The following is a 109841-nucleotide window of genomic DNA, read 5'->3' as shown; positions in this document are numbered from 1 at the left end:
CCCCCCCCGCCCCCGTTCCGTCCGCGCACCCGCCGCCCGTCTCGCTATGCTTGCTCTTACGAGCGTCTCCGCTCGATGCGGTTGACGTACCAGTCTCCTGCTGCCTGGATGATCTGAACCAGCACCACCAGCACCGCGATGCACGCGATCATGATTCCCATGTTGTAACGCTGGTAGCCGTAGCGATACGCGAGGTCGCCCAGGCCTCCGCCTCCCACAAGACCTGCCATGGCCGAGAATCCCAGCAGCGAGATGGCGGTGATCGTAATGTCTTTCACCAGCGGCACGTGCGCTTCCGGCAGCACGATGCAGAACATCGTTCTCAGCTTGCCGGCTCCGCTGGCGAACGCGGCCTCGATCATGCCCTTGTCGACTTCGGCCAACGACGCCTCGCTCAGCCGCGCGAAGAAGGCCACCGCCGCGACGGCCAAGGGGATCACCACCGCCTCGGTGCCGATTTTGGTGCCCACTACCAAGGCCGACAGCGGCAGCAGGAAGATGAGCAGAATCAAAAACGGGATGGAGCGCACCACGTTCACCGTCGCGCCCAGCACCTTGTTGAGCAAGGGGCTGTTTATGAACAGGTGCGTGCTGGAAGCGTAGAGCAAAATGCCCAGCGCGCCGCCAGCCACGATGGCGATGACCAGCGCGATGCTGCACATGAACGCGGTCTCTCCCAGCGTTTTGCCCACCTCGAGTAGAATCTCGCTGATGTTATCCGGCATGCTTCAACACCTCCAGATGCTCGACCTGCCCTCTCAGATGCGCGGTCGCTCGGTCGATTTGGTCGTTGGCGCCCTCGGCTCGCACGTACAAAATGCCGAAGGGCTTCTCGTTGATGTACTCGATCTTGCCGTGCAGGATGGAAAGGCGCACGTCGAACAGCTTCCCTGCATCGAATAGCACGGGTTCGGTGGCGTTTTCTCCCGCGTAGGTGAGCTTGATGATAGAGCCGTTTTGCTCGAACGCGCCGCTTGGCAGGGCGAAGTTCTGGGAGTGCCGCACCAGGCCTCGCAGCATCTCGGACTCCGGGTTGGAGAACACCTCGTAGGTTTCGCCTTGCTCCACCACGCGTCCGCCGTCCATCACTGCGATGCGGTCGCAGATGCCTTTCACCACGTCAAGCTCGTGGGTGATGACCACGATGGTCACGCCAAGTTGCTGGTTCACGCGTTTCAGCACGTCGAGCACCGATTTTGTGGTTTCGAGATCGAGCGCGCTGGTGGGCTCGTCGCACAGGAGGATGCGCGTGTTGGCGGCCAGTGCGCGTGCGATGGCCACGCGCTGCTTCTGTCCGCCGCTCAGCGTTTGGGGGTACGCGTCGCGCTTCTCCTCCAGGTTCACGAACTCCAGCAGCTCGACGACGCGCTCCTCGATGTCCTGCTTGCTCCAACGGGCGCACTTCAAAGGAAAGGCAACGTTGTCGTAGACGGTCTTGGCATTCCATAGGTTGAAGTGCTGGAAGATCATGCCGATGCCGCAGCGCGTTTCGCGCAAACGGGCGCCGGTCTGCCCTACGATGGATGCGCCGTCGATCACGATATCTCCCGACGTGGGCTTTTGCAGGAGGTTGATGGTGCGCACAAGCGTCGACTTGCCGGCACCGCTCGACCCGATGATGCCGAACACCTCGCCTTCCAGGATGGTCAGGCTCACGTCGTCGACGGCCGCGGTGGCGGAAGCCCCGTCTCGGGAAAACTCGACCTGGATGTTCTTCAGCTCTATCATGGAACGACCTTCCTTTGCGACGATTGCCTAGTACGAGCTGGGCTTGCCGAAGCCGGCGAAGATGTTGTCGGGGTCGTCGATGACGCTTTTGAACGCATCGGATTGCACGATTCCTTTCACAGCCTGGGCGAATTCGGCGTCGGCATCGGCGCCCTGCACGGCGATGACGTTGTAGTATCCCTCGGACAGCTGCTCGACGTAAGCCGCGTCGGCAAGGTCGAGGCCGGCGCCGATGGCGTAGTTGCCGTTGATCACCGCGACGTCCACGCTGTCCAGCACGGTGGGCAGCACTTCAGCGTTGACCTGCTGGAAGGAAAGGCCACGCGGGTTCTCCGCGATGTTGTTCACCCCTGCTTTCGCGGGGTCGACGGAGGCATCCAGCGTGATGAGGCCCGCCTGCTGCAGCACGCGCAGCGCTCGCGACAGGTTGGTGTCGTCATTGGGAATGGCGACGGTTGCGTTCGGGGGCAGTTGATCGAGCGAGCCGGCTTTGCCCAGGAACACGCCCATGGCGGCGGTGGGCACCTCGACGATGGATGCGAGGTCGAGGTTGTGCTGTTTGGAGAAGCTCTCCAAATAGGTCGCATGCTGGAACAGGTTGAGGTCGATCTCGCCGTCGGCCAGAGCATTGTTCGGCTGCACGTAGTCGGAGAATTCGACGTACTTAACCGAGTAGCCCTGCTCGGTCAGAGAGGGTTCGATGGCCTGCTCGAACATGTCTTGATAGGGTCCTGCGCACACGCCGACTCGGATAGTTTCGGCATTGGAGCCGCCGGTCGACGTACAGCCGGGCAGGATGAGCAGGGCGACGGCCAAGCAGGCGACAAGGGCTGCGGCGGCGCGGCGGGCTCGCGACGAGCGCGATCCGGCGGGGGTTTCATGTGAAGCGGTGCGGATAGTCATGGGTTTGGTCCTTTGTCTCGATGAGGGGTGCTAAGGGTAAAAAAAGAAGCCATAGGCTTCCCGTCTTCGCATGCAATGCTCTCGGCGCGCTTATGGCAGCGGGAGAACTGAATGCAGATGAAGGCAGGCACCAGGGCGCGTGGGTTGGGGCGATTGCATTCGCATGAGCACGGGCTCTCCTCTCTTCAGTGGGGTGAAAGCATTATCAACGGATGCCTAGATTGAAACAAGGGGTTTGGTCATTCGTAGTTTTGGACAGCAGTCATCTGATAAACAGATAACTCGGTTAACGGTAAAGTCGTCTACGCAGGTAAAGGGCGGGCAGGTGCACGGTTAGGGCAGGCCGTGCACCGTGCGCTGCCGAACTGCCAATTGGCTTCATTGCCGTCTTCCGCTACACTGCTCGCATTGTTTTTTGCGCGTCCGGACTGTTCAGTCTGGGCGCTTTCGATAAGCGAGGACGTATGGTACGTGAGAAATTCGGATCCCGTTTAGGGTTCATCCTGATCAGCGCGGGATGCGCCATCGGGCTGGGGAACGTGTGGCGCTTCCCTTACATCGTGGGGCAGTACGGGGGCGCGGCATTCGTGCTTTTGTATTTGCTGTTCTTGGTGGTGTTCGCGCTGCCCATTCTCGTGATGGAGTTCGCGGTGGGCCGGGCGAGCCAGAAGGGCGTCGCGCGCAGCTTCGACGAGCTGGAGCCGGCCGGGTCGAAATGGCATCGGTTCAAGTGGGCGGCCCTTGCGGGCAATTACCTGCTGATGATGTTCTACACCACGGTTGCCGGATGGATGCTGGCGTTCATGGCGTTCAGCGGCGCGGGCACGTTCGAGGGCCTGGACGCCGGCGCCGTCGAAGGGGTGTTCAACGGGCTTCTGGCCGACCCGCTTATGATGGTCGCGTTCATGCTGGTCGTAGTGCTGATAGGCGTGTTAGTGACGCGGGCCGGCTTGCGCAACGGCGTGGAGCGCATTACGAAGACGATGATGGCCGCCCTGTTCGCCGTCCTTGCCGTGCTGGTGGTGCGCGCGGTCACGCTTCCGGGCGCCGAAGAGGGCCTGTCGTTCTATCTCATGCCCGATTTCGCGAAGCTGTTCGAAGGCGGGTGGGGGACGTTCGTCGATGCCGTGTTCGCGGCTATGGGCCAGGCGTTCTTCACGGTGTCGGTGGGCGTGGGGTCCATGTCCATCTTCGGCAGCTACATCGATAAACGCTACCGCCTTACGGGCGAGGCGCTGCGCGTCGCGGGGCTGGACACGCTCGTGGCCATCATGGCGGGCCTCATCATCTTCCCGGCGTGCTTCGCGTTCGGGGTGGAGCCGGGCAGCGGCCCCGGCCTGGTGTTCATCACGCTTCCCAGCGTGTTCAGCCAGATGCCGGTGGGGCAGCTGTGGGGCACGCTGTTCTTCCTGTTCATGAGCTTCGCCGCGCTGTCCACGGTGGTGGCGGTGTTCGAGAACATCATGAGCTTCAGCATGGACGAGTGGGGCTGGTCGCGCAACCGCGCTTGCCTGGTGAACGGCATCGCGCTGGCGCTGTTGTCGCTGCCGTGCGTACTGGGCTTCAACGTGTGGGCGGGCGTGGAGGTGCCGGGTATCGGCAATATCCAGGCCATCGAGGACTTCCTCATGTCGAACAACGTGCTGCCGCTGGGCGCTCTGGTGTTCCTGCTGTTCTGCACGTCCAAGCGGGGCTGGGGTTGGGATGCGTTTCTGCGCGAGGCCGACACGGGCGAGGGCACGCGCTTTCCTCGCTGGGCTCGCGGCTACGTGCGCTTCGCGCTGCCCGTGCTCATCCTGGCGGTGTTCGTGGCCGGCTACGTACCCATCGTGCAAACCTGGCTGGGGCTGGGGTAGGCCCGCGGCGCCGGAGGGAGGGCGCCGCGGGCCGAGCGGAGCGGGGAGAAGTCTAAAGGTTTCGGTGCAACTTAGATCTCGCCCTTCACGGTTTCTGCCATGAGGTAGCCGTAGTTCATGGCGGCGTCGAAGCCCATCGCGTAGGGTCGGCCGTCCTTCTCCTCGATGGATCCGCATACGTCGCCCGCCGCGTACAGTCCGGCGACGGCTTCGCCCGAGTCGCTCAGCACGTGTCCTTCGGTGTCGATGGCCAAACCGCCCGTGGTCAGGTAGAACGTGGGGATGCAGGACACTACCCAAACGCCATCATGCGTGTCGAGGTAGGGCAGCTTCTTGCGTCCGAACTCGTCTTCCTCGCCGGCGAGCGCGTGGGCGTTATGCGTATCGAGAGTGGCAGCGAGGTCGGTCAGCCCCAGCTCCTCGGCAGCAGCCTCCACGGAATCGTAGTGCACCATGTCGCCGCGGTGCTCGAGGCATTTGTAGGTATCCATGGCGTACAGCTCGTTCTTGTTCGTGGTGATGCGGCCCGCTTCGTCGGTGACGTAGAAGAACTTCCCCCCGTTCGTTTCATCGAGAAGCGCCCGCCCAAGCACGCCGTGGTTATCCGACATGATATTGCCGAACTGCTTGCCCGACGCGTTCACGAGGATGCCTGGCGTGGTCTGGTACAAGAAGGCGATCTCGAAGTTCGATCCGGCCTGGTTCGTGGTGGACAGGAATGCGCCTAGGTCGCGACCCATGCACTCGATAGCGCCTCCCGCCTTCTGTCCCAGCTCGATGCCATCGCCGGTGGAGCCGGGTGCGCAATTGAACTTGAAGTCGGCGTACTGAGGGTAGTGCTCCTTGATCATGTCCGGGTTGGCCGCGAACCCTCCCGACGTGAGGCATACGGCCTTCGCTGTGACGGTCCAGGTAGAGCCGTCACGCCCTTCAGCTTTGAGCCCGGTCACGCGACCGTCGGCATCCTGCACGAGTTCGGTCACCTTCGTCGCGTATACGATCTGTCCGCCAAGCGCACCGATGCGATCGACCAGGTAGTCCTTCGCGTATCCGCAGCCGCCCATGTAGCAGCCGGGAGCCAAATACGGCGTCACGCCGTACGCCTTGTTCACGCCCAAGCTGTAGAAGCCCACGCCGATGCCGTGCATCCAATCCACCAGTTGTCCGGAGTTCGAGTACATGGCCGTTTGGTACGGCATCGCGCCGTCGAAGCGGTCGTTTTCGGGAACGAGGTACTTCTGCATGACTGCCAACATAGCTTGCTTGTTGTACATGGGATTGTCGTCGGCCCTGCCGAGCGCGTAGTTCGCTTGCAGCTGCGATTCGGCGGCGGCGACGCCCGAGTACGTCATGGGCATGGAGCCGCCGGCAATGTCCTGCTTCTCGAAGAGCACCACCGTTTTCCCGGCTTCCAGCAGTCGCGTCGCTGCAACGAGGCCTGCGGTGCCGGCGCCCATGAACGCCACGTCCACGTCGGCGGTCTGCGCGGCGCCGCCGCTGGGGGTTGCGGCGCCTAGGCGGAAGTCCTTCGGATTACCGCCGGCGTTCGTGATGGCGTCGGCTACAGCGCTTTGCACGGCCATCGATGTGGTGGTGGCACCGGTGACTGTGTCCACGTCGATGTTCTTGGCTTCGAGAATCCTCGTTGCCATCATCGGAGCGGCCGTGGATCCGATGCCGATGGTGTCGTCGCAGCGCAGCACGCTGATGCCTGCGATGTCGCCGCCCGCGACGGTCACCTGCACGAACAGGTCGTCGTCGTGGCCCATAGCCGAGCCTATCCATTTGCCGTCGGTGAAGCTGTCGGGCACGCTTTTCTTCTCCGGTTTGGCGTCTTTCGCCGAGTCGTTGCTCGCCTGTTGCGGCGTCGCGCATCCCGCTAGACCGCCCAGTGCGGCGACGCCGCCGAATGCGAGCGACCCCTTGAGAAAGTCCCTGCGATTGAGTTCCATAGTGTTGCTCCCTCCTCGATTGGTCGGCGTGGCTTCGTGATCGCCGTGCCTCGCCGAAATGAACAACGCGAGTATCGCCAGGCGAGGTTGTCGGAGTCGACCCCGATTATCGGTGCATGTATCGAAACGGACGGTTTCCGCCTCGCCCATTTTCGGTTATTTTTTGCATCGTGCCTGGTCAATGTCATTCGTATATGAAGGCTGCAGACGGTTTTCCATTCGACGCCCCCGTCGCCGCGCGCAAGACAAGGTACAATGCGTTCGGGAGGAAATCGCGTGACAAGCAAGCATGCAGGCATAGCCCTTGGGGCGCTCGGTTTCGGTCTGTGCAAGACCGCGATTTCGGTTGCCTACATTACGGCGATGGGCTCGGTGTCCTCTACTGTCGGATTCGTGTCCGAGCTTGATTTCATGTTCGCGATGAACGCGATTTCGTTTGCGACGGCGCTTGCGATCATCGCGCTCGTGCGCGCAGGACGGCTTCGTCCGGGTGCGCTATCGCAAGTTCCGGCTGTGATCGCGTTGCTCGTCGGGTTCTTTTTGAGCGCTACCGGCGTAATGGCGGGGCTGCCGTTCGCGGCGACGGCCGTGTTCTACGGCGTGCTGTGCGGGTTCGCGCTCGCGGTGCTCAATGCTGCATGGCTCGAGGCGTTCGTTGCGGAGCCCGATGCCGCTTACGGCGTCTACCAAATCGTGGGTGGGCTGATCGTTCAATGCGTGCTGGTGTCGGTGCTACCGCTTTTGGGGTCGCTTGCGGCAAGCGTGCTCTCCATTGTGGCGGTGGTCGTTTCGGCCTGCCTGCTCGTGCGACTCAAGCGCATGCTCTCGTTTGCCGAGCGCGACGAGCTTCTTCCGGCGAACTGCGGCGATCGCCTCTCGTTGCTGCAGGCGTTCTTATGCCTGTTCGTGCTCGTGGGCGTTGTGGGCATCCTGCACACCACGGTACTGGGCTCGCAGTCCGAGAGCATCGTAGGCGATGTGAACATGTGGATGCCGCTGGTGGCGGCCACGGCGATCACCGCGTTGGTGGCAGGGCTCACCATGCGACATCCCGATCCCACGGCCGTCTACAAGGGTTGTCTGCCCGCGATGCTGGCGATCCTCTCGTTGCTGCCGTTTTTCGGCGAAGCGCTCGGCGGGCTGGCCGGTCTCGTCATGATCACGTGCTACGACGTGTGCGGCATGGTGTTCCTGCTGTTCATAGTCGATCGTGCACGCACGTTGCGCATGTCGAGCTATGTGCTGTCAAGCGTGTACCTGGGCGGCTCGGGTCTGTTCTTGGTGATCGGCCTGTCCATAGGCGGCGTTCTGGGCGCGCTCAGCGCCGATTACGGGCTGTCGTTGTTGACGCTGCTCGCGTTCGCGGCCATCTACCCGTTGGCCATCGTGCTGGTGGTCGCGTTGCGCCGCGCGCATCCGCAGGACGCGTCTTCCGCCGCGGCGGGGGAGGGTGGGGAAGGCGCGCCGAGCGCGGATGCCGTTCCCACCGTCGACGACGCGCTGGGCGCGGGCGTCGACGCGGTGGCGGCGCGGTTCGAACTGACGCCGCGCGAGCGCGAGATACTGGGCTACTTGGCACGCGGCCGTACAGCCAAGTTCATCGCCGAAGAGCTGGTCATTTCCGAGAACACCGCGTGGGCCCACATCAAGCGCGTCTACGCGAAAACCGGTGTCCACTCCAAACAAGAGCTCATGAGCGTCGTCGAGCAGCAAGGAAGAAGCCGCTAGAAACGAAAAGCGCCCCGGCTGAGGGAGGGAGCCGGGGCGCACGGGGAGGGTGACGGTGGTGCGGGCCTACTTGGCTTGGGCGTCCCACGCTTCGAGGCTTGCGGCGTTTCGTCCTGCGATGCGGCCCCACACCATGTTCTCGGCGTTGTTTCCGCCCGAGATGCCGTACGTGTGGCCGGCCATGTTGCCGAAGCATCCGGCGGCGTACAGGCGCGGGATGGGCTGGTCGTTGCAATCGACGACGTTCGCTTCGGTGTTCTTTTTCGGGCCGCCTAGCGTGGAGCAGCCGCCGGGGTACAGGGGCCAGGCGTAGAACGGGCCGTCGAGCGAGACGGGCGCGAGCGTGTCGGCGGTTCGATCGAATGCAGGGTCGTTTCCTTCGTCGCAGTATGCGTTGTACGTTTCGAGCGTGGCTTGAACCGATGCGGCGTCCGGGGCGTTGTCGACGGCGGCCATCTTCGTGCAAAGCTCTTCGAGGGTGTCGGCTTTGATGATCCAGCCCTTTTCGATTTCGGTTTGGTTGTCGACGCTCCAACCTTCGAATCCTCCGCACTCGCTGGGAATGTCTTCGAGTGCCATGCCGATGGCGGTGGAACCGCCGGGGGTGTTCAGCACACCGCCCTTCACGGCACCGAGCGGCCCGGCATCGATGACTTCTTGGCCGGCGATCACCCAGGTGGGAATGCGCTCGAAGTCGGCGAGCGTCGAGTCGTTGAACTTTTCGAATTCGTGCCATCCCACATGCGGGCTCAAGAACGTGGACTCGGCGATCCACCGCTTGCCCAGGCGGTCGAGCATCACGTAGTTGTTCGCGCCCGGCGTGACCGTGAACGCGTACGGCCACTCGAAGTCTTTGAAGTAGGCGTTGTACGAGCCGATGATGTTGTTCATATGCCACAGCTGCGCGCCCACGTTCTGCACCATCTTGATGCCGTCGCCCGTGTTGAACGGCCAGCCGTAGAAGCCGCTCATGGGGTAGCATTTGCAGTATTCGTTCTTGAGCTCGTCGTTGAACTCGAATCCGCCCAGCGTCATCACCACGCCTTTGCGCGCTTTGACGGCTTTCGGTGCTTCGTCGTCGCCGATGAGCGTGTAGCAGCCGACTATCTCCTTCGTGTCGGGGTTTTGGATGAGCTCCTCGTCGTGGCAGTTGAAAACGACTTCGATGCCGAGGTCGGAACGTGCTTGGTCAAGCGTATGCCAGCCTGCGTTGCCGCCCTTGGTGGGATCACCGAACGAGCAAACGTGCATCGCCTCGGCGCCTTCGATCCAGGGATATTCGCAGCTGGAGGTGCCGCCCGAGGCGTTCGTGCCCTTCTTGAGCTCCGTGTCGATGTTCCAGTAATCGCAGTAATCCATGTTCTGGTAGCACTCTTCCGCCCACGCTCGCGCGATGTCTTCAGGCGTGTGGCCCTTCGAGAAGCCGGTGATGTACTGCACGGCTCCGTCGATGTCGTCGACCCAGGTGTACTCGCCCATGTTGATGGACGAGTTCCCGCCTCCGCGCGAGGGAGCTTTCTCAAGCACGAGCACGTCGGCCTCGCCCTCGTCCTTCGCGGTGACGGCGGCCCACAGGCCCGCGCCGCCGTAGCCGATGACCAGCACGTCCGTCTCGTAATCCCAGGTTGACGGCATCCAATCGTCCGATGCGGAGGCTTTCTGCGCACAGCCTCCCAGCGCTCCTGCGGCAGCAACGCTCGCGGCGGCGATTCCCGCCCCCTTGAATAGGTCGCGTCGTGTCAAGCTCATCTCGATCCCCTTTCCTGTGCGGTTCGCTGCACGTGCAGCGGGTTCCTAACTATGCTCATGGCAGGTGTAGCATTCGAACACGTCGGCATGGTGGCAGCTCATGCAGTACGCTTTGGCGTCCCCTTGCAGATCGGTCTGCTCCTCGTGCATGCTGTGGCAGTCGGTGCAGGCGATCTGGCCGTGCGTGTCGGTTTCCGGCAGCTCGTGCGGGTTGACGGTGGTGCCCTGCGCATCGGAGAGCGCGGTGCACGAGCTGCTTTCCGCTGCGATTTCATCTTGATCGTGGCAGCTCAGGCACACTGATGCTTCAACCGTGGTCTGCTTCAACCTCGATGGCATCCGGTCGTCTGACGAGGCGCCCTCATGCTGCTTGGCCAAGGTCGCGGTGTCGGTATGGCAGTCGGCGCATTGCAGGCTCGTGTGCTTCGAAGCCGTGCACGCGGCATCTTGCCGCGAGGACGCTTCGTCGGCGTGGCAGGTGCTGCAATCGGTTTCGGTCGTCCACTCGGTCAGCGTGATGGACCCGTTTGCGGCCTCCGCCTTCGGCGCCGCTCCCTGAGAGGCCGCTTCCTGCGGTGAGCAGCCCTGCAGGCACCCCAGCCCCGCGGCGCAGGCGAGCACGCTCGCGCAGACGGTCAGCAGTACGACCGATTTTGCGTTGGCGCGTACGATCGCTTCCCCTTTGTTCAGCTTCATGGTTCCTCCTTTCCGTGGCGTGAATTCCAACGGGCTCCATGGTGGCAGGAGAAGCGGGCGCAGAACTCCCCTCCGACATATGATTTGCGGCGAAAACCCTTCATCTGTTTCAGAGTATTTCCTGTTGGTGGGCCGTGCGGACCCTGCGAAGCAAGCTATGATGAAGGTGCTTTCAAACAGGCTGCATGTTCTTGGAGGGCATATGGCACAAGGGGACGAGGGCGCGCGGGGCGCCCGGGTTGAACGCGGAGCGGTGCGCACGGGCCGCTGCGCTGCAGGACTGGCGCTGCTGTGGTTCTGGGTGCCGTGGGCTGCGGCGATCGCGCATCCGTTGGAACAAGGCGCTCTGCTGGCCCCGTTGCTGGCGACGGCCCTGTTCTTCGGCGCGTGCGCATGCGCGGCGCTTGCCGCGCTGCGGCTGGCGAAGCGCGTCGGTACGGGGTACGCGCGCATGGGGGACGTGCTTGCGGCAAGCGCGGGGAGCCTGGGAAGCGTGATCGCCCTGCTGGCGTACGCGGCGGGCGAGGCAAGCCTCGCGTTGCAGGTGCTGGCGATGCTGCTGTCGGGGTTCGCGATGGGGCTCGCCATCGTTCGGTGGGAGCGGAGCGTGGCCGGCGTGTCGGAGCGGGGGATGGTGGGGTGCGCCGCCGCTCTGCTGGCATCGTGGTCGGCGCTGTTGTACGTCCTGTTCGCGGGCGGTGGTTCGGGGGCGAGCCTGGCGGGACTCGCAGGCGTGGTCTCGCTTGCCGTGCGCCCTCGTGCATTGCGGCCCGATGCGCAGGATGTGGTGGTCACCCGGCTGCTCACGTTGCAAACGGCCTCGTTTCTGAAGCGCTACGCGGGAGCGTTCGCGGCGTCGGGGGCGGTGACCACGTTCGCGCTCATCCAATTCGCCTCCGCGCGGTTCGCGGTCGTGTCCGACGATACGTTTCTGGTGCTGCTGCTGGTTGCTCCCGTGTTTCTGCTCGTCCTGCTGTGCGCGTGGCTGCCCAAGCGCGAGCAGAACTTCATGCTGGTGTTCCACCTCTCGTTCGTGGTGGCGCTGCTGGCCTTGTTCCCGGTCAACCCGGGAACGCCGATATCGCTCAACGTGTCTGTGGCGTTCTGCCTGTTGTGGATCGGGTCGCTCGTGGGGTCGCTCCTGGTCATGGGATCGCGGGTGAATCGGGCGCTTCGGCCTTGGTGCGATCCTTGCGGCCTTGGGCCGGCGGCGTTCTGCCTGGGCGTTGCCGCGGGCGCGCTCGTGGCCATCGGGTGGACGATGACGCCCGACTTCGAGACGGTGGCTTCCGGCTCTCCCGACGGCATCGTGAAGGTGAGCGTGGTCACCTCGTTCGCGCTCATCGTGCTGTTTTGCGCGACGAACGTGGTGCTGCGCGGATCGATGCTGCGGCGGGTGGAGCTCATCGCGCGCGGTCGCATCACGCAAGTGATGCCGGCGCCGCGGTCGTTCTCCGGATCGGAGGCGCACGGGGAGGGAGACGCACCCGATGCGCTGCAGGATGCGTACCGGCGCATCGCGTTCGACCGGGGGCTCACGCCGCGCGAGTTGGACGTGCTCGTGGTGCTGGGGCGGGGCAACACGCTCGCGCGCGTGCAGAGCGAGCTGGTCATCTCCGAAGGCACCGCCATCACGCATCGGCGGAACATATACCGCAAGCTCGACGTGCACAGCAAGCAGGAGCTTCTCGACTTCGTCGAGCGCTACGCGCGCGCATGAGTCGGGGGAGGGACGTTCTCCTCCTACGGGCGCAGCTTCATATGGATAGCTTGGGCGGGGCAGGCTTCCACGCAGGCACCGCATTTCGAGCATTCGGGGATACGCTTGCTGTGGGGATCCACTTGCTCGGGGCAGGCTTCCACGCAGGCGCGGCAATCCACGCCCGAGCTGCGCAGGCATGCGTCGGCGCGCACGCGCGGCCGCAGGGTGCGATTCAAGCCCGAGATCAGGGACACGAGTGCGCTCACAGGGCAGATCTTCGCGCACCACTTGCGCAAGAACGCTATCTCCAGCACGAGGATGGCAGGGAAGATGATTAGCCCCCACGACGTCTCGTTGAACTGGAACAAGTGCCACACTCCTATGAAGGTGGCAAACGTGAGCCCAATGGGGCACACGAGGCAGAACACGGGGAATCCGAAAACGGCCGAAGCTCCCAGCGCGCCGAGCAGCGTGGCATGGCGCGTGTCCAGGCGCAGGCCGTCGCGCCCTCCTCCCACGGGCGCGAGCGCGCAAGAGGCGCAGCGGTGGCCGTCTTCGCGAGCGTGGGAGCAGGCGTGATGTGCGGCGGAGACACTGCCGTCTGCGGCCTTGCGCTTACCCGGCTTGAAGAGTCGCTTTAGCCAGGGGGCGGGGCACATCCAGGCGCAGAACGCCTTGCCCACCAGGGCTATCACCAGCACCATACCCAAAAGCAGCAGCAGGGGTTGAAGCATGATCTGGCGTGCTCCGAACATGGTTTCAAGTGCACCGAGCGGGCAGATGGCGGCTATGGATTCGATACCGAACGCGGAAGGCGTGCCGATGCCGATGCGGAAAGTCAGGCCAGCGGCGACTGCGCATACGGCAAGCGCGAAAGCAGCCCCACGCGCCTTGCGGAAGGGGAAGCGTCGCGTCCGGCCTTCTGCCTGTCGGTCGTGGTCCGCGGAGGCTTCACGCGAAGCTTCCGTGCAATCGGCGACTCCGGTTTTCTCCGACAGCACCTCATTGGGCTCGTCCATCAGGCGCTCCTCTCAACGTTGATGCCGCGTTGCGTGCCGCCGGCAAACGACCGGTACGTGTTCGAGGGGCAGCGGTACTCGCAGATGCCGCAACCGTTGCAGCGGGTCGAATCCACAATGGGCCGCCCCGACGCGTCGGCCGAGAGCGCCTCGTAGGGGCACGCATCCACGCACACGCGGCAACTTCCCGAAATCCAAGCGATGCAGCGCTGCGGGTCGATGACCGCAAGGCCGATGCGGTTCGCTTTCGCGTCCACGTCTCGAATGGCGCCGGTGGGGCACGTTTGCTCGCAGCGCCCGCAAAAGTCGCACAGCCCACGGTGAAAGTCCATCACGGGCGTCCGCCAGTTGAGCAGCCCGTCCTCGAGCGTGCCCGTGCGAACGCATCCCTGCGGACACGCCGACCGGCAGCGATCGCACTTCAGGCACAGGCTGCGGAAGCGCTCCTCGTCTTCGGCGCTGGGAGGCCGCAGGCAGGTTGCGCCGCCGTCGAGTGCGGAAGCGGCGCTTCCCACGGCGAAGCTGGCGGCGACGAGCGCGCTGCCAGCTACGAGCGATCTGCGAGAAAGCGACAGGGTCATGGCGAAGCTCCTTGGGGTGGGTACGATAGCGGTCGTCCAGCGGCAAAGCGGCCAAGCGGTCAACCGAGCCGATGCCGAAGCGCTGTCGGGGAGGGGGATCGGGACAGCGCTTCGGCATCGCCCGTCTCCCCGGCTCGCGACCGAGGAGACGGGCCGGTTTAGATCAGACCGAAGAAGTCGTACAGTCCGGCGCCGATAACCCACATAGCGCAACGGAAAGCAATCGAACCGATAAGGGCGGCAATCAGCGCGACGGCTCCAAGCGCCACGGCGCTGCCCGGCTTCTTCCGGGCAAGGAAGCCGCACGCGATAGGCGCGACGCCTCCAAACGCTGCGGCGGCGATCGTCATCGGGGCGGCGTCTCCGGCGAATGCGCCTGCGACCGCGCCGTACGCCAAGACCGTGATCAGCGCCACGCAGCCGGCCGCCAGCGTCATCAGGCCGTAGAGGCTGCAAGCATTCTCGTCGGCCTTCTGCGCGGCGATGAGCACGAGGTAGGCGGCCGCGCCCGATGCCGCCGCCGTGCCCAGGTAGCCGAGCGGCAGCAGCTCGGTGTTCCAGGCGGCAATGGCGCTCATCAGGTAGCTTTGCCCCGCCATGAACGACATCAGCGCGCCGAGCGCCATGCCGACGACAGCCACTGCTTTGAGGGCTCCGCCGTCGATGCCGCGCCGGAGCATGACCAGAAACGCGATCATGACTATGGCCAGCAGACCCACCAGCAAGGCTTCGGTGAAGATGCCCGAAGTAGGATGCTGCAGCGCGCCCAGCATGCGGTCGGGATGGGACAGGTGCGTGACCGAAGCCAGGCCTCCTACGACGGTCAGCGCCAAGGCCGTCGCCGTGCCGGCGAACGCGCCCTTGTCAGTCTTGCGGACGAACACGTTCAGGCAGATGAAGAAGAACAGCCATCCGCCCATGCCCGTGAGGGCGGTGAAGAGCACGAGAGACCACTGGATGTCCATTACTTCACCTCCTCTTTCCATTCAGCGTACTTGGCTGACAGGATGTAGGCCGTCTGAGGGCCGTTGCCCACGTCCTTCAGGCGATGAACCGAGTCGGCGCCTGCGGCGGCAAGCGCTTTGGAGGCGTCCGAATTCGGATCGTCCAGATCGCCGTAGAAGCGAGCCGACGCACAGCACGCCGCCACGCACTTGGGCTCTTCGCCCACGCTGGTCAGTTGGCCGCAGAGCGTGCACTTCTCCACCACGTGTTCCGACGGGCTCCATGAACGCACGCCGTACGGGCAGGCCATCATGCAGTACTTGCAGCCGATGCACTTCTCCTTGTCGACCAGCACGACGTTGTTCTCATCGCGATAACTGGCGCCGGTGGGGCACACGTGCGTGCACGGCGAGTCGTCGCACTGCTGGCACATAACCGGCAAGAAGTACTGGTGCAGATGCGGGTAGTCTCCGAACGGGCCCACCTGCACCACTTTGTTCCAGAACGAGCCAAGCTCCACTTCGTTCTCGTTTTTGCAGGCGATCTCGCAGCCGTGGCAGCCGATGCAACGGTCGAGATCGACGACGATAGCGTAATGCGACATTATGCGGCACCTCCTCCGGTGTTCTCAGACGGTTGCGGCAACCAAGGCGCGAAGTCGGTCGGCTCGTGCCACACGCCTTCGGGGCGCGACGCCTTCTCGACCTTCACGTTGATGCCGCGCAGGGTATACGTGCCGAACTCGGGGTTGTAGTAGCCCGTGTTCTTGGTGAGCACGTTCATGTTGCACAGCGTCCAGCTCTTGCGCGGGTCCTGGCCCTCTTCCAAGAACTCGGGGTTCCAGAAGCGTTCCATGTAGGCGCTGCCTTTTGCGATGCCCTCGGTGACGTGGGCTACGCCGTAGATGCCGTCCTTGACCAGGCTCTGACCCTCGGCGGTCAGCTCTTGGCCGGTCTTGAGGTTCGAGAACACGTCCAAACCGTCGGTGCGGGGCGACTTCACGTTCACCCAGTCGCCGGTGGCAATGCCGTGCTCCTCGGCGTACTCGGGGCTGATCCACACCTCCGGCGCGGGGTAGATCTCGCGGATGTAGGGGTTGTTGCGCAGCGTGCCGTGGTGGAAGTAGGGGATGCGGCCCTCGGTGAGCACGAGCGGGTAGTCGTTGCCGTATTCCAGACGATCGTCCGGATCGTGGAAGTAGGGCATGGGCAGGTACTCTGCGGAGGCTGCCGGCATCTCGAAGCTTTCGGCGCCGTGGCGGCCGAGGTAGATCATCGTGTCGCCGTAGGGGCCGCACTTGAGCGGGTTGTCCTTGATGTCGCGGGCGGCGCAGCCCGCGAAGCCGATGTAGGAGGAGCCGTCGCTTGAGAGGCCACGGTAAGCCTGCTCGTAGGGGGCGTTCCAGTATTCCTCGGGCTCGACGGCGTTATACGGCGCCTTCGCAACCAGCTCGTCCCAGGTCATGTTCACGTTAGAGGCAACCCACTCGTAGTAGTCCTCCATGGAATCCCAGTACGCCGGGGCGGGGCCGCAGGCGTCCTGGTCGAAGGACTTCTGCATGCCCTCGTGGCCGCGCTCGGCAAGCGCTTTGGCCAGCATCGACCAAATGAACGTCTCGTCGATGCACTCGAACAGGTTCGTTACCGGCTGGCGCAGGAGCACCGCGTACAAACGACCCTGGATGAACGCGGTTTCCAGCCATTCGGCGGTCGGCAGCAAGAGATCGGCAGCCTCGGTGGAAAACGACGTGGGATACATGTACATGTGCACGATGAGGTCAAGCTTGGGGAACGCGTCAACCCACGACGCGGCGTTGCCGAGCATGGCCATCTTGTTGCCCGAGCGTTCGATCCAGATGTGCGGCTGATACGGCTCGCCGGTGAGGATGGCGTTCAAGATGGTGGGAATGTGGCTGTGCATCCAGCCGCCCAGACCCTTGTGCTCCACGTAGCCCAGGCGATTCTGGATGTTCTCCGGCGTCTGGAACTGGTAAGGCGAATCGCCAAAGAAGCCCGTGGGGAACACGGTGGACTCCGCCGAGCGCGGGAGGCTGTTGGCGGGGCTGCCGGGCTTGTCGATGTAGCCCATCATGCAGTCGAGCGCCGCCGCGTCGATGGCAGCCTGCGTTGACTGCGGGTATTGGTCGGTTGCCACGCCCAGGCTGATGCCGCCCGACTCGCACTCGGCGTAGAGCTTGATGGCCTCTTCCAAGTCGCTTGCATCAACCATGCACACTTCGGCCACGTGGTCGATCGTGAACTCGTCGGATTGCTCCTTGTAGGCCTCGAAGGCAGTCTTCGCCTTGATGGCGGTGCCGTCGGCCAAGGTGACATCGTAGGCGCCGAACAGCGCCGGGTTATAGGAAGCCTCGTTGTCCGGGCCCAGAGCGAACGCCTTGGTTACCTCGCCGGTTTTTTCATCGTAGTAGACATAGCCCTCGTTCTCGGCGGTGACGTCGGCAAACACCTTGCTGGCACGCAAGAGCGCGCCTGCCGGGTCGCTCGGGTCCACCAGGAAGGGCAGATTGGTCCACTTGGAGCAGAACTCCTCGTTGTAGAGCTTCTTGTCGATAATGTAGCGCGTCCAGCCCAGCATCATGGCAACGTCGGTGCCGGGGCGAACCGGCAACCACACGTCGGCGCGGGCAGCGTCGGGGGTGTAGCGCGGGTCGATGACCACCGTCTTGGTGCCCGCGGCGCGCAGCTCAACTACGGCACGACCGGCAGAAGAGGGTGCATGCTGAGCCGGGCCGGTGCCCCACATCACGTAGGTGTCGATGGACACGGTGGGGTTGTACAGCTCGGCGCAGCCGGAGTCGGCGATGGAGGTGTCACTTACGCCGTTGATCAGCGGCATGGTGTAGTTGCGCGGCAGGTAGCACTGCGCGCAACCCGGCTCGAACACGTTGCCCGCGCCCCAGAAGTTGCGGAAACGCGGCGGGCTGAAGAACTGCGGGTTGCCGCCGCCGCCCGTGGAGCAGAGGAGACCTTCGAGGCCGGTTTTGTCCTTCATGTCCATGAGCGCGTCGGCGATGGTGTCGATGGCTTCCTCCCAGCTGATGCGCTCCCACTGGTTGCCGCCACGTTCGCCCACGCGCTTCATGGGGTACTTGTTGCGGTTGGGGTGATACAGCGCCTGAATGCCCGAGAGGCCCTTGGGGCACACTCGGCCCTCGGACATGGGGTCGGCAGGGTCGCCTTCGAGCTTGATGACGCGGCCGTTCTGCACGTGCGCGATGATGCCGCAGTTCGAGATGCAGGCGCGGCACGACGTGTGCACGAGCTTGACCTCGTCAGCCGCGTACGCCTGGTCGCTTTCGACCAGATTGTTCACGGTGGCAACGCCAGACCCCAGTGCAGCAGCGCCGGCGGCTAAGGCCGATGCTTTCATGAAGCTGCGTCGGGTGAGGTTCGTTGGTGACATATTCCCTCCTTCTTTCTCTCTCTAACTCGTCTTTATGGGCTGGCGGAATAGCGCCAACCTGTCAGACCGATGCAAGGGCGCGCTTCCCCGCATCGGTAGTGACCCAAGATCCGTCCCACACCAAGCCGCCTGCTTCTTCCAGGCGGTCGATGAAGTAACAGGCGTGCAGCTTTTGGCCCGCGGTTCGCTGGCTGGGAGCCAGGGCGGGGTCGTCTGCGAGCAGTTGATTGATGTCGGCCAGCTTGCGCGGCGTGCGGCAGAAGTCCAGCAGGCGCACGAAGGTCGCGCGGCGCTCGGGCACCTTGTAGATGGCGGCGAGGGTGCGATGCTCGGGGGCCAGCAACTCGCATGCGGCGCATCCTGCCGGCGTGGTGAGAACGCGACGCTCGGCGACAAGATCGGCCAGCGCGTCGTCGTCGAGGCCTTCCGCACGCAGCTGTTCGCAGCGCGTCTCATCGAGGGCGAGGCCTTGCGCATCGTGGGCGATAACGGTGACTCCCCCGGCAGCCGCCAAGTTGCGAAGCAACGTGTACGGCGTTTGCAGCGCTTGCGCCGCTTCGGGCTGCCGCGCCAGAAATTCTTCGGCGGCATGCTCCGTGCGCTCGGTTTGGCAGTGGACAAGCGCCTTATACAAAAGCTCGCGATGGCGCGGGTGGTTGAACAAGCACTCCACCACCCGCGCAATGGACTCCTCAGATGGATTCGCCACGGCGCCCCCTCTCGTTCGATACCGTTCGATGGAGTCAGCCTACGGTTGGGCAAGGCGAAGGGCATCGTCATCCGCGTTCTAACTTGCAGCAGGGTTGCCGGGCGTCTAGTCAATCGTTGACTAGGCCGTGCGCAACGCGCGGTCAAGATAGAACGAAACGCGCGATGCCGGAGCGGTCCTTCGGTTTTTACACTGGGTTCATTCGTGCTTGCGAGAGAAAGACGGGGATCCGATGGGTGCATACAGGGAAACGCATGAGGACATGGCTCGGGAAGCGGAGACGCGTGCGTCGTTTTACCGAACGTTGGCTTCGCTCTATTTCAAGGAACTTGACCAGGCGGGCATTGATGCGCTCTCGAACGAGGACTTGACTGCGACGGGCGTGGATGACGAGTTGATGGAGGAGGGGTACGCCGACATGGCGGCCTATTTGAAGCATCGCGACGGCGGTACGCGGCAAGAGTTGGCAACCGATTTCGCGGGCGCCATTTTGGCGGCGGGGTCGTATGACGACCGCAGGGCGACGCCGTACGAGAGCGTATTCACGTCAGAGAGTGGTCTTTTGATGCAGGAGGCGCGCGACGACGTGTATCGCCGTTTTTGCGAGGCTCGCGTGGCGGTGGACGAGGGACTGCGCACCCCGGAAGATCACCTGAGTTTCGAGTTCGAGTTCATGGCTGCTCAGGCCGGCGAGCAGGCGCGGGCTTTGCATGCGGGCGATACTGCGGCTGCGGCATCTGCCCTTCGGACGCAGCGCGAGTTTCATCGCGACCATCTGCTGAACTGGATTGACGCGTACTGCGACTGTCTGCAAAGCTGCGCGCAAACGCGTTTCTATCGCGGAGTTGCCAAGCTCACGCGTGGGTTCGTGCACATGGACGAGGACATGATGGATGATGCGGCGGAGACGTTGTGCTAGGATAGCCGCAAATCGAGGGGCGAGCGCGGCGGCGCACGACGGAGGGGGACAGGTGTCGGAAACCAGGTGCGAGCGGGAGCTCGGGAAGAAGCCGTGGACGCAGATGCTGTTGCGGCTTGACGACGATATGCCGCTGCTCAAATACTTCGGATTTGCATGTTGGGTGGCCTGGTTCAGCGTGGCTTACTCCAGTTCCGTGTGGGTTGAAGGCGCGGAGGAGACGGCTCCGGTCGTGTCCGACATGTTCTTGTACTCCACTCTGAGCCATGCAACGGCGTTGCTGGCGTGCGCATGCTTTTCCCAGGCGGTGTCGAAGGTGGCCGATCGACCCTGGTTTTTGGCGAGCGCCGGCGCGCTGGCGGCGTTGGGCTGCGTGTGCGTGGTGCAGGCGGGCTCGCTGCTGGTGTCGTCGACCGCGCTGTTCGTTGCGGGAAGCTGTCTGACGGGCATCGGAACGGCGGCGCTCAGCATCAACGCGGGATTGCTGTTGTGCGCGGTTCGGCCCCGGCAGGCCTTGCGTGTCATTCTGTATTGCGAGCTGTTGGCTGCTTTGCTGCAGTTCATGGTGCTGGGGCTGCCGGATCCATTCGATTTGGCGCTGTTCGTGGCGCTGCCGCTGCTTTCTGCGGCGTGCTTCGTCGTAGGTTCGGCTCAGCGCGCGAAGCCGGTTGTGCAGGAGAGCCAGCGCTTGAAGCCCTCGAAGGCGTTCGGTCTGTTCTTGCTGGTGGTATGCGTTTTGAGCGCTGCGGCGAACTTCGGCAAGGGCATGCATCGGGCTGTCGTGTCGCCCGGGCAGTTGGCCGAGGACGGAAGCATCACCACGTTGCTCACGGTGGTGTGCTTGGTGGCGCTGCTGCTGTTCATCTCGCTGCGGCGACGTGAGCTCAACTTCGAGCATCTGCTCTATCCCATGGCGCTGGTTATTATTTTGTCGCTGTCCGTGACGTTTTTCTTTCCGGGCAGCGCCGTGGTGGGCGTGGTGCTGGTGGGCGTGGCATTTCAGCTGTTCGACGTGGTTACCTGGTACATGTTCTCCTACATTGTGTATCAGTCCAAGGCGAGTGCGGTGCAGGTGGTGGCGCTCGGTCGCGCCATTATCGCGTTGGGCGTGACGATGGGAGACGCGTTGGGTGCGCGGTGCGCCGGCATGGGGATTGAGGATGCGCCGTTGGCAACTGCAGTGTTCGTGCTGTTGTTCGCGGCGGTTATCGCGGTGTTTTTCGTTTTTCCCGAACGCCAGGTGGATAAGCTGTTGTTGCCTATTCCGGACGAGGATGATGAGGGCGTGGCGTCTGCTGATGCGTCGGAGGTCTCGGCGGTGGAGGGCGAGGACGCGACAGCCGCAGAGCATCGCGGGCGCTGGAAGCAGTTGTGCATGCAGCTGGGCGACGAGCGGCAGCTGACCGAGCGAGAAAAGGAAGTGCTGGTCATGTTGGCGCGCGGCTACGGGTCGCAGTCGATTTCCGATGCGCTGACCATCTCGTTGTACACTACCCGGGCCCACACGCGCAATATTTACGCCAAGCTCGACGTGCACTCGCGCCAGGAGCTGGCCGATTGCGTGCGCGCCTACGTGGAGGCGTTCGACAGGGACGTAGCGAGCGGGCGTGCGTGAGGCGAGGGCCTGCGAGCGTCGGCTTTTCCGCGACGAACGTCGTTCGGCGCACGTGCGCGACAGGCGCTCATCGGGGTGCTTTCGAAGGGTGCTATACTCGGCGATGTGCACGACATCAAGGCGGAGAAGGTCGTGCCCGGCGTCACCTTGTGCGCGTTCGAAACCTCGTACCATCCGTAGAAGTTCAAGTGGGGCGTCAGCTATACCGTGTACGACTTCAAGCGGGTGGGGCCCGATCGGGTGTGAGGAGGGCGCGGTTCGTCGCGCGCGTTCCTGCACGGGGGTGCGGGCCGCGGGGGCGCACGCCCCCGGTCTTCGTCCCCCGCATCCCGCGAGCGTCCCGCTCTTTCCCCGCGCGCATATTTTTCTCCATATTCCTTGGGGATTGCTCGCGTGGGCGGGGCTCCCGTGGCTATAATAGCGGGTAACACCTGAGTAACGGATGCACGGCGGAGCGATATGCGCTTCGCGGCACCCCGACACCGCACCGACCGCAGATGGAGGAGTCATGGCATACTATTTCGACGAGCCGTCCCGAACCTTTAACGAGTACCTGCTCGTTCCCGGCTATTCTTCGGCCCAGTGCATTCCCGCCGAAGTCAGCCTGAAGACGCCGCTCGTGAAGTTCAAGCGCGGCGAAGAGCCCGCCATCTCGTTGAACATCCCCATGGTGTCCGCCATCATGCAGGCTGTGTCCGACGACGGCATGGCCATCGCGCTTGCTACCGAAGGCGGCCTGTCGTTCGTGTACGGCTCCCAGACCATCGAGGACCAGGCCGCTATGGTCGCTCGCGTCAAGGACTACAAGGCCGGCTTCGTCACCAGCGACGCGAACCTCTCTCCCGAGATGACGCTGGCCGACGTGGTAGCCCTCAAGGAGGAGCACGGTCACTCCACCATGCCCGTCACCGCCGACGGTTCGGCGCACGGCAAGCTGGTGGGCGTGGTCACCGATCGCGACTACCGTTTGTCCCGTATGTCCATGGACGCGAAGGTGGCCGACTTCATGACCCCGCGCGAGAAGATGATCGTGGCTCCGGCCGACACCAGCCTCAAGGTTGCCAACGACATCATCTGGGACAACAAGCTGAACTCCCTGCCCGTGGTGGACGACGACGATTGCCTCATGTACCTGGTGTTCCGCAAGGACTACGACTCTCATAAGTCGAATCCCAACGAGATGTTGGACGCGCACAAGCGCTACATGGTGGGCGCGGGCATCAACACGCGCGACTACGCCGAGCGCGTGCCGGCGCTGGTGGAGGCCGGTGCCGACGTGCTGTGCATCGACAGCTCCGAGGGTTATTCCGACTGGCAGAAGTTCACCATCGAGTGGATCCGCGAGCACTATGGCGACGACGTGAAGGTGGGCGCGGGCAACGTGGTGGACGCCGAGGGCTTCCGCTTCCTGGCCGATGCGGGCGCCGACTTCATCAAGGTGGGCATCGGCGGCGGCTCCATCTGCATCACGCGTGAGCAGAAGGGCATCGGCCGCGGCCAGGCCACCGCTACCATCGAAGTGGCGAAGGCACGCGACGAGTACTTCGAGGAGACGGGCGTGTACATTCCCATCTGCTCCGACGGCGGCATCGTGTACGATCATCATCTGACGCTTGCTCTGGCCATGGGCTCCGACTTCGTCATGCTGGGCCGCTACTTCGCCCGTTTCGACGAGAGCCCCACGAACAAGGTGAACATCAACGGCTCCTACATGAAGGAGTACTGGGGCGAGGGTTCGGCTCGCGCGCGCAACTGGCAGCGCTACGACCTGGGCGGCGACAAGAAGGGCATGTCGTTCGAGGAGGGCGTCGACAGCTACGTGCCGTACGCCGGCTCGCTGAAGGACAACGTCGACCTCACGCTGTCGAAGGTGAAGTCCACGATGTGCAACTGCGGCGCGCTGACCATCCCCGAGCTGCAGGAGAAGGCGAAGCTGACCATCGTCTCGTCCACGTCCATCGTCGAGGGCGGCGCCCACGACGTGGTGCTGAAGGACAAGACCCCCTACGTGAGCAGCAGCATCCACTAAACCTGTCTGCTTGGAACACGCACTGGAAACGCCGCCCGGACGAACGGGCGGCGTTTTTTTTGCGTGCCGAGAGGGATGGGGGCTTCGAGGGTGCCCGAGCTCGTTGGGCCGTGAGGGGCGGGAGCGCACGCGAGTCGCGATGGGAGCGCGCCCAGCTGCGATGCTCCGGGGCTTCGAGGACGGGCGTGCGCACGGGCCGCGAGGGGGCGTAACAAGAGTTTCATGTGGAACACTTGTGCTAAAGGTGCGGCTCTACGGTGGGGTCGGCGCCGATGATGGCGTGCAGCTCGTCGATGTAGCGCAGCAGCAGGTCGCTCGGGCGGCGCTCGTTGTGCATGATGTAGCCCACCTGCATTGTCTCGTCCACGTCCAACGGGATGCTGGCGATGCCCGAGTGCATCTCGGCCGACAGCACGCCGGTGGACAGGGTGTATCCGTTGTAGCTGGTCAGCAGGTTGGTGAGCGTGCCGCGGTCGGAGATGCGGATGTTGCGCTTGTGCGGCAGGTGGCTGAGCGGCTCTTCGGAATAGTAGAACGAATTCGTAGTGCCCTGCTCGAACGAGTAGCGCGGGTAGTCGGCCAGGTCGTCGGGTCGCAGCAGCGTGGCGCCCGCCAGCGGGTGGTGCTCGCCCACGAACACGTGCACGCGCGCGTCGAACAGGGGAGCGTAGGCCACGTCGGCGTCGTCGAACGCCTTCTGCAGCACGCGCCGGTTGAAGTCGTCGGTGTACAGGATGCCCACTTCGCTGCGGAACGTGCGCACGTCGTCGATGATCTCGGCCGTGGTGCTTTCGCGCAGGATGAACTCGTACTCCTCGCCCTTGCAGCCTTCCACCACGTTCACGAACGCCTGCACGCTGAACGCGTAGTGCTGCGTGGACACGGCCAGCCGCAGGTGGGTGGAGCCTTTATCGGCGTAGCGCATCTCCAGCATGTCGGCCTGCTCGATCACCTGGCGCGCGTAGCCTAGAAGCTCGGTGCCGTCGTTCGTCAGCGTCACGCCGCGGTTGCTGCGCGTGAACACGGTGATGCCCAGCTCCTGCTCAAGCTCCTTGATGGCGGTCGAGAGGTTCGACTGCGACGCGTACAGGTTCTGCGCCGCCGCGTTGATGGAGCCGTACTCCGCGATGGCGATGAGGTAGCGCAGCTGCTGCAAGGTCATTGAAGATGCCTTCCGAGTTGGGACGTCAGGTGGTTCGATCTACGTTCTTTCTCTCATTGTACCCAGCTATCTGCTGAATCGATAGCAAACCATCAAAACATCGAATGACCCGAAAGGTTGTGTTTGAGCCGCGTTCGTGGTTTCATGCAATACGCTGCATTGCGCGCATATGTCCTGGTAGCGAACGAATGTTTCACGTGAAACATTCCGAAGCTCAACTCGGCGGGGCGAACGCGCTGGCAGCGACGAAACCGCATGACGAACAAGGAGTAACCATGGCGAAGGACATCCCCTACGATCAGAAGTACTATGATCCGGAGATCGAATGCATGCCGCGGCCGGAGCTTGAGGCGCTGCAGCTTGAGCGCCTGAAGGACATGGTGGCCTACGCATACGACAACACGGTGTACTACAAGCGCGCGTTCGACGAGGCCGGCGTGAAGCCGGGCGACATCGAATCGCTCGACGACATCGCGAAGTTCCCCTTCTGCGACAAGAAGACGGAACGCGAGACGCAGCATGTGGGCAGCTTCTTCGGTGAGATGTGCTCCGTGCCCGAGGAAGAGGTCATCTTCATGGCCACCTCGTCCGGCTCGACGGGCGTGCCCACGGTCAGCCCCTTCACGCAGGAGGACTTCGACCTATGGCAGGACACCGAGGCTCGTTTGTTCTGGCAGGCGGGCATGCGCCCGAACGACCGCTACGTGCACGGCCTGAACTTCGCCCTGTACGTGGGCGGCCCCGACGTCATCGGCGCGCAGCGCCTGGGCGCGCTGGCCATCTGGGTGGGTGCCGTGCCGTCCGACCGCCTGCTGTTCGTGCTCAAGCAGTACCAGCCCACCATCATCTGGACGTCGCCGTCCTACGCGTGGCACCTCGGCGAGATCGCCAAGGAGAAGGGCTTCGACCCCAAGGAAGACTTCAACATCCACACCATCATCGTGGCCGGCGAGGCGGGTGGCTCCATCAAGTCCACGCGCGAGGCCATCGAGAACCTCTGGGGCGCGAAGGTGGTCGACTTCTACGGCCTGTCCGATATCTACGGTGCCTGCGCCGCTGCGTGCGAGGCGCACGACGGCCTGCACATCGTGGAGGACCAGATCCTCGTGGAGACGGTGGATCCGACGACCGGCGAAGTGCTGGCTCCGGGTGAGACGGGCGAGCTGGTGTACACGACGCTGTGCAAGAAGGCTCGCCCGATGATCCGTTTCCGCACGGGCGACATCGGCTACGTGAGCACTGACACCTGCGAATGCGGCCGCACGCTGGCGCGCATTCACGTGACCGGCCGCAAGGACGAGATGTTCATCGTGGGCGCCGTCAACGTGTTCCCCAGCGACATCGAGTACGTGGTGCGCGGTCTGGACGGTCTCACGGGCGAGTACTCCATCCGTGTGTACGAGAAGAACTTCACCTGCAAGTACGAAGTGTCCGTGGAGCGCTCGCTGGGCAGCGATGAGCCGTACGACGAGGTGGCAAGCCGCACGGAAGCTGCGCTCAAGGCGCACACCGGCGTGCGTCCTGCCAAGGTTATTGTGTATGATGCAGGCAAGCTGGGCACGTCGTCCGAACACAAGGCCTCCAGGTTCATTGATGAACGTGGCTGCGTTACGCGATAACCCCCCGTCATCCTGAGCGGAGCGCCGTAGGCGCGGAGTCGAAGGATCTTGCTGAAAGGAACCACTTATGACTGTTGAAACCACCTTCGCCGTTTCCGGGCAGCACTACCTGTTCAACGTGCAGACGTTCGCCCACACCGTGCTAGCGCTGGGCGGCGACGCGTACGCCTACGCGCTGCGCGACCGCACTACGCAGGGCGTCATCGACGACGTCGCCGGCGGGAAGAGCGACTTGGGCGTGCTGTTTCAGACTTCGGCCACGGCTGACGAGGTGAACGCTGCACTGGATGCCGCGGGTCTCGAATTCGTCGAGCTCATCCAGTCGGCGCCGCGCGTGGCGCTGCCGAAGAGCCACCCGATGGTGAACGCCTCCAGTCTCTCGCTGGAGGATATGGAGGATTTCCCGTACCTGTATTTCGAGCAGGACGAGGATTCGCCGGTCGCGTTCGCCGAGGAAGCGCTGGCCAGCGTGCCGCGCGCCAAGAGCATCGCCTGCACCGACCGCGCGTCGCTGTCCGAGCTGATCGTGGCGCTGAACGGCTACACCGTGACCAGCGGCATCCTCGTGGGCATCTCCGACGGCGCGGGCCTGAACACCGTGCCGCTGGACACCGACGTGAAGCTGCACCTGGGCTACGTGGTGCGCAAGGGCGAAGCGCTCAGCGACATCGGCCAGCGCTTCGTCGACACCCTCAAGAAGAACCTCGAGAAGTACGCGCGGTTCTAGGGTTTCGGGGGCCTGCCGGCCGCCTAAACAAGCCGACGCTGCGGGCCGCTCTGGCACCCCATCTTCGCGCGATCCCGCAAGCTCGCGTACCGAAGCATCCCCTGCGGGGACTTCCTGCGGGGCGCGTGTCGTCTGCGATCCGCAGGTCGAGCAACAGCGAACGGATGTTTCACGTGAAACATCCGCGGGTTGCGCTCTCGTTCGCGGCGCGTGAACCCTCTTGCCTGCGCTTGTCCTAAAAGGGGACAGCCCCTTTTAGGACAAGCGCGCGTCGCATCTCGGCGTTTGCTATTGCCGCTTCGCGTCCAGAAGGAGCAGGTCGACTGCTTTGTTCCACACGGCGACAGCGTCGACGTCCGCATTCTGCGCCACGAGCGTGCTGAAACCCGAAGTGATGACGTACAGGTATTGCGCCGCGTTCTCGACATCGAAGCGCGGGGGGAGCGCTCCGATGTCCGCGCCGTGCTTCAAAACGGCGGCGAACGCTTCGATCGTGGTCTTCGTGAGCCGTTGCTGATGCTGGGCTACGGCGGGTATTCTCGTCGCCTGCATGTCGATTTCCGCGAGAACGCGTCGGCGCTCTTCGTCCCCGTGGTAGCTTGCGAGGATCGATCGGCCCATCGCATGCAGATACGAATAGTACTCTCCCCGGTCGTCGATCGAGGCGAATTCCGTATCGTCCGGATCGAGCACCGGATACAGGCTTTTCACCATGTCCAAGAACAGCTCTTCTTTCGATGCGAAATAGTAGTACAACGCCGGTTTGGAGACGCCGACGGCGGCACATACCTGGTTCATGGATGCCTTGTCGTAGCCTTTTTCGGCTACCAAGGCGTACATGGCGCTCACTATCTTGTCTCGAGTGCTAGGTTCGCTCACAGCTCAAGCCTTTCTTCAAAAGGGGCTGGTACAACAATAGCATATACGTGAGCAGGACGGATATAGTTGCTCGCCTGCTCGCCCGGCTGCCGCGCATCTCCTGTTTTTCATGTTGACGAAGGGATCTTCAGTTGCTATAGTACTACTTACTTACCGGTAGGTAAACACTATGCGAAGTGTTGGAAGAGGACGAACTCGTTCGCTTCCCATGGCACGGAGGAGGAACCCGTGTTGGAAAACTATCGGCATCCAGGGGAATTCGAACCCCAATCAGACGTTTTCATGGAATGGATTCCCGACGCGTATCAGATGAAGGGCTACGACAACAGCCGGTCGTGCGCCGAGATCGTCAAAGCGCTGCAGGAGTTCGGGGGCGTGACGCTCCATATCAACTGCGGTGCGGAAGGCGTTCTCGAACGTGCCAAGTCGAGCTTGGCGGAGAAGGGGGTCGATACGGCCGACATCCGCTTCGTGCAATTCGCCGATCCGAACTTCTATGTGCGGGACAACGGCCCGACGGTTATGGTGGACGATCGAGGCGGCAGAATCCTGATCAACCCGAATTGGAGCTACTACGGCACGCTGCCGCCCGACGACCCGTACTGCGTGCAGTCGCGCATCGCCGCCGTGCAGATGGGGGTGTCCTTGGGCATCTTCGACGTGGTGAATTCCGATGTGGTGTCCGAAGGAGGGGATCGGGAGTTCAACGGTCAGGGCGTCATGATGTGCATCGAGGACACGGAAGTGCGCAAACGTAATCCGGGTCTTACGAAAGAGCAGGTAGAAGCCGAATTCAAGAGACTCTACAACGTGGAGAAGATCATCTGGATCCCACAGCCTTTGCTAGAAGACGACGATTTCAGGATGGGGCCGTTGGAATACCGCGACGGCGTGCCGTACCTCGGCTCCAGCTTCGCGGCCCATATCGACGAGCTGTGCCGCTTCGTGGATGCGAACACCGTCGTGCTTGCCGAGGTGACCGACGATGAGGCGGCGGAAAGCGCGATCGGCGCAGAGAACAAACGACGCATCGAAGCCGCCTACGATGTGCTCTCGAAGGCGACGGACGTCCATGGCAACCCGTTCGCCATCAAGCGCATGCCCGTGCCTATCTCCATCGATTACGTCTTGACCGAGGACGACGAGAACTACGGGCTGTACGAGGGGCCCGTGATGGAGATGGGCGGCGCCTTCGCCGACGGCACGCCGTGGCCCGGCGGCCCCATCCATCTCATAGCCTCGACGGGGTACTGCAATTTCCTCATCTGCAACGGCGTGGTCATCGGCCAGCGCTACTGGCATGAGGGGATGGATCCGGCAATCAAGGGGAAGGACGAAGCCGCCCAAGCGGTTCTCGAGGAGTGCTTCCCGGATCGCACGGTGGTGATGGTGGACAGCTTGGCGCTGAACATGACCGGCGGCGGCGTGCATTGCTGGACGAAGAACGTTGCGGCGTCCGAGCCGCGATGAGACGGGCGCGAACCCGTATGACAAGGCAAGCCGCGCGGGTGTTCTTGGCAGAAGCCGCGCGACCTGCACGTAAAGCAAACCTATAGTATCAGAAAGGCTCGAAACTATGAACAGCAACCTTGTTGGACGCGATATCCTGAACCTACGCGATCTTACGCCCGATCAGTTCCGCTATCTGATCAATTTGTCATGGGAGCTGAAGGCCCAGAAGAAGTCGGGCGTCGACCAGCGTCATTTCTGCGGCAAGAACGTCGTCGCGAACTTCATGTGGAGTTCCACCCGCACGCGATGCGCCTTCGAGACGTCGTGCAACGATCTGGGCATGGGCTTCACGTACCTCACCAACTCCCATATGGGCTACGATGAGAGCATGAAGGACGCGATCCGCGTGCTGTCCGGCATGTACGATCTGCTGGTCATCCGAGCTCAGCTGCGCGAGGAGTTCCTGTACGAAATCGCCGATTATTGCGATATTCCCGTCATCAACGCCCTGACGCTCGACGACCATCCGACGCAGATGCTGGCCGACGCCCTTACGATGGAAGAGCAGTGGGGCGGTTTGGGCTCGAGCCGCCATAAGACGATGGCCTACGTGGGCAATTGCTCCGGCATGCCGTATTTCTACGGCCGCCTGTGCGCCATCCTGGGCATGAACCTGCGCGTGATCGGACCTGAGAACCCGCGTTACCGCCTTCGCCAGCCTTGGGTCGACGAGATCGCCGAGCTTTACAAGCGTTGGAGCCCTGATTGCGAGTTCACGGTGACGACCGACGCGTCCGCTGTCGAGGGCGTCGACGTCATCACCACGGAAGTTTGGCGCTATCGCAGCCCTGATGTAAGCGATCAGGTTCTCGATCCGGAGGCGTACGATTCTTGGATGGGCGACGTGAACGATCTGCTTCCGTACCGCGTTTCAAGCGAATTGTGCGAGCGCACGGGGAACAGGGACGTGTTCTGCATGCACGAGCTTCCTTCCGTGCACAACGCGGAGCACGAGATAGGCCGAAAATTGCTCGCCCAGGCGCCGAACGATTTTGAGCGCACGGTCATCGAGGAGGGGCTCGAGATCACCGACGAGTGCTTCGAAAAGAACGCCTCGGTGATCTTCCGCGAGGCGGAAAACCGTCAGCATACCATCAAGGCGATCATGGCCGCTGTGCTGGGATTGTAAAAGCGCATGCCGAAGCCGTTTTGCGCGCCGTGTCCCTGTGCGGTCCCAAGCAAGGGCCGGCGCGCAGAACAGCGGTTTCGACGCTATCGTTTGAAGGGAAACGATACTTATGGAAAGCTCGCATGCTCTGAAGAACTCAGGAAAGTTCGCTTGGATCTTGGTGCTCGGCCTTGGACTCATGTCGGCGGGCACAACCGGTTCCTATAGCGTCGTCGCAGGCTGTTTCATGACGCCGGTCTGCGAGGATCTGGGAATCGACTACAACATGTTCTCCTACTATTTCACGGCAACGCTGGTGGGGGTCGCCGTCGGCATGATGTGCGTCGGCAAGATCTTGCCGAAAGTGGTCGGTCGGTGGACCCATGTCGCGGTGGCAGCGGTTCTACTGGCGGCTGGCGCGGCCATGGCGTTTTACTCGAATGTCTGGCTGTTCCTGCTTTCGGGGCTCATCATCGGATTCGGCATGTCCTTCACCACGGGGCTTTGCATGTCAGCCGTCATCGATCAATGGTTCAGGAAGAAGGCGGGCCTCGCCATCGGCTTGGCTTGGACGGTCAACTCGGTGTACATGGTCGTCATGAGCCCGGTCATCACCGCCGTCATCGAATCTGTGGGTTGGAGGAACGGGTACCTGGTGCTCGCTGCCGTCTCGGCCCTCGTAGTCATACCGTCTATCGTGTTCATCATCCGGTTCAAGCCCGCGGATAAAGGCATGCTTCCCTACGGTTACAGCGAAGCCGAATCGATCGGTCAAGATGCAGGGGTGGAAATCGCGGCCACGCGAGGCGTGCCGTTCAAGGTTGCGGTGAAGTCGCCCGCGTTCATCGCCTGCGTCTTGTTCCTCTGCCTCGTGCAGATCACCGTGTGCATGAACCAGCTTTTCCCAACATATGCAGTGGAGGTCGGCCTTGGCGCGATGACGGGCGGAATCATGGTTTCAGCTGCGTCCATGTTCGATATCTTCCTCAACCCTGCCGTAGGGTCCTCATGCGACAAGCTCGGCTCGTTCATAGCCCTGGTGCTGTGGGTAGTCGTGAGCATCCTGTCGTTCGTGATGCTCATATTCGCAGCTGGCCAACCGTGGCTCGCCATTCTGGGAGCAGGCGTGAACGACGTTATGTACGTGGTGGCCGGAGCTGGCCTTACGTGCCTGCTCATGAGCGTGTTCGGCTCTCGCGATTACGGTCGGATCTTCGGTATCGTCTGCGGCGTGGCTTATATCGCCGGGGCGTTCGGCATGCCCATCATGACCGCTGTCTACTCGGCAACTGGAACGTTCAATGCGGTGTTCGGGCTGTGCATCGTCATGAATGTCGCCATAATCGGATTGATCTTGGTCATCAAGGCTACCAGCAAGAAGCTGCAGTGGGTCGAGGGAGAGGACGAAACGCCTGTCGCTCTGCATTGAGCGCTAACCTGGGGCGGTGCGCCTTCGAATTAGAGGTGCACCGCTCTGCGCGCTACTCTTGTGCAAGTCCTCCGTCGTCCATAAAGACATCCGCACATTCCTGCTTGAAACCGACAGGCTACTGAAGTAACGGGTCGTCGTCCTCGTCGAGCGCGCGATGCCTGCCGGCCAAGTCGAGGGCGTCGTCGCTGATGGGCGGCGCGCCGTGAGCGCCCCACTTCGCGCGCACCTGCTCGCGGCGGGCGCGCTCGGCACGCGCCTCGCTGGGACGCATTGGCCGGGGCATCTCGGCCGTTGCCGTCTTTTCGTGCGACAGCGCCATGCGGATGCGCATGTATTCCCAGATCAGCAGCACGAGCAGGATGCACATCACGATGAGGTAGCCGATCACGGCACCGGGCAGCCCGGTGAAGTTCACTAGCAGGATGGGCACGAACAACGCGAATCCGAACGTGATCACGTACAGCTTCGTGACGGAGCGCTGCTGGCGCAGCACGGTGATCACTTGGTACAGGAAGTCGATCGCCGCCGTCACGCCGCCCGCTGCCAGCATGATGTAGCATAGCCCGCGGAATTGCTCGAAGTCCACGCCGTACAAGAAGCTCATCACGGGAATGCCGATCCATGCCATGGCAAGCGCCGTGACGCCGGTGACCGCGACGATGACCGCCATGATCACGACGATGATCAGGTCGAACCGCTTGCGCTTCGCAGGGTCGGCCCACACGTTCGCCATCTTCACGAGCAGCGGCTTGTAGATGAACCCGACGGTCAGCAGGATGCCCTGCGCGGGGAAGTACAGCGCGTTGAAGTACAGCTGGTTGTCGTAGCTCAGTACGCCTTCCATTACGAACTTCGGCATGTTGTCGATGAATGCGTACAAGAACAGCGCGATGAACAGGGGGAAGCACTGTTTGAACAACTCGACGATGCTGCCGACGTTCCAACGTTTCGACCTTGGCGTCTCGAACATGGCCAGCGGGAACGTGAGCACGATGAAGGTGGCGAACGCCGCGACGGCCATGACCACGCACGACACGGCCAGGTTGCGGGTGATCAGCAGGCACAGCGAGAACGCCACGAGCACCACGACGGAGCGGAACGCCTGCGACACGCCCGACAGATACAGCTTGTCCACCTGTTGCAGCCGCCCCTCGTACACGTCGGCCAGGCCGTCTACCATCTTGTAGAGGTACACGCCCAGGCTGATGGTGAACATCTGGCTCTCGTAGCCGCGCACCGTGCAGTACACCACGCCGACGCGCACCATGAACGCGCAGGTAATCCACCGGTTGATCTGATAATCCGAGAACGAATGCTCCTCGGTCACGTCGGACACCTGGTAGGTGCGCACGCCGTAGTTGGCCAGGATCATGAGCAGCGTGCCGGTGACGAACGCGAGCGAGAACATGCCCGCCTGCTCCACGCCCACGAGCTGCGTGACCACGACGGTGAGAATGGGGAACACCATGCCCCATGCGCCCACGCCCACCGTATTCCACACGTAGTCGCGCGTGGTGCGGTGCGCGGCGTACTCTTCCTCCTGGTCGGCAAGCGAGCGCTCGGATACCGCGCCCAGCAAGCGGTTGCACCAGCGGTTGACGCCTTTCGTGATGAAGTTGGGCTTACGCCGCTTGCTGGTTGCCTGGCGCTCACGCGAAGAAGCGCCGAGGAACGGCGTCGTGTCAGATGGCGCGGGCGTTTCATCGATCACGGTGTCGTCGTGCAAGGGCTCCGTCGGTTGTTTTGCGTGCGAACCGTGTTTGGTGTCGTTGCGCGTAATGCGATCCATGATGTCGCGTCAGGCTCCTTCGCTGCGTCGCATGCCCATTCTCTCTCAAGGAGCATTATAAGTTCGCATGTGGGCGCTACGCCAAGATTCATACCAGCAGCAAACGGAAGCGCTCCGCTTAGCGAATCCATGGCGCGCTCACGTGGATGCGGAAAGAGACGGAAAGCGCGAGGGGTGAGAGGTGCTTTGCCCAATTGGGGGAGTTTGACGGCATGTGGGCGAGCGCGAAGCCGTCCGCGCTCGTGCGCAGCGGTATACTTGCATGACCAACGTGCAAAGATGCGAAGGGGAGAGTCCATGATCGAAATACTATGGCACGGCCGCGGCGGCCAGGGCGCCTTCACGGCTGCGCGGCTGCTGGGCGCGGCGGCATCGCTCGACGACGGTCGGCATGCTTTGGCGTTTCCGTCGTTCGGGCCCGAGCGGCGCGGCGCGCCGATGCGGGCGTTCACGAAGCTGTCTGACGAGCCCATCGGCGACCGCAGCGCCGTGGCGAAGGCCGACTACGTGATCTACCTCGACGATACGCTGCTGGGCGAGGGCTGGGAAACCGAGCTGAAGCCCGGTGGCGTCGTGCTGGTGAACAGCGTGCGTATGTTCGACGACGAGCGCATCGCGGCGCTCGATGCCGACGGCATCTCGGCGGCCGTTCTGGGCCGACCGATTCCGAACACGGTGTTCCTCGGCGCGCTGTCGGCGCTGTGCGATCGGGTGAGCGTCGAGAACGTGCAGGAAGCCATCCGCCAGTACATGCCGGCGAAGCTGCATGCGAAGAACATCGCGATCGTGGATGCGGCACGGGAGGCGATGGGCGAAGCCCAGGAGCCGCGTGAAGAGGCCCCTGGTCATCCTGAGCGCGCGCAGCATGAAGACGAAGGCTCCCGCGCGACGCCAGCCGAAAGCGCTTCGAGTCTGACCGCCCGCACGGGATCCCTCGACGACGCCGTGTCTCCGCGTCCCGCGTCCCGCATCCCCGTTCTTCGGTCAGCCAATCTCGACCCTGCCGATTTCGCGCACTCCACCTGCTTCGATGCCGGCTACCTTACGGTGAAGAACGCCGGGTGGCGCAACCTGCGCCCCGTGATCGACGCGGCGTCGTGCACCGGCTGCCTCCAGTGCTACCTCCACTGCCCCGACGGCACCGTGTACAAGGTTCCGTCGGCTTGCCGGCCGACGGAACCGGCCGACGCTGCGGCTTCCCCCGGCACCCGATCTCGCGGCGATGCCGAAGGCTCGCGTACCGAAGTATCCCCTGAGGGGACTTCCTGCGGGGCGCGCTTCGCCTCCGCCATCCCCGCGATCTCGGGCACCGGGGAAACCCTCGCTGACTCACTGGGCGAACCTGCGCGCACGTCCATGCAGCCCACGGCTCCCGTCGCCATCGACCTCGACTTCTGCAAGGGCTGCGGCATCTGCGCGAAGGCGTGCAAGTTCAACTCGATCACGATGATCCTTGAAAGCGAGGCGGATGCCCGATGAAACGGTTCCTTTCCGGCGACGAAGCGTTCGCCGAAGGCGTGCGCTTGGCGCGCCCGCAGGTGATTTCCGCGTATCCCATCACACCGCAGACGGTGGTGGTGGAGCGACTGAGCGAGATGGTCGAGGACGGCTCGCTGGCCGCCGAGTACGTGCACGTTGAAAGCGAGCATTCGGCGCTGTCGTGCGCCATCGGCGCGTCGGCTACGGGTGCGCGCACGTTCACGGCCACGTCGAGCCAGGGTTTGCTGTACATGGCCGAGTGCCTGACCTACGCGGCGGGCGGACGGTTCCCCATCGTGATGATGAACGCGAACCGCGCAACCGCGCTGCCGTGGAACATCTACGGCGACCAGCGCGACTCGCTGGCGCTGCTCGACCATGGATGGATCCAGGTGTACGCCGAAGACAACCAGGAGGCGCTCGACCTGGCGCTCATGGCGTACGCGGTGGCCGAGAACCCTGCGGTGGCAACGCCCGTGATGGTGAACCTCGACGGGTTCGCGCTCACGCACACCTACGAGACGGTTGACGTGCCCGAACCCGCCGAGGCCGACGCGTTCCTGCCACCCTACGAGCCTGCGGGCAACCGGTTCGACTTCGAGCATCCCGTGAACATCGGCTTCTCGGCCGGTCCCGAGTACAACCGCTACTTCAAGTACTGGGAGCATCGCGACATGCTGGACGCGCCCGCCGTGGTCACCCAGGTGGAGCAGCGGTTCGCCGAGGTGTTCGGTCGGCAGTATCCCGGCATGATCGAGACGCTGGACTGCGATGATGCCGATGTGATACTGGTCACGCTGGGATCGGCGGCCGGGCTGGTGCGCTCGGTGGTGTGGCAGCTGCGCGACCAGGGCGTGCGCGCGGGCATGCTGCGCATCCGCTACCTGCGTCCCATGCCGAGCGCGCTCATCGCCGAGGCGCTGCGCGGCGCGAAGGCTGTGGGAGTGCTGGAGAAGGACGTGTCGTTCGGCGCCGAGGGCACCGTGTTCACGAATGTGAACTCAGCGCTGCAGCAGGCGGCCGTGGGCGTGCCCACGTACAACTTCGTGGGCGGCCTGGGCGGCGACGATATATCGGAAACGCAGGTGCACGGCATGTACCGCATGCTCGTGCAGGCGGCCGAGGGGACGGGCGAGCTGCCGCGTGTATCGTTCCTCGGGATCGATTCTCCGGCGGATGCGCTCGGTGCGGAAAGGGGGCGGTAGCCATGGCCGTCAATGCCAAGAACATCACTGACGACGAGTTCTTCTTCGGCCACAAGGCGTGCGCCGGATGCGGCGGGTCGTTGGCCGTGCGCGCGGCACTCAAGGTGCTGGGGCCGAACGCGGTGTGCGCGCTGCCTGCGGGTTGCATGAGCGCCGTCGGCTTCAACTTCCCGCAGCTCAGTTTCGCCAACAACGCGATGATCACGCCGTTCGCAGCCACGGCCAGCGTGCTCACCGGCATCGAGGCCGGCCTGCGCGCGCAGGGCAAGAAGCCCGACGATTGCACGGTGGTGGGCTTCGCCGGCGACGGCGGCACCGCCGACATCGGCATCCAGGCGCTGTCGGGCGCCATCGACCGCAACGACGACGTGCTGTACATCTGCTACGACAACGAGGCGTACATGAACACGGGCATCCAGAAAAGCTCGCTCACGCCGTTCGGCGCCAAGACCACCACCACGCCTGCCGGGTCGAACATGCGCGGCTGCCTGACGCAGAAGAAGAACATGTTCGAGATCGTGGCCGCGCACGGCATTCCCTATGCGGCCACGGCGTCCATCGGCTACCTCAACGACTTCATCCGCAAGGTGGAGCATGCCGCCACGATCCGTGGGACGAAGTACATCCATGTGATGGCCCCGTGCCCGACGGGGTGGGGCTGCGGCGTGGACGAGACGGTGGACATCTCGAAGGACATCGTCGACTGCGGCCTGTGGTACCTCGCCGAGTACGAGGGCGGGGCGTTCAAGCTCAACCGCAACCCGCGCGAGTTCGCCAGCGTCGAAGCCTACCTGCGCCGTCAAGGCCGCTTCAAGGCTCTTACCGACGAGGACATCGCCCAGGTGGAAGCCGCCCGCGACGCGAAGTGGGAGGTCATGCGGAGAGACTGGGCGTAGCGAGACCCAATATCGGCACGAGCAAGATGAAGGGCGTCGTTTGCAGCGGCGCCCTTCTTTTTTATATTCTATCGGATACAAAACAAATCATATGATATACTCCTATCAATCAAACGATTGATAGGAGGACTCATGTCGAAGGATTTGACGGCTCAAGACATCAAGCGCATTCGAAGGAAGTACGGCTTGACGCAGCAGGGTTTCGCTCGTTTGCTTGGATTGGGTGAGGCGAGCGTCGTACGCTACGAGAACGGGCAGACGCCCAGCAAGGCGAACGCGAACCTCATTCGCGCAGCCGACAACCCGGCCTTCATGCGGGATTGCTTCGAACGCGACGGAGATTTGCTGTCGCACGAGCAGCGCGGCAAGGCCGAGCAGATCATCTACGCTCTGGTAACCTTCGACGAGGACGGGGACATCATGGATATTAACGAAATGTACGAAATCACCTTGCAGCAAGAAGTGCTGAACGAACAGGCTGCTCAGTTACTGGGGGAGGTTTCTCGCTTGCGTGCCGCCGCACGGGAAAAAGGGGACGAGATTTCTGCTGCGGTGTACGAGGATGCGTTCATGCAGCTGGCGTTGGCCAAGCGACGCATTATCGACGAAGGTCATTTGAACAAGGTGAGGCTATCGGAGATCAAGGGCCAAATCGAATGCATAGAGCTTTTGGCGAAGAGCCGCGAAGCGAAGGCCGCATAGCATGGAGAGCATCGAATGTTACTCGGATGAAGAACTCTATGAAGGAATACAGGAGATCGTCAGCTCATCGGTCGTCGGTGCGTGTCTTGCGCCTTCGGATAAGCCTCAAGCTATTTTGCTTGGCGGCCAGAGCGGAGCAGGGAAGACGACTCTTCACAACGTCTTTCGCAATGCGATGAACGGTAACGTGATTGTCGTTAACGGTGACGAGTACCGTTCTTTTCATCCGCGATATAAACAGATCTGCGCCCAATACGGCATCGACTCGCCTGCACATACGGCGGCGTGGGCCGGTCGGATGGTCGAGGCGATTATCGATGCGCTCTCCATTATGGGATACAACCTCATTATCGAAGGGACGTTGCGCACGTCCGAAGTCCCCCTGAAGACTGCGCGGCTCCTACGTGATCGCGGGTATAGCGTATCGTTGGCGCTCATGGCGGTTAAGCCGGAGATATCGCTCATCAGCTGCCAGTTGCGATACGAGCAGATGCGCATCGCCGGAACGGAGCCGCGCGCGGTCGATCCGGCGCACCACCTTTCCATCGTCAAGAGCATCGTCGGCAATTTGAAGGTGTTGGAAGAGTCGGGCATGTTCGACGATATAGGCCTGTACTCGCGCAGCGAGCAGCGCCTCTTCTCCAGCGCGGACGACGAAGAACCGGCGAGCGAAGCGCTCGAACGCATCCTCTTCGGAGCATGGACCGCCGAAGAAAGCGCTCACTACGAATATCTCAAGCAACGCCTCGAACAAGCAAAGGCTCTTAAATGAGGCGACAAATCGACCCAGACTGCCGATATCAAGAAAGCCCGAGAACTTTTGAGCGAATGGAGGGAGCGACATGCTTGAGACGAGGACGTGGGATGCTGCAGATCATCTTGCTTCGCCTGACGATATTGCCGAGTACCTCAGCGAGGCTCTCAAAGACGGGGATCCTGGATATTTTGAGCATGCGCTCGGTGTCGTGGCAAGGGCTGAAGGGATGTCTTCGGTTGCGGCTTCCACGGGATTGAATAGAGAGAACTTGTATCGAACCCTATCCGACGACTCGAATCCTCGATTTCAAACCGTTGTGAAAATACTCGACAGCCTTGGTCTCGCGTTCGATGTGAAGCCCGTTGCCGATTCTGTGCAAACCGTCGCGCACTAAAAAGGACGTTCGGATTGCTGTTTTCGGTTCTCGGTTAGCTTCACGGTTCGGGGTCGAACGAGTCTACGAGGTCGATGAGGTCCTGCTTTTTGTGGATGTCGAGCTTGGCGTAGATGCGCTTCGAATGCATGCGCACGGTGTTCTCGGAGATCACCAGCTCCTCGGCGATGCGCACTGCCGCGCACGATGTGCTCCATGACCTCGGCTTCTCGTGCGCTCAGGCGGAACTTCTGGCAGATGCGGGCCGCCTGCTTGGAGATGCGGTCCTGATAAACAGGCTCGCCGTCGTTCGCCTACGCCAGCAGGACGGTGGTCACCTGGGACACGCCCTTCGTTCCCGTCGCGTTGTGCTTGAACGCGCTGGTGGGCGGCCCGGTTCTGACTCTTTTCGGCTTGCGGTTCTCGCGGTGGTCGCCGTTAGAAAGCCGGGTGGGCGGGATGCTGCTCGCCCTCTCGTCCGCAGCTCTCCTAGCGAATGCGGGCGTGTACGTCGCCCAAGGCATGAGCGTACTTACGATGAGAAACTACCTTGTGTCCGCAGAACAGCTTGTACCGACGTATGGCGCGATGGCGACGGTTTTCTTCCTGCTTGCTGTAGCCGGGGTTGCAGTGGACGCTCTTCCGCTCATGCGCGGGCGCGGCATCTCGGTTGCATCGGCCGCCATCGCGTCTGCGCTGGTGTTCGCCGGCATCTTCGTGATGCGTTTCGCGTTCTACATGATGCATATGACCTACGGCATCAGTTTATAGCGCTGTTGGCGTGGTACCCTGCTGGGGACAGACCCGGTTGAAGGAGTTTCGATGATCGCGGATGCATCCGCCAAAGCCGCCCACCTGCGAACAATGAGCACCCTCGTCGTGCCTTGTGTTGTCGCCTCTCTGGAGGCTTAGAGGGTATGCATCTGTCGAACACGATGCTCGACGTACTGGGCACTGCTCCGGTGGAAGCGGTCATCATCTACACCTGGAGCCGCGTGCTGCATATGCGCAACAGGGCCGCATTCTACCTTCTTATGTCAAGCTGCATGCTCGTGGTAGTGTTGACGCGCGGCGATGCGGGAACAGGGATGCGCTTCGCCTACCTCGTGTTCACGGGAGGCGTGCTGCCCTTCCTCATGGCAGACGAGCGTCCTGCGCGAAAAGTGTTCGTCATTGCGCTCATGAACGTGGCAATCATGATCGCCGAAGTGCTGGGGACGGCGTTGTGGTACGGCATGACGGGAATCGACATCATCGATTACGACAATACGCGGGCGCATCTCGGAGAGTTCGCGATCATGCACGCGGTCCATCTCGTCTTGATGATAGCGCTGTTCGCCGCGCTGCGCCTCGCTCTACAACGCGGCGAGTCTGCGGGATCGATGAATTTGCGGCTGTTCCTCTGGTTTCCGGTCGTGCAGGCTCTTCTGCTGACGGTTCCCCTGATTGCAGGGGTGTATGCCCGCCTGGGTTCCAGCGTGCTCTTCTACGGCATGTCGGTGCTTGCGATCGGGTGCTTCGTCGTGGATGCGATGCTGTTCGCTTCGATGGACCGCTACGCTCGCAAGCGGCATGAGGATCAGCGAGCCGCGCTGTTGCAGGGTCAGCTGGATGCGTGTCTTGCGCAGTGCAATGCGTTCGTCTTGGAGGTCGAGCAGACGGCGAGGATGCGCCACGACGTGCGAAACCAGGCTCATGCGGCTATGGCGCTTGCCGAGAGAGGCGACTATGTGCGCGCCCGTGATCATATATCATCGTTTCGGTCATTATATTTGCCGAAGTGACCGAAAAACCCGGAAGGGGCAAAAGCTTCATCGTATATAATCTCGTGGAGCGCAGCACGCTTATCCCCTCCATGCAAACCAGAGACGTTAGCCGATGCCATGTACCAGGTCGTAATAGTAGAAGACGATGCCGCCCAAGCCGAGATCATCCGGAGCATGATCGAATGCTCCCCGCGTGGCGGCGAGCTCGCCATCGAGCATGTTGTCGACGCCGAATCTTTGACGGCGCGTCTTGCGGAGGAACCGGCCATTGACGTTCTCGTGATGGATATCGAGCTGGGCTCGGAAGACGCGAACGGCATCGACCTCGTGAAGCGGTATTTCCCCGCAGGGTGCGGCACGCAGGTGATCTACGTCACCGGCTTCGTCGAATACTGCACGAGCGTGTACCGCACAGAGCATCTGTATTTTCTGGTAAAGCCGTTCGCGCAGGACGACTTGGACGACGCGTTGAGCCGCGTGCTCGAGCGGCTCGAGGCCGACTCGAGCAAGCCCCTGAGCGTTCGGCTTGGAAGCAGGGTAGTGCTTGTCGAGCCGAGCAGGATCAGCTATATCGAAAGCGATCGGCGCAAAGTACGCATCCATGCGGGAGCCGAGGAGATCGAAGCGTACGCGTCGTTGTCCGACCTCGCTGCCGAGCTGCCTGCTTCGTTCATCCAATGCCATAAGAGCTTCCTGGTAAACATGGATCACGTCAAGGAACTCAAAGCGGACAGCGTGGTGCTCTCGTCGAACCAGGTTGTGCCCGTGAGCCAGAAGCGCCGCAAGTTCGTGCGCGAAGCTGTCTTCTCGCGCGTGCAATCCAAGCTGTAGGACGGCGAGACTCTCGTATGCCCGATGCTCTCCTCGACATCATCGGGGTCGTTCCCGTGCAATTGGTGTTCGCCTATGCGCTCACCAAGATGCTCAATATTCGCAGGCTCTCCCTGTTCTGGGTGCTGGAACTTGTTTTCGTGCTGCTTATCTCCTCGTTTCGTTCAAGCATGAGCGTCGAGTTCAGATTGGCGGCCTCCGTGCCGCTCGCCCTCATTCCCATATTCCTATCGCAGGGAAGCCTCGCGCGCAGGATTCTCGTCGTGACGCTGGCGCATCTGGTGCTTTTCTTCGCGGAGCTGCCCGGCGGCGCCCTGTGGATGTCGATGACCGGCACGCCGGTCGCCGATTACGAGGCCGTTCGAACGCATCTTGGCGCTTTTTTCCTGACTCATGCGGCTCATATGGCTCTGCTCGTTCCGCTTCTCGCGATGCTCTGCATGCTGCTGAACCGTTTCGGCAGCGCTCAGGAACGGGGAATGGGCGAATGGCTGCCCGTGCTTTTTTCCTTGGAACAGCTTGTTCTGGTGAACGTGATGATCCTTTTACCGCTCGGCTACATCCAGGAATCGATGACGTATTACGGCGCAAGCGTGGTGCTGGCGCTTGTCGGTTTCGCGGTCGATCTGCTGCTGTTTGAGGCTATGGGTCGCTTCGCCCAAAAGCGGCGCGACGATGTCCGTGCGACGATGCTCGAAGAGCAGCTGGATCGGTATCTAGCGCGTTGCGGGGAGTTCGTTTCGGACATTGAGCATACCTTGAAGGTGCGGCACGATATGGGCAACCACGTACAGGTGGTGCTTGCCCTGTCGGAACGCGGCAACTTTCAAGAGGCCCACGAACATCTTGCCTGCATGGCCGAGGTGCTTAACGATACCCGCCGAAGCGAGGAGGCAGTCTTATGATCGTGCGGATGATCATCGCGGTAGGCGTGCTGCTGCTGATGTGCGCGATTATGGCGGTGCTGGCGCGCCGGCTGCGCGGCGTGCCCCCGACGCGTCTTTTGATTAACCTTTTGTTCCCGTTCAGCCAGCTGTGCATCGTTGCGTTCCTCTTTTATTATGCGATTGCCTACGAGCTGCCTTTTTGGATGTTCGCGCTGGTCGCGGTCGTGGGCGCCCTGTGCGGACCGGTCGATCTCGTGCTGTTCAAAGCGTTGGAGGAGTCCGAGAAGCGCGAGCTGTCCCGCGAGCGTGTGCGTCTGCTGGAAGAGCAGTTGCAAGCGCAGGAACAGTATTTGCGGCGTTTATCGGCGGACATCGATGAAGCGCGCCGCGTTCGCGAAGACGTCGCACGCGAGCTAGCGGCGGTGGACGATCTGCTGCAACGGCAAGAGGCCGAACAGGCATCGCGGGGGCTGATGAAGGCGGTCGGCATCATGGATTCGTCCTGCAAGCGCTCGTGCGAGCACCAGGTGGTCGATGCCCTCGTCTCGATGAAGGCTGCCGTATGTGCGGAGCGAGGCATTCGACTCGAGCTCGATCTGGCGCTGGCCGACGATGTCTCTCTGCCGAGCGTGGAGCTGTGCGCGGTGTTCTCGAACCTGCTGGACAACGCTGTCAGCGCATGCGGCAAGGTGCCGGAGGGCGCGCGGTTCATCAAGCTGAAAGCACGTGTGGATGCCGGCTATCTGGCAGTGCGGATGGAGAACAGTTGCGCGCCGGCTGAACCTGGCGAGGCCCGTCGCGCTCCGCGCCGTTCGCGCGGCGACCGCCTTCCCGAGCACGGCTGGGGCCTGAACATCCTCAAAACCCTCGCCGACCGTCACGACGGCACGTTGGAAACCGTGCAGGAAGATGGCGTGTACCGCACAACGGTGTTGCTGAAACTGGATGCAAGGTGAGGTGGGATATGAGGTTCATCGTTTCTCCTGCTAAGAAGATGAACGTGGTCGACGATGCGTTTGGATGGCGCGATCTGCCGATGTTCGCGGATCGGGCTGCGCGTCTGGCCGATGCGGTGCGGGCGCTCTCGTACGACGAGGCGAAGGCGCTGTGGCAGTGCAGCGACGCGCTGGCCGAACTCAACTTCGAACGCTTCCGCACGCTCGAAGTGCGCTCCGGCGCGTTGACGCCGGCGGTGCTGGCCTACGAGGGCATCCAGTACCAGAACCTTGCGCCGCAGGTGATGACGATGGAGCAGTTGGATTACCTGCAGGAGCATCTGCGCATCCTCTCGGGGCTCTACGGCGTGGTGCGCCCGCTCGACGGCGTGGCGCCGTACCGCCTGGAAATGCAGGCGAAGCTCGCGGTGGACGGCGCGCGCAATCTCTACGAGTTCTGGGGCGACAGCCTGAGCCGCGTGCTCGCGGCCGAAACGGACGTCATCGTGAACCTGGCATCGGTGGAATACGCGAAGGCCGTCGTTCCCTCTGCGGATCGCTGCGGGGCAAGAGTGCTCACCTGCCTGTTCGGCACCGTCGACGCGCGCGATCGCCTCGTGCAGCGCTCCACCGCCGCGAAAGCCGCGCGCGGTACCATGGTGCGCTGGTGTACCGAGAACGCCATTGAAGAACCTGCCGACCTGCAAGCCTTCGATGCGCTCGGCTACGCGTTCGATCCCGCTCGGTCGACCGACGATTGCTATGTATTCGTTCAGAAATAGCCATGCATAACCTCAAATAATCAAACAAACGGTTTTGACTCGAATTGATGACTCCTCTGCGCGCAAAGCTTTGCGAGAGGTTCTCGTGAACCGCCTGACGAATGCGGACCACCATGGACGACGAGGTCTTGTCGTGCTGCGCACGCCGGAGTGCATCGAGCTTTCGAATCCCGGCGGTTTTCGGGTGGATGTGAAAGCCGCCATTTCGCGCATCGGACAATATCACTATAATAGGAACATTCGCGAACAATCGGCCCTTCGCGCGGACGCGCGCGGGAGGGCGCTGGCCTGACGAGGAAAACCAATGACCATGAAACCGTACAACCCGCACGAGATCGAACCCCGCTGGCAAAAGGAGTGGGACGACGCCGACCTGTACAAGGTGACCGAGGATCCCTCGAAGCCGAAGAAGTACGTGCTCGAGATGTTCCCGTACCCCTCGGGCGACATCCACATGGGACACGTGCGCAACTACACCATCGGCGACGTCGTCGCGCGCTACTACAAGATGCGCGGCTTCGACGTGCTGCATCCCATGGGTTGGGACGCGTTCGGCCTGCCGGCCGAGAACGCGGCCATCAAGCGCAACAGCCATCCGGCCAAATGGACCTACGCCAACATCGACACGCAGAAGGCCAGCTTCAAGCGCATGGGCTTCTCGTACGACTGGGACCGCACCGTGGTGGCGTGCGACCCCGAGTACTACCGCTGGGGCCAGTGGATCTTCCTGCAATTCTGGAAGCGCGGTTTGGTCGAGCGCCGCAACAGCCCGGTGAACTGGTGCCCGAACTGCGCGACGGTGCTCGCGAACGAGCAGGTCACCGAGGGCGAGTGCTGGCGTTGCCACGGCGCGGTGGAGAAGCGCGACCTCACGCAGTGGTACTTCAAGATCACCGACTACGCCCAGGAGCTGCTGGACGACCTCGACCAGCTGGACGGTTGGCCCGAGCGCGTCAAGCAGATGCAGGCGAACTGGATCGGCCGCTCCGAAGGCGCCGAGATCGACTTCGTGCTGTGCGGGCCCGACGGCGAGGCTCCGGCCGAGCCGACGGCCGACGACGTGATCACCGTGTTCACCACGCGTCCCGACACCTTGTTCGGCTGCTCGTTCTTCCTGCTGGCGCCCGAGTACAAGGGTCTTATGGAGCTGGTGGAGGGCACTGAATACGAAGCCGCCGTGCGCGAGGTGGTGGAAGGCGCCGCCAAGGTGAGCGCCGTCGAGCGCGCCCAGGGCGACCGCGAGAAGCACGGCGCGTTCACCGGCCGCTATATGGTGAACCCGGTGAACGGGGAGAAGGTGCCCGTATGGGTGGCCGACTACATCGTCAGCGACTACGGCACCGGCGCGGTCATGGCCGTGCCGTGCGGCGACCAGCGCGACTTCGAGTTCGCGCGCAAGTACGACCTGCCCATCATCCCCATCATCCTCGGCGAGGACGATCCGCTGTATCCCCAGCTCAACGGCGTGCAGGAGCGCCGCGTGACGTCGGTCGATTGGGAAGCGGCCTACGACGCCGAGGGCGTGCTGGTGCAGTCCGGCAAGTACACCGGCATGGTGGGCGGCAAGCATTCGCCCGCCGTCGATGCGATCATCGGCGACCTCGCGGCCGAGGGCAAGGGCAAGAAGACCGTGCAGTTCCGCCTGCGCGATTGGCTGATCAGCCGTCAGCGCTACTGGGGCAACCCCATCCCGGCCGTGCACTGCCCGGAATGCGGTCTCGTGCCCGTGCCGGAGGAGGACCTTCCGGTGCGCCTGCCCGAGGACATCGACCTGGCTGCAGGCGAGACGCTTGCCACGCACGAGGCGTTCGTGAACACGACGTGCCCGGTATGCGGCGGCCCGGCGAAGCGCGAGACGGACACGATGGACACGTTCACATGCTCCAGCTGGTACTACCTGCGCTACACCGATCCGCACAACGAGGAGCTGCCGTTCGCGCCCGAGAAGGCGAACCGCTGGATGCCCGTCGACCAGTACATCGGCGGCATCGAGCATGCCATCCTGCACCTGCTGTACAGCCGCTTCTACACGAAAGTGCTGCGCGACCTGGGGCTGCTTGAGTTCGATGAGCCGTTCTCGAACCTCTTGTGCCAGGGCATGGTGAAGGACGAGCACGGCGAGACCATGTCGAAGTCGAAGGGCAACGTCATTGCCCCCGAGGACATGATCGCCGAGTACGGCGCCGACGCGGTGCGCGCGTACATCCTGTTCATGGCCCCGCCCGACAAGGACCTGCTGTGGGACGAGGGCGGCCTGGCGGGCATCTACAAGTTCATGAACCGCGCTTGGCGCATTGTGAACGACCTGATGGGAGCCGCCGACGAGGAAACGCTGTTCCAGCCGGGCGCGTCCGAGGACGAGGGCATCAAAGCGCTCGAACAGCTGCTGCGCGAGCGCCATCGTGTGGTGGGCAAGGTGGTCGACGACTTCGACCGCAACAACTTCAACACGGCCCTCGCCGCCATCATGGAGCTGACGAACGCGGCGAGCGACTACCTGCGCAAGCGCTCGCCCGAGCAGCGCGCCGCCTGCGAAGAGTCGCGCGCGGTCGATGCCGAGGTGGCCGAGGTGCTGGTGAAGCTGCTGGCTCCGTTCGCGCCGCACTGGGCCGAGGAGCTGTGGCATGCGGTGCTGGGCAAGGACGGCTCGGTGCACACGCAGCCGTGGCCCGAGTTCGACCCCGAGCAGGCCAAGGCCGACGAGGTCGAGCTGGCTGTGCAGGTGAACGGCAAGGTGAAAGCGAAGATCATGGTAGCGGCGGACGCTGCCGAGGACGACATCAAGGCCGTAGGCCTCGCCGCCGTCGAAGCGGCGCTCGAGGGCAAGGACGTTAAGAAGGTCGTCGTGGTGCCCGGCCGCCTGGTGAACATCGTCGCGAAGTAGGGCGCACGATAAGGCTGGGACATTGAGGAACGGCTGGGGTTTCCGAGCCGTTCCGTTTTGGAGGGGGCTATCGAGAGTGGCGAGGAACTATGCCACGTAATCGGCGGCGTTGTCGCCGGCTATGCGACCGAATGTGTATATGTCTGCCATGGAGGTCGACCCCAAACGATTCGTGCCCATCTTATGACCGGCTACTTCGCCAGCCGCATACAATCCTGGAATAGGGGATCCTTGGACGTCGAGCACCTCAGCGCTTGTGTTGATGCGTAGGCCACCCATGGTGTAATGAACGGCGGGCTTGTAGGCCATGATGTAATACGGCGGGGTGTCCACCTTGTGCATGGTTCCGCGATAGGCGAAGTCGGGATCAGATCCTGCGTCGACGTATCCGTTCCACTGCTCGATGGTTTTCGAAAGCTGGGCTGCATCGATGCCGAAAGGCTCGCATGCCTCCTCGAGCGTATCGGCCTTCACGCATAGCTTGCGCGATGCGAGGTTCTCGAACTCGTCTGAATGTATATCTACCACCTTGGTCTCGTCGGCGGCGGCTTGATCCCATATTTCGTAAGCGCGCTCGTCGGTTTGCTCGAGGATAGCTTTCGATAGCACGTCGCGACGTCCAAGCTCCTCGACGAAGCGTTTGCCTTCCTTGTTGAACATGACCGTGCGCTCATCGAGACGCATGTCGTCCAGGTAGAGCAGCGCGCCGGTATCGACGTCGCAGATGGGATAGGTTTGAATAAGCTCCATGTCGACCAGATCGGCTCCGATGGCCGAAGCCATGGTCAGGCCGTCCCCCTGTGCGCCCACTGAATCGGTCGAGTTGAACTGCTCGCCGAACTCGGGGTTGGCCTTCGCGCGCATTTCGACGTTCGCGCCGAACCCGCCGCATGACAAGACGACGGCCTTGCAGTCGAAAGCGTACTCATCGCCCGTGACGACGTTCACTGCCTTTATCCCGTTGATCTTTCCATCGGAATCTTGTGCGAGATCGGTGGCTTTCGTGTTGTCGATGAGCGTGATGTTGTCGATGGATCGCGCACGCGTGGTCAGTCGCGTTGTCATGGCGTTGCCGATGTGCCCCGAGGGAATAATGGAGCGTTTGACGGTGTGGCCGCCGAAAAACAGCAGGTTGTGCTCCCAGGAAACGCCGCCCTCGTACGTGAGCCATTGCGCGGCATCGTACACGCCGCGGGCGATGACGTTGACCAGCTCGGGATCGCCGCGATGGTCTCCTCCTTCCAGCATGTCGGCCGCGAGCAGTTCGGGACTGTCTTCAAGCCCTGAGTTCTTCTGGATCCAGTTGCCCGGTACAGCCATTTCTCCGCCCGACAACGCGGTCGATCCGCCGAACACGCCGAGCTTCTCCATGAGCAGCACCTTCTTGCCTTTGTTCGCTGCACTGATGGCCGCAGTGAATCCTGCCCCGCCCGCGCCTACGATCACTACATCGTACGACGTGGGAATGTCGTTATCGGGCCGTTGAAGTGCCTTGTCGCGCTTCTTCCATTCCGATGATTTCTCTCCGGCTTTGTCGAGCGCTTCGGCAACGGCTGTGAGGTAGGCCATGCTGGAAAGCGATGCGCCGCTCACGACGTCGACGTTCAACGTCTGACCTTCGACGATGAGTTTGCCGAGCTTGTCCATGCAGACATCGCCCAATCCGGCAGACTCGCGAGAATCGAGCACGTCGATGCGCTCGATGGCGCCGTTTTTCGTGATCACTTCCACCTGTATGGAGCCGTGCTTGCCCATGCCACTGCCGACGGTTGCCACGCTTGCTTCGTCGGAAGGTGCTTTCGCGGCGCTTCCCTTCGGCGCGCATCCGCCAAGGGTAAGGGCTCCTCCTGCGGTCGCAAGAGCGGCTCCGGTGAGAAACTGCCTGCGTGAAAGTTCAGCCATGATGTCCATCCTCCCTGTTATCTGTTCCGTCTCCCCGGTTGGTTGGCATCGCAACCGTGTTGAGCGTCGAGTACCGACCTGTGTGCTCGGGACAGCGGAAACATACCATCGGGAAAATGCCTTTGCAGCCCGCGGCGGGTTTCAATGTGTAACCCTACCCGAGTTTAAAAATGTAACCCCGTGCAAAACGCCTCCGATATCGCGGGGCGAAAGCGTAAGATGGAAGCTGGAATTGCAGGGAGGGGAGGAACTGCATGAGGGAGTTCGTCGCGCGTTGGAAAGACATGTTTATACGTATGGGGGCTATGCCGGTCTCTTTTCTCGGGGTGGGGTTGTACCGTGCATGGCTTGCCACGTTCTTTCGCTATGAGGCGTTTCCGACCATCGATTTCTTCGATTACGCGCTGTTCGAGGGAGCCATAGGCGTGGCGTCGTTTGCAGTCGTGCTCCTATCCCGACGTATCACGCCTCTGTGGTCGAACAACGCGTTGGTGACGTTGACCGCCATCGGCATGGTCGGAGGCTCTGCGCTCTGCGTGGTCTCGTGCTTCTGGCTGCAGGTTGCCGCGCTCAAATACGCCGGCCTCATGTTGGCGGGAGCGGGGCTGGGATTGCTCATCCTCATGTGGACCGAATTCTTCGGATCGCTGAATCCTATGCGCGTAGCGGTGTACTATGCTGGCGCCATCGTGTTGGGGGAAGCGTTGAAATGGCTGTTCGGCGGGTTGGATCCTGCGTATATTGCCGTGTTTTCCGTGATGCTTCCGCTTGCGTCCATCGATTGGGTTCGGCGATCGATGAAGCGTCTGCCGGATGTCGATCTGCCCAAGCGCATGGGAAAGGCCGGGCTCTCGGAGGTGCCTTGGAAGCCCATTCTCCTTATGGGAGTGTGTACCTTCGCGACAGGGTTCGGCGTGTTGCCGGATCAGCCGCTGGTGGTCGGAAACGTCGTCGGGACTGTGTTGGCGGCGGCGTTTGTGATCTTCGGCGTATTGTCGTCGTCAAGATGGTTCAACTTCGACACGATATACCAGCTCGCCTTCCCCTTTATGACGGTGGGGTTGTTGCTGATCGCCCCGCAGTTCTCTCTCGATGCGCAAACGGTTGCGACCTGCTACGACGCGGGTTACACGATGCTTTCCATCTTCATCATGATCGTCTTGAGCAACATCACGTACCGTTTCGGCATTTCTGCCGCCTGGTTGAACGGAATCGAGCGTGGCATCCGCTATCTGGTGGAAGCTGGAGGATGGAGCTTGTTCGCATTTGGCTCGTCGTACTTGCCGGGGGAATTCATGAACATGCTTCATATCGGGATCGTTGCATCTGTGGTGGTGGCGTTCGTAATCCTGTTTTTCACCGAAAAAAGGCTTTCCGCGAAGTGGGGCATCAATCTCAAGGGGGATCCTGGAGAGGACGACGTGTTTTCGCCGGGGCTGTTGGCCATGCGCGTATCCGATCTTTCGCGCGAATGCAGTCTCAGCCCGCGTGAAGAAGAGGTTCTCCAACTGCTTGCGCGGAAGGGGACGACGGCGGAGATCGAGGAGAACCTGTTTGTGGCGCGCGGTACGGTAAAAGCCCATACGAGTCGAATCTATCGCAAACTGGGAGTGCACAGCCGCGAAGAGCTGTACGAATTGCTCGGCATCGCCGAGTAACGCTGCGATGCGGTTTGAAGGAGGCGCGATGGCGAAGGAAACTTTGTTCGAGGAGATGGAAATAGGCTCGTTGCGGGCGAAAAACCGACTGGTGCGAGCAGCCACCTACGAGGCGTTAGCCGATGACGGTGGGCATATGACTCCTGAGCTGACGGCGATCTACGAGGAGCTTGCCGATGGCGGGGTAGGTACGATCATCGTGGGGTATGCACGCGTTATGCGAAACGAACAGCCGAATCCTCGGATGCTGGGCATCTACGACGACTCGTTCGTTCCCGAATTCCGGGCATTGACGGACATGGCTCACGCGCATGGGACGGCTATCGTATCGCAGATCGTATACGGCGGCTCGGCGACGAAGCTCCAGCCGCCCAGCAGGCGCATCCTCGGGCCGTCGGCCGTCGCCAACCCGAAGACCGGCATCGTGCCGGTGGAGGCCACGGTTGCCGATCTGCATGAGCTCGCCCAAGCATTCGCCGATGCGGCGGCCCGTGCTCAAACTGCCGGATTCGATGGCGTCGAGCTGCATGCGGCGCACGGCTACCTGCTCAGCCAGTTCTTGAGCCCCTTGCTCAACAGGCGCCGCGACGAGTACGGCGGTGCCCTGCGGAACCGTGCCCGCTTCCTTGTCGAGGTCGTCGACGCTGTGCGCTTGCGAGTGGGCGCGACGTTCCCGCTGATCGTGAAGCTGAACAGCTCCGACGGCGTGGAGGGCGGCCTGACTGAGGACGACAGCATTGAAGCGGCGAAGCTGCTGGCGGCTCACGGCGCGTCGGCTATAGAAGTGAGCGGGAACTGGCGGAACTGCCGTGTGCGCGACTTCGATGGAGAGCCGTTCTTCGCTCCCTATGCGAAGCGGCTTGCGTGCGAGGTCGACATTCCCCTGATCCTTACCGGAGGCAATCGGCGGCTCGATGCGATGGAGCGCCTTGTTGTTGAAAGCGCCGGCGGCATAGCGGGTTTCGGTCTTTGTCGGCCGCTTATCTGCGAATCGCGACTGGCGCGACGCTGGCGGGTCGATCCGCAGGCGAAGCCCCGCTGCGTTTCGTGCGATAAGTGCAGCACCACGCCGGGCCATCGCTGCATCTTGGAATGAAACAAGGGAACGGGGTTTACGACTCATAGCCCGCGATGAGTCGTAAACCTCGTTCCCTTGTCTCCCTTGTCTCCTCGAACCCGCGCAATTCTCATGTAATCGGCTTCAAGTTTCGATGACGGCCGCGGAATGCGTAGCGGGTTCGGTGCGGGATTTGCTATCATCGACGCTTATGACGCGACGCAAGAAACATGGATGGTTGAAGACGATGCTGGGTTTGATGCTCGGATGCATGCTCGTGGTCGTCGCCGTGTTCGCGGCGACGAACGTGGCGACCATCGCCACGACCAAAGATCGTATCGTCGAGCCGCAAGCGGCGGTCGGCTTCGATGCCGACGCGATCGTTGTGCTGGGCGCATCCGTGTTCGCCGACGGCACGCCGTCGGGCATCTTGCGGGATCGGCTGGACGACGGCATCGCGCTCTACAAGGAAGGTGTGGCGCCGAAGCTCATCATGAGCGGTGACAACAGCACCGTGTCGTACAACGAGGTGCAGGTTATGAAGGATTACGCCATTTCCCAAGGCGTGCCGAGCTACGACATCTTCTGCGACCATGCAGGCTTCTCCACGTACGAGAGCATGTATCGTGCGAAGCACGTGTTCGGCGCCGAGCGCATCGTGGTGGCCACCCAGACCTATCATCTGTATCGTGCGCTGTACGCCGCGCAGGGTCTTGGCCTCGATTCCCTCGGCGTGGCCAGCGACTACCATGACTACTCCAAGCAGCTCCAGTACGATCTGCGCGAGATCCCCGCGCGCACGAAGGACTTCTTCAAGACGCTGTTCAAGGTACCTTCGACGTTCGTGGGCGACCCCATCAGCCTCGATCAGTCCGGCGACGTCACCGAGGGCTGACGGGGAGTGTCAGAGGTGCGTCAGGCGCGCGCGATTCTTACGCTAGCAGCGCCAACAGCGCCTGCGCTTCGCAGGTCACCGGGTCGAGGACGGGGATGCCGGCGGCTCGTTCGAGCTGCGGCGCCAAGCCGATAGTCGAAAACCCCGTGCAGGCGAGCGCGATGACCGCTGCGCCTTCTTCGCGCAGGCGTCGAGCCGTCGTGATAGCGGCGTGTTGACCTGCGGGCGTGTTCAGATCGCGCGTGTCGCGAACGCCGTCGGGCACGAGGTTCGCCAACAGACGCTCGCCCAAGATGCGCGGGAACGCGGGCGGCGCGTCCGGCGTGATGCCGATGACGCCTACCGGCCCCTCGTGAAGCGCCGCGGCGGTGGCCATGCTTTCGCCCGCGCCCACCACCGGCACGCCCACGATGGCGCGCGCTTCGGCTACGCCGGGGTCGTCGGCGCAGCTCACTATGATGCCGTCCGCGTCCTGTTCGACCAGCTGACAGGCAAGCGCAATCACTTTAGGTTCGGCAGTGCGCTTCGTAGCGGCATCGTGCACGCCCTCGGGTTGATCGGGAATGCAGCGCGACACGACGCGCACCTGAGGAAACGCACGCTCGATGAGCAGCCCATGCGCGTCAGCCTGTTCTTGATCCTGCGTGATGACGCGGATGACTCCTACAGTCCAGGTAGGGCGAAAAACGGTATCCATGGCGATCACTCGTACTTTTCGATAAGGTCGATAAGGTCCTGCTTCGAATGCAGGGCGGTCTTTTCCAGGATGCGCCGCGTGTGCGTGCGCACGGTGCTCTCGGACACGAACAGCGCCTCGGCGATCACCTTGGCCGAGCGCCCGCGCGCCAGGTAGGGGAGCACCTCGGCTTCGCGGCGGGTCAGCCCGTAGTACGAGGCTATCTGCTCGAGCACGTCGCCGTCGGGCTCGGAGGCGGATTCGTCGCCTCGCGCTTCGTCGGCGGAGGCGATCTGCTGGCGGGGGCAGGCGGCTCCGCATCCGGCTGCGCACGAAACGGCCGCGGCTTTCCCTTCGGCGTCTTTCGCCTTGCTGGCGCCGAAGCTCAAAAACGAGAACCGATTGCCGCCCTGCTGGAACAGCGCCAGCATGGCCAGCACGTAGACCGCGCCCACCGACACGCCGATGACCAGCATGGATGGGCTTTCGGGGATGAGCATCACCACGTAGCCGATGCCGATGCCCACCAGTCGTGCGATGATGGACACCCCTCGCACGATGCCGCCTATCACGAAGCCCGACACGCTGAAGTCGTATGCGGTCGATGCCACCATATACCAGATGATCACGTCGAATACGCCGTAGCACGCGCTCATTACCGTGTTGAGCTCCACCGGGTACGTACTCCAGAACATCGGCATGAGCGCGAACAGCACCACGAGAATGGGCACGATCACCTTGAACGTAAGCGCCAGATCGGTGCGGCGTCGCGCGAACAGCACGAGCCCGATGAGCGCCACGGCGGCCACGATGTTGGCGATAAGCGGCAGTCGGTGAGCCTCGTAAGCCGAGTCGACTGAAGCCACGGTCATCTGCCACACGTAGCCGAACAGACACGACAGCACGAGGCTGGCCACGATGAGGCTGACCAGCGAGCCGAGCGCCGTGCGGTAACGCCCCGAGTCGGCCGTGATCGCGGGCCGATCGTCGGTTTCTTCGCGGTTGCAGCGCGTCAAGCACAGCTGCGAGAGCACGGGCAGCGGCAACATGAGCAGCAGCGCCGGAACCCCCAGCTCCTCCGAGCAGAACGAGAACGCGACGAACAACAGCGCGGTCAACAACAGCACAACGGGCAGATAGAACGAAGTGCGCGACGGATGCATGCGCCCGAGGCACTCGGCCCAGCTTCCCCAGAAGTAGCCGTATCCCACGCCGGCTAGAACGGAGCCCAGCACGAGCGGGACGACGGCCAGCATCTCCGTCAACAATCCGGCGCTTCCGGCCATGCCCGAGCCTGTCATCAGCACGAGCCCTGTCACGATGCTTGCCGTGAACGCCGAAGCGGGAAGCTTGTCGTAGAAGGAGTGGTCGCGTTCCGTGCGCGAGGCCACCAGGAACAGCGTGGTCATGTTCGCGACGAACGAGATGATCACGACGAGCGTCTGATATCCCGTGGTGTTCATCGGCCCCGACAGCAGGATGGAGCTGCGGAACGTGAGCATGCTGCATGCCCAGAAGAAAGCGAGGCCGAGGTGGCGTATACGAAGCGTTTTCCACACCATGCGCATGCTGCGTCGATCGCGCGGGCGCGACAGGCGTTCAGGCATGAACAATCCCTCCTCGTCCTTGGCGCCGCCTGTTTCTCTGAGAACGGCGCATGGCTCCCTTTCATCTTGGAAAAGCTTATCATCAGCGCAAACAATCAAATCATCAATAATTGATGATACTGTCCCGAGACCCTCATCATAGCATTGCCCACGCCGAAGGAAGGGGGCTGCGATGATCGACGGGCAAAATGATACCATAGTAATAGGATTACAGGCGTGCGCTCCGGTTTTCGCGACCGGCTCGATTGACGACGCAGCGGAGGCCGGCGAAGAGGGCTCGTGCTGCAACGGGTTCCAAGTCGATTGGCTGTCCGAAGACGTTCGCCGCTTGCTCGCTGCTCACGGCTTTACCGCCCCCGATCCAGTGGATAGCGTCGCGCGCCGCATGGTGGAGCGCGAGGTGCTCACGCCGGGCATGCCGCTTGCGGCCATGCCGGTGGAATCGCTCTACAAGCCGTGGACGTCTTTGCCGGGCTCGCAGTTCGGCGGAGCGCGAGGGCTGTACTTGGGCGATGCGGCGCGCCATGTGCAGGCGCTCTACGAAGCGCTTAAGGTGGAAGTTCCGAAGCGTTTCGCGGCGATGCCCGACCACCTGTCTCTTCTGTGCGAGCTGCTCGCGCTCTACATGGAAGCCGGCAACAAGGAGGCTGCCCGCCTGCTTGCACAGGATCACTTCGACTGGCTCGACGCCTACGACGCGGCGCTCGACGAGCGCGCGGAGCAGGCGGCCTCGGCTTCGGCCTTCGACGAGGAGGGGCGCGCCGCTCTGGCGCGCGGCATCGGCCAGGTGCGCGCGTACGTTGCGCTTCTGGGCGAGCTCGCGCGGCATGCGGGGCAGAGCGCGCCGACGCCGAACGAGGCGAAAACGGCACCAACAAGGGAGGAAAGAAAGGAAGCGAAATGAACTCATCCGTAACACGGCGGACGTTCCTCAAGGGGTCGGCGGCCACGGCGGCGCTGGCTGCGACGGGCGCGGGCGTGTGCTCTCTCGGCGCATGGCAGGCCGAGGCGGCTCACGCCGAAGGCTCGTACGAGCGCAAAGAAGGCGCATCGCTCTGCAACGGCTGCTCCAGCAAGTGCGGCCTCGTGGCCACCACGCTGGGCGGCCAGCTGTTCACGCTGCGCGGCAGCGACGTGCATCCCTACGCCAAGGGCACCATCTGCGGTCGAGGTCACGGCGTGGCGCAGATCGCCTATTCCGACGAGCGCCTGACCCAGCCCATGCGCCGCGCGGCCGACGGTTCGTTCGAAGCTATCGACTGGGACACCGCGTTTTCCGAGATCGGCGCCAAGGTGAAGGACATTCTAGCCAAGAACGGCCCCGAAGCCCTGGCAATCGTCCAGGATCCGCGCCCTTCGGGCAAGGAGTACTCCAAGCGCTTCATCAACGCGCTCGGTTCGGCCAACATCTACACGCACGGCGCGGCCTGCAACTCCTCGAAGGAGGCGGGCTTCGCGCAGACCATCGGCACGGGCAACTTCTCGGTCGATTTCGGCAACTCCAAGATGGTCGTGTTCATCGGTCGCAGCTACGGCGACGGCATTCGCCCCTCGTCGGTGCAGAGCCTGGCCGCCGCGGCCGACAAGGGCACGCGCATCGTCATCGTGGATCCGCGCCTCAACAACTCGGGCATCTTCGCCACCGACTGGGTGTCCATCAAGCCCGGAACCGACCTGGCGTTTCTGCTGGGTATCTGCAACGTGCTCATCGAAGAGGACCTGTACGACCATGAGTTCGTCGAGCAGAACGCCGTGGGCTTCGAGGAGTTCGCGGCTCAGGCCAAGGAATACACCCCCGCATGGGCCGAGCAGCAGTGCGGCGTGCCGGCGGCCACCATCGAGGAGATCGCCCGGGCGCTTGCCAAGGCCGCTCCGGCCGCGGCCGTCGAGGCTTCGTGGCGCGCGGCGTTCGGATGCGCGCATCAGAACTCGTTCGACACCGCTCGCGCGGTGACGGCGGTGAACGCGCTTCTGGGCAGCTGGGGCGCGAAGGGAGGCGCGCTGCTCACGTCCTCGCCGAAGGCGGGCGACATCGACAAGCAGAAGTTCCCCTCCGCTCCGAAGCCCGAGGCCAAGCGCGTGGGCGACAAGGAGTACCCGCTCGCTCCCAGCGGCATGGGCTCGAACCTGGCCGTGCTGCAGGCGGCGCTCGACGGCGCTATGAAGGGCGTGTTCTTCTACAACTCCAACGCCGTGCAGGGCTACGCCCAGCCGAAGGTGTGGCGCGAGGGGTTGGAGAAGACCGATCTCGTGGTCACCATCGACGTGCAGATGTCCGAGACGGCGCTCGCGTCCGACTACGTGCTGCCCGAGTGCACCTACCTCGAGCGCATGGAGCTCCCCGAGTTCATCGGCGGCAAGAAACACTACGTGGCCATGCGCACGCAGGTGCTCGAGCCCATCCACCCCGAGACGAAGCCGTGCGATGAGATCTTCGCCGGCCTGGCCGAGGCGTGCGGCGTGGGCGAGTACTTCCCGTTCACGGTGGAGGAGCTTGCAGCCGCCCAGCTCGAGACGGTGGGCGTGAGCCTGGACGAGCTCAAGGAGAAGGGCATCGTGGAGCTTTCCGACCCCGGATTCGAGTACAAGACGCCTGCGTTCAAAACCCCGACTGAGAAGTTCCAGTTCTCGTCCGAGGCGGTGGGCGAGGCGGGCCTCAACCCGGTCATCGGCTGGACGCCGCGCCTCGTGGAGCCCAAGCAGGGCGAGTTCTACCTGGTGGGCGGCAAGCAGGGCATCCACTCGCACACGATGACCCAGAACGTGGCCACAATGAACGCCATCTCGCGCGAGTACGGCTTGGAGCGCGCGTGGATCTCGGTGCAGGATGCGGCCGAGTTGGGCATCGCCGACGGCGATATGATCGAGATCGCCTCGAGCGAGCATACCGGCCAGGTGGCAGCGCGCGTGACGCAGCGCATGCGCCCGGGCGTGGTGTTCCTGCCCACGCACTACGGCGGATCGTCGCCGTACCAGAGCCGCGCCTACGAGTTCGGCTTGAACATGACCGATTTCGTGCCGTTCCACATGGAGCCCGGCACGGGTGCCACCATGAGCCAGGAAGTGGCCGTCACGGTGAGGAAGGTGGAGGCGTAACATGACCCGCTACGGAATGCTCATCAACACCAAGAAATGCGTGGGCTGCTACGCCTGCCGCATGGCGTGCCAGATGATCAATAAGCTGGAACCCGAAGAGGCGTTCATCAGCTACAAGGAGATCGAGCAGGGAACGTATCCCAGCGTGTACGCCGAGACCGTGCCCGTGCAGTGCATGCACTGCGAGAACGCCCCCTGCCAGCAGGTGTGCCCGACGCACGCCACCTACACCACCGATTCCGGCGTGGTGCTGGTAGACGAGGAGAAGTGCATCGGCTGCAAGTACTGCATGGCTGCGTGCCCCTACGGCGTGCGCATCCAGATCGAGAAGACCGGCGTCATCGAGAAGTGCCGCTTCTGCTGGTACGAGGGCGAGCCGGGCAATCCGCCGGCGTGCGTGGGCACCTGCATTTCCGGTGCGCGCGTGTTCGGCGACCTCGACGATCCCGAAAGCGACATCTCTCGCGAGATCGCCCGTACGAACGCCCAGCCTATCGCGGGCGACCTGACCGAATCCAAGATCTACTACGTGAGGTGATGAACCATGGTTTGGGGACCTATGATCGCATGGTACCTGTTTCTGGCCGGCGCGTCGGCAGGTGCCTTCCTGACCTCGGCTTTCGTTGAGGTGAAATATCCCGAGAGCGTGAAGATGCGCGTGGCCGGCCGTATCATCGCCCCAATTTTCCTGGGGATCGGCCTGGTCATGTTGATGTTGGACGCCGAAGCCGGCCTGCACAACCCGCTGCGCTTCTTCTGGCTCATCGCTAACCCCGGTTCCGTGATGACGCTGGGCGTGTACTTCATCTGCGTGTTCATGCCGGTGGCGCTGGTTTCCGCGCTGCTGGAGGTGCTGAAGAAGCCCGTGCCGAAGTGGCTCACGTGGGTCGGCATCGTGTTCGCGTTCGCCGTGGCGGCCTACACCGGCTTCCTGCTGGGCGTGGTGAAGGCGTTCCCGCTGTGGAACAACGCGGTGCTGCCCATCCTGTTCGTGGTATCGGCGCTGTCGGCCGGCCTTGCGGCCACGTCGCTGGTGGGCCTGCTGGTGGATCGCGAGCGCTTCGAGCAGATGTGGCTGATCAAGAAGTCGCACGTCATCCTGTCGGCCATCGAGATGGTGGTGCTGGCCACGATGCTGGTCATCGTGAGCGCCGGCAGCGTCGAAGGCGCCGCGTCGGTCTACTCGCTCGTGGCCGGGCAGTACGCTCCTGCGTTCTGGGGAGGCATCGTCCTTCTGGGCCTGGTGGCACCGTTCATCATCGAAGGCTACCCGGTGTTCATCACGAAGCGCGTCGAGACCTCGATGACCTCGATGGTGGTCAGCGTCATCGGCGAGGCGGGCGTGCTGGTGGGCGGCTTCATGCTGCGCCTGCTGGTGGTTCTGTCGGCGCTTCCGGTGCTGTACCTGTAAGCTTTGCCTATTCCGACAGGCGCCGCAACCCCCTCTGCGGCGCCTTGCATGAAGCGGGCCCTCGCACGATGCGAGGGCCCGTCGTGCGTGAAGGGCTTGGCATGCGGCGCAGGGAGGCCTCTTCCGCAGAGCGCCCGGCGGCGCCCTTGGTCCGCCGGGGCTCGGGAGGACTCGCATATCGGCGCGATCTCGCCGGATCCTTGCGCCGGCCATGCGGAGGAAAGCTCGGTTGGCAGAGATCGCGCACTATGCACGATTCCAAGGCGATTCTTGTCGGGGCTTGCGATGAAAACCCCAGGTCGCTGATTATTCCGAACAATAGAATCGTGCATAGCGTGCGATCTCTGCCAACACTCGCGGATTCTTGCGCGGGTGCAGCAAAGGCGTGGCAAAGGGACGGGTGATTCGAGACACTGTACAGTGTCTCGAATCACCCGTCCCTTTGTCACGCGGCTATCGGTATTTCTCGATGAGGTCGATCACCTGTTGTTTGGAGTGCAGGTCGGTTTTCTCCAGAATGCGGCGGGTGTGGGTGCGGATGGTGTTCTCGGACACGAACAGGGCATCGGCGATGACGCGCGCCGAACGGCCGCGCGCGATGAAAGGCAGCAGCTCGGCCTCGCGCCGCGTCAGGCTGAAGTCCTCGGCGATCTGCTCGAACACGGCTTCTTCGCTGAGGGGCGCGTCGTCCGGCCGGGTTTCGGGAGCTGCAGGGGCAATGGAGGCTGCGGGAGCTTCAGCCGCCTGCACGACGGGGGCGATGACGGCGGCCGGCGCGTTCGCCGGCTCTGCGGGCGGTGCGTTCGTCGCAGGTGCGGCCGCCTTCTTTTCGATCGGCTCGTCCTCCACCACGATCGGCATGCCCTTGCGACGCGTACGGTAGAACAGTCCCAGCATGGCAAGCACGTACACTGCGCCCACCGATATACCAACGATCAGCAACGACGGGCTTCCCGGCACGAGCATGAGCAGATAGCCGATGCCGATTCCCAGCAGGCGCGCCAGGATTGACAATCCGCGCACCAGGGCGCCGATGACGAAGCCCGAAACGGCGAAGTCGTAGGAGGCCGACACCACCATGTACCAGATGATCACGTCGAACGTCCCGTAGCATGCGCTCATCACGGCGTTGAGCACCACGGGGCTCGTCTCCCAGAAGAACGGAAGCACGGCGAACAGGATGACGATGACGGGCACGATGACACGGTATGCCAAGGCCAGGTCAAGACGCTTGTGGGCGTATAGCACAAGTCCGATCAGGCATACGGCCACCACGAGGTTCGCAACGAGCGGCGCCTGGTGCGCCTCGTTCACCGATCCCACCGACAACACCGTCATCTCCCATACGAGCCCGAACAGCAGCGATAGCACGAGGCTGGCCACGATGAGCGTGACCAGCGAGGCGAGCGCCGTCAGGTAGCGTTTCGAATCCACGGTGCGCGCGTAGCGCCCGTCGGGAACCTCTGCATGGCACCGGCGCAGGCAGACGAGCGACAGCACGGGAAGCGGCAGCATCAACAGCAGCGGCGGGGCGCTTTCGTATTCGGCCGAGAGCGAGATGATCAGGAACAGCGCAGCTGTCAGCAAAAACGCCATCGGCACGTAGAACGACGTGCGCGAGGGGTGCATGCGCCCGAGGTACTCCGCCCAGCTTCCCCAGTAATAGCCGTAACCCACGCCCGTCAGCACCGATCCTCCCACCAGCAGCGCCATCATCGTCGCGTCGTTTCCCAGGCGTCCGGCGACGTCGATGACCACGAGGCCGGCCATGATGAGCGCGCAGAACAGCCATCCGGGAAGGCGGTCGAACGTATGCGGATCGCGTTCCATGAACGCGGCGATGGCGAACAAGGTGGTCATGTTCGCGATGAACGAGACCAGCACGACGAGCGTCTCGAGCTCGGGTGTGTTCGCGGGCCCCTGCAGCAGGATGGAACTGCGGAACGTGAGCATGCTGCACGCCCAGAAGAAGGCGAGGCCGACGTGACGGAATCGCAACGTCTTCCAAACCATCCGCATGCTGCGGCGGGCGCGCGCGACCGCGATCCGAGTGCTCACATTCCTCCCTTTCCCGGTCGACGAGCGGGTAGCCGTTCCGTGTCGAAGCCGCTTAACAACCGTGCTGATGACCCTATTCATCAGGTAAAACGTTCAAATCACCAGAAACTGATTACCCGACCCGTTCCCGTCGCGCCTAGGATTGGCGATGACGAGAAAGGACGGATCGTGTCCGTTATGACGAACGTAGCCTACATATTATCGCTCATTGCACCGCTTTTTTCCTACCTGAAAGAAGAGGATTACGTCTCCATGCAGCAAAACCTTGCATGGCAGGACGTGCGTGCGGCGGCAGGCGCTCCGCTGCAAGAGGCACTGTCGCTTCCGACATGGCCCGCTCGCTCGTCGTTTCAGAATGAACTGCTGGTGCCAGGCATGCCGCTGGCCGCTATGCCGGTGGAGTCGCTGTACAAGGCGTGGTCCACGCAGCAGGGCAACGCGTTCGGCGCTACGCGCGGGCTGTACTTAGGCGATCCTGCGCGGCATTTGTCCCAGGTGTATCGAGAGCTGGCCATCGAAGTCCCCGCGGAGTTCGCCTCGATGCCGGACCATCTGACGCTGGAGCTGGAGCTGCTGGCGCTGCTGCTGGACGCGGGCAACGGAGAAGCCGCCCGCCAGCTGGCTGCCGACCATCTCGATTGGCTTTGCGAGTACGACGCTGCGTTGGCCGACCGCGCCGACATGGTGGCGCATAACGAAGCGCTCCCGTCGGTGCGCCGCCGGAACCTGCTGGACGGCATCGCGTTTTTGCGGGCTCTCGCGGCGCTCGCGCAGCGGACGGTGGGCGAAGCGCTCGCCTTCGCGAACGCCGCCGAAGGAGAGGCCGTCGCCGTATGACCTACCCGGCGTCTGCTGCTGCAAGCAGGCGCCGTGCCCATAGGTGAACAAGCAAGACGAGTGAACGATAAGAAAGGGAGGAAAGGAATGAGGGAGACAACGGTATCGCGTAGAACGTTTCTCAAGGGTTCGGCCGCTACGGCTGCGCTCGCCTGCGCCGCGGGTTCCATCTCGCTTGGCTCATGGCAGGCCGAGCGCGCGGCAGCGGCCGAACCGGCGGTCACGGTCACGGCCCCGTCGCTGTGCAACGGTTGTTCCAGCAAGTGCGGGCTTATCGCCACGACGGTGGACGGCCAGCTCTGGACGCTCAAGGGCAACGAGGTCCATCCGTACTCGAAGGGACGCATCTGCGGGCGCGGCCATGGTCTTGCCCAGATGGCGTACTCCGACGAGCGCGTCACGCAGCCTTTGCGTCGCAAGGACGACGGCACCTTCGAGCCCATCGACTGGGACACCGCGTTCAAGGAGATCGGCGCGAAGGTGCAGGACATCATCGCCAAGAACGGGCCTGAATCGCTGGCTATCATCCAGGATCCGCGTCCGTCGGGCAAGCAGTACTCCGCCCGCTTCATGAACGCGCTGGGTTCGGCGAACGTGTACGCGCACTCTTCTTCGTGCAACCTGTCGAAGGAGAGCGCCTACCAGCTGACCATCGGCGCCACCGGCTATTCGAACGACTTCGCCAATGCGAAGATGGTCATGTTCATCGGCCGCAGCTACGGCGACGGCATCCGTCCCTCGTCGGTGCAGAGCCTGGCCGACGCCGCCGAGCACGGCACCCGCGTGGTCATCGTCGACCCGCGCCTCAACAACTCCGGCATCTTCGCCAGCGACTGGGTGCCCATCAACCCCGGCACCGACCTGGCGCTGCTCATGGCAATGGCGAACGTGCTCATCGAGGAAGACCTCTACGACCACGATTTCGTGGAGCAGAACACGTACGGCTTCGAGGAGTTCGCCGAGCAAGCCAAGGAGTACACGCCCGAGTGGGCCGAGAAGATCACCGACGTCCCGGCCGAGACCATCCAGGAGCTTGCCCGCTCCATGGCGAAAGCGGCTCCGGCGGCTTCCATCGAGTCGGGTTGGCGCTCGGTCATCGGCTGTTCGTACAAGAACTCGTTCGAGACGGCGCGTGCCATCACGGCCATCAACTCGCTTCTGGGCTGCTGGGGCGCGAAGGGCGGCGCGCTGATCACGTCCTCGCCGAAGGCCGGCGCTATCGAGGACGCCCGCTTCAAGGCGCCCGCGAAGCCCGCTGCCAAGCGCATCGGCGATGCGGAGTACCCGCTGGTCCTGGCCAGCGCCGGCACCAACGTGGCTGCGTTGCAGGCGACGCTCGAGGGTGAGATCAAGGGCCTGTTCTTCTACAACTCGAACGCGGCGAAGGGCTACGCGCAGCCGAAGAAGTGGACCGAGGCTCTGGAAAAGACCGACCTCGTGGTCACCATCGACGTGCAGATGTCCGAGACGGCTCAGCAGTCCGACTACGTGCTGCCCGAGGTCACGTACCTGGAGCGCCTGGAGCTTCCGGAGTTCGTGGGAGGTAAGAAGCACTACGTCGGCATGCGAACAGTGGCCTTGGAGAAGATCCATCCCGAAACGAGGACGTGCGACGAGATCTTCAACGGCCTGGCGGAAGCGTGCGGCGTGGGCGAGTATTTCCAGTTCACCGCTGAGGATTGGGCTGAGGCGCAGCTGGCAACCGTGGGCGTGTCGCTTGACCAGATGAAGAAGGAAGGCGTGGTGGAGCTGCCTGACCCGCACTTCGAGTACGGCGTGCCCACGTTCAAAACGGCGTCGGGCAAGTTCGAGTTCAAAACCGACAAGGTGGGCGAGGCCGGCCTCAATCCGGTGATCGGCTGGATTCCGCGCAAGGTGACGCCCCAGAGCGGCGAGTTCGCCATCGTGGGCGGCAAGCAGGGCATCCACTCCCATACCATGACCCAGAACATCGAAGCCCTGCACGCCATCTCGCGCGAATACCACATGGAGCGCCTCTGGATGGCCGCCAAAGACGCTGCCGACCTGGGCGTGCAGACAGGCGACACCGTGGAGGTGTCGTCGAGCGAGCACACCGGCCAGGTGGAAGTGCGTGTGACGCAGCGCCTCAAGCCCGGCGTCGTGTTCCTTCCCACGCACTACGGCGGCGACGCGCCTGCACAAACCCGCGCATACCATTACGGCATCAGCCTGACCGACTTCATCCCGCTGGACGCGGAGCCGGGCGTCGGCTCCATGATGAGCCAGGAAGTTGCAGTCACGGTGAAGAAAGTGGAGGCGTAACATGACCCGCTACGGAATGCTGATCAACACGAAGAAGTGCGTCGGCTGCTCGGCCTGCCGCATTGCTTGTCAGATGAAGAACCATCTGGATCCCGAAGAATCGTTCATCAAGTACCACGAGATCGAGACGGGGGAATACCCCAACGTGTACAACGAGATCGTCCCCACCCAGTGCATGCACTGCGAGGACGCGCCTTGCGCTGCCGTGTGTCCGACGCATGCCACCTACATCACCGATTCCGGCGTGGTGCTGGTGGACGAGGAAAAGTGCATCGGCTGCAAGTACTGCATGGCTGCGTGTCCTTACGGCGCCCGCATCGTGCAGGAGAAGACCGGTGTGGTGGAGAAGTGCCGCTTCTGCTGGGACGGCGAAAAACCGGGCAATCCGCCGGCGTGCGTGGGAACCTGCATTTCGGGTGCGCGCATCTTCGGCGATCTGGACGACCCGGATAGCGAGATCAACCAGGCTATCGCGAAATACCACGCACAGCCGCTCGCTGACAACCTGACCGTTTCGAAAATCTACTACGTGAGGTGATGAACCATGGTTTGGGGACCTATGATCGCATGGTACCTGTTTTTGGCCGGCGCGTCGGCGGGAGCGTTCCTGACGTCCGCGTTCGTCGAAGCCAAGTACCCCGAGAGCGTGAAGATGCGCGTCGCTGGCCGCATCATCGCTCCCATCTTCGTCGGCATCGGCCTGCTCATGCTCATGTTGGACGCCGAAGCCGGTCTGCACAACCCGCTGCGCTTCTTCTGGCTCATCTCGAACCCCGGTTCCGTGATGACGCTGGGCGTGTACTTCATCTGCGTGTACATGCCGGTGGCGCTTGCCGTGGCCGTTCTCGAGATACTCAAGAAGCGCGTGCCGAAGTGGCTCACGTGGATAGGCATCGTCGCGGCGTTCGCCGTGGCGGCCTACACCGGCTTCCTGCTGGGCGTGGTCAAGGCGTACCCGCTGTGGAACAACGCCATATTGCCCATCCTGTTCGTGGTGTCGGCGCTGTCGGCGGGCCTCGCTGCCACGTCGCTCGTGGGGCTGATCGTGGATCGCGAGCGCTTCGAGCAGATGTGGCTGATCAAGAAGAGCCACGTCATCCTGTCCGCCGTTGAAATGGTCGTGCTGGCCACGATGCTGATCATCGTGAGCGCCGGCAGCTTCGAAGGCGCCGCGTCGGTCTACTCGCTCGTGGCCGGGCAGTACGCTCCGGCGTTCTGGGGCGGCATCGTCCTTCTGGGTCTTGTCGCGCCGTTCCTTATCGAGGGCTACCCGGTGTTCATCGCCAAGCGCGTGGAAACGTCGACGACCTCGATGGTGGTCAGCGTCATCGGCGAGGCCGGCGTGCTGGTGGGCGGCTTCATGCTGCGCCTGCTGGTGATTTTGGCCGCCCTGCCCGTGCTGTTCCTCTAGCTCACCCGTGCGCCCCGCCCACCCCCTGGCGGGGCGCTGGCGGCCGGATTCCCCCTCCCTTTCTCTTCCGGCCGCTTTTCCTCTTTCATGGGCGCTGCGCACTCCCCCTCCGCGCAGCGCCCGTCTGTATTCCGACGAATCGAGGTGGCATCTATGGAAGAATCCCACGTTCCGCATTGGGGCATGGTCATCGATCTTGCGAAGTGCGTCGGGTGCGATTCGTGCACCGTGGCGTGCAAGGCCGAGAACCGCACGCCTCCGGGCGTCACGTACAACGTGGTGCTGGAACAGGAGACGGGCGCGTATCCCAACGTGCGTATCGAGGCGATCCCCCGTCCCTGCATGCAGTGCGAGAACCCCGCCTGCGTGTCGGTATGCCCGGTGAGCGCGACGTACCGCGGCGATGACGGCATCGTGGTCATCGACGCCGACCGTTGCATAGGCTGCAAATACTGCATCGCCGCGTGCCCGTACGGCGCGCGCTCGGCCGACGAGGGTTCGTCGTACGCAGTCGAGATGCAGGCGGCCGATCAGGTGACGGCGCCCGAGTACGGCGTGGACCACGGCGCGCGCGGGAAGTGCCGGGGCACGTACGGCACCGTGCGCAAGTGCACGTTCTGCGCGCACCGCATCGCCGAGGGCGAGGCGCCCGCGTGCTGCGAGACGTGCATCGGCGACGCGCGCTACTTCGGCGATCTGAACGATCCGTCGTCGAAGGTGGCGCAGCTGGCCGCTTCGCCGCGGGCGTTCCGCCTGCGCGAGGAGCTGGGCACGAACCCGTCCGTCTACTATCTGAAATGAGCGAGGTGAGCATCTATGGCATCTGAAACGAAGCGCAGGCGCTGGCTGCCGGCACCGTTCTCGCGCCGTGCTACCATCGTGTGGGCGGTGATCGTAGCCGTGCTGCTGGTTGCGGGCGCGTACTTCATGTACGACCGCTTGGCGAACGGACTGGGCATGGCGGGAGCCACGAATTCCGTGCCCTGGGGCTTGTGGGTGGTCGTCTACATCTGGTTCTCCGGTTTGGCGGGCGGCTTGTACCTCCTTTCGGCGCTGGTCTACCTGCTGAGGATTCCCCGCTTCGCGCCCGTCGCGCGCATGGCGCTGGGTTTGAGCGTGGTGTCGCTTGTCGTGTCGATGATATTCATCGGCATCGACCTGGGCGCCATCCGGCATTCGCTGGGAACGCTGCTGTTCTTCCATTGGTCGTCGCCGTTGGCCTGGGAGATCAAGGCGTATATGTTCTTCATGGTCGTGGCCGTCGCACAGTTCGTGCTCGTGCTGCTGAACGACAAGCGAGCTGCCGAGGCTGCTGGCGAGCCCAGCATGGAATCGCTTCGGCGGCGCGGCAACGTGAACCTGGCCATCCGCGTGCTGGCCGGGGTGGGCGTGGCCACGTCGTTCGTGGGCCCTCCGGGCGGTACGGGCATGTTCTTCGCTGCGGTGAAGACGCGCGGGCTGTGGGAGGGCGGCATCACGTCGGTGCTGTTCTACGTCATGGCCGTGGTGACGGCTGCCGCGTTCCTGATCGTCGCATATCGGCTGCTCGCGCGGCTGCGCGGGGCGCGGCCGGACGGTAGCGCGCTCGTGGGTCTGAACCGCGTGCTGGCGGCGTCGCTGTTCGCGCTGGCGTTCTGCGTGTTCTTCCAGATCGCCCCGCCGTTGCTGTCGGGCGATCCGGCGTCGGCGACGGCCGTGGGCGTGATGGTGTCGGGTTCTTTGGCGCCGCTGTTCTGGATCGGCGAGATCGGCCTGGGACTGGCGGTGCCCGCGGCGCTGTTGGCCGTGGGGGCGTTTCGTTCGCGCTGCGCGGCCGGCGGCGTTTGGACGGTCGCTGCTGCCGTCTCCGCCATGGCGGGCATCCTGGCGCTGCGCTACGTGCTGGTGGTGGCAGGGTTCTCGGTTCCGCTTCTGGGCGGCATGCCCCTGCCTGCGTACGTGCCCACTTTGGGCGAGGCGATGGTGACGCTGTTCGTTCTGGGATTGGCCGTCGGCTGCTACGGACTGGCTGTGCGCCTGCTGCCGCTCGAACGCAGGAGCGCGAGCGAGGGCGAGGCGCGGTTGGAAAGCTCCTACGAGGGCGCAGGTTCGGCCGCCGTGTCGTGCGGCGGGGTTTCGACGGGCAAGGAGGTGCGCGATGGAAGCGCAGCATAAAGACGGACGGCGATGCGATGCCGCAAGCGAGCCTCAGCGTTCGAGCTTGTTCGGAACGCCTTCGCGGCGCGCCGTGGTCGGCGCCGGTTGCGCGGTCGCCGCAGGCGCCTTGGTCGCCGGAGGCGGGCTGGGCGCGTACATGGCCGCTGATGACCCGCTGACCGACGAGCCTCACGGGCGCGGCAACGCCACCGGCGCGTACGCGGCCGACGACGTCATCCTGTCCATGTGCAACAACTGCAACAGCTACTGCACCATCAAGGTGCGCGTGACCGATGCGGCCGACGGCAAGCAGGCGAACGACGGCGCCACCGCGCTGGTGCGCAAGATCGCGGGCAATCCGTACTCGCCGCTCAACTCGCAGCCCTACGCGCCGATCCCCTACGCTACGCGGCCCGAGGAAGCGCTCGCCCCCGGCGACGACATGGCCGTGGCCGGTCGCGCTTCGAACGGGGGCATGATCTGCCTCAAGGGCCAGGCGGGCATTCAGCTCGTGCACGACCGGTTCCGCATCACGCAGCCTTTGCGCCGCGTGGGGGAGCGCGGGTCGGACGAGTGGGAGACGGTCAGCTGGGACACGGCCCTCGACGAGATCGTGAACGGGTCGCCCGCGCTGGGCACGCCGGGCATCGCCGAATGGTACGCCTACGCGCCGAAGAAGCAGGTGGAGGCCGATGTCGCGCTTGTGGAGTCGGGCGAGATGACCAAGGACGCCTTCGCGGCGAAATGGGCCGACAAGCTGATCGACGTGGAGCATCCCGACCTCGGCCCCAAGTCCAACCTGTTCTGCTCGGCCGGCGGCGACCGCATGTTCCTCGTCGGAGACCGCTTGACGCAGCTGGGGTTCGGCTCGGTCAACAACTTCAACCACGGCGGCGTGTGCGGCATGACGGGCGTCATGGCCAACGTGCGCACGCACCCCACGACGAACCATAAGCGCATGTACGCCGACATCGACCATTGCGAATGCCTTATCATCTGGGGCACCGAGCCCATGACGGCGAACAAGGGTCCGTCGTGGCTGGCTCCGCGCCTGTCGGTGGCGCGCGAGCGCGGCATGAAGCTGTACGTGGTCGATCCGCGCCAAGGGCGCAGCGCGTCGAAGGCCGACGTGTGGCTGCCCGTGATTCCCGGCAAGGACGCCGAGCTGGCGTTCGCCATGATGTCGTGGATCATCGCGAACGAGCGCTACGACGCGGCCTACCTGTCGGCGCCCTCCAAGAAGGCCGCCGCCGCACTGGGCGAGCCCACCTGGTCCGATGCGACGCACCTCGTGGCCGTCGACCTGCCGAACCGGCCTATCGTCACGGCCAAGGTGCTGGGGCGCGCGGGCGAGGCCGGCGCGAACGGCGAGGCGCTGGCCGACGACGCGCGCTTCGTGCTGGTGGACGGCGAGTTGACTCTCGCCGATGCCGCTGAGGGCGCCGCCGATCTGCTGGTGGACGCAGAGATCGACATCAAGGGAAAGCCTGCGCGCGTGAAGAGCGTGTTCCAGCTTTTGAAAGAGCGCGTCGAGGAGCGAACGCTGGAGGAGTACGCCGCCGATGCGGGTATCGAGCCCTCCGTGGTGGAAGAGGTGGCGCGCGAGTTCACGTCGCACGGCAAACGTGCCTGCGTCATGAGCTACCGCGGCCCGGCCATGCACGCCAACGGCTTCGATGCGGTGCGCGCCGTGGGGTATCTCAACTTCCTCATCGGCAACCACGATTGGAAGGGCGGTCACATCGCCGCCGCGGCGAAGTTCGCGCCGTTCGAGGGCCGCTACGACTTGAAGACCGTGCCGGACGCGCATGCCGGATGGGGCATTCCCATCACGCGCCAGAAGACCGAGTACGAGAAGACCAGCTACTTCAAGCAGGACGGCTATCCGGCGCCGCGTCCGTGGTACCCGCTGCCGGGCAACCTGTCGCACGAGATCGTGCCCACCTTGCGCGCGGGCTACGTGTACGATCATTTGGGCGCGCTGTTCATCCATCGCCATTCGCTGGTGGACTCCACGCCCGGCGGGCGGCGACTGGCCGACGTGCTGGGCGACCAGGACAAGATCAACCTGCTGGTGTCGTTCGACGTGGAGATAGGCGACACGTCGCGCTTTGCCGACTTCGTGTTACCGGACAAGGTGTACCTCGAGCGCTTCAGCCAGGAATCCATCTATCCGAACCAGCAGTACCAGCTCATCCAGCTGGGGCAGCCGGCGGTGCGCGCCTTCGACGGCCCGCGCTCGGTGGAGGACGTGTACTTCGACATCATGCAACGCCTCGGGCTGCCGGGCGTCGGCGAGCATGCCGTGCCGGTGGGCAAGGACGGCGACGGCGGCACGGCGGCCCTTTCGACCGAGTACGACTACTGGTTGAAGATGGCCGCGAACATCGCCTACGCCGGCGAGAAGCCGGTGCCGGACGCCGACGACGACGAGCTCGCCCTGTTCGAGCGCGCCCGCAAGCGCGCGCTGGGCGAGGCGTTCGATCTGGAGGCGTGGAAAGCCGCCGTCACCGAAGAGGAATGGCCGAAGGTGGTGTACGTGCTGAACCGCGGCGGGCGGTTCGCGTCGGCCGACCCTGCGAAGGGCGACGGTTACGACGGAGATCTGATCAAGACGAAGTACGCCGGCTTGTGCGCGTTCTACGACCCGAAGACGGCTTCGCTGAAAGACGCGTTGACCGGTGAGAACTTCGACGGATTGGCCCATACGGCGCCGATCGCCTTCGCCGACGGCACGCCGATGGCGCGGCCGGCCGACCGACCGTTCGCGTTCATCAACTGGAAAGCGCGCACGAACGGCACGCACCGCACCATCGCCGCGTCATGGTTGCGCGAGACGACCACCGAGAACTTCGTATGGATGTCGCCGTCCGACGCTGCCGAGCGCGGCTTGAAGAACGGCGATGTCGTGGAGGTCGTGGGGCCTGAAGGCACGCTTTCCGGTCACGTGCGCGTGACCGAGGGCATTCGTCCCGGCGTGGTGGGGGCCAACTACTCGTTCGGCCAGCAGGGCTACGCCGCGCGCGCGGTCACCATCGACGGCATGTTGATGGGTCCGGCTCCCGATTACCTTGAAGAAGAGGGCATCCTCGACGGCGACGAGCCCGGCAAGCAGAAGACCGGTTTCGCCGGCGGGCGGGGGCGCGGCTTCTGTATGAACGAGCTGCTGCCCGAGGAGACGCTTGCCGGAGGAGGCGGCGTGACCGATCCTATCGGAGGCGGCGCCGCCCAGTTCGACCTCTGGGTGGACGTGCGGAAGGCGTAGGAATTCGGCGCACTCTAGGGCGCGGGGAAGGCCATGCGGTCCAGCGATCTTCCCCGCGCCGATTCGTGATGGGTGCGGCGTGCGGTCGGCGCGGCGTGCGACGTTCGGTTCCCCAGAACCTCTGCCGCCGCCGTGGAGGGGATGCGCTATGAGGAAGGGCGCGGCTGCCGCGCGCTGGGCGCGAGCTGGTTTGTGAATTTCGCTTGGAGCGGGCCACTTTCTCGAAGATACGGGGGTTCCGGCTTCCGCTATACTTGCCCGCTGTGAAATCGCTTCTATACATATTCGAGCGCTACACCAGCCTTCGCCAGCTTTCGCGGCGACGTTCGCGCACGGCTGCGTTCCGCGCGCCGGGCGAAGTGGGCCCCGGCGTGTGGCAAGGCCATCGATGAGCGGACTCTCGTAAGCGGACGGCCTTGTTCGACGGCCTCCGCGTTTTCGCTTTCCTCATTCATATTCCCCGATCGATCGCCGGCCGTTCTCTTCGTGCGCCTTCCTGCGCGCGAGCGAGGGTATCGGCTCGGTCGTCGACGCGTCCGCAAAGGAAGTCGATGCGCTCTTGAACGAACAACAATTGGTTGCTGAACAGCACAAAGTAACTCGCAAGGAAATCACCGTCATCGGCATCGTGCTGGCAGGTGCGTTCCTTGCCATCCTGAACCAGACCGTCCTGTCGCCCGCGCTGCCGAAGCTGATGGACGCGTTCTCCATCTCGGCCGGCACCGCGCAGTGGGTGACGTCCATCTACATGCTGGTCAACGGTATCATGGTGCCCATCACCGGGTTCCTCATCGACCGCTTCTCCACGCGCAAGCTCTTCTTCGTCTCGCTGATCTCGTTCATCGTGGGCACGGCGCTGTGCGCGGGGGCTCAGACGTTCGAGCTGCTCATCGTAGGCCGCGTGCTGCAGGCGGCCGGCGCGGGCGTGCAGCTGCCGCTCGTGGGCGTGGTTCCCATGCTCATCTTCCCGCCCGAGAAGCGCGGCACGGCCATGGGCATGGCCGGCATCGTGATGAGCTGCGCGCCGGCGGCCGGTCCGGTGCTGGCCGGGGGCATCATCGACGCGTGGGGCTGGCGCATGATGTTCTGGGCGATGATCCCGCTGGCCATCCTCGTGCTGGCGGTGAGCTTCTTCCTGCTTACGAACGTGGGGGAGCTCAAGCGCCCGCACCTCGACGTGCCGTCCATCGTCCTGTCCACGTTCGCGTTCGGCGGCCTGCTGTACGGTTTCTCCAGTGCAAGCACGCTGGGCTGGGGCAACGCCGTGGTCGTCGACAGCATCGTCGTGGGCGTGGTCGCGCTCGCGTGGTTCATCCATCGCCAGCTGCATATCGAGGAGCCGCTGCTGCAGCTGCGGGCTCTCAAAACGCCCACGTTCGCGTACTCGGCCGTCATCGTGACGGTGGTCAACTCGGCGCTGGCCGTGGGCAGCGTCATCCTGCCCATCTACCTGCAGAACGTGCTGGGACTGACAGCGTTCGAAACCGGCATCCTCATGACGCCCGGTGCGGTGGCCACCATCTTCCTGAGCCCGGTCAGCGGTATGCTGTTCGACCGGTTCGGGCCGCGCGTCATAGCCATCGTGGGCTTGACGGGGCTCACCGCTTCGCTGGCGGCGCTGTCCTTCGTCGACGACAAGACGATGGTCGCGTACCTCGTAGCGTTCTACGTCATCCAGTCCTCCGGTCTGACGCTGGCGAACATGCCGGTCACCACCTGGGGCATCAACGCGCTGCCGAACGACATGATCGCGCACGGCAACGCCATCAGCAACACGGGGCGCCAGGTGGGCGGCGCGGTGAGCACCGCCCTCATCGTGACGGTGATGACCATGGTGACCGCGGCGAACGCCGAAGCCGGCCCGGTGCTGTCCACGGCGGCGGGCATCGACGTGGCGTACGGCATCTCCGCGGCCGTGGCCGGCATCGCTCTGGTCATCGCCGTCTTGAAGGTGCGCAACGTCAAGAAGCAAGCGGTCGCCTCGCCCGCATCCCAGGCCGAAGCGCCGCTTGAGATCGAAATGGAAGAAGCTCGGGAAGGAGCTGCACGATGAATCGGACGATCGGCGACATCATGGAGCGGGACGCGTACACGTGCCGCTACGACCAGGACCTCGGCGAGGTCGTGGCCCTGTTCAACGAACTGGGCACGAGCGGGCTTGTGGTGATCGACGAGGATCGCCATGTGGTGGGATTTATCAGCGACGGCGACATCATGAAGGCGGTCGCCGCGCAGAAGACGCGCTCCATCTTCGGCGGCGGGTACTCCAACATGGTGCTGTACGACAACGAGTCCTTCGAGGAGAAGGCCCGCGCGCTCAAGCGCCGCAACGTCATGGAGCTGGCCGTGCAGCGGGTGCTGTGCGCCACGGCCGACCAGACCATCGGCGAGATCGCCGACGTGCTGGCGAAGAAGAAGTTCAAGAAGGTGCCGGTCATCGACGAGGACGGCAGGCTCATCGGCATGGTGCGCCGCGCCACCATCACCCGCTACCTGTTCGATGTGCTGTTCGGCGAGGAAGAGCCGAGCGCCGAGTAGCGCCGGGGCTTATACTGGCAGCATCAACCGCATCGGTGCGCGTCGAGAAGGGAGAACGTCATGAAGGTGATCGTCGTCGGATGCCTCGGGCAGATGGGGCAGCCCGTCAGCCGATTCGTCGCCGAGCGCGAGGGTATGGAGCTGGTGGGAGGCGTGGGCCCTGCGGGACGCGACTACATCGGCCGCGACCTCGGCCAGGTGGTGGGCCTCGGACGCGATCTGGGCATCCCCGTGGCGGACGACCTCTCGTCCGTCATCGACGCGTGCGACGCGCTCATCGACGTTTCCAGCGTGGAGCAGTGCCTCGAAACGCTCGACTTGGCCGTGGCGCATGGGAAAGCTCTCGTCACGGCCAGCACGGGGTTCTCGCCCGAACAGTTCGAACGATTCGAAGCGGCCGGCCGGCACATCCCGATCATCTTCAAATGCAACACCTCGAAGATGGTGAACGTGATGCTGAAGTTGGTGGAGATCGCGGCGCGGGCGCTCGTGGACGAGACGGATATCGAGATCATCGACCAGCACGACCGCGATAAGCTGGATGCGCCCAGCGGCACCGCCGTCATCATCGGCAACATGATCGCGGAGCTCAAGGGCACCACGCTCGACGAGCTGGCCGAGTACGGCCGCGAGGGCCGCGGCGCGTGCAAGCCGGGCGGCGTGGGCTTCCATTCGCTGCGCGCCGGCGATATCACGAGCGACCACAAGGTGTACTTCGGAGGCATGGGCGAGCGTTTGGAGATCACCCACTACTCCTACGGCGACGACTGCTTCGCCCGCGGCGCCGTGGACTGCGCCGCGTATCTCCAAGGAAAGCCCGCGGGCGTTTACAGCATTAAAGACGTGTTCGACCTGCGTTAGCGTACCGCCCGCCTTCTAGGGGCGGCGGGCTTGGCGGGCGGCCGTCACGAAGAGGGCGCAGGCGATGAGCGCGAGCGCCGCCGCGGGCGCAAGCGGCATCGTGCCACCGAGGAACAGGGCGATCGTGCAGGCGAACAGGGCGCCGGCCAGCACGGCGGCCACCGCCCAGCCTCTTTGGATACGGGTCATGGCGGCCCTCCTTTCGTCGAAGCATCTACGGTACCAGCTTGCCTTGCAGGGGTGGGGGCGACGCGCTGACATCGAAGTCACGATCGGGCAACACCTTCTCAAACGGGGCGGCGGGTCAGCTGCCCTGCCTGTTCGCGCTCCTAGGATGAGGGCTGTTTATATGACAGCTAGGGGATTCATCGTGAATCCTGAGGAGGTGAAATCGTATGGATCTCGCATTGCTTCAAATGCCGATGGTTCTGTTCACCACGCTCGTGCCGATGGCTTCGGGCGCGTTCGTCGGCCTGGCGCTGGCGTTTCTGACCTCGCGTTTAAGCAAGGAGTGCCTCGCCCGCATCGACCGCTGGACGCTGCTTCCGATGGCGATCCTCGCCGTGGGCTACATCGCGTCGTTCGTGGCGCTCTCGTCGCCGCAGTATTCGATGAGCTTGTTCCAAGGCGTCGACATCGCGCCGTTGTCCTTCGTGGGCATCGCCGGCATGCTATTCATCGCGCTGGCCGTGGTGTACTGGATCATCGCGATGACGGGCAATCTGGACGAGCGTCCGCGCAAGGTGTTCGCCACCGTAGTGGGCGCGGCTTCGCTGCTGCTGTCGCTCAGCATCGGGGTGATGTACATGGGCTCCGCGGTGCTCACCTGGAACTCTCCGCTCGTGCCGCTCGGCATCATCGGGTTCTGCATCGCAGGCGGCGTGCCGCTCGGCGTGCTGGTCGTCGCTCTCGCGGGTGGGATGCCCGAAGCGCGCTTGACGCGGTTGCCAACGGTAGCGCTGTTCACGGCCTTTATCGGCGTGGTGGCGGCCATCGTCGCCGTCAGCGCGCAGCTGCTGTTCGCCCAGTCCACGTTCAACGCGTTCTTTCCGGGCTCCGACGTGCTTCCCGGTTCGTGGGTGTACCTCGTGATATCCATCGTGGGGTTCGTTGTTATGCTGGCGACTCTGCGCGCCACGCTCATGCCCGGCGGCCGCAATGTGGCGGCGATGGGAAGGACGGCGGGTGCTGCGGCGGCCATCCCGCTGCGCGATCGCGAGGACGTCGATGCTGATGCTCCCGTGGGCGTCCGTTCGGCCATCCCGCTGCTCGTGGCCGGCAACGCGGCCGTGCTCATCGGCATCTTCGTGGCGCGCCTCATGTTCTACGCGCTGCAGGTGTAGAGGCTTCGGCCCTCGAGGACCTTCAAGCCGCCGACGCCGGAAAGGCCGTCGGCGGCTTTTTTGTTTTTGTCGCACGCCTGAGCTTGTCGCGTGGCGGCGCGTGTCGCGCGGCGGCACGCGCAGTGGCGGTGGGGGCGCGCGAAGGGGGCAGGCGCGCTGGTGATGCAAATTGTCCCGCGGAGCGGTAAAAACAAGTCAGTTTGGCAATTATGATCGATATAATCATTAAATAGCACATCGCGCTGATCAGGCATTTTGAAAGCACGCCTGACATTTCAGCCCAAGATAGGTGCCAACCGGGCTGAAATCGCGCTCTCGAAATTGCCAAACCGGCTTAGTTTTACCCTCGGAAACGAAATTTCGCCTCATCGGGCGTCGGCGGCGACCCTTCGCTCGCGCTAGCCCTTCGACCGCATGTTGTCCGCTGCTTCGGCGTTTGATCGGCGCTGGATTGGGATGTGACACGCGTGGAAACGACGTTGGAAACGGCGGCAAGGCGCGTGGAATCCGCGTTGGAACGACGTGGGAAACGCGCTTGATTTGGCGGCAACGCGCGTTGGATCTGCGCAAACGAAACGTGAGACCGCGTCGCTATACTGAGAAGCACGGATTCGATCCGGCGGCTTGGTGCCTCGCCCTCTCATTATTCTAGAAGGATGGAGGTGAAGACCATGACCGTTTTGGGGATTGCTTCGTTGGCGATTTTGCTCTTGGAGTTCGCTACCCGCGTCATCGAGCTGTTTCTGGTGATAAGGAGCGCGCTCCTAACCCGTAGGGGAAAGGAGCGCCACAAGTAAACCCAAACCGCCGAAGCGATCCGAGAGCCGTGGGGAGCACCACCTCCCTGCGGCTCGCCCTTATTATACAAAAACGACCGTGCTCCGCCAAGAGGATCGTTGCGCAACGATCGGGACGCAACAGACAGGTGAAAAACGCGCATTCCGGAGCCGGGCGAGGATGGCGGGAGGGAGATCTCCCCGTTCCTTCGTCTCTTTCCCACGCTTTCGCCTTGCGCGCGGCCTTGGCTCGGCGCGTCCGAAACGGTGTAATCATGTGGTAACATGGAACCATCTTCTACATCGGCTTCCCAGCGCCGTGCAGGTGGGGTGGCTCCTCTGATGCAAAGGCGGTACGAGCATGGAGCGTTTGGCGGCGGCCTCGAACACGGTGCCGGGCAAGCCCGTGACCGTCTCCATGAAGAACGGCCGAACGACTACCGACTGCATCGTCGTGCCCGAAGACGGCGACCTGTGACGCTCGTCGCGCCGCTTGCGCCCGGAAGCCCTGCCGCGCCCGCAGAGGCGATGCTCCCTCTGCGGGCGCGGTGTCTCGCGCGAGCGGCAGGAGCTCCGATCAGGACAGCGACCTGCGATGACGGGCGCGCGACGCAAGAACCAGCGCGCCGCTTGCGAGGGCTGCGCCCAGGGCGATGGCGAAAGCCGGGCTGTCGCCGGTAGAGGCGAGCGCCTTCGCAGGGGGCGCAGCCTCGCGTTCCTCATGCCCGGCGGAAGGCTTCTCGCCGATGAGCCCCGGCTGGCTTTGGCCGTCTTTCACCAGGTACGCGTACTCGGTCGCGCTGGCCTCGCCGGTCGTGGGCGTCGCTCCCGCAGGAAGTATCGCCACCTGGAACGCCTTGACGGGGTAGCCGTATCCCGACGTGCCGTTGGCGGTGCCGTCATGCGCCCAAGCCATCCAGCCGACGCCTTTCACGTACAGGCGGTAGTAGACGGTGTAGCGCGCAGCCTCGTCGCCCGACAGGCTGACGCGCAGCGCCTGCACGGGCTGCTCCATCTCGCCCGCGATGTCGCCGTTCTCAACCGCCGGGCTCCACCCGCTTCCGTTGTCGACCGCGTAGGAAACGTTCAAGCCGCCGATGGACGTCTCGATGCGCAGCGCGGTCACGTCGTGGCCGGCGGCGTTTCCGCTCGTCTGCCCGTCGATGCTCCAATCGACGCCGGCGTCCTCGTAGGCCCAGCCGTCCTCGAAGCTGTGCCACTGGTAGTACACGGCGGCCTCGGTGGGGGCGAGTGCGATGGCGAAGGTTCCGTCCAGGTTCCTCTCGCTCAGCCCGCTGTAATCGCGGCCGTTCCACGAGGCGACGACCAGCTTGTCCGTCGCCTCGAGCGGCGTGAGGTGCAGGTAGAGCGCTCCTTGGTCGTCGGTCTGGACGTCGCGCATGCCGTAGGTGCTGCCGCCGGTCGGCTCTTCCACGAATTCCGTGTCGAGCAGACGCATCTGCAAGGAGGAGATGGGCGTGTTCGCCGGAAGCCCGTGTATCGTTACAAGCGAGAGGTCGTCGTTGTTTTCGTTGACGAAGCGCTGCTCGTCCTCGGAGGCAAGAGACGTTGCTTCCTCGTCCAGGTCGGACGCGAGCGCGACGGGGGAGGCGAGCAGGAGGTTCAACGCTGCCGGAGTCGGCGAAGCTGATGCCGACGCCAAAGACGCCGCCCTCGTTGAAACCGCCTCGTTGCATTTGACCGTTCCGCCGGTGATGACGGGCGCCTTGACGGAGCTGGTGATAGCCGCGACCCGACCGGCTCCATAAGTGCCCGGACCGCCGACGGCGTTGATGGTGCCCCCGCTGATCTTGATTTCCCCGCACGAGTCGCCGACACTGCAACCTATGGCTGCAGACAGGTCGCCGCCGTGCGCGTTCACTATGCCGCCGCTGATGGTGATGGAGCCGCACGAGCCGTAATGGTCCGACCCGATGCCAGCGACGAACTTGGAGCCTTTGGCGGTAACCGACCCGCCGCTGATGGTGATGGACTTGCTCGCCGTGATCGCTGCGCTTCCACTCGACTGACTGAGCGCTTCGACAGTGCCTCCGGAAACAACGAGCTTTCCTGCAGTAATGCCATTACCGCCCGTTACTCCCGAATGAGCGAGAACCGTGCCGCCCGCTATCGAGATGGTCGTGTTCGGCTCTCCCAGGATGCAAGGCTGACGACCTGTGCCTGCTCCCACGGCATTCAAGGTTCCCTTGCCGTTGATGGTAAGAGACGAGGTGCCTCGAACCGCCACCCCCGGCGACGCCTCCAATCTGTGGCCGCATATGTAATTACTTCCCACCAGCGTGAGCGTCACGTTCGAGGATTCCTCGATTGAAGCCGCAACGCCGCTCAGATCCTGAAAGCGCAGCGCGTGAGTACCTTTCCTCACGATCACCTGATTGCTTACGGGGAAGGAGGTAAAATCTGCGGCTCCCGTGACAGCCAGGTACCCGCTGTAGCGCGTCCAACTCACTCCCCCGTCGAGGGTGTACTGCGGAATGCCCTCCGAACTCACATCGACGATGAGCTTGCAGCCCTTTTTTTCGTGCATGCTGACGACGGGGTTTTCAACAGGCGGGTCGGGAATGGCCAGATGAAGCGTGTATCCGGCTTCGGCAGAACCCTTGATCGTGCCTTCGTATACGTTGCCGGATTCGCTAAAGCTCATCTTGACGGAGCTGCCGTCCTTAAGCAGGTTTCTGTCGAGAAAAAGTCCCAGATCGCCGTCGTCCATCCAAGTGGCGAAGCCGTCTACGATGTAATGCTTGGCATCCACCCACCGATCGCCTCTGACAAAGACAGGGCCTTTCTCACCAAAACTGGCTCCGAGCAGATTCTCACCTGCCGCCAAGCCCGACACCAGAACATACGCGGAACTGGGGAAGGAGCCGCCCTGATCGACGGCGAGCGTCGTGTTGGCGGGCGGGCGCTGCGAGAGGTGAATGTTGCCGCCGCCGGTGACGATGCTTTTCGCGGTAATGTCGCAAGTGCCTGAGGACTGCAAGGTCACCGTTCCCGAAAAGAAGGACACCGACCCCGTTGCATCCACAGCGCTCGAGGTCGGGTCGCCGAGGGCAGGGGCGCCGTTGCCGCTTCGCGCGGTTACGTTGCCGGGTTGCCAAAACTCGATGGTGCCGCAACTTGAAACCGCGCTGTCCGCACCGATGGCGGGAGCCTCGTATCCTCCCTGCGCTTCCAGACTGCCGTAGAGATCGCCTTTGAAAATCAGATGAGCCTTACCAGGTGCGAAAATTGCGGGATACCCGCTCGAACCGGAAAGCTTGTTCGAGCCATACAGCCAGAGCGTAAGCTGCGCAGCCTGCGTGTCGCTGCCGATTTCAATCGCCGCGTGATTGGCGCGCGGCTCGTTGATGGTAACGCCGTTGAGAAGTATCGTATGGGTTCCGTTGAGCACTTGCACGTTCGTGCCGCTGCCTGCCGTTCCACCGATCGTCACGTTGCCGGAATAGGACGTCCACGTTGCCTCGTTGTCCTGGCTGTATTGGAGGTTCGAGCCGGAGTCCTTCAAGAGGATGGAACCGTCCTTCAGGTCGAGGTGCGGCGCATTCTCTATGGGCGCCAAGGCTGCCACCTCGGGCGGGGCTTCCTCGAGTGGGGCCGCGTCAGGGAGAGTCGCATCCGCCTGAGCCGTTGCCGCTGGCTCGTCTTCAGCCCAGGCGTAATGCGCGGGAGCGAACTGTGCTCCCGCCATGAGTGCAAGCGCCGCGGCGAGTGCGAACGCGCACAGCTTCCGTCCGGATATTGGCGATTCGACATGCGATGCAGCGTTCATGGCAGCTCCGATCAGGGAAACGTGCGGCGAACCCAGATGGCAAGAAGTATAGCATGCGATCAGGTGAGACTTTGCTGAGGGGCGGTCTTGATTACGTCGCGAGAGCTCGCCCGGTGCGTTTTCGCGCGTTCGTCCCGCTGCGTGGAAACGGCGTTGGAACCGCGTGCAAGGCGCGTGGAATCCGCGTTGGAAACGATGGCAAGGCGCGTGGAATTTGCGTGGGAGCGGCGTTGGAAAAGGGCAAGGTCGGGAAGGTTTTCCATGGTGATGCGTGCCATGGAAACGTGGAACGGGCTCGCTATACTTATAGATACGGATTCGGTCCGGCGGCTTGGTGCCTCTCCCTCTCATATTCTAGATGAACGGAGGTGATGACCATGACCGTTTTGGATTTGCTGGTGTTGGCTGAAGTGCTTATGAGGCTGATGTCCCGAATCATCGAGATTTTCCTGATGATAAGAGACGCGCTCCAAACCCGCAAGGGAAAGGAGCGCTCACAGTAAACCCAAACCGCCGAAGCGATCCGAGAGCCGTGGGGAGTTAGCGCTCCCTGCGGCTCGCCCTTATTATACAAAAACGGCCGTGCTCCGCAAGGAGAATCGATGTACAACAATCGGGGTCGCGCGCGACCTTAGGCAAAGGGTCTCGAAGCGGGCTTCCGCGCACTGCAGCGTTTCTATTCCTGCAAGTCGTTGGGGTCGAAGGACTCGATGAGGTCGAGCAGCTCCTGCTTCTTGTGGATGTCCAGCTTCGCGTAGATGCGCTTCGAGTGCGTGCGGATGGTGTTCTCGGTGACCACGAGATCCTCGGCGATGCGCGCCACGGTGTTGCCGCGCGCGATGAGCTCCATGACCTCCGTCTCGCGCTCGCTCAGACGGTAATGCTGCTGCAACAGCGCCGCCTGCTTCGAGATGCGGTCGAGGTACACGCGCTCCTCGCGCTTGCGTTCGCGCTGCGGCTTGCGGCTCGCGCGAGGCGGCCGATCGCCGCGCTTGCCCGCCTTCTTCGGCACCGCGTCGTCGGGCTTTTCGCCCTCCGCGTTCGCCCCTGCAGGCTTCTTCTCGGGCGCATGCGCGCGTAGGGCGACCAGCTCGATGCTGGCCGCGGCATCGCTGTCGTGTTTGAAGATGCGGCGGAACCCGCCCTGTCCGATGAAGTACATGAGCCCCAGCAGGTACACGGCCACGAGCGCCACCACGGCGAGCGGCGCGATGCCGATGATCATGGTCTGCTCGGCGAACGTGCCGCCGATGAAGCCCACGTCGTGCAGCGCGTACACGATGCCGCCGAAGAACCCGTAGATGAACACGGGGTTGATGCCGCGGTCGCGCGAAGCTTGCGCGCATTGAATCATCATGAGCATGATAGCCACGCTGTACACGGCGTACAGGCCGCCGGCCAGCCAGCGCGCGTACTCCTCGGGCAGAAACGGCAGCAGCAGAAACGAGGTGATGACGAACGGGAAGAAGACGCGGTAGGCGCCCACCACGTTCACGCTGAGGTTCTTGAACTGCCACAGCACCAGCAGCGATATAGCCGCGGTCAACGATCCGCCCATCGACAGCACGTTCACGAGTGATCCCACCGCCGGCTCGCCGATGGCCAGGGAGCGCATGATGCCCGTGCAGAACCCCAGCGCGCCCACGCATAGCGCGCTTCGCCAGTAGTCGTTCACCAGGCGCTGGTACACGAGCGGATGGTCGCGCGGCACGTCCTGGAACATGGCTTGATCGAGGTCGATCTCGCGGCTTTTCAGCACAATGGTCAACCCGAATAGCGGCAGGAACACGAGCGGGATGAGAAACGCCGTCACCGCTTGCGGAATAAGGTACAGCGAGAAGTACAGCACCGCCGCGTATAGGGTACCCTTGATGAGGTCGCGGTTGCCGGTGTCGGAATCCTGGCTGGCGAACAGGCGTTGCCACAGCATGTAGAAACCGGCCGACCCCAGGCCCAGGAGCGCGCCGCCGCTGACGACGAGCGGCAGCGCCCATGCGTCCAGATAGATGGCCGCGATGAGGCAGCACCATCCCAAAAGGTAGGGCATGGTGGCCAGCCGTACGATGAATGTGCGCGTGGGGCCGGGGAAGAAGTACGATCCCAGGGCGCTGGCGAAGTAGCTGAACGAGAACACGAGCGATTGCGCGAGGAAGAACCAGAACACGATCTCGGTGGTTTGGAACTCCATCGGAAGAAACGGGAACACGCCGCCCCATACGCCCGCGGCGTTGATGGCCAAGAACAAGCCGTAGCCGAGCGAGGTGATGTTCGGCTTCATGATGCTGACGATGGTGGCTGCGTTCAAAGATCCTCCCCCGAGACCGCGCGCATATGCGGTTTTTCCGTTCCCGCACACTGTTCCCGTTGCATCAGTATAACGGTATTGTCAGAAGTATCGTGCGACGCATTACCCAAAGTGCTGTCTTGTGACCTGGGGAAACGATAAGTTCGCATATTTTATGTGACACGGCGGTCGCGGGGGAGTGCCACAATGCGAGGCGTTCCGCCCGGGAAGCGGAGCGCCAGACGAGAGAGGAAAGAGGGAGGGACCATGACGAACATGTTGGAGAACGCTCAGGTGTCTCGCCGCACGTTCATGAAGGGCTCGGCGCTGGCCGGCCTGGGTGCGGCCGCGATGGGCACGGGTGCCGTGTCGCTGTTCGGCTGCTCGCCGAGCGCCGACGGCGCGAAGGGCGGCGACGCCGCTGCGACGCAGGCCGTCGAGGAGACCACGACGTGGGGCCACTGCGCCATCAACTGTCCCGGCCGTTGCAGCCTGAAGTTCCACGTGCAGGACGACGAGGTCGCCTGGGTGGAAACCTACACGAGCAAGGACGCCGGCTTCGACGAGGTGCAGCCTCGCGCCTGCCTGCGCGGTCGTACGTACCGCCGCTGGCTCGCGAACCCCGACCGCATCAACTACCCCATGAAGCGCGTCGGCAAGCGCGGCGAAGGCAAGTTCGAGCAAATCTCGTGGGACGAGGCCGTTGACACGATCGCCAGCGAGCTCAAGCGCATCATCGACGAGTACGGCAACGAGTCCGTGTACATCCCCTACGCGACGGGCGTGAGCTCCACGACGGCTCGCTCGCTGCCGCGTTTCATGAACTGCATCGGCGGTTGCCTGGGATCGTACGGCGACTACAGCGCCATGCAGATGGAAATGATCGTGCCTCACACCTACGGCGCATCGGGCTTCAGCGGCAGCACGCTCAACGCCGCCGAGGACGCCGCGCTCATCCTCGCGTTCGGCACGAGCCCGACCGAGACGCGCCAGGGCGGCGCCGTGTCGCACTACGACTGGGTGCATCTGCGCGAAACCACGAAGGGCAAGATGATCTACATCGACCCCCGCATGAACGATTCCGTCATGGGCCGTTCCGCCGAGTGGCAGCCCATCAACCCCGGCACCGACGCCGCGCTCTGCTCCGCCATCGCGCACGAGCTGATCGCGAACGACCTGGTGGACAAGGAGTTCCTGGACACCTACTGCGTCGGCTACGACGAGGACACCATGCCCGAGAGCGCCAAGGGCCAGAGCAAGTCCTACAAGGACTACATCATGGGCACCGGCTACGACATGGTGGAGAAGACCCCCGAGTGGGCCGCCCCCATCTGCGGCATCTCCGCCGACCGCATCAAGGAGCTGGCGGCCGAGATCGGCGCTGCCAAGCCGCTGTACGTCGTGCAGGGCTGGGGCCCGCAGCGCCGCAGCAACGGCGAGCTGAACTGCTGGTCCATCATGATGCTGCCGCTGCTGACCGGCCAGGTCGGTCTGCCGGGCACGAGCAACGGCTGCCGCGAGGGTTCGTACTCCATCAGCCTGCAGTCCCTGCCGGCCGGTGACAACCCCATCAAGGCGAAGATCCCCGTGTTCCTGTTCACCGAGGCCATCGACCATGGCACCGAGATGACGGCGCTCAACTCCGCCGTGACGGGCGCCGACAAGCTCAACCAGAACATCAAGTGCATGCTGAACTACGCCGGCAACTGCCTGACGAACCAGCATGGCGACATCAACTACGCGCACGACATCCTTGCCGACGAGAGCAAGTGCGAGTTCATCGTGGTGTGGGAGACGGCCATGACGGACTCCGCCAAATACGCCGACATCCTGCTGCCCGACCTGTTCCGCTTCGAGCAGGTGTCGCAGATCGGCACCGGCGGCGACAACGCGTACATGATCAGCGGCCAGCCGTGCACCACGCCGAAGTTCGAGCGCAAGACCCTCTACGATGCCCTGACCCTCATCGCCGACAAGATGGGCGTGAAGGAGCAGTTCACCGAGGGCAAGACGCAGGAAGAGTGGATCAAGGAGCTCTACGAGAAGACGCGCGAGAAGGACACCGAGCTGCCGACGTACGACGAGGCCATGGAGATGGGCGTCTACACGCGCAAGAACCCGAAGGGCGCGACCATCGCGTTCGAGGCGTTCCGCAACGATCCGGCGGCCAACCCGCTGGACACCCCTACCGGCAAGATCGAGATCTACTCCGAGACGCTGGCCGGCATCGCCGCCACCTGGGAGCTTGGCGAGGAAGATCTCATTTCGCCCATCCCGGTGTACACGCACGGCTTCACCGAGACCGACGTGCCCACCGACGAGTTCCCCTTGCGTTGCAGCGGCTTCCACTATCGCGGTCGCACGCACTCCTCTTGGGGCGGCATTGAGCTGCTCAAGGAAGTCAACCCGCAGGAGGCGTGGATCAACCCCGCCGACGCGAAGGAGCGCAGCATCAAGCAGGGCGACAAGATCCGCGTGAAGAACGCGTTCGGCGAAATCGAGCTGCTGGCGAAGGTCACGCCGCGCGTGGTTCCCGGCACGGTGTGCATCTCGCAGGGCGCATGGCACGACGCCGACATGTACGGCGATCGCGTCGACAAGGGCGGCTGCATCAACACGCTGACGACCCATCGCCCGTCTCCGCTGGCGAAGGGCAACCCTCAGCACAGCAACATCTGCCAGGTTACCAAGGCGTAGGGCGACGAGCCGCAGAAAGGGTGATATACCATGTCTCAACAGGCATTCTACTTTGACGGCACGCGCTGCACCGGGTGCAAGACCTGCCAGATGGCGTGCAAGGATTACAAGAACATCGATCTGGGCATCTCGTTCCGCCACGTGTACGAGGTGACCATCGGCGACACCGTGAAGGACGCCGACGGCATCCTGACCACCACGTGCGTCAGCTATCCGCTGTCCATGTCGTGCAACCACTGCGATTCGCCGATCTGCTTCGAGAAGTGCCCGCAGAGCGCCATCATCAAGGACGCCGACACGGGCCTCATGTCCATCGACGAGGAGAAGTGCATCGGCTGCGGCACGTGCGCCATCGTGTGCCCGTACAACGCGCCGAAGGTGGACGAGGAGAAGAAGAAGGCCGTGCGCTGCAACGGCTGCGCCGAGCGCGTGGCCGCGGGCGAGAAGCCGGTGTGCGTGGAGGCCTGCCCGGCCCGCGCCCTGGACTTCGGCACGGCCGAGGAGATGGCGAAGATGGGCGAGCGCGGCAACATCGCTCCGCTTCCCGACCCGTCCGAAACCACCCCGAACATCTTTATCAAGGCATCCGCGGACGCTCAGCCGGTGGGCGCGGCGGAAATCGCCAACCCGCTCGAGGTCGCGTAGCAGGACTGTTCGCGTACGACGCCACGGCCCCTCTTCCCTCCGTGAGGGGCTCGTGGCAATCTGCGGCGCGAGGCGCACGTCTTGGCGGGGTACGCTAAAATACAGCGTACCCCGCTTTTTGGGATAGGGGGAGCGCTTGCGGTTCCGTGTTGACGAGAGGAGGTCGCCACATGTCCCAGCAGGCTTTTTTCTTCGATGGAACGCGTTGCTCAGGGTGCAAAACGTGCATGTTCGCCTGCAAAGACGCCTACGACCTCGACGTCGGCACCGCCTACCGCCGCGTGCTCGAATACACGGGAGGCGATACGGTTCGCAACGGCGACGGCACCTTCGGCTCCACCTGCTTCTCGTACAACGTGTCGGTGGCGTGCAACCATTGCGACGATCCGGTGTGCGTGCGCGTGTGTCCCACCGAGGCCATGCACAAAGACGAGCAGACCGGGCTGGTCAGCGTCAACGACCGGCACTGCATCGGCTGCGGATACTGTCATCTGTCGTGCCCGTATAGCGCTCCGCGCGTCGATCGCGTAAAGGGGCACTCGGTGAAGTGCGACGGCTGTATCGAACGCGTGGCCGTGGGCGAGAAGCCGGTGTGCGTCGAGGCCTGCCCGGCTCGCGCGCTGGACTTCGGGCCGGTCGGCGATATGGAGAAGCTCGGCGAGCGCGCGGCCATCGCGCCGTTTCCCCGGCCCGAGGCGACCGTGCCGAACCTGTTCGTCAAACCGTCCGCCGATGCCCGTCCTGCGGAATCGAAGGACGGCGTCGTGGCGAACCTGTTGGAAGTTGGATTTCGGGCAACCGATAAGGAGATCATGGAATGAGCGAAGAAGCAACCGTGCCGCTGTCCGAGGATGTGCGCGAGGCCATCGCGTTCGTCGGCGAGACGCTGGGGCCGTTCTACCTGCAAGACCCGGTGAAGGGCGATGCCGGCCCGGCCTTCGCGGCCATGGCCGCGATCGACGTTGCGCAGGCCGCCGTGGAGTGGCCGTTCGTCGACGAAGCCGAGGCGCGGTGCGACCTCGATCTCATGCGCTCGGGGTTGGCGGAAGGCATCGACGCCGACGGCCTGGTGTGGGAATACCGCCGCCTGTTCATCGGTCCCGCGCCGAAGCCCGCGCCGCCTTGGGGCTCGGTGTACACGGATCGCGAATGCGTCGTGTTCGGTGCGACCACGTTGGAGCTGCGCGCGTGGATGCGCTCTCACGGCATCGCGCGTCAGACGGACGACAAGACGCCCGAGGATCATGTGGGCCTCATGCTGGTGCTCATGGCCTGGATCGCGCGCAACCAGCCGCAGGATCTAGGCGAGTTTCTGCGGCTGCATCTGCTCACCTGGTCGTCGCACTTCCTCGACCAGCTGATCGAGGCGGCCGGCCAGCCCTTCTATGAAGGTCTCGCGCGTCTCACGAAGGCTTCGCTCGAAGGCATTCAGGCCGAGTTGGGCCTGGACGTCGTCTACCCGAGGTTCTACCGCTAGGATAGCCTGCATGATTTCAGGATTCGATACCGCGCTCGGCGAGATTACGCTCGTGCTGTTCACGACGTTGGCACCGTCGGGCGTGGTTGCGTTCATCTGCATGGGGCTTCCCGTGCTGGGGCGCGGCGCGTCCGTTGCCCTGCGTCAGCGGCTCAACGTGTTCTTGGGGTTGCCCCTCGTGGTTGCCATGGTGGGTCTCGTCGCCTCGGCCACCCACCTGGGCAACCCCGCTAACGCGCTGTACGTGTTCCTTGGGGTGGGACGCAGCCCCTTGTCCACCGAGGTGTTCTGTGCGGTGGTGTTTCTGGCGCTGGCCGGATTGTATTGGCTGTACAACTTCGTCGAGCATCCCAAACCGCAGTTACAGCGAGCGTGGCTCGTTCTGGCCATGCTGGCGGGCGCGGTGTTCGTGGCTGCGGTGGGCTGCGCCTATGCCGCCGACACCATAGTGTCGTGGCACACGGTGTACGTGCCGCTCAATTTGATGCTGAACGCGCTGGTGGGCGGCCCCATACTCGCCATCGCGGGGCTGCGCGCCGCGGGTTACGAGCCGGTTGAAGGCCGTATGGGACGCGTGCTGACGATGGTGGCCGCTGCGGCGTTGGCCGTGAACGTGGTGACGTTCGGCGTGCAGGGTGCGGATTTGGCCTCGATCGAGAACTCGTATCTTACGGCGGCGGAACTGGTGCCCTCGTACGGTTTGATGGTATGCGCGTTCGGCGTGCTTGGCATGGCGGGCATTGGCCTGGACGCCGTCGAATTGTGGCCTCGACGGGTTCGGCTGTCGGTCGGGCGCGCGGCGGGAGCTGCCGTGCTCGTGCTGGCCGGCATCTTCGTCATGCGGTTCGCGTTCTACATGATGCACATGACGGTGGGTCTGGGCGTATAAGCCTAGGAGTCCTTGTCCGCCTCGAAGAAGCAGAAGTGCGCCTTGCCCTTCGATTTCGCTCGATACAGCGCGCGATCGGCGCGCTCGTACACCGTCTTGAACGCGATGCCGTCCTGCGGCACCATGGCGATGCCGGTCGACACCGACAGCTCGATCACGCGGTTGTCGGGCAGCGTCGCGTTCCAAGGGCCTTCCGACAGCTCGACCAGGCGCCTCTCGATATCGTCGCGCTCCATGTCCTCGCAGTACACGACGAACTCGTCGCCGCCCCAGCGGCAGATAAGGTCGCCCTTCCTGAACGCACCGCACAAATGCTGCGCCACGTCGGCCAGCACCGTGTCACCCGACAGGTGGCCGTAGCGGTCGTTCACCTGCTTGAAGTCGTCGAGGTCGATGATGGCGAACGCGCCGCGGTAACCGCGCTGCAGCGTGCGCTCCAGCGCGTTGGCCATGCGCACCGAGGCGCTTTGGCGGTTCAGCAGGCCGGTCAGCGCGTCGTGCTCGGCCTTGTCCTCCAGATCGAGCTCGCGACGCTTGCGCTCGTCGATGTCGGTGACCGACAGATAGGCGTACACGTAGCCGTCTTCCTCGAGCTGCACCATGCGGTAGCTCAGCTCCATCCAGCGTTCATCGTCGTTTTCGCCGAGTCGGTACTCGAGGGAGTCGTTGCGCTCTCCGTCGGCGAAACGCTGCAGCATGTCGTCGAAATCGAGGAAGTTCTCGATGGCTTCTGCGTCCTGGCTTGGGCCGATGTATTTGCCAAGGCGGTCTTCGAGCATGCTGCTCGACCAGTCGTCCAGCGAGATTCCGGCCCAATAGCGCCATGCGCGGCGATCGGCCGAGTTGAGGAAGCTCTTCGTGTTCACGTTGATATACCAGTGATCCACCGCGGCGCCCTTGAGGATGTCGAGCAGCCGGTTGTCGTCCGAGCGCGTCAGTTTCGCCCGCGAATCGTTCAAAGGATCTTCCAGGTAGCCGATGACGCGGGCGGGCTTGCCGTTCGCGTCTGGCACGATCTCGCGTTCTATATGCAGCGTCAGCGGCTCTCCCGTATTCGACCATACCTTGATCGTGCGAGAGGCAGGTCTGCCCCATAACGTTTCGCGCGACAGCCTCCGCAGGACATTGCTCACGTCGTCGCCCAGGCTGGCGGTGTCCTCCTCGTCCGCCGAGGCGGCCAAAAGGGAGGCGATGCCGTTCGACGAGAGGTTCTGGAACGACAGTCGGTCGGAAGCGATGTCGTACACCCACACGTTCAGATCCGATTGCTGAATGATGCGATGCAGGACCTCGTCTTCCAATTCGAGCACCGCCTGCGACTCGCGCAGCTCGTCTTCCTGCTGTTTCTGCTCGGTCACGTCCGCCAGCGAGGCGAAGAAGATGGTGCGGTCTTGCTCGCGGCGCAGGAAGAAGGCGCGCATGCGCATCCACATGATCTCGCCGTTCAGTCGGTACCGACGAAAGGTGGCTTCGGCTCCCGTGACGGGGCGCTCGTACGCTTCGGCGAACATGCTTTGTACGAGGGGCAGATCGTCGGGGTGCACTTGGCGTGAGATCCGGTTCTGTCGTTCGCGCAGATCGATCGAGTTGCATCCGGTGACGTGGTAGTACTCGTTGTTCACTTGCAGCAGCTCGAAACGGTCGGCGTACACGGCGTACACGGCTAAGCCGCCGATCAGGTTGTTTACAGCAGCGCGGCTTACCATGTCGTCGTGCAGCAGCGCGTTCACGTCGATGAGCTCCATGCTGGGGTTCAACACGCCTCGGTAGTCCACGATGCCGTCCTGCGACAGCAGTTGCTCGAGCGCCTCGGTAGACATGGGACGGTAAAAGTAGTAGCCCTGCGCGTAATCGCAACCTATGCCTTGCAGGAAGTCCACCTGCTCCTTCGTCTCGGCGCCCTCGGCGATGATGCGCAGATCCATGAATCGAGCCATGGACACGATGGCCTCAAGGATGCTTTCGCTGCGTTGAGACTGATCCTGTCGAGCGAGGAAGCCCATGTCGATTTTCAAGATGTCGACCGTGATGTCCTTCAGCATGTTGAGCGAGGAATAACCGCTGCCGAAATCGTCCATGAGGATGGTGAAGCCGAGTCCTTTGAGACGGGCGACCGCATCGGCCATTTTCTCGTCTTCTGCGTACGCGCTTTCGGTGATCTCGAGCTCTAGCAGGCGATGGTCGAGGTCGTATCTTGAGACCAGGCCTTCCAGCGCTTCGACCACGTCGATGGCGTACAGGTCGGCCCGGGAGATGTTCACCGATACGGGAATGGGCACACCGCCGCGATCAATCCATGAACGGATATGGCGGCACGCTTCCTCCCATACGTACAGATCGAGGCTGGCGATGAAGTTGTTGCGCTCGAGCACGGGGATGAACGCGCCCGGCATGACGATGCCGCGCGAAGGGTGCTGCCAGCGCACGAGGGCTTCGAGGCCCACGATGCGCTCGGTGCGCGTGTTGCATTGCGGTTGCCAGTGCAGCACGAACTCATGGTTCGTCAGCGCGCGCTTCACCTCGAGCAGGATCTTCGCCTCGGTCTCCATCTCCTCGGTCATCTCGGCTTCGTACCAGGCGATGCGCTTGGTGTAGGCGCCTTTGACGGAGTTCATGGCGATCATCGCATGGTCGCAGGCGGTGACTACGGACACGTCCGGGCTGTCGATGGCGCACACTCCGAAAGCGGGCTGGAACCCGATGGTGTCCTCGGAATCGAACGGCTCCTTCTTCAGCTCGCTTTCCACGCGTTTTTCGTCGATCAGGCCGTGAGGCAGCAGCAGCGTGAAATCGTCGCCGCCCAGGTAGCCGGCTATGCCGCCGTGCTTACGGGCGATCTCCCCGATACGTGAGGCGATGGCGCGCAAGATGGCGTCGCCTGCTTCGCGCCCATGCCACTCGTTGTATATTTTGAAGTGCTCGATGTCGATGTACGCTGCATCGTACGCGATGTCGGGCATGTCGGCTACCAGGTGTTCGGCTTTGTCGTAAAACGTAGCCGCATTGTACAGGCCGGTCAGCTGGTCGCGTTCGCGCAATAGCTGGATTTGCGAGCGTTCTGCCTGATCCGTGCGTCGCTGCATCTCTTCTTCGATGTCCGCGATGAAGCACATGACCACGCGCTCGCCGCTTCCGCCGCGCTTGACGGGTGCCACGGTCAGCGACGTCCAGCTCCATGCCCCCGATTCGAGGTGCTTGCGGAACTCTCCGCGCAGTGCGCCGCCTGCTTGTTCGATGCGGTCGAGCAACGTGTCGAAATCCCAGAACGCATGGAAGCGATCGCGGTCTTCGGGGTGGATCATGCGGTCGCGCACGTCGGGGAACATGTCGCTGATGCGTCCCTCGAGCGGAGGCGTCGTGAATTTTCCGGGCTCATGGTAGAGAATCTTGTATGCATCGTCGGTGAGGTTGAGTTCGAACAGCTCATCGTAAGATGACGGCTCGCTCAACGACGTGAACAAGCTGCGGCTGTGCTCGTCGACGGGATGGCCGGAGAACAGCACGCAGGGGCCTTCGTTGAACCAGTCCAGCTCGAGGCAGGTTATCTCGTACCAACTTCCCGTGCGCGCGCTGTAGATGACGCTTTGCGTCGCGTGCTCGTTCGACTCGGCGTTCCAGGGGCAGTCCTTGCACGGTTCGCTTTGCCCGCGGAAGCATTCGTAGCAGAGTTCGCCCACTCGTCCACCGGGGAATACACGACGGGCCGCACGGTCGAGATACACGACGCGATACGATTGGTCGATGACATACGTATGGCCTTGCGTCGAGGCGCTTTTTCGTCGGCTGCCCGGCATCGGATCTCCTGTCTCAAGCTCTTTGATCCATTGTAGGGCTTCGGCGACGGGTTGGGTTCGGCAGGCGCAAAATGATGCCATGGTCTCCGGTTGTTCGTCCGTGTGCGGACGCCCACGAGGCGTCCGCGCCGGCTTTTCCGACGACGTGAACGGGAAAAGAGGAGATGGTCGGGATCGGGGCATGAAGATGCCCGGCGGTCCGCGATAGGGGGAGGGGCGGACGGCCGGGCCGATGGGTCGATCTGGTTCGCCGCATGAGGGGAGGGGCGGCGGCGCAAGATCGAGGCAAGCGGGGCCGGGGGAGGGGGATCGCCCCGCTTGCCTCGATCGGTTCCGGGAAGGCTGCAGTTTCCTTCCCGGACCGCGACCGGGGTGCCGCCCGGCATCCGAAGATGCCGGGCGTCGTGCGGTTAGTACATCAGGACCACTGGGTAGCCCAGCTGGTAGATCAGCACGCGAAACATCACGGAGGTGGCCAGCGCGCCGATGGCGGCGACGACCATGAGCGTCTTGGAGGCGCCCACCTTCTTCTTCGCCACGAAGGCGCAGGCCGCAGCCACGATCACGGAGACGATGGAGCCCCAGAACATGGGCGCTCCCGCGCCGGACACCATGACGGTCATCAGGCTGTCGACGTGCGTGGGGGCCGTGGTCATCGATGTCGGGTCGGCGTAGTAGCCGAATTGCGCGATCTTCGCCATGGCGCAGGCGATGACGAACACCACGTCGGCCACGATCTGCACGAGGGCCGCGATGAACGTCAGCTGGATGCCCGTCGCCTCGACGGCCTCGTCCTTCTTCAGGATGGAGATCAGCCAGACGGCCGCGGCGCCCAGGAGGCACGCGTTGCCCAGATAGAACGCCACGAGCGCCAGGCCCCACGCGGGACGGGCCGGCATGAGGTAGGAGTGCGCGGTGGCGACCATCATGAGCACGGCAACCGCGAGGGTCGCCCAGGCCAGCGCCTTGGGAACGGGCTTGCCGCCTCGAAGGACCACGAACCATGCGACGATGACGATGGCCAGCGCCACGCATCCGATGAGCTCCTGGGTGATGCCCGACGTGATGTGCCCGAAGCCGTTGAAGATGCGCTCCCAGTGCTCGAGGTGCAGGAAGGCTCCGATGCCGCCTACCACCAGCGAGACGGCGGACGTGATGAGCGCGGTCATCTGCAGGTTCCTGCCCTGGCCCTTGAGCGCCAGGATGGACATGCCGCCCAGCGTGCCGCAGGTCAAGCATACGAACAGCGTGAAGATGACGAGAGGCCACTGCGTTTCCATTACTCATCACCTCCTTCCCAGTGATGGTCGCGTAGGATGTAGGAGTACGACGGCTTGTTGCCCACGTCGGGCAGCTTGTGCACGTCGGCGTCGGTGAACGGCTCCAGGAACTCCACCATCTTGCGGCGCTTGCCCAGCGGGTCCTCGGAGCCCTCGAACGACTCGTAGCCGGCCTCGGTGTCGCCGATCCAGCGGGCGTTGCCGCCGCACTGGCTGACGCACTGGGGCAGCTCGCCCTGCGACAGCTTCTGCTCGCACAGCGTGCACTTCTCGACGACCTTCTCCTCCTCGTTGAGGTAGCGGACGCCGTAGGGGCAGGCCATGACGCAGAACTGGCAGCCGATGCACTTCTCCTTGTCGATCTGGATGGAGCCGTCCTCGGCCACGTGCGACGCCTCGGTGGGGCACACCTTCACGCACTCGGGGTTCTCGCAGTGCTGGCAGCTGATGGGCAGGAAGTACATGTACACGTCGGGGTACTGCCCTGATCCGCCCGGGATGGGGTTCGGCCCCACGCGCACCACTTTGTTCCAGTAGCTGCCGATGGGCACGTTGTTGACCGCCTTGCAGGCGACCGAGCACGCCAGGCAGCCCACGCACCGGTTGAGGTCGGTGATGATAGCCTTCGTCATGGTTTACTCCCTCCCTTCGTAGGTAGGCAGCCATTCCTTCAGACGGGGGTCGTCGGAGGTATGGATGATGGGCGTGCCGGTGGAGTCGCACGGCACGGGGTTGTTGAACGGCGAGTTCTCGGGCGTGGCCTTGTAGATCTTCACCTGGTAGGCGCGCAGGTTGGATGTGCCGGAGTGCGGATCCTGGGCGTAGTGGTCGATCAGCTGGTTCACCTGGGAGAACTGCCAGCCGTGGCCGGCGTCCTTCACCTCGGGGTACCACCACGTGTGCTCGAGGTTGATGACGTCTTCCTTCACGCCGTAGTACAGGTCGGCCACTTCGCGGATCTTGCCCCATTCGGTTTCGATCCACACCCAGTCGCCCTGCTCGATGCCGTACTCGGCGGCCGTCTTCGGGTTGATCTCCACGCGCGGCACGGGCCACAGCTCGCGGCACCAGGGCAGCTGACGATGCTCGGAGTGGAAGTACACCGGGATGCGACGGCCGGTGGTGGCGGTCAGCGGGTACTCCTTGATGCGGTCGCCGTCCTTCGGGCCGTGAGGCGGCTCGGTGTAGGTGGGAAGCCTCCACTCGGGATGGTCGGGATGGTGCGATTCCATGACGGTGGACCAGATCTCCTGCTTCATCGTCGGGGTGAACCAGCCCGGCTTCCAGTCGCCGATGCCCTTGCCGGCCGTGTAGTCGAGGCGGCCCCACACGCGGTCGCGTGCGCGCATCGCGCCGGTCTGGTAGCGGCGGTACGTGCCCCAGTTGCGCGGCTCGATGTCCTTCGCCTGCCACCAGCCGTGCTCCTGGAAGGCCTTGACGTACTCGTCCCACGTCTTGTACTTGGGCGTGACCTCGGCCATCGGAACGCCGTGGCGCTCGAACGTGGGCTTGCCGTTCTCGACGTGCCACGTGGTGTAGGTCAGCTCGTCGTCGGTGAGCAGCTTGATGGAGTCGTCCAGCTGCCAGTTGATGTCGGGCCACTCGTTGCCCGGCTCGTCGGTCCACTTCCAGTTCATGCGGCGGGCGAGGTCCATGACGATCTCGGGATCGTACTTGGCTTCCGCGGGCGGCTGCACGCACTTGACCGTGGCGCCCATGGCGCCGGCGGAACCTTGGCTGGCGCGCGGCGAGTTGAGCTCGATCCAATGGGCCACCGGCAGGATGATGTCGGCGGTGTCGTTCTGCGGCGTGTGCCACAGGTTGAGGTCCACGTAGAAGTCAAGCGAGCACAGGGCCTCCCAGGCGCGCGTGGTGTTCGTCTGGCTCATGAAGTTGCCGGACTCGTTCCAGAGGGCGCGCACCGGGTAGGGGTCGCCCGTGATGACGGCGTCCCACAGCGAATGGCTGTCGCACCAGTACTGCCACCAGCCCAGAAGCGGGAACTTGTCGATGCCGATCTGCTTGCGGTTGACTTCCTCCGGCGGGGTGGTGGCGCCGGGGGCCCAGGCGCTGAAGCCCTGGAGGTCGCCGTCGATGGGGACGATGGTCGGGCCGCGGTTGCCGCCCGGGGTGTCCATGTTGCCGGTGATGCCCACGAGGTTGTCGAAGGCGCTGCAGTTCTGGATGGCGCTGCAGAAGTGCTCGACCGCCAGCATGTACTGGATGCCGCCGTTGCCGTAGCCGGTGGACGGGTCGATGCGCGTGCCGTAGGCCGTGGCCGCCGCCTCGATCTCGGAGGCGGGGATGCCGGTGATCTCGGCCGCCACCTCGGGCTTGTACTCGGCGGCGCGGGCCTTGTAGTGCTCCCACACCGGCTTGACCTTCACGGTCTTGCCGTCCTTCAGCGTGATCTCGAACTCGCCTTCCAGCGCGGGGTCGATGGCGGGGTCGAACGGCATGGGATCGGGCAGCCAGCCCTGCGTCTGGCCCGGCAGCAGGTTGTCCTGCGCGGCCTCGCGGCCTTGGCGCGCCTTCTCGGAGTCGTAGTTCTCGCCCTCCCAGAAGCCGCCGGTCTCGTCGATGACGCCTTCCTGGTCGGCGTTGAACCAGGTGAACGCGCCGTACTCGTGCTCGACGCCCTCGGCCTTCAGCTTCTCCCAGTTGTTGTCGTACACGAGGAACTTATAGGGGCTGCCGCCCTCCTTGATGTCGCTTTCCTTGAGCAGCGCGGTTTTCACGTCCCAGTAGGAACCGTCGGTGCGCACGGTGGGGAAGCCGGAGGGCTCCATGTCCTCGCACACGAGGAACGGGGCGTTCGTCCACTTCTTCACGTACAGCTCGTCGTAGAGCTTCTTCTCGATGATGACGTTCGTCCAGGCCAGGGCCAGGGCGCCGTCGGTGCCGGGGCGCAGGTGCTGCCAGTAGTCGGCTTCCTTGCCCATGTTGGCCATGCGGGGGTCGACGCTGATGTGCACGTCGGCGCGCGATGCCACGTCCACCGTGGTGCGGCAGGAGTCGTCGTAGTTGGACAGCTCGGACGCGCCGCCCCACTGCACGTACACTTTCGGGCGCGTGATGGTTTCCATCCACGACATGGCGAACTGCGACACCATGGTGGTGGCGAAGTGGCGCGGGCCCTTGCAGATCTGCCAGGCCTCAACGTTGTTCGGCGTTTCCAGCATGTTCTTCAGGATGGACTCCGAGTGCATGCACCAGATGCGCGACGTGCCCACCTGGCAGGCGATGGCCTCGCCGCCGTGCTTCGCCTTGATGTCCATGAAGTTGTCCACGATGGACTGCATGGCCTCGTCCCACGAGATGCGCTGCCAGCCGGGCTCCTCGCCCTTCGGGTTCGTGCGCTTCATGGGATAGTGCAGACGGTCGGGGTGGTACGCCGCCTGGATGGACGACTGCGACTTCGTGCAGCAGTTGCCCATGGACTGGAACGCTCCCTCGTCGCCCTCGACGCGTATGGCCCGCCCGTTCTGGACGATGACCTTGACGCCGCACTCCATCTTGCCGCAGCCGCGGCAGCACGTTTTCACGGCCACGGTGTCGTTGCCGGACACGCTGCTGTACGTCTCTTCGGCCAGCGCGGTGTGCGTCGAAGCGCCGAACGCCGCGGCTGCCGCACCGGTGATGGCGGCGGTCTTGACGAACGTGCGTCGTGACATGGTCAGGTTACCCATACTCCTCCTCCTTCTTTCTCCTCGTTCTCGTCTTGCTCGTCTTCGTTCGGGCGATCGGGGAGGGGGGCTTCCGGGCGAAGCCTCGGGCTCCGGACCGGTGCAAAGTCCCCGTGTCGCTTGGGTTGACCATACGGATGCGAGGGGATGCAGAGCATCGTTCAAAGGTTGGAAAGCGGGTTCGACCGCATCATAAATTCTTATGATCTTGTGATCATGAAAAAATCGATGACGATTTGAACTGGAAAAACATCAAACGAAGGTCATAAACTATTCTGAAACTAGAATAACTTCCTCAAAGAGGGATGCTCATCTTTTCCGTATAATCGAACCCGTCGACAGAGGGGTCGGCGCGAGCGACGTTCCGTACGGGCTCACAGGGGGTGGGGCATGGAAAAGCTTCGGAGTGCATGGGATACTGCGTTGGGGACGAGCCTTTCCCTCACGCGCATCGCGGGTGCGGCCTTGCAATGGCTTTGGATGCTCATGATGTTCTACAGCATCGTGCCGTACGGCTTCTCGTCGGACGTGCGCGGCTCGCTGTACGTCAGCCTGATCATATCGCTGGTGGCCATGGTGGTGACCATGCTGTTCGTCTCCGTCATCGTGCGGCGCGAGCGGGTGAGCGGCAACCGCTCCATCGTGCTGGGATCGGCCATCATGATGAGCGCGGGCAGCGTGCTCACGCCGTTCTCCGATCCTACCACGCCCGTCGGCATGCTGGTGCTGGGCCTGAGCGCGGTCATGACCGGCACGGGCTCGGCCGTGCTGTTCTTGTGCTGGATCGAGCTCGAGTCGGGGCTGGGAGGCCGCTTGGCGCTTGTGGAGCTTGCCTCGTCGCTGTGCATCGCGTTCGTCGTGGGGTTCTTGCTGATCGTAGGGCCGGCGATACCCGTCATCGTGCTCATCGTTGTCATGCCCGTGCTTTCGGCGGCAGCTCTCAGGCGCAGCGCGCCCGATACGCCGCAGCTGCCGCGCGAGCCCGAGCAGCCTTTGTCGCGCCATACGGCGACCCTGTTCGCGAAGGCGCTTCTGGGCGCGGTGCTCATCGGCATGTTGATGGGGTTCTTCGACGTGGTGTCGGGGTTCAAAACCTACGAGGTGCAGGACATCTTCGGCACGTACCTGTTTCTGGCGGGCTTCATCGGAGCGTTGGCCGTCTGCCTGATAGCCGTGTTCCTGCAGCGCGACAGCGTGTTCTTCTCGTACCGCGTCTCCATGCCGATGCTGTGCTTGGGGTGCTTGTCCACGCCGTTTATGGCCGACAACAACACGTATTCGAGCGCGCTTATCTTCGGCGGCTACCACTGCTTCGTGCTGGTGCTGTGCGTGGTGTGCATCGACGTGGCGTCCAGCTTCCGTGTGAGCCCGGCGCGGACGATCGGCCTGGGGTTCGTGGCGCTGTACGGCGGCGAGACTGCAGGCCAGCTGTTCGCCCATTCGCTGGAGGCGACCGGGGTCAGCATGTTCGACCTTACGCTGGTCACGCTGGTGGCCGTGTCGCTGCTGTTCATCGCGCATTTGTTCCTGTTCACGGAGACCGACCTCATCAAAATCGGCATCGGCGAGGTCAGCCTGATGGGCACGGTGCCCGAAGAGGCCGCCGACGACCCGGCCGACCCGGTGGATCCGTGTGCGCTGATCGCGGAGCGCTTCGCCCTGTCGCCGCGCGAGACCGATGTGCTTCCGCTGCTGCTGGAGGGGCGCACCATCTCGCGCATCCAGGAGACGCTGTTCATCTCGGCGGGTACGGTGAGCACGCACATCCGCCACATCTACCAGAAGACGGGCGTGGACAACCGCCAAGAGCTCATCGACCTGGCCCACGAGACGGCCGCGCAGGACGAGGCGGTCTGAGGCGATGGAGACGGCGTATCTGCACGAGTTCGCGAAGGTGGCCGAGTGCGGCAGCTTCACGGCGGCTGCGCGCGAGCTGCATCTGACGCAGTCGACGCTGAGCAAGCACGTGGCCTTGTTGGAGCGCGAATTCGGGGCCGACCTGTTCGTACGCGACCGCAGCGGCGTGAGCCTGACCGAGGCGGGCGGCGTGCTGTACGCGCAGGCGCGGCAGATGGAGAAGCTGCTGCGCGCCACCGAGCTGCTGGTGCGCGCGGCGCGCGACGGGCAGGCTGCGGGCTCGACTGCCGGTGTCGCGGCGGGCGAGGGTGCTGTCGACGGCTCGCCCGCGGCCGCGGGGGACATGGCGCTGCGCTGCAAGTGCCGGCTCGCGGCCGAGCGCTGCGGGCTCGACCGGCGCGAGCTGGGCGCGCTCATCCTGTACGTGGAGGAGCACGGCTTCGAGACGATCCAGGGCGAGCTGGCGCTGACGCGCGACGAGGTGGCCGACGTGCTGGGCAGCGTGTACCGCAAGCTGGGCGTGGGCGACAAGCAGGAGGCGCTCGATTTCATCCATTCCGTTTCGGAATGATGGTAGACGCGCCCGCGGCGGTTGGGCATACTGCGTAGAAGTGAAAGCGCTATGAAGCTGGGGGGCTTCGAGCAAAGGGCTTCATCCGAAGAATGGATGGAGACCGAATATGAGTGCTTGTACTGCTGCGTCCGTCGAAGACGCGGCGAACAATCTTCTTGAGGAACTGAATAGCGGCGCGAAGTGCTTGTGCGTGGAGCACGATGCGTCCGACGACGTTGCGCCGGCGTTGCTGCGCGCGGCTCGCGCTCGCGTCGAGGCGGGGTCGAACGTGCGCGTCGTGTGCGCCGACGCCGTTGCAGCCGCGCGCTTTCGGGCGCTTGCGGCCGACGATCCGCTGCTGGGCGCGCTCGACGTGGTGTCGGTGCGCGAGCTGGCCCTCTCGATTCTGGGCGATGCGCGGGTCGGCGACGCCGTGGGACGCGACGCGCGCGTGCTGGACGAGAACGAGCTGGCCGTGCTCATGGAGGACGTGAAGGTGAGCGGCCTCAAGCCGGGCCGGCTGCGCGAGATGCTTAAGTTCTTCTACAAGAGCATCAGCGACTGCGCCGACGATGACGAGCGCTGGCTGATCACCGCCGAAGAGCAGACCGTGCACGCCATCCTCACCGAGAACCTGGAGGCGCGCCGCGCGCTGCTGCCGTGCGAGGTTTCGTCGCTGGCGTATCGCGGCCTTGTGAAAGCCGAGGTCGAGCGCGAGCCGCTGACGCTGGTGGCAGACGACTTTGGGTCGCTCAGCAAGGCGTCGCAGCGCCTCGTGCGCCATCTGGCGACGGACGGCCTCGTGGCGGCCGGCCGCACGCTGGCCTCGTCCAGCTCCGAGGAGCCGTACCCGTGCTTCGACGGGTTCCGCGCGCTTGCCGACGAGGCCGACTGCCTGGTGACGCTGGCGTGCGAGCGGCCGGCCGCGGCGCGCGAGTCCCGCGCGCGGGACGACCCGGCGGCCGAGTTCGCGTTCGCGGCGGCGTCCGTGGGGGAGTGCCTGGTCGATGGCTTCCGGCCAGGCGACGTGGCTGTGGCCGTGCCGAACGCCGCTTGGGGCGAGCGCATCGCGGCTGAGTTGGAAGGGCGCGGCATCGCCGTGGAGCGCGGGTTCGACGGCGGGAAGATCAAGGGCGACCCGCGCACCGAGGGCCGTTACGCCGACCTCAAGCTGGCCGCGTTCCTGCGGTTGTACCTCGATCCGCACGATTTCACGTCGCTGCGCTCGTGGCTGGGGTTCGGCGATTGGCTGCTGCGCTCCGATGCGTTTTTGGAGCTGATGGCGTACGCGCGCGACCATGAGACGACCGTGCCCGAAGCCGTGGCGCAGCTGCGCACGCAGCGCGACGCCGACCGCTCCTCGACGATCTTCGGGAAGTTCGACGGCCCGCTGGACGAGCTGGACGAGCTGCTGCGCGCCTGCGCTGGCGGGTTGTCGCGCGATGCTGCCGTAGCGCTGTTCGAAGCGCACGGAATGCCGTTGTCCCCGCGCCACGTGGAGCTGCTGGGCGACGACCCTGCGCATGCGGACGTCGAGCGCTTGGCGCGCTGCGGGTTCGCGAAGCCGGTGGAGGACGTCGCGCGCGATGCCGTGCATGTGGTCTCCTACGCGCGCTGCCACGGGCGCCATGTGCGCACGGTGTTCGTCACCGGCCTGGTGAACGGCTTCTTGCCGGCGAACGACGCCGTGGACGACAAGTTCACCATCGACCATCGGCGCGTGGCGCTCGAACGCGAGCGCGCGCTGTTCCTGGACGTGCTGTCCTGTGCGAGCGAACGAGCGGTATGCACGCGGTTCGTGCGCGACCTTTTAGAGAACACCGCGTTCACGAAGGTGCAGACCTCGCGCGTGTTCGTGCGCGACGGCGAGCGCTTCGCGCGCGTGACGCCGTCGGAGTTCGCGTCGCTGACCGACGAGGTGCTCTCTCCCGCACCCGACGCGCCTCGCGAGCTGCCCACGAAGGTGCTGTACGCGTCTTCGACTTTGTAGCTCCAACGGTCTGACGACCGCGCGAACCTTCGCTGACTTTTCCTGACCGGTGATTTTGAAATGATGAAAGGACTGATAGATATGAGCGATGTTGATGTATTCGTGATCGATGACGATTTCGATCCCCTGGCCGACCTGAGCCTGGACGACGGCGAGCGGGACGATGCCGAGGCGGATTACCTGCCGCCCATCCCCGATGCCGACAAGAGCGTGGTGCCTCCCGTGGTGCCGTTGTCTGCGACCGAGCGCATCGAGAAGCTGCTGGCGGGCATTCCCGGCCAGCAGTTCCGCCTGCTGCACGCCGTGGAATTCTGCACCGAGCCGAAGACGATGGACGAGGCCGTGGCCAATTTGGACGCGGCGTATCCGAACACGACGAGCGTGTACGGCTCGGCGCAGGTGGTGCAGCTGCTCGAGCGCGACGGCGCGCTGGAGCGCATCGTGGACGAGGACGCCGCCCATGCGGCCGCCGGCGACGCTGCCGATACGCCCGCCGAGGACGAGGGCTTCATCTCGGTGACGCCCGCTCCGCCGTGTCACTACCGTGCCACGCAAGCGGGCCTCGATGCCGTCGCGGCGCACGTCAACGAGGGCCTCGTGGCGGAGCGGATCAGCGAAGACGAGCGCTATCTGCCCATCTTCCAGCGCGTGCTTGAGATGTGCGCGCGCGAAGGAGGCTGCCCCACCAAGGAGCTGGACCAGGCGGTGGACGGCGACCCGCTGTGCCAAGAGCCGCGCCGCTTCTGCGGGTTCTTCCGCGGCAAGCTGGAAGAAACAGGCGCCATCGAATGGCGCGACGCCTGGACCATCACCGATCTGGGGCGCAGCGTGCTCGCGTCCGGCTTGTTCGCCGCCGCTTCCCCGTCCGAACGCTAGAGAAGGAGCCACCCATGTCCCACGATCAGGAAACCACCATCGCCGACGTGCTGCGCGGCCGCATGGCAACCTACCAGTTCCTCTCGCGCCTGTTCCGCGTGGAGGTGGACCAGGAGCTGTACGACACGCTGATGTCCATGCGCTTCCCGGCGAACACCGGCAACGCGCTGGTGGACGAAGGCTACCGGATGATCTGCGGTTATCTGAGCCAAGCCGACGGCACGGTGCTCACCGAGCTGGCGGTGGACTACGTGCGCGCGTTCATCGGGTCGGGCAACGACGGCTTCTCGGCCGCGTACCCGTACGAGTCGGTGTACACGAGCCCGAAGCGCCTCATGATGCAGGACGCCCGCGACGAGGTGCTGGTGCTGTACCGCGCCTTCGGTCTGGACAAGCAGGAAAGCTGGAAGGAGGGCGAGGACCATATCGCGCTGGAGCTGGAGTTCGAGCAGATCCTATGCGAGCGCGCTATCAGGGCGTACGAGGCCGGCGACGAGGACGAGTGCCTGAAGCTGCTGCTGTCGCAGCGCAACTTCCTGGAGGACCACCTGCTGGCGTGGTACCCCATGATGGCGGCCGACTTGCAGAAGTTCCCGCAGACCGACTTCTACAAGGGCCTGGGCAAGCTGACCGACGGCTTCCTGCGCAACGACCGCGAATTTTTGGACGCCGTGCTGTCTGAGAACGAAGCGGATTGCCATCCAGAGCGGAGGCCGCAGGCCGAAGCCGAAGGATCCCGTGCGGCGTCGGCCGAAACCGAAGTCGAGGTTGCATGATGGACGAGCACGGCATCGAGCCCAAGCGCGATACGGGCCCCTGCGTGTCGCGCCGCACGTTCGCCCTGGGAGCCGTGGGAGCGTGCGCCGTCATCGGGCTGGGCGGCGTGAAGTACCTGCCCAGTGCCACGTTGCTGCGCCCGCCGGGCGGGCAGGACGAGGAGCAGCTGGCGCGCGGCTGCCTGCATTGCGAGAAGTGCCGCGAGGTGTGCCCGAAGCATGCCATCGCTCCTGCTCATCTTGAGGACGGCATCTTGAACGCGCGCACACCGCGCATGGACTTCAAAAGCGGCTGGTGCGATTTCTGCGAGAACGAGCCGGGCGGGCCGAAGTGCGTCGCGGCGTGCCCGACGCATGCGCTTTCGTGCCCCGACCCGTCGCAGGCGATCATCGGCAAGGCGGAGATCAACCGCGACTGGTGCCTTGCCGCGAAGGGCATGGGCTGCCACGAGTGCGTCGACGTGTGCAACTACGAGGCGCTCGAGCTGGGCGCCGACAACGTGCCGGTGGTGGACGTGGATGCGTGCAACGGCTGCGGCGCCTGCGAGCTGGCGTGCATCTCGCTGTCGGCAGGTTCCATCACGGCCGGCGCCACCGATCGCGCCATCGTCGTCCGTCCGACCGAAGAAGTGGAGGCGTGATCAGGATGAAGAAGCTCAAAACCTATCGGCTGCGGTTCCTGATCATGCTGGCGCTGCTGGCCGTGGTGGCCGTGGGGTACTTCACGGCCGGCGGCATCGGCAACTTCTGCGGCATCGGCTTCGAGTCCATCACGCTGCTGTGCCCCCTAGGCGCGCTGCTGGCCATGATCGCCGAGCGCACAGCCATCCCGATGGCCGTGATCAGCGTTGCGGTCGTGCTGCTGGTGTGTATCGTGCTAGGCAAGGTGTTCTGCGCCTGGGCGTGCCCCGTGCACTTCCTGTCGCGAGGAAGGAAGAAGGGGGATAAGGGGGACAAGGAGGGTAAAGGGGGCAAGGTTGCTTCCCCTTGCTCCGCGTGCGCTTCCCCTTGCGGCAAAGCCAAGGGCATCAAGATCGACAGCCGTCACGGCATCCTCGCTGCGGCGTTGGGCTCCACGCTCGTCTTCGGCTTCCCGGTGTTCTGCCTCGTCTGCCCGATCGGCCTCACGTTCGCCACGGTGCTGCTGGTCATGCGCCTGTTCGCGTTCGGCGACGCCACGTGGACGGTCGTCGCCTTCCCGGCCATCATCGCGCTGGAGATCCTGCTGCTGCCGAAGTGGTGCCAGCGCTTCTGCCCGTTGGGCGCGTTGCTTTCGCTGTTCAGCGGGCTGAACCGGACGTTCCGCCCCCAGGTGGACGCCGAGAAGTGCCTGCGCGAGGGTCGCGGCAAGGCCTGCAACCTGTGCGAGCAGGCATGCCCCGAGGGCATCAACCTGCACGATGTCGCGGCGGGCGAGACCACGCTCAACGATTGCAGCAAGTGCCGCGCGTGTGCCGACGTGTGCCCCGAGCACGCCATCACGTTCCCGTTGCTGCCGAAGAAGCAGGCGCAGGCGACGCCGCTGCCCGTCGACGACGAGATCCCGGAAAGGGGGTAGGTCATGTCCCTGATCAACGGCCTGCTGGCCCTGCTGGGCGAGATCGAGAGCGATGCCATCGCCGTGCACGAGGAGCGCTGCATCTCGGTGCGCAACCGCAATGCCGACTGCCTGCGCTGCGTGGAGGCGTGCACGTCGGGCGCGCTGGCGTACCGCGCGGGCGAGCTGCTCGTAGAGCCCGAGCGCTGCATCGGATGCGGCACGTGCGCCACGGCGTGCCCCACCTGCGCCATCGAGCTGCGCAACCCGACGGATGCCGAGCTGACGGCGCAGCTCAAGCACTCCATCGTGGCGACGAAAGGCCATCCGGTCATCGTGTGCGAGCAGGCGCTCGAGGCGGCCAACGTCGCGGCCGACGATGCGTCGGCCGCGTGCGCGGTGCCGTGCCTGGGGCGCATGGACGAGTCGGCGCTCGTGGGGTTGGCGGCGTACCGCGCCTTCGACGCGACGCTGGCCTGCGGTTCGTGCGAGACGTGCCCACATGCTCCGGGCGGCGCGCTCGTGCGCGAGGTGGTGGAGGGCGCGCGCAACCTGCTTGAGGCGTTCGGATCCTCCATGCCCATCGACCTGGAGGAATGCGTGCCCGAGCGCGTGTTGGAGCCCGGCGGGTCGCACGGCCAGGCAGGCAGCGACGGGGTGGGGCGGCGCGACTTCTTCCGCTCGGCCAAGGACGCATCGACCCGCGCAGCTGGCGCGGCGGTGGCCGAGGAGTTGGGGATGGTCGAGGCCGAGCCCGTTCCTGCGGCGTATCGCAAAGTGGGCGCAGATGGGACGCTGTCGCAGTTCGTCCCCACGCGCCGCGTGCGGCTGTACAACTACCTGCAGCACGTGGGGCAACCGACGGCCGACGAGGTGGAGACGCGTGTCATCGGCGCCGTGTCCATCGATGCCCAGAAGTGCAGTTCGTGCCGCATGTGCGCGGTGTTCTGTCCCACGGGCGCCATCAAGAAGCTCGACGAGGGCGGCGTGTTCGGCATCGTGCACCGTCCGAGCGCCTGCATGCAGTGCCGCCTGTGCGAGCACATCTGTCCCGAGCAGGCCATCGCGGTGAGCGGGCGCGTGCCTATCAAGCAGTTCATGGGCAAGGAAGCCGTGTGCTTCGCTATGAAGCGTCCAACCTGGACCCCGAACAAGCCCTCATCGATGTACGATAAACTGCACGCGACGCTCGGCGAACACTTGGAGATGTGCATGTTCTAGGGAAGTTCCGGCGGTTTGTCGGCCGCCGGAACTGCTCGACGCTGCGGAGCTCCCTGGCACCCGATCTCGCGTCGAGGCCGAGGACTCGCGTACCGAAGTACGCTTCGCCCTCGCCCTCCCCACGATCTCGGGCACCAGGGAGCCCCTCGCTGACGCTACGAACGACCGGTGATTTTGGAGGAACGAACGCATGATCAACTACACGCTGCCGGATTTCACGGTGGGGCTGGGGCTCAACCTGTTCTTCATCCGCTTGCTGGAGCAGCGCCCGGCGCTGTTCCAGGACGGCGTGCGCATCGACAGCGTGTACGGCTGCTTTCCCGCGTGCGACCTGAACGGCGGCCGCGCGTTCTTGCGCGAGCGAGCCACGCCCCGGCAGATGGAGGAGGCGTTCTCGCTCTTGGCCGAGCACGGCGTAAAGGCGCGTCTCACGCTGACGAACATGCTGGCCGACGAGGACGACCTGCGCGACGAGTACCTGAACGCGATGCTCGCCATCGCCGGCCGCTACGATGCCGAGGCCATCGTGTACGCCGACCTCGTGGGCAACTACGTGCGCGAGCGCTACGGCATGCGCTGCGTGCTGTCCACCACGCGCGCGCTGGCGGACGCAGCCGAGGCCAACCGCATGACGAAGCGCTACGACTACGTGGTGCTCGACTACAACCGCCACAAGGATCCGGCGTTTCTCGCGGCGCTCGAAGACCGCGACAAGGTGGAGGTCATGGTGAACGAGTTCTGCGCCTACCAGTGCCCGCATCGTGCACAGCACTACCTCCACAACAGCGAGGATCAGCGGTCGGGCGCGATGCGCCCCTTCGAGTGCGTTGCGAAGCGCGCCGATTTCTTCGACCACGAGCCGGGCCACCCGGTGATCTTCACCGATCAGGAGGTGCGCGACCTGCACGACGAGTACGGCATCGGGTACTTCAAAATCGTCGGCCGCGGCGTGGCCTTCCAAACCGTGCTCGAGGCCTACGCGTACTACCTCGTGCGCCCCAAGTACCGCGAAGACGTCAAGCGCATGGTCATGCGCGCCGCAGGGTAGGGGCGGCGGGGAAGAGCTGCTGGTTTTGCATGGGGTCAGGCGTCTGTTGCACAAAAACCCGTGACGTGCGATCTGAACCGATGTTTTCTTGTCGCCCACTCTGATCGGTTTTGAAGAATCCCCAGGTCGTTGAATCGCCCTCGATTGCAGTGCGCGGTGCATTCGCGAGAGACGGCCGTTCAACGGCCTTCAAGTCTCGTACGTCGCCAATTTTTGTGCGCTGAAGGGCGAATCACGTGCAGATGCCGTTCGCCGAAACGCTTTCGCGCTTTAAGCGTGGGACTTAGGCAGTTGTTCGCTTCTTGTGGAAACGCATTCGCGTCCACGCAGGCAAATCCGCGGCATCAGCTTTCAATCGGTTCGAGATCCACTGCCTGGTCGTCGTCGAACGCGTCACCCGTGGCAACGGCGGTGACGCCTTCGCTCGCTTGCAGTTCGAAGGCGATTTCGGCACTCGCATGCGCCCCGACGGCTTTGAGGGCGTACCCTCCCCGGTCGAGCGTGAAGACGCGGCTTCCGCGAGCCGTTCCTTCGCAGACGGTATCAACGTTCTTCTCATCGACGAATACGATCTTGAAGTCGCCGTCCGATACGGTCGCATCGTAGTCGACGCGAAACTCCCCGCCTTCGTTGGGGACGGAGATCCGAAGCCATGTTTCCAGGCCGGTCAGTCCGCCGATCTTTCTGTCGAACAGGGAGCCGGTTCTGTTCGCAACTGTGTACGTGTCGAATCCTTGGGCGATGCGGGCATCGTCGCAGTAGATCGATTCCTGCATCAGATTGAGGGGTCCTGCGCAACCGGCCAGAACCAGACACGCCGCCGCGAACGCCGTCGCCATGCCGCGTTTCCTGGTCATACGGCACCTCCTTTGCCGGGATCTGCCACTGTCTGGCATTCTAGCAGCTCGAAACGCGTCGGGGGGGGGGGGCACTTTTTGCCAAGCGGGGCTTCCTGTGGTACAAATGGCCGAATGGGATGACGGTGGAAGGGACGGGCGGATGACCGGGAAGACGACGAGCGCGCAGCGCGATCGCGAGCGGGCCGTGCTGGCGGCGGTCGAGCGGTTCGCGCCGCTGCGGCGCTTGGGCTGGGCGTTTCTGCTGGCCTGGGTGTTCTGCGTGTTCTACACCAACGCGGTGAGCGGCTACACGGGCGCGAAGGCCTCGACGTTGGCGGTTGGTGCGGGCTGGGATCTGTTCTTCACGGGGCTGCCGGTGTCCATGTCGGTGGTCATGCTCGTGCTCATCGTGGTGTTGGAGAAGCGGCTGGGCTCGCCCGCCCAGCATGCGGCGCTGTTCTGGATCGCGCCGCTGGCCACCGCGGTTTCCACGCCGCTGCTGTTCTGTGAGCTGCCCGATTTCGGCGCGACGGCTGCGCTGTTCGTGATAGGTGCGGTGCTCACGGGATTTGGCAGCGGCTTCATGTGGGTGATGTGGGGCGAGTACTACGCGAAGGTGACGCAGGAGGAAGTGGAGTTTCTCGCGCCGTCGTCGGCTGTGGCGGCCGCCGTTCTGGTGCTGGTGGTGTCGGCGATGCAGGGATGGATGGCGCTCGTGGTGGTGACGGCGTTTCCCCTGATGTCGGGCTTGTGCCTGCTGCTGTCGTGGCGGGATGCGCAAGGGCGCGACGCGACCGCCGAGTACCGGGGCGCCGCCGAGCAGCGCGCGTTCGCCGAGGCTCACGACAGCGCGCGGAAGGGGCTGCCGCGCGTGCTGAAGTCGATGGGGCGCGCCGGGTTCGGCATCCTCGCGGCGTGCCTGTTCGTGTGCGTGGAGGGGTCGTTCTGGTCGGGGTCGTCAGGGCAGGATGCGACGGCCGCCCAGGTGGCGCTCGTGGTGAGCATCGCGTTCATGCTGATGGTGGGTCTTTCGGCCACGGCGGGGCCGCGTCGGGTGTCGCTGTCGTTTCTGTACCGATGGATGTGCCCGACGCTCGTGGTGGGCTTCGCGGCGTTCATCGTGCTGGGGGAAACCGCGGGCGCGTACGTCGCCTACGTGGTGGCCATCGCCGCGCGCTTCGCGTTCTGCCTGATCACGCAGATGTATTTCGCGCGCTACGCTGTGCAGGGCGCGGCCACGCCCGTGCAGTCGTACGGTTTGGGATGGATCTTCGTGCACTTGGGCGATCTGCTGGGCGTGGTGACGCTCGTGCTGGTGGAGTCCGGCATGGCGGCCGGGGTGTTCTCGCTCGACCAGGTGGCGGTCGTGTCCATCGCGCTGCTGGTGGGCGCCACCATGTTCGTGCTCAGCGACGGCCGCGCGTTCGCGTTCGGCGCGCGCAACGAGGATGGCGTGCTGCACGATGCCGCTTCGAAGCGGTCGATGCCGGCGGGCGCGGATGCGGGCGGCGCG

General features: G+C 63.8%; 84 protein-coding genes and 1 pseudogene. 57 read left to right on the top strand and 28 right to left on the bottom strand.

Annotated features, from left to right (window positions below; genetic code table 11):
• Positions 1-56: 56 nt before the first annotated feature.
• From GT613_RS09160 to GT613_RS09150, 3 genes are read right to left on the bottom strand one after another with little or no spacing between them, the layout of a single operon-like run.
• Positions 57-725, bottom strand: coding sequence for a methionine ABC transporter permease (locus tag GT613_RS09160; RefSeq protein WP_009306010.1), 669 nt, complete (start codon positions 723-725; stop codon positions 57-59).
• The gene (locus GT613_RS09155; protein ID WP_161172597.1) at positions 715-1728 is read right to left on the bottom strand and encodes a methionine ABC transporter ATP-binding protein; all 1014 of its coding nucleotides are present in this window, start codon (positions 1726-1728) and stop codon (positions 715-717) included. The genes GT613_RS09160 and GT613_RS09155 overlap by 11 nt, the downstream gene beginning before the upstream one ends.
• Positions 1729-1755: 27 nt before the next feature.
• On the bottom strand, positions 1756-2631 hold the full coding sequence (locus GT613_RS09150; RefSeq protein WP_009608184.1) for a MetQ/NlpA family ABC transporter substrate-binding protein: 876 nt from the start codon (positions 2629-2631) through the stop codon (positions 1756-1758).
• Between the two features lie 464 nt (positions 2632-3095).
• Between GT613_RS09150 and GT613_RS09145 the strand changes: the two genes are divergently transcribed.
• A complete protein-coding gene (locus tag GT613_RS09145) occupies positions 3096-4487 on the top strand; it encodes a sodium-dependent transporter (protein ID WP_009306013.1) in 1392 nt (463 codons plus the stop codon).
• A gap of 71 nt (positions 4488-4558) precedes the next feature.
• On the opposite strand, the gene GT613_RS09140 is transcribed toward GT613_RS09145, so the two are convergent.
• On the bottom strand, positions 4559-6439 hold the full coding sequence (locus GT613_RS09140; protein ID WP_009306014.1) for an FAD-binding protein: 1881 nt from the start codon (positions 6437-6439) through the stop codon (positions 4559-4561).
• 276 nt (positions 6440-6715) lie between these two features.
• On the opposite strand from GT613_RS09140, the gene GT613_RS09135 reads away from it, so the two are divergent.
• Positions 6716-8167, top strand: coding sequence for a helix-turn-helix transcriptional regulator (locus tag GT613_RS09135; RefSeq protein WP_161172596.1), 1452 nt, complete (start codon positions 6716-6718; stop codon positions 8165-8167).
• A gap of 66 nt (positions 8168-8233) precedes the next feature.
• Here GT613_RS09135 and GT613_RS09130 read toward each other — a convergent pair whose 3' ends face one another.
• On the bottom strand, positions 8234-9916 hold the full coding sequence (locus tag GT613_RS09130; RefSeq protein WP_021409735.1) for an FAD-binding protein: 1683 nt from the start codon (positions 9914-9916) through the stop codon (positions 8234-8236).
• A 45-nt stretch (positions 9917-9961) separates the two neighbouring features.
• Positions 9962-10612 (bottom strand): cytochrome c3 family protein, encoded by a 651-nt coding sequence (locus GT613_RS09125; protein WP_021409737.1) that lies wholly within the window; start codon positions 10610-10612, stop codon positions 9962-9964.
• A 202-nt stretch (positions 10613-10814) separates the two neighbouring features.
• Here GT613_RS09125 and GT613_RS09120 point away from each other — a divergent pair, with 202 nt between their 5' ends.
• Positions 10815-12332, top strand: a complete 1518-nt coding sequence (locus GT613_RS09120) for a response regulator transcription factor (RefSeq protein ID WP_057384972.1) — start codon at positions 10815-10817, stop codon at positions 12330-12332.
• A 23-nt stretch (positions 12333-12355) separates the two neighbouring features.
• Here the strand turns inward: GT613_RS09120 and GT613_RS09115 are convergent, their stop codons facing one another.
• From GT613_RS09115 to GT613_RS09090, 6 genes are all read right to left on the bottom strand, one after another.
• Positions 12356-13333: a 4Fe-4S binding protein gene (locus GT613_RS09115; RefSeq protein WP_052106104.1), complete on the bottom strand. Its 978-nt coding sequence runs from the start codon at positions 13331-13333 to the stop codon at positions 12356-12358.
• Positions 13333-13914, bottom strand: a complete 582-nt coding sequence (locus tag GT613_RS09110; RefSeq protein WP_021409751.1) for a 4Fe-4S dicluster domain-containing protein — start codon at positions 13912-13914, stop codon at positions 13333-13335. Before GT613_RS09110 ends, GT613_RS09115 begins: the two co-directional genes overlap by 1 nt.
• Positions 13915-14072: 158 nt before the next feature.
• Complete coding sequence (locus tag GT613_RS09105) at positions 14073-14879, bottom strand: DmsC/YnfH family molybdoenzyme membrane anchor subunit (RefSeq protein ID WP_021409746.1); 807 nt, start codon at positions 14877-14879, stop codon at positions 14073-14075.
• Positions 14879-15463, bottom strand: coding sequence for a 4Fe-4S dicluster domain-containing protein (locus GT613_RS09100; RefSeq protein WP_021409734.1), 585 nt, complete (start codon positions 15461-15463; stop codon positions 14879-14881). The genes GT613_RS09105 and GT613_RS09100 overlap by 1 nt, the downstream gene beginning before the upstream one ends.
• Complete coding sequence (locus GT613_RS09095; protein WP_114513315.1) at positions 15463-18282, bottom strand: molybdopterin-dependent oxidoreductase; 2820 nt, start codon at positions 18280-18282, stop codon at positions 15463-15465. The genes GT613_RS09100 and GT613_RS09095 overlap by 1 nt, the downstream gene beginning before the upstream one ends.
• A gap of 61 nt (positions 18283-18343) precedes the next feature.
• Positions 18344-18991 (bottom strand): hypothetical protein, encoded by a 648-nt coding sequence (locus GT613_RS09090; protein WP_057384975.1) that lies wholly within the window; start codon positions 18989-18991, stop codon positions 18344-18346.
• 262 nt (positions 18992-19253) lie between these two features.
• Here GT613_RS09090 and GT613_RS09085 point away from each other — a divergent pair, with 262 nt between their 5' ends.
• From GT613_RS09085 to GT613_RS09075, 3 genes are all read left to right on the top strand, one after another.
• Positions 19254-19910 (top strand): molecular chaperone, encoded by a 657-nt coding sequence (locus GT613_RS09085; RefSeq protein WP_035584839.1) that lies wholly within the window; start codon positions 19254-19256, stop codon positions 19908-19910.
• A gap of 52 nt (positions 19911-19962) precedes the next feature.
• On the top strand, positions 19963-21525 hold the full coding sequence (locus tag GT613_RS15770) for a LuxR family transcriptional regulator (protein ID WP_161172595.1): 1563 nt from the start codon (positions 19963-19965) through the stop codon (positions 21523-21525).
• Positions 21526-22033: 508 nt separating this feature from the next.
• Entirely contained in the window at positions 22034-23554 is a 1521-nt protein-coding gene (locus GT613_RS09075; RefSeq protein WP_009306016.1) for an IMP dehydrogenase, read from the top strand.
• A gap of 238 nt (positions 23555-23792) precedes the next feature.
• Here the strand turns inward: GT613_RS09075 and GT613_RS09070 are convergent, their stop codons facing one another.
• The gene (locus GT613_RS09070; protein ID WP_009608146.1) at positions 23793-24716 is read right to left on the bottom strand and encodes a LysR family transcriptional regulator; all 924 of its coding nucleotides are present in this window, start codon (positions 24714-24716) and stop codon (positions 23793-23795) included.
• 275 nt (positions 24717-24991) lie between these two features.
• Between GT613_RS09070 and GT613_RS09065 the strand changes: the two genes are divergently transcribed.
• A complete protein-coding gene (locus GT613_RS09065; RefSeq protein ID WP_009306018.1) occupies positions 24992-26335 on the top strand; it encodes a phenylacetate--CoA ligase family protein in 1344 nt (447 codons plus the stop codon).
• A 67-nt stretch (positions 26336-26402) separates the two neighbouring features.
• Positions 26403-27062, top strand: a complete 660-nt coding sequence (locus GT613_RS09060) for a LysR family transcriptional regulator substrate-binding protein (protein ID WP_009608016.1) — start codon at positions 26403-26405, stop codon at positions 27060-27062.
• A 288-nt stretch (positions 27063-27350) separates the two neighbouring features.
• On the opposite strand, the gene GT613_RS09055 is transcribed toward GT613_RS09060, so the two are convergent.
• A complete protein-coding gene (locus tag GT613_RS09055) occupies positions 27351-27941 on the bottom strand; it encodes a TetR/AcrR family transcriptional regulator (RefSeq protein WP_009306020.1) in 591 nt (196 codons plus the stop codon).
• A 228-nt stretch (positions 27942-28169) separates the two neighbouring features.
• Here GT613_RS09055 and GT613_RS09050 point away from each other — a divergent pair, with 228 nt between their 5' ends.
• The 3 genes from GT613_RS09050 to GT613_RS09040 all read left to right on the top strand — a co-directional run bounded on the left by GT613_RS09050 (position 28170) and on the right by GT613_RS09040 (position 31990).
• The gene (locus GT613_RS09050) at positions 28170-29411 is read left to right on the top strand and encodes an agmatine/peptidylarginine deiminase (RefSeq protein ID WP_009306021.1); all 1242 of its coding nucleotides are present in this window, start codon (positions 28170-28172) and stop codon (positions 29409-29411) included.
• A 106-nt stretch (positions 29412-29517) separates the two neighbouring features.
• Entirely contained in the window at positions 29518-30582 is a 1065-nt protein-coding gene (locus GT613_RS09045; RefSeq protein ID WP_009306022.1) for an ornithine carbamoyltransferase, read from the top strand.
• Between the two features lie 226 nt (positions 30583-30808).
• Positions 30809-31990 (top strand): MFS transporter, encoded by a 1182-nt coding sequence (locus tag GT613_RS09040; protein ID WP_226844269.1) that lies wholly within the window; start codon positions 30809-30811, stop codon positions 31988-31990.
• A gap of 118 nt (positions 31991-32108) precedes the next feature.
• Here the strand turns inward: GT613_RS09040 and GT613_RS09035 are convergent, their stop codons facing one another.
• Entirely contained in the window at positions 32109-33782 is a 1674-nt protein-coding gene (locus GT613_RS09035; protein ID WP_240132879.1) for a lipopolysaccharide biosynthesis protein, read from the bottom strand.
• 297 nt (positions 33783-34079) lie between these two features.
• On the opposite strand from GT613_RS09035, the gene GT613_RS09030 reads away from it, so the two are divergent.
• From GT613_RS09030 to GT613_RS09005, 6 genes are all read left to right on the top strand, one after another.
• Entirely contained in the window at positions 34080-35261 is a 1182-nt protein-coding gene (locus GT613_RS09030) for a 2-oxoacid:acceptor oxidoreductase family protein (protein WP_114513317.1), read from the top strand.
• Positions 35258-36466, top strand: coding sequence for a pyruvate ferredoxin oxidoreductase (gene porA, locus GT613_RS09025; RefSeq protein ID WP_035584193.1), 1209 nt, complete (start codon positions 35258-35260; stop codon positions 36464-36466). Before GT613_RS09030 ends, porA begins: the two co-directional genes overlap by 4 nt.
• A gap of 2 nt (positions 36467-36468) precedes the next feature.
• Positions 36469-37362, top strand: a complete 894-nt coding sequence (locus GT613_RS09020) for a thiamine pyrophosphate-dependent enzyme (protein ID WP_114516387.1) — start codon at positions 36469-36471, stop codon at positions 37360-37362.
• 132 nt (positions 37363-37494) lie between these two features.
• A complete protein-coding gene (locus GT613_RS09015; protein WP_009306028.1) occupies positions 37495-38064 on the top strand; it encodes a helix-turn-helix domain-containing protein in 570 nt (189 codons plus the stop codon).
• 1 nt (position 38065) lies between these two features.
• Entirely contained in the window at positions 38066-38836 is a 771-nt protein-coding gene (locus GT613_RS09010) for a zeta toxin family protein (protein WP_009306029.1), read from the top strand.
• Between the two features lie 70 nt (positions 38837-38906).
• Positions 38907-39215: an addiction module antidote protein gene (locus tag GT613_RS09005; RefSeq protein WP_009306030.1), complete on the top strand. Its 309-nt coding sequence runs from the start codon at positions 38907-38909 to the stop codon at positions 39213-39215.
• Between the two features lie 40 nt (positions 39216-39255).
• On the opposite strand, the gene GT613_RS15765 is transcribed toward GT613_RS09005, so the two are convergent.
• The gene (locus tag GT613_RS15765) at positions 39256-39369 is read right to left on the bottom strand and encodes a helix-turn-helix transcriptional regulator (protein ID WP_370455181.1); all 114 of its coding nucleotides are present in this window, start codon (positions 39367-39369) and stop codon (positions 39256-39258) included.
• A 152-nt stretch (positions 39370-39521) separates the two neighbouring features.
• On the opposite strand from GT613_RS15765, the pseudogene GT613_RS08995 reads away from it, so the two are divergent.
• The 7 genes and pseudogenes from GT613_RS08995 to leuS form a co-directional block, all read left to right on the top strand.
• Positions 39522-39965 (top strand): annotated as a pseudogene (locus GT613_RS08995) (DmsC/YnfH family molybdoenzyme membrane anchor subunit); the annotation flags it as partial.
• Between the two features lie 146 nt (positions 39966-40111).
• Entirely contained in the window at positions 40112-40978 is an 867-nt protein-coding gene (locus tag GT613_RS08990) for a hypothetical protein (protein WP_009607931.1), read from the top strand.
• A gap of 99 nt (positions 40979-41077) precedes the next feature.
• Complete coding sequence (locus GT613_RS08985) at positions 41078-41791, top strand: LytTR family DNA-binding domain-containing protein (RefSeq protein WP_009608014.1); 714 nt, start codon at positions 41078-41080, stop codon at positions 41789-41791.
• Positions 41792-41808: 17 nt separating this feature from the next.
• Entirely contained in the window at positions 41809-42696 is an 888-nt protein-coding gene (locus GT613_RS08980) for a hypothetical protein (protein ID WP_009608066.1), read from the top strand.
• Between the two features lie 26 nt (positions 42697-42722).
• Positions 42723-43634 carry a sensor histidine kinase gene (locus GT613_RS08975; protein ID WP_226844274.1) on the top strand — a complete coding sequence of 304 codons (912 nt, stop codon included), beginning with the start codon at positions 42723-42725 and terminating at the stop codon, positions 43632-43634.
• Between the two features lie 8 nt (positions 43635-43642).
• The gene (gene yaaA, locus GT613_RS08970; RefSeq protein ID WP_086414997.1) at positions 43643-44395 is read left to right on the top strand and encodes a peroxide stress protein YaaA; all 753 of its coding nucleotides are present in this window, start codon (positions 43643-43645) and stop codon (positions 44393-44395) included.
• 310 nt (positions 44396-44705) lie between these two features.
• Positions 44706-47279, top strand: coding sequence for a leucine--tRNA ligase (leuS, locus tag GT613_RS08965; protein ID WP_161172608.1), 2574 nt, complete (start codon positions 44706-44708; stop codon positions 47277-47279).
• 87 nt (positions 47280-47366) lie between these two features.
• On the opposite strand, the gene GT613_RS08960 is transcribed toward leuS, so the two are convergent.
• Positions 47367-49181 carry a flavocytochrome c gene (locus tag GT613_RS08960; protein ID WP_156996090.1) on the bottom strand — a complete coding sequence of 605 codons (1815 nt, stop codon included), beginning with the start codon at positions 49179-49181 and terminating at the stop codon, positions 47367-47369.
• 254 nt (positions 49182-49435) lie between these two features.
• On the opposite strand from GT613_RS08960, the gene GT613_RS08955 reads away from it, so the two are divergent.
• From GT613_RS08955 to GT613_RS08945, 3 genes are all read left to right on the top strand, one after another.
• Positions 49436-50839: a helix-turn-helix transcriptional regulator gene (locus GT613_RS08955; protein WP_161172594.1), complete on the top strand. Its 1404-nt coding sequence runs from the start codon at positions 49436-49438 to the stop codon at positions 50837-50839.
• A gap of 28 nt (positions 50840-50867) precedes the next feature.
• Entirely contained in the window at positions 50868-51935 is a 1068-nt protein-coding gene (locus GT613_RS08950; RefSeq protein WP_161172593.1) for an NADH:flavin oxidoreductase, read from the top strand.
• Between the two features lie 208 nt (positions 51936-52143).
• Complete coding sequence (locus GT613_RS08945; protein ID WP_015759984.1) at positions 52144-52791, top strand: vancomycin high temperature exclusion protein; 648 nt, start codon at positions 52144-52146, stop codon at positions 52789-52791.
• A gap of 37 nt (positions 52792-52828) precedes the next feature.
• Here GT613_RS08945 and GT613_RS08940 read toward each other — a convergent pair whose 3' ends face one another.
• Together GT613_RS08940 and GT613_RS15700 are read right to left on the bottom strand one after the other, a co-directional pair.
• Positions 52829-53488: an aspartate/glutamate racemase family protein gene (locus GT613_RS08940; protein ID WP_157003781.1), complete on the bottom strand. Its 660-nt coding sequence runs from the start codon at positions 53486-53488 to the stop codon at positions 52829-52831.
• 5 nt (positions 53489-53493) lie between these two features.
• Positions 53494-55074 carry a response regulator transcription factor gene (locus GT613_RS15700; protein WP_035584833.1) on the bottom strand — a complete coding sequence of 527 codons (1581 nt, stop codon included), beginning with the start codon at positions 55072-55074 and terminating at the stop codon, positions 53494-53496.
• 172 nt (positions 55075-55246) lie between these two features.
• On the opposite strand from GT613_RS15700, the gene GT613_RS08930 reads away from it, so the two are divergent.
• From GT613_RS08930 to nrfD (GT613_RS08915), 4 genes are read left to right on the top strand one after another with little or no spacing between them, the layout of a single operon-like run.
• The gene (locus GT613_RS08930; RefSeq protein ID WP_035584175.1) at positions 55247-55978 is read left to right on the top strand and encodes a molecular chaperone TorD family protein; all 732 of its coding nucleotides are present in this window, start codon (positions 55247-55249) and stop codon (positions 55976-55978) included.
• The gene (locus tag GT613_RS08925) at positions 55975-58170 is read left to right on the top strand and encodes a molybdopterin-dependent oxidoreductase (protein WP_035584173.1); all 2196 of its coding nucleotides are present in this window, start codon (positions 55975-55977) and stop codon (positions 58168-58170) included. Before GT613_RS08930 ends, GT613_RS08925 begins: the two co-directional genes overlap by 4 nt.
• Position 58171: 1 nt before the next feature.
• Complete coding sequence (locus tag GT613_RS08920; protein WP_021409314.1) at positions 58172-58708, top strand: 4Fe-4S dicluster domain-containing protein; 537 nt, start codon at positions 58172-58174, stop codon at positions 58706-58708.
• A gap of 6 nt (positions 58709-58714) precedes the next feature.
• Complete coding sequence (gene nrfD / locus GT613_RS08915) at positions 58715-59581, top strand: NrfD/PsrC family molybdoenzyme membrane anchor subunit (protein ID WP_021409319.1); 867 nt, start codon at positions 58715-58717, stop codon at positions 59579-59581.
• Positions 59582-60034: 453 nt separating this feature from the next.
• Here the strand turns inward: nrfD (GT613_RS08915) and GT613_RS08910 are convergent, their stop codons facing one another.
• Positions 60035-61639 carry a helix-turn-helix transcriptional regulator gene (locus GT613_RS08910; protein ID WP_161172592.1) on the bottom strand — a complete coding sequence of 535 codons (1605 nt, stop codon included), beginning with the start codon at positions 61637-61639 and terminating at the stop codon, positions 60035-60037.
• A 252-nt stretch (positions 61640-61891) separates the two neighbouring features.
• Between GT613_RS08910 and GT613_RS08905 the strand changes: the two genes are divergently transcribed.
• The 10 genes from GT613_RS08905 (at position 61892) to dapB (ending at position 74970) form a co-directional block, all read left to right on the top strand.
• Positions 61892-62476, top strand: coding sequence for a molecular chaperone TorD family protein (locus GT613_RS08905; RefSeq protein ID WP_226844533.1), 585 nt, complete (start codon positions 61892-61894; stop codon positions 62474-62476).
• Positions 62477-62563: 87 nt separating this feature from the next.
• The gene (locus GT613_RS08900; RefSeq protein WP_009306072.1) at positions 62564-64759 is read left to right on the top strand and encodes a molybdopterin-dependent oxidoreductase; all 2196 of its coding nucleotides are present in this window, start codon (positions 62564-62566) and stop codon (positions 64757-64759) included.
• Between the two features lies 1 nt (position 64760).
• Complete coding sequence (locus tag GT613_RS08895) at positions 64761-65297, top strand: 4Fe-4S dicluster domain-containing protein (RefSeq protein WP_009306074.1); 537 nt, start codon at positions 64761-64763, stop codon at positions 65295-65297.
• Positions 65298-65303: 6 nt separating this feature from the next.
• Positions 65304-66170, top strand: a complete 867-nt coding sequence (gene nrfD, locus GT613_RS08890; protein ID WP_009608189.1) for an NrfD/PsrC family molybdoenzyme membrane anchor subunit — start codon at positions 65304-65306, stop codon at positions 66168-66170.
• Positions 66171-66323: 153 nt separating this feature from the next.
• Positions 66324-66971 (top strand): 4Fe-4S dicluster domain-containing protein, encoded by a 648-nt coding sequence (locus GT613_RS08885; protein ID WP_161172591.1) that lies wholly within the window; start codon positions 66324-66326, stop codon positions 66969-66971.
• A 15-nt stretch (positions 66972-66986) separates the two neighbouring features.
• Entirely contained in the window at positions 66987-68324 is a 1338-nt protein-coding gene (gene nrfD, locus GT613_RS08880; RefSeq protein WP_009607940.1) for an NrfD/PsrC family molybdoenzyme membrane anchor subunit, read from the top strand.
• The gene (locus GT613_RS08875) at positions 68308-71571 is read left to right on the top strand and encodes a molybdopterin dinucleotide binding domain-containing protein (protein ID WP_114556709.1); all 3264 of its coding nucleotides are present in this window, start codon (positions 68308-68310) and stop codon (positions 71569-71571) included. Before nrfD (GT613_RS08880) ends, GT613_RS08875 begins: the two co-directional genes overlap by 17 nt.
• A gap of 559 nt (positions 71572-72130) precedes the next feature.
• Complete coding sequence (locus tag GT613_RS08870) at positions 72131-73624, top strand: MDR family MFS transporter (protein ID WP_192935130.1); 1494 nt, start codon at positions 72131-72133, stop codon at positions 73622-73624.
• Positions 73621-74109: an HPP family protein gene (locus GT613_RS08865; protein ID WP_086414992.1), complete on the top strand. Its 489-nt coding sequence runs from the start codon at positions 73621-73623 to the stop codon at positions 74107-74109. The genes GT613_RS08870 and GT613_RS08865 overlap by 4 nt, the downstream gene beginning before the upstream one ends.
• 60 nt (positions 74110-74169) lie before the next feature.
• Positions 74170-74970: a 4-hydroxy-tetrahydrodipicolinate reductase gene (gene dapB / locus GT613_RS08860; protein WP_086414991.1), complete on the top strand. Its 801-nt coding sequence runs from the start codon at positions 74170-74172 to the stop codon at positions 74968-74970.
• Between the two features lie 15 nt (positions 74971-74985).
• On the opposite strand, the gene GT613_RS15305 is transcribed toward dapB, so the two are convergent.
• A complete protein-coding gene (locus GT613_RS15305; protein WP_009306088.1) occupies positions 74986-75159 on the bottom strand; it encodes a hypothetical protein in 174 nt (57 codons plus the stop codon).
• 206 nt (positions 75160-75365) lie between these two features.
• Between GT613_RS15305 and GT613_RS08855 the strand changes: the two genes are divergently transcribed.
• Positions 75366-76313: a DmsC/YnfH family molybdoenzyme membrane anchor subunit gene (locus GT613_RS08855; protein WP_161172590.1), complete on the top strand. Its 948-nt coding sequence runs from the start codon at positions 75366-75368 to the stop codon at positions 76311-76313.
• Positions 76314-77666: 1353 nt separating this feature from the next.
• Here GT613_RS08855 and GT613_RS08850 read toward each other — a convergent pair.
• A complete protein-coding gene (locus tag GT613_RS08850) occupies positions 77667-80678 on the bottom strand; it encodes a peptidase (RefSeq protein ID WP_233671117.1) in 3012 nt (1003 codons plus the stop codon).
• An 877-nt stretch (positions 80679-81555) separates the two neighbouring features.
• Entirely contained in the window at positions 81556-83184 is a 1629-nt protein-coding gene (locus GT613_RS08845) for a LuxR C-terminal-related transcriptional regulator (RefSeq protein ID WP_015759992.1), read from the bottom strand.
• Between the two features lie 246 nt (positions 83185-83430).
• On the opposite strand from GT613_RS08845, the gene GT613_RS08840 reads away from it, so the two are divergent.
• The 5 genes from GT613_RS08840 (at position 83431) to GT613_RS08820 (ending at position 88871) form a co-directional block, all read left to right on the top strand.
• A complete protein-coding gene (locus GT613_RS08840) occupies positions 83431-85860 on the top strand; it encodes a DMSO/selenate family reductase complex A subunit (RefSeq protein WP_015759993.1) in 2430 nt (809 codons plus the stop codon).
• A gap of 30 nt (positions 85861-85890) precedes the next feature.
• Positions 85891-86505 carry a 4Fe-4S dicluster domain-containing protein gene (locus GT613_RS08835; protein WP_015759994.1) on the top strand — a complete coding sequence of 205 codons (615 nt, stop codon included), beginning with the start codon at positions 85891-85893 and terminating at the stop codon, positions 86503-86505.
• Positions 86506-86675: 170 nt separating this feature from the next.
• The gene (locus GT613_RS08830) at positions 86676-87326 is read left to right on the top strand and encodes a 4Fe-4S dicluster domain-containing protein (protein ID WP_015759995.1); all 651 of its coding nucleotides are present in this window, start codon (positions 86676-86678) and stop codon (positions 87324-87326) included.
• Positions 87323-87982 carry a Tat proofreading chaperone DmsD gene (gene dmsD / locus GT613_RS08825; protein WP_015759996.1) on the top strand — a complete coding sequence of 220 codons (660 nt, stop codon included), beginning with the start codon at positions 87323-87325 and terminating at the stop codon, positions 87980-87982. The genes GT613_RS08830 and dmsD overlap by 4 nt, the downstream gene beginning before the upstream one ends.
• A 10-nt stretch (positions 87983-87992) precedes the next feature.
• Complete coding sequence (locus tag GT613_RS08820; protein ID WP_009607929.1) at positions 87993-88871, top strand: DmsC/YnfH family molybdoenzyme membrane anchor subunit; 879 nt, start codon at positions 87993-87995, stop codon at positions 88869-88871.
• A gap of 2 nt (positions 88872-88873) precedes the next feature.
• Here GT613_RS08820 and GT613_RS08815 read toward each other — a convergent pair whose 3' ends face one another.
• From GT613_RS08815 to GT613_RS08800, 4 genes are all read right to left on the bottom strand, one after another.
• A complete protein-coding gene (locus tag GT613_RS08815) occupies positions 88874-92548 on the bottom strand; it encodes an EAL domain-containing protein (RefSeq protein WP_231566059.1) in 3675 nt (1224 codons plus the stop codon).
• A gap of 527 nt (positions 92549-93075) precedes the next feature.
• Positions 93076-93945 (bottom strand): DmsC/YnfH family molybdoenzyme membrane anchor subunit, encoded by an 870-nt coding sequence (locus GT613_RS08810; protein ID WP_015759998.1) that lies wholly within the window; start codon positions 93943-93945, stop codon positions 93076-93078.
• Positions 93945-94577: a 4Fe-4S dicluster domain-containing protein gene (locus GT613_RS08805; protein ID WP_009306099.1), complete on the bottom strand. Its 633-nt coding sequence runs from the start codon at positions 94575-94577 to the stop codon at positions 93945-93947. Before GT613_RS08805 ends, GT613_RS08810 begins: the two co-directional genes overlap by 1 nt.
• A 3-nt stretch (positions 94578-94580) precedes the next feature.
• The gene (locus GT613_RS08800) at positions 94581-97634 is read right to left on the bottom strand and encodes a molybdopterin-dependent oxidoreductase (RefSeq protein WP_015759999.1); all 3054 of its coding nucleotides are present in this window, start codon (positions 97632-97634) and stop codon (positions 94581-94583) included.
• Between the two features lie 387 nt (positions 97635-98021).
• On the opposite strand from GT613_RS08800, the gene GT613_RS08795 reads away from it, so the two are divergent.
• From GT613_RS08795 to GT613_RS08755, 9 genes are all read left to right on the top strand, one after another.
• Positions 98022-99488 carry a response regulator transcription factor gene (locus GT613_RS08795; RefSeq protein ID WP_086414987.1) on the top strand — a complete coding sequence of 489 codons (1467 nt, stop codon included), beginning with the start codon at positions 98022-98024 and terminating at the stop codon, positions 99486-99488.
• 4 nt (positions 99489-99492) lie between these two features.
• Positions 99493-100059, top strand: coding sequence for a LysR family transcriptional regulator (locus tag GT613_RS08790; protein WP_009608208.1), 567 nt, complete (start codon positions 99493-99495; stop codon positions 100057-100059).
• A gap of 109 nt (positions 100060-100168) precedes the next feature.
• Positions 100169-102031: a hypothetical protein gene (locus GT613_RS08785; RefSeq protein ID WP_161172589.1), complete on the top strand. Its 1863-nt coding sequence runs from the start codon at positions 100169-100171 to the stop codon at positions 102029-102031.
• An 81-nt stretch (positions 102032-102112) separates the two neighbouring features.
• Positions 102113-102907 (top strand): hypothetical protein, encoded by a 795-nt coding sequence (locus GT613_RS08780; protein WP_086414985.1) that lies wholly within the window; start codon positions 102113-102115, stop codon positions 102905-102907.
• Between the two features lie 14 nt (positions 102908-102921).
• Positions 102922-103683, top strand: coding sequence for a molecular chaperone (locus GT613_RS08775; RefSeq protein ID WP_009608133.1), 762 nt, complete (start codon positions 102922-102924; stop codon positions 103681-103683).
• Complete coding sequence (locus tag GT613_RS08770; protein WP_009608137.1) at positions 103683-104324, top strand: 4Fe-4S dicluster domain-containing protein; 642 nt, start codon at positions 103683-103685, stop codon at positions 104322-104324. Before GT613_RS08775 ends, GT613_RS08770 begins: the two co-directional genes overlap by 1 nt.
• A gap of 5 nt (positions 104325-104329) precedes the next feature.
• Positions 104330-105241, top strand: coding sequence for a 4Fe-4S binding protein (locus GT613_RS08765; protein WP_021409892.1), 912 nt, complete (start codon positions 104330-104332; stop codon positions 105239-105241).
• 3 nt (positions 105242-105244) lie between these two features.
• Complete coding sequence (locus GT613_RS08760; RefSeq protein WP_009306110.1) at positions 105245-106441, top strand: ferredoxin family protein; 1197 nt, start codon at positions 105245-105247, stop codon at positions 106439-106441.
• 190 nt (positions 106442-106631) lie between these two features.
• On the top strand, positions 106632-107489 hold the full coding sequence (locus GT613_RS08755) for a hypothetical protein (RefSeq protein WP_161172588.1): 858 nt from the start codon (positions 106632-106634) through the stop codon (positions 107487-107489).
• Between the two features lie 344 nt (positions 107490-107833).
• Here GT613_RS08755 and GT613_RS08750 read toward each other — a convergent pair whose 3' ends face one another.
• Positions 107834-108328 carry a hypothetical protein gene (locus tag GT613_RS08750; RefSeq protein ID WP_009306112.1) on the bottom strand — a complete coding sequence of 165 codons (495 nt, stop codon included), beginning with the start codon at positions 108326-108328 and terminating at the stop codon, positions 107834-107836.
• A gap of 160 nt (positions 108329-108488) precedes the next feature.
• Here GT613_RS08750 and GT613_RS08745 point away from each other — a divergent pair.
• The coding region (locus GT613_RS08745) for a LuxR family transcriptional regulator (RefSeq protein ID WP_240132878.1) at positions 108489-109841 on the top strand (1353 nt) is incomplete at its 3' end.

Source organism: Eggerthella sp. BIOML-A4, from assembly GCF_009875575.1.
Classification (GTDB): domain Bacteria; phylum Actinomycetota; class Coriobacteriia; order Coriobacteriales; family Eggerthellaceae; genus Eggerthella; species Eggerthella lenta.
The sequence above is the reverse complement of the archived record's forward strand: the minus strand, read 5'-3'. Positions and strand labels throughout refer to the sequence as shown.

Coding starts and splice junctions, on each gene's coding strand:
- GT613_RS08795 (WP_086414987.1), top strand. CDS start 98,022: ATGGAAAAGCTTCGGAGTGCATGGGATACTGCGTTGGGGACGAGCCTT.
- nrfD (WP_021409319.1), top strand. CDS start 58,715: ATGGTTTGGGGACCTATGATCGCATGGTACCTGTTTCTGGCCGGCGCG.
- GT613_RS09035 (WP_240132879.1), bottom strand. CDS start 33,782: ATGGATCGCATTACGCGCAACGACACCAAACACGGTTCGCACGCAAAA.
- GT613_RS15700 (WP_035584833.1), bottom strand. CDS start 55,074: ATGCCTGAACGCCTGTCGCGCCCGCGCGATCGACGCAGCATGCGCATG.
- GT613_RS09140 (WP_009306014.1), bottom strand. CDS start 6,439: ATGGAACTCAATCGCAGGGACTTTCTCAAGGGGTCGCTCGCATTCGGC.
- dmsD (WP_015759996.1), top strand. CDS start 87,323: ATGAGCGAAGAAGCAACCGTGCCGCTGTCCGAGGATGTGCGCGAGGCC.
- GT613_RS08980 (WP_009608066.1), top strand. CDS start 41,809: ATGCCCGATGCTCTCCTCGACATCATCGGGGTCGTTCCCGTGCAATTG.
- GT613_RS08865 (WP_086414992.1), top strand. CDS start 73,621: ATGAATCGGACGATCGGCGACATCATGGAGCGGGACGCGTACACGTGC.
- GT613_RS08810 (WP_015759998.1), bottom strand. CDS start 93,945: ATGGAAACGCAGTGGCCTCTCGTCATCTTCACGCTGTTCGTATGCTTG.
- GT613_RS09160 (WP_009306010.1), bottom strand. CDS start 725: ATGCCGGATAACATCAGCGAGATTCTACTCGAGGTGGGCAAAACGCTG.
- GT613_RS09120 (WP_057384972.1), top strand. CDS start 10,815: ATGGCACAAGGGGACGAGGGCGCGCGGGGCGCCCGGGTTGAACGCGGA.
- GT613_RS08920 (WP_021409314.1), top strand. CDS start 58,172: ATGACCCGCTACGGAATGCTCATCAACACCAAGAAATGCGTGGGCTGC.
- GT613_RS09015 (WP_009306028.1), top strand. CDS start 37,495: ATGTCGAAGGATTTGACGGCTCAAGACATCAAGCGCATTCGAAGGAAG.
- GT613_RS09010 (WP_009306029.1), top strand. CDS start 38,066: ATGGAGAGCATCGAATGTTACTCGGATGAAGAACTCTATGAAGGAATA.
- GT613_RS08790 (WP_009608208.1), top strand. CDS start 99,493: ATGGAGACGGCGTATCTGCACGAGTTCGCGAAGGTGGCCGAGTGCGGC.
- GT613_RS08955 (WP_161172594.1), top strand. CDS start 49,436: ATGAGGGAGTTCGTCGCGCGTTGGAAAGACATGTTTATACGTATGGGG.
- GT613_RS09155 (WP_161172597.1), bottom strand. CDS start 1,728: ATGATAGAGCTGAAGAACATCCAGGTCGAGTTTTCCCGAGACGGGGCT.
- GT613_RS08985 (WP_009608014.1), top strand. CDS start 41,078: ATGTACCAGGTCGTAATAGTAGAAGACGATGCCGCCCAAGCCGAGATC.
- GT613_RS09105 (WP_021409746.1), bottom strand. CDS start 14,879: ATGGACATCCAGTGGTCTCTCGTGCTCTTCACCGCCCTCACGGGCATG.
- GT613_RS08835 (WP_015759994.1), top strand. CDS start 85,891: ATGTCTCAACAGGCATTCTACTTTGACGGCACGCGCTGCACCGGGTGC.
- GT613_RS08840 (WP_015759993.1), top strand. CDS start 83,431: ATGACGAACATGTTGGAGAACGCTCAGGTGTCTCGCCGCACGTTCATG.
- GT613_RS08885 (WP_161172591.1), top strand. CDS start 66,324: ATGGAAGAATCCCACGTTCCGCATTGGGGCATGGTCATCGATCTTGCG.
- GT613_RS08960 (WP_156996090.1), bottom strand. CDS start 49,181: ATGGCTGAACTTTCACGCAGGCAGTTTCTCACCGGAGCCGCTCTTGCG.
- GT613_RS08755 (WP_161172588.1), top strand. CDS start 106,632: ATGATCAACTACACGCTGCCGGATTTCACGGTGGGGCTGGGGCTCAAC.
- GT613_RS09070 (WP_009608146.1), bottom strand. CDS start 24,716: ATGACCTTGCAGCAGCTGCGCTACCTCATCGCCATCGCGGAGTACGGC.
- GT613_RS08780 (WP_086414985.1), top strand. CDS start 102,113: ATGAGCGATGTTGATGTATTCGTGATCGATGACGATTTCGATCCCCTG.
- GT613_RS08930 (WP_035584175.1), top strand. CDS start 55,247: ATGATCGACGGGCAAAATGATACCATAGTAATAGGATTACAGGCGTGC.
- GT613_RS08775 (WP_009608133.1), top strand. CDS start 102,922: ATGTCCCACGATCAGGAAACCACCATCGCCGACGTGCTGCGCGGCCGC.
- porA (WP_035584193.1), top strand. CDS start 35,258: ATGAAACGGTTCCTTTCCGGCGACGAAGCGTTCGCCGAAGGCGTGCGC.
- GT613_RS09150 (WP_009608184.1), bottom strand. CDS start 2,631: ATGACTATCCGCACCGCTTCACATGAAACCCCCGCCGGATCGCGCTCG.
- GT613_RS09020 (WP_114516387.1), top strand. CDS start 36,469: ATGGCCGTCAATGCCAAGAACATCACTGACGACGAGTTCTTCTTCGGC.
- GT613_RS09125 (WP_021409737.1), bottom strand. CDS start 10,612: ATGAAGCTGAACAAAGGGGAAGCGATCGTACGCGCCAACGCAAAATCG.
- nrfD (WP_009608189.1), top strand. CDS start 65,304: ATGGTTTGGGGACCTATGATCGCATGGTACCTGTTTTTGGCCGGCGCG.
- GT613_RS08905 (WP_226844533.1), top strand. CDS start 61,892: ATGCAGCAAAACCTTGCATGGCAGGACGTGCGTGCGGCGGCAGGCGCT.
- GT613_RS09115 (WP_052106104.1), bottom strand. CDS start 13,333: ATGGACGAGCCCAATGAGGTGCTGTCGGAGAAAACCGGAGTCGCCGAT.
- GT613_RS08750 (WP_009306112.1), bottom strand. CDS start 108,328: ATGGCGACGGCGTTCGCGGCGGCGTGTCTGGTTCTGGCCGGTTGCGCA.
- GT613_RS09145 (WP_009306013.1), top strand. CDS start 3,096: ATGGTACGTGAGAAATTCGGATCCCGTTTAGGGTTCATCCTGATCAGC.
- leuS (WP_161172608.1), top strand. CDS start 44,706: ATGAAACCGTACAACCCGCACGAGATCGAACCCCGCTGGCAAAAGGAG.
- GT613_RS09130 (WP_021409735.1), bottom strand. CDS start 9,916: ATGAGCTTGACACGACGCGACCTATTCAAGGGGGCGGGAATCGCCGCC.
- GT613_RS08925 (WP_035584173.1), top strand. CDS start 55,975: ATGAACTCATCCGTAACACGGCGGACGTTCCTCAAGGGGTCGGCGGCC.
- GT613_RS08785 (WP_161172589.1), top strand. CDS start 100,169: ATGAGTGCTTGTACTGCTGCGTCCGTCGAAGACGCGGCGAACAATCTT.
- GT613_RS09045 (WP_009306022.1), top strand. CDS start 29,518: ATGAACAGCAACCTTGTTGGACGCGATATCCTGAACCTACGCGATCTT.
- GT613_RS09075 (WP_009306016.1), top strand. CDS start 22,034: ATGGCATACTATTTCGACGAGCCGTCCCGAACCTTTAACGAGTACCTG.
- GT613_RS08945 (WP_015759984.1), top strand. CDS start 52,144: ATGCTGGGTTTGATGCTCGGATGCATGCTCGTGGTCGTCGCCGTGTTC.
- GT613_RS08950 (WP_161172593.1), top strand. CDS start 50,868: ATGGCGAAGGAAACTTTGTTCGAGGAGATGGAAATAGGCTCGTTGCGG.
- GT613_RS08805 (WP_009306099.1), bottom strand. CDS start 94,577: ATGACGAAGGCTATCATCACCGACCTCAACCGGTGCGTGGGCTGCCTG.
- GT613_RS09040 (WP_226844269.1), top strand. CDS start 30,809: ATGACGCCGGTCTGCGAGGATCTGGGAATCGACTACAACATGTTCTCC.
- GT613_RS08830 (WP_015759995.1), top strand. CDS start 86,676: ATGTCCCAGCAGGCTTTTTTCTTCGATGGAACGCGTTGCTCAGGGTGC.
- GT613_RS08940 (WP_157003781.1), bottom strand. CDS start 53,488: ATGGATACCGTTTTTCGCCCTACCTGGACTGTAGGAGTCATCCGCGTC.
- GT613_RS15305 (WP_009306088.1), bottom strand. CDS start 75,159: ATGACCCGTATCCAAAGAGGCTGGGCGGTGGCCGCCGTGCTGGCCGGC.
- GT613_RS08895 (WP_009306074.1), top strand. CDS start 64,761: ATGACCCGCTACGGAATGCTGATCAACACGAAGAAGTGCGTCGGCTGC.
- GT613_RS09100 (WP_021409734.1), bottom strand. CDS start 15,463: ATGTCGCATTACGCTATCGTCGTCGATCTCGACCGTTGCATCGGCTGC.
- GT613_RS09005 (WP_009306030.1), top strand. CDS start 38,907: ATGCTTGAGACGAGGACGTGGGATGCTGCAGATCATCTTGCTTCGCCT.
- yaaA (WP_086414997.1), top strand. CDS start 43,643: ATGAGGTTCATCGTTTCTCCTGCTAAGAAGATGAACGTGGTCGACGAT.
- GT613_RS08765 (WP_021409892.1), top strand. CDS start 104,330: ATGAAGAAGCTCAAAACCTATCGGCTGCGGTTCCTGATCATGCTGGCG.
- GT613_RS08770 (WP_009608137.1), top strand. CDS start 103,683: ATGGACGAGCACGGCATCGAGCCCAAGCGCGATACGGGCCCCTGCGTG.
- GT613_RS08875 (WP_114556709.1), top strand. CDS start 68,308: ATGGAAGCGCAGCATAAAGACGGACGGCGATGCGATGCCGCAAGCGAG.
- GT613_RS09065 (WP_009306018.1), top strand. CDS start 24,992: ATGGCGAAGGACATCCCCTACGATCAGAAGTACTATGATCCGGAGATC.
- GT613_RS09110 (WP_021409751.1), bottom strand. CDS start 13,914: ATGACCCTGTCGCTTTCTCGCAGATCGCTCGTAGCTGGCAGCGCGCTC.
- GT613_RS08855 (WP_161172590.1), top strand. CDS start 75,366: ATGGATCTCGCATTGCTTCAAATGCCGATGGTTCTGTTCACCACGCTC.
- nrfD (WP_009607940.1), top strand. CDS start 66,987: ATGGCATCTGAAACGAAGCGCAGGCGCTGGCTGCCGGCACCGTTCTCG.
- GT613_RS09095 (WP_114513315.1), bottom strand. CDS start 18,282: ATGTCACCAACGAACCTCACCCGACGCAGCTTCATGAAAGCATCGGCC.
- GT613_RS08760 (WP_009306110.1), top strand. CDS start 105,245: ATGTCCCTGATCAACGGCCTGCTGGCCCTGCTGGGCGAGATCGAGAGC.
- GT613_RS08800 (WP_015759999.1), bottom strand. CDS start 97,634: ATGGGTAACCTGACCATGTCACGACGCACGTTCGTCAAGACCGCCGCC.
- GT613_RS09030 (WP_114513317.1), top strand. CDS start 34,080: ATGATCGAAATACTATGGCACGGCCGCGGCGGCCAGGGCGCCTTCACG.
- GT613_RS08990 (WP_009607931.1), top strand. CDS start 40,112: ATGCATCTGTCGAACACGATGCTCGACGTACTGGGCACTGCTCCGGTG.
- GT613_RS09060 (WP_009608016.1), top strand. CDS start 26,403: ATGACTGTTGAAACCACCTTCGCCGTTTCCGGGCAGCACTACCTGTTC.
- GT613_RS09085 (WP_035584839.1), top strand. CDS start 19,254: ATGGCTCGGGAAGCGGAGACGCGTGCGTCGTTTTACCGAACGTTGGCT.
- GT613_RS08900 (WP_009306072.1), top strand. CDS start 62,564: ATGAGGGAGACAACGGTATCGCGTAGAACGTTTCTCAAGGGTTCGGCC.
- dapB (WP_086414991.1), top strand. CDS start 74,170: ATGAAGGTGATCGTCGTCGGATGCCTCGGGCAGATGGGGCAGCCCGTC.
- GT613_RS08820 (WP_009607929.1), top strand. CDS start 87,993: ATGATTTCAGGATTCGATACCGCGCTCGGCGAGATTACGCTCGTGCTG.